Consider the following 99,218-nt stretch of genomic DNA (forward strand, 5'->3'; position numbering starts at 1 on the left):
CCCGCAGCTGCTCGGGGGTGATGTCGTCACGGGGCGGCACGGGCGCCGGAGTCCGCAGCGGAGGCTGCCAGCCGTCCTCGGGGGTCCAGCGCCGTACGACCCGGGCGGGCGCCCCCGCGACCACCGCGTGGTCGGGAACCGTGCCGCGCACCACCGCCCCGGCCGCCACGACCACGTTCCGGCCGATCCGCGCGCCCGGCAGGATGACCGCGCCGGTGCCGATCCAGCAGCCGGGGCCGATCTCCACGGGCTCCATCCGCGGCCACTGCCGGCCGATGGGCTCGTGCGGGTCGTCGTAGGAGTGGTTGGTGGAGGTGACGTAGACGTACGGCCCGAAGTAGCAGTCGCGGCCGATGGTGACCGAGGTGTCGGCGATGACGTGGCTGCCGCGGCCGAGGACGACGCCGTCGCCGATCCGCAGGATCGGGTCGGGACCGAGGTCCAGGTCCGGCATCAGGCCGGCGGTGAGGGTGACCTGCTCGCCGATGATGCAGCAGGCGCCGAGTTCGATCCAGGGCTCGCCGAAGACCGTGCCGAGCGGAAAGGCCAGCCTCGTGCCCGTTCCCATCGCGCGGAAGCGGAACCCCGCCGGGTGCTCGGCCGTGACGGAGCCCCTGCGCTGCACCCAGGACCAGGCCGCGTGGACGGCGCGCTGGGCAAGCCCCTGCCGCCAGGATGAGAACGTGTTCTTGGGCTTCGGCACCCGCTCACGGTACTCAGCGCCGGGCCGCGGCAAGAGGGCGGACCGCTGTGATCTTCACCCCACCCGATGACATACCTTCCGGGTACCAGGAAGAACAGGAGACGGTGATGACGCACAAGGCGCTGATCGTGGGGATCGGTGGCAAGGAACCCCGGGTCGAGGAGGCGGCGTTCGTGGCCCCGACGGCCTCGGTGATCGGTGACGTCACGCTGGGCGCGGGGGCGAGCGTCTGGTACGGCGCGGTCGTGCGCGCCGACGTGGAGCGGATCACGGTGGGGGCGGAGGCGAACGTGCAGGACGGCGTGACCCTGCACGCCGATCCCGGGTTCCCGGTGACCGTCGGGGAGCGGGTGTCCATCGGGCACAACGCCGTCGTGCACGGCGCGACCGTGGAGGACGACTGCCTGATCGGCATGGGCGCCACGGTGCTCAACGGGGCCGTGATCGGCGCGGGTTCCCTCGTCGCCGCGCAGGCGCTGGTGCCGCAGGGGATGGTTGTGCCGCCCGGCTCGCTCGTGGCGGGGGTACCGGCCAAGGTGCGGCGTGAGCTGTCCGAGGAGGAGCGGCAGGGGGTCACCCTCAACGGGACCCTGTACGCCGAGCTGGCGAAGACGCACCGGGGGGTGCACGAGTAGGGGTTCCGGGCGGTGCGAGGCGGCGTGGGGCGGTGGCCGGTGCCTGCGGCGGCCGTCCGTCCCGGTCGCCGACCCGCTGGGGCTGGGGCCGGCCTCGGACGCTGACCGGGCGGAGGGCCCGGGTCCGAAGGGGCGGGGGGCGGCATCGGGTCCGGCGGGGCCGGGAGGTGGGGCCGGGGCCGGGAGGCCGCCACGGGTCCGGAGGGGCCGGGGGGCGGCCACGGGTCCGGAGGGGCCGGGGTCCGCCACGGGGCCGGGGGCCGGAGGGCGGCCTGGGGTCCGGCGGGGCTGTCGCCGGGCGGGGTCAGTCGCCCGCGGCGACCGTCTCCGCTTCCCGCTCCTCCGGCTGGACCTTGTTCGCCCGGCGCTTGAGGATCAGCATCGAGGTCAGGCCGATCAGGACCGCGACGGCCAGACCGAGGTACGAGAACCGCTTCAGCCAGTCCTCGGCCACGACACCGATGTAGTAGACGACGGCCGTGGTGCCGCCGGCCCAGCAGATGCCGCCGAGGACGTTGGCGATCAGGAACTTCCAGTACGGCATGTGCAGCACGCCCGCCAGGGGGCCGGCGAAGATGCGCAGCAGGGCGACGAAGCGGCCGAAGAAGACGGCCCACATGCCCCACTTCTCGAAGGACCGCTCGGCGGTGGCGACGTGCGCCTCGCTGAAGTGTCTCGGGAACTTGCCGCCCAGCCACGCCAGCAGCGGCCGTCCGCCCTTGCGTCCGATCGCGTAACCGATGGAGTCGCCGATCACGGCACCCGCGGTCGCGCAGGCCCCGAGGACGAACGGGTTGACCCCGGAATGCTGAGCGGACATCAGCGCCGCCGACACCAGGACGATCTCGCCCGGCAGCGGTATGCCCAGGCTCTCCAGACCGATCACGAGAGCGACCACGGCGTACACGGCGACCGCGGGCACCGAGTCGAGCCATTCCTGCACGTGCACCGCCGGTTCCTCCCCGGTTCACTGTCCCTGTCAGGCGGACGCCGCATACGCGGTACGCCCTGTGGGAAGGCTACCTGGTCGGCTGTGACAGGCGGCCTGCTCCGAGCGCGCGACGGCACCGTCCCGCCCCCGGCCCTTCCGTTTCCGGACATCCCGGCGTCATGCGGAAAGGGAAGGCTCACCGCGGTTTCGCCGCCCCGCCTCCTCCTGGTCCCCGCCGCGGGGCCCGATGCGGAAGGACGACGTCCCCGTGTCCTCAGTGCCCCTGCTCTCTTCGCTCGGCCTCGCGGCCGCACGCCCCCCACGCACTCCGCGCGCCCCGCGCCACTCGCTCACGCGGCGCACTCCGCTCTCGTTGCGCGCCGCCTTTCTCGCGCCGCGCGCCCCACGCACCCTCCTGCCTCCACGCCCGTGGTTCTCCCCTCGCCCGTCACCATTGCCGCCCCCGTCACTGTCGCCTCGCCCGTCGCTGTCACTCCCCCCGTCGGCGTCGCTACGCCCGTCGCTCCCGCCGCGCCCCTCGCCCTCGCCAGGCCCGTCGCTACCCCCGTCGCTGTCGCTACGCCCGTCGCCCTCGCCGCGTTCGTCGCCCTCGCCTCGCCCGTCGCTCTCGTTGCGCGCCCGGCGGCCTCCGCTCGCTCCGCGCTCCGCGCGGCCTCCGCGCACCCCGCTCCCGGTGCTCTCGCCGGCCGCGCCTCCCGGTCCGCCCGGTCCGCCCGGCGCGCCGGACCCGGGGCGCCGCCCGTCGCTCCTCGCCTCCGGGTCCGTCCGCCTCGCCCTGTGTCTGTCCCCGCTCCTGCTGGCTCTGGGCTGGGCGGTGGCCAACCGGTCCGTCGCGCACGAGGGTGCCGTCCGGCTGGCCGGGGCCGACCCCTGGTGGCTGCTGGCCGGAGGCGGGTTCGTCGCCCTGAACTGCGCCGCTGCCACCTGTGTCCGGCAGGGCGCGCTGCCCGACCGGCTGCCGCCGGGGCTGCTCCTCGCCTCCCAGTTCGCCGCCGGTGCCGCGAACCACGTCCTTCCGGGCGGCCTCGGCGCGCACGCCGTCACCCTCCGCTTCCTGCGCACCCAGGGGATACCGACCGCCCGCGCCACCGCCTCCATCGCCCTGTACTCACTGGTCAGGTCGACCGCGAAGACGCTGGTTCTCCTGGCGTTCCTCGCGTCGTCCCCGGCCCGGCGGACCCTCGGGGACCTGTTGCCGCAAGAGCGACAACTGCTGCCGGCCCTCGCCGTGGCGGGCGGCGCCCTCGTGGCGGCGGGGACGCTGCCGGTGCTGCTCCGGCCGCTGCGGCGTCCGGCGGCGGCCTTCGTCCGCTCCGCGCTGGCCGACGCCCGGGAGGTGCACTCCCGGCCCCGCCGCGTGCTGGCTCTGTGGGGCGGGGCCGCCGCGATGCCGCTGGTCCAGGCGGCCACCCTGGTCTGTGTGGGGGCGGCACTCGGGCTGGGGCTGCCCTGGGTGCAGGTGGTCGTCGCCTTCCTGGCGGCCGGGACCGCCGTGGGAGCCGTACCCGCACCAGGGGGTGTCGCCGTGGACGCGGCCCTCGTGTGGACGCTGGTCGCGTTCGGGGCCTCACCTGCGGCGGCCGCGACGACGGTCGTCGGCTACCGCGTGCTGACCGACTGGCTGCCGCTGCTGCCGGGCACCCTGGTGCTGTCGGCGCTGCTGCGCGCGAAGGTGCTGTGAGCTTCCTCGTCCCGCGGACCCGGCGGCCGCGGCGACGGCCGGGGCACCTTGTCCACCGTCACGGGTGCCGCCGCGGGAACCCTGGCTGTCGTACCCGTCATGGCCCAGGCGCCGTGTCCACCAGCGCTGCCGCCGCCCTGGCCGCCGCATCCGCCGTACCCGCCGCATCTCCCGTACCCGTCGCGTCCGCCGTACCCGTCGCGTCCGCCGCAGCCGGGACGCGACAGCCAGGGCGTCGATTCGCGGCGGTGCCGCTCACGGGGAGACCCGGAAGGTCCCCAAGAGGCGGACGACCGGAGCGTCGGGGTCGGTCGGGGAGAGCGGAGAGAGCGGGGCGGCCGGGGCGGCGGGAGAGACGGGGGACGCCGTGACCAGCGGCACATCGGCCCAGTCAAGGTACTCCCCCGAGGTCCGCCCCTGCGGGGTGCGCCTCACATGGACCTGCGCGATCCGGGGCCGGTACTCCCCCCGGTACTGCTCGTTCCCCGTGCCCGGCACACCCGGCCCGTCCGTGCCCGGTGCGCCGTCCACGGGCGCCCCGGCGCTCCCCCGCGCGGGGTCCGGCCGTACCGGAGCCGGGGCCGCCGGGCCGGGTCGCTCGGGCGCCTCCGCCTGGCCGGTCTCCAGGACCCACAGGCGGTCCGAGGCCGTGCCGAGGGCGCCCGGCACCGCACGCCGCGCGCCCGGCACGACGGTGATCCTGCCGCCCTGCCGGCGCACCGTCAGCCCGTACCGGCTCCCGGCGTCCCGCTTCCCCGTCCCGCAGCCGGCCAGCGTCAGGCCTCCGGGGCCGGCCGCGAGGCAGCGGGTGGGATCGATGGCGCTGCGCATCACACCGTCGCCCCGGTACGACCACTGCTGCGAGCCGGCGGAGGAGCACCCGGCGGGCCGTACGACCGTCACGAGCGGGACCGCGCCCGCGCCGGCCGCCTCCAGGCAGCGGCCGGAGACCGGCTCGCGGAGCCTGCCCAGGACGGCCGCCGCGCCCTCCTCCGGTGCGTCGCCGGCCGGCAGGGCCGCCGAGGGGTGCCGGGCCGGGGTGACGGCGCCGGAGCGGCCGACCCGGTCCGCGGAGCCGGCGCTCCAGGCGGAACCGGGTCCGCGGACAGCGTTGTCATCGGGCCATCCCCTGACCACGAACACGGTGGCGAGCAGCGCGATCGAGGCGAGACCGGCGCCGAGGACGAGTGCCCTGCGGCGCCGCCCGGCGGCCGCGCTCCGGCGCCGCTCGTCGCCGCCCGGACCGCAGCCGTTCTCCGGGGTGCCGGGCCGGCCCGTACGGCTGGCGCGGCCGGGGCGGGAGTCCAGGTAGCGGCGGGCGCCCCAGCCGAGCACGGTCTCGGCGAGCAGGACGTCCAGCCGTCCCTCGAAGTGGCCCAACTGGTCGGTGGCGTGGCGGCAATGCGCGCAGCCGGCCAGGTGCCGCCGCATCTCCGGGGACGGACCCTGTTGCCCGGGGCGCCCGAGGTGGTGGTTGTACGAGCGGCACGCGTCGAAGGGCGCGAGTTCGCGGTGGGCGCGTACGCAGCCGGTGCGGAACTGCTCACGGGCCTGGTCCAGGGCGGCCGACGCGGTGGCGTGGTCCATTCCCGACAGCCCGGCGGGCACGTCCACGGCCTCCGCCTCGACCTCGGTGTGCCACAGGAGGCACTGGTCGGCCACGGGCAGGGCCAGATAGGCGCGTTCGGCGACGCGGCGCCTCTCGGGTGTGCGGTTCATCGTCGCGCGCAGACCGCGGCCGCTGGTGGTCTTGCGCAGTTCCGGGATGACCACGCACGCCCCGTCGTCGGCCGCCCAGGCGCGAACGGACTCCCGTACGGCCACGAGCAGTTGCGGGCGCAGGGCGCGCGCGGCCGCACCCCTGGGCGCGTCACCGGCCGCACCGCTCCCCGAGGCGCCGGCCGGAGACGTCAGCCGGCCGAGCACGTCGTGGAAGGCCGCGGTGGCGACGAGTTGGGCCGAGGGGCCCGTGGCGGTGAGGCAGACGGCGGCGTAGTCGCGGGTGGCACACCAGTGCCGGGCCAGCAGCAGGGCGACGGCCCGGTGCCGACGGGCGTGGGCGCCGGTCAGCTGGGCGACGAGCTCGGCGTCGGACTCGCCCGGTTCCGGCCCGGGGCCCGAGGGGAACGAGGGGTGTGGGGGGTGGGAGGACTGCACGGAGCCGTTTCCTTTCCCGCCGCAGGACGGCATGCGACATGGCGCCCTGCCGGCGGCGGTGCCTTGTCAACGCACCCGGAGGACAGGCCTCGTTCGCTCCGGCCGCTGCCCTCTCAGGGGAAGGCTCACCCTGACACACCCGCCTCACGGGAAACAAGCGAGTGGAGGGCACGGCCGGTGAACGCGCGAAGAGGGGCCCCTCGGGACCCCTCTTCGCGTCTTCGCCTGTCACGGCCGTGCGGGACCGGGCGGCCGGGCGGAAACCGGTGAGCCGGAACCGGACCGGGCACCTACCGGACCGGGAACGGGCCGCCCCGGGCAGGCACCGGGCCAGGGCCGGGCACGCACCGCGCCAGGACCGGGCACTCGCCGGGTACGCACCGGACCGGTGACGGGCAGGACCGGTGACGAACCTGACCGGTGACGGACCGGACCGGGCGACCACCTGACCGGGCGGCCACCTGACCGGGACCGGTCCACCCGGCCTGTCAGCCCTGGCCGTTGGGCCGCAGTGTCCAGACGACCCGCATCTCGCCGGTGACCGCGCCGTCCGCGCGCCGGATCTCGACGGCCACCGGGAACTCGGGGCGCTGACCGGCGTCCAGCTCGGCCACCACGTCGGCGGCCGGGCGGCCCAGGGTCGCGGTCGCGGTGACGGCGCCCATCGCCAGCTTCTTGTAGGCGATCTCGGCGCTCACGGCGAGCGGCACGGCGCGCGTGAGCTGGTCGCCGAACGCGGCGAGCACGATCGCGCCACTGGCGGACTCTCCCAGCGTGAACATGGCGCCGGCGTGCGGGCCGCCGACGTGGTTGTGGAAGTCGCCCTGGTCCGGCAGGGACAGGACGGCCCGCTCGGGGGAGGTCTCCAGGAACTCCAGGTTCAGCGTCCGGGCCATCGGCACGGTGGCGGCGAGCATCTCGCCGATCGACATCTGGTCTGCGCTCATGGCCAACATGTTACTCACGAGTAGCCCACCGTGGCCAGGACCGTTGCCCGTTTCGTGACAGCTCTGACGAGGGCCGGTGACCCGATCGTGCCGACGTCGGCGCTAGTGTGGGCGCCCATGTGGCCAGGACAGCAGCCGTCCGGAGGCGGGCAGGACCCGCAGAACGACCCGCAGAATCAGCCGAATCCGTACCAGCAGCCGGGGTATCAGCAGCCGAACCCGTATCAGCAGCCCGGCTATCAGCAGCCGAGTCCCTACGCGCAGCAGCCGCAGTGGGGGGCGACGGCCCCCATGGGCGCCCCTGAACCCCCGTCGGGCGGCGGCAACCGGACGAAGCTCGTCGCGATCGTGGCGGCCACGGCCGTGGTGGTGGCCGCGGGCGTGACCGGTTTCCTGGTCCTCGGCAAAGGCAAGGACGACAACGCCGGCGGTGGCACGGGCGACGGCAAGCGGTCGGCGCCCGCGACGCCCTCCACGGATCCGGGTGCCACGGGATCCGGCGCGGGCGACAACCCGCGCGGCACGGAGACCGAGAAGCCGACGATCGCCGGCTGGAAGGTCGTGGTGAACCAGAAGTGGGGCGTCGCCTTCGACGTGCCCGCCACCTGGGAAGTGCGCTCGCCGACGCTCGAGATCGGCTTCGAGGACGACAAGTCCGACGACGGCAAGCCGCTCATCGCCATGTCGGGCACGGCCGCCTACAAGTCGAAGTGGTGCACGTCCGACGACGACAAGGACGGCAGGACCGACGACACACCGCTGGCGGTGGCCGGCACCAAGGGCGCGAGCGGCGCCGCGGACACCGACGAGGTGGCCGTCAACCAGGTGGCCTGGTGGGTCTACGGCGGTTACACCCAGCCCGACAAGAAGAGCCTCGGCTACGACAAGAAGGCCAAGGCGTTCAAGACGGACTCCGGCATCACGGGCAGCTACGCGTGGGCCCGGTCGCACAACAGCCCCAGCAAGGGGAAGTCGAAGTGCGGCAGCGACGGCAAGGCCGTCACGTTCGGATTCAAGAACTCCCAGGACGACTTCGTGGCTTGGAGCCTCTACGGTGCCACCGGTGTCCACGACGAGGTCGCGGACAGCACGATCCTCAAGATCATGAGCACCGTGCGTCTGCACGGCGAGCCGACAGGATCGTGACGGTCGGTCCCGCCGCCGCACGCGGAGGCGGGACCCCGGAGCCGACCTCCGTACCCGAGGGCGAACCCCCGTACCCGAGGCCGCACTCGGGCCCCCGGAGCCGAACCCGTACCCGGGGCCGGTTCCCCGTGCGGGCCGAACCCGCTTACCCGAGGCCGGACTTCCGCGCCGGGAGCCGAAATCCCGCACCCGGCGCCCCTTTCGGCGCGCTCCGTGTCCCGCCGCCGGGGGCGCCGCCGGGTCAGCCGATGCCGAACGCTCCGCCGGGAGGCTCGGGAGACGGTACGGCGTCCGCGTCGTCGACCGGACGCATGTCGCCGGTGAACTCGCGCAGCGCCGCACCGAGTTCGACCCGTGCGGGGAAGGCGTCGGCGGCGGCGCGGCGGGCGAGGGCCGCCGTGTCGAGCGGACGGCGCGACGCCACGAGCACGGCGTTGCCGAACCGCCGCCCCCGCAGCACCCCCGGCTCGGCGATCAGCGCAAGCTCCTCGAACACGGCCGCGAAGGTGGCCAGTTGGGAGCGCAGGAAGCCGAACGGCGCCGCGTCCGCGAGATTGGCCAGGTAGACGCCGTCCGGACGCAGCACCCGCCCGGCCTCGGCCGCGTAGCCGAGGGAGGTGAGGTGGGCCGGGACCCGGGAGCCGCCGAAGACGTCGGCGATCAGCACGTCGGCCGAGTCGTCCGGGGCCCCCTCCAGCCACGCCCGGGCGTCGCCCGCGTGCAGCGCGACGCCCGAGCCCGCCGGCAGCGGCACATGCTCGGCGACCAGCTCCAGCAGGGCACGGTCGGCCTCCACGACGTCCTGCCGGGAACCGGGGCGGGTCGCGGCCACGTAGCGGGGCAGCGTGAGCGCGCCCCCGCCCAGGTGGACCACGTCCAGCGGCCGGCCCGCGTCGTCCACGAGGTCGAGCACGTGCCCGAGCCGGCGCGCGTACTCGAACTCGAGGTGGGCGGGATCGTCCAGATCGACGTAGGACTGAGGTGCTCCGTCGACGGTGAGCAGCCAGGCCCGCTCCCGGTCGACATCGGGCATCAGCTTGGCGGTGCCGTGGTCGACGGCCCGGGTGACGGGTATGGCTTCACTCACGCCTCCCATTGTCCCCGGGCCGCCGCCGCTCAGGACCACGCCCCCGCGCACGCTGTCCGCGACAGCGCCGGGACGCTCGCCCGACCGAGGTGACGCTCATCCCACCGAGGCCGACGCCCGCCCCACCGAGGGGGACGCCCACCCCACCGAGGCGGACGCTCACCCCACCGAGGCCGACGCTCACCCCACCGAGGTGACGGTCCCGGCTCCCACGGTGCGTCCGCCCTCCCGGACGGCGAACCCGAGCCCCACCTCGAGCGGTGTGTCCCGGCCCAGCTCGACGGTCATGTCCACCGTCTCGCCGGGCCGGGCGACGGCCGCCTCGCCGAGGTCGACGTCCCCGACCACGTCGGCGGTTCGGATGTAGAACTGCGGCCGGTAACCGGTGCGGACCGGTGTCGTACGACCGCCCTCGCTCCCCGGGAGCACGTACACCCGGGCCGAGAAGCGGCGGCCGGGCACCACGCTCCCCGGCGCGGCGACGACGTGGCCACGCCGGACGGCGTCCCTCGCCACGCCCCGCAGCAGCACGGCCACGTTGTCCCCGGCCTGCGCCTCGCGCATCGGCTTGCCGAAGGTCTCCAGGCCGGTGACCACGCTCTCCACGCCGGTGCCCGGCACCTCCACCCGGTCCCCCACCCTGAGGGTCCCGCGCTCCACGGCACCGGTGACGACGGTGCCGCGTCCGGTGATCGTGAGCACGTTCTCCACCGGCAGCAGGAACGGGGCGTCGAGGTACCGCTCGGGCACGGGCACGTAGGTGTCCACCGCGTCCAGCAGCGCCTCGACGGACGCCGTCCAGCGCGGGTCGCCCTCCAGCGCCTTGAGCCCGGAGACCCGTACGACGGGCACGGCGTCGCCCGGATACCCCTGCGCGGTGAGCAGTTCGCGGACCTCCAGCTCGACCAGGTCGGCCAGCACCGCGTCCTCGCCGTCCTCGACCGCGTCGGCCTTGTTGAGCGCGACGACGATGTGGTCGACGCCCACCTGCCGGGCGAGCAGCACGTGTTCGGCGGTCTGCGGCATGATCCCGTCGAGCGCGGACACGACGAGGATCGCCCCGTCGAGCTGCGCGGCGCCGGTCACCATGTTCTTGATGAAATCGGCGTGCCCCGGCATGTCCACGTGGGCGTAGTGCCGGGTGTCGGTCTCGTACTCGACGTGCGCGAGGTTGATGGTGATGCCGCGGGCGGCCTCCTCCGGAGCACGGTCGATGCGGTCGAAGGACACGTACCGGGTGCCGCCGGAACTGTCGCGCCCGGCCAGGACCTTGGTGATGGCGGCGGTCAGGGTGGTCTTGCCGTGGTCGACGTGGCCCATCGTGCCGATGTTGAGATGCGGCTTGGTGCGCTCGTAGGCCGTCTTGGACATGGCTGTACCTCGAAGTCTCTCCGGAAAGCTGCGGAAAAGAGGGACCCCGGGGACTGGCCGACCCTCCCCCTGCGGGGTCCGCCGGACGTTCCGGAGAGGGTCAGCTTCGGGCGCCGTGGACAGCGGCCGGGAAGATCGGCACGGCAGCCTTCGGCGCATCCGCGACGGCGGATGCTGCGAGGAGGAAGGCGTACCGGAACATGGACAGATCATCTCGGACCCGTCGTCGCACGTCGAATGGTTTTCGGCGGCGCGGGTCCCGGGATCCTCGCGGCACAGGTACCGGAAAGTGACGGCGGCCGTGCACCGATCACGCGCGTTCGTCGGTTAGTGTCACCAGATGCTCGATGCCACCACCCGCTCTGGGGGCACCGCCACGGCCTCTCCCCGGGCCGCCGCCACGGAGCTCACCGTCCCCGCTCCCGCACCCGCTCCCGCACCCGCTCCCGCCGCCCCGCGCCTGGCGGCCTCCCCGGCCGTGCCGCACACGGAGGCCACCGTCCCGGCCGTACCGCTGCCGGCGACCCCCGTCCCCGCCGTACCGCGCGCGCGGTTCACCGCTCGCTGCACACGCGCGCTGCTGTCCCCGTACGCGCGCCTGTCGCTGCTGGTCGCGCTTCTCGCGGGCGCCGGATCGTGCGTGCTGCTGTTCGATCCGCAGCGGATGCTGACGCACGGCTGGCCGCCGCAGCTCGGCGGGGCCGCGGCGGCCGTGGTGTTCGCCGTGGCGTACGGCGTCTGCACCGTGGCGTTCGTGCCCCGCCCGCTGCTCAACCTGGCGGCGGGCGCGCTGTTCGGTTCCTCGCTGGGCCTGGCCACCGCGCTGGCCGGCACGGTGCTCGGTGCCGGGCTGGCCTTCGGACTGGGCCGGCTGCTCGGCCAGGACGCGCTGCGGCCGCTGCTGCGCGGCCGCTGGCTGAAGGCGGCGGACGGCCAGCTCAGCCGGCACGGCTTCCGCTCGATGCTGGCGGCGCGGCTCTTCCCGGGCGTGCCGTTCTGGGCGGCGAACTACTGTGCCGCCGTCTCCCGGATGCGCTGGCTGCCGTTCCTGCTGGCCACGGCGGTCGGCTCGGTCCCGAACACCGCCGCCTACGCCGTCGCCGGGGCCCGCGCCTCCGCGCCGACCTCACCCGCCTTCCTGATCGCGATGGCCGCCATCGCCCTGCCGGCCCTGGCCGGCACCGTCGTGGCCTGGCGCAAGCGTCACCGGCTGCGCGGCCGCTGAACCCGGCGTACCGCACCGGGACCATGTGCCCCGCCCCGTCCGTCCGCCCGGCGGCCCCGGGAACGCCTCATGTCTTCTGCGTAGCCGCGCGGTAGCGCGCTGTCAGTTCTTGCCCCTAGGCTTGCCCGCATGTCCCCCGATGCGATGCCTTCTGGTTCCGCGCGCTCCGCTGCCGAAGTCAACGAGCAGATCAGGGCGTTGTGGCTGCGCGCGAGCGGCTCTCTGTCGGCCCGGGAGCGCGCGGAGTACGAGTTGCTGGTGGTCGAGTGGGCGGCGGCGATCCGCGAGCAGATCATCGAGGCGGCCTGAGCACGGCCCGCCCCGAACCGCCGGCCACGCAACCGTCCGCCCGCCGCGGCCCCCGCGCCCGCCCTTCCCCTGTTGCCCTGTTGCCCCGTTCCCCTGTCGCCCCCTGCCTCAGCGTCCGCCGGCCACGCGCAGCACCGTGCCCGTCGTGTACGACGCCTCCGGCGAGAGCAGCCAGGAGACGGCGGCGGCGATCTCCTCGGCCCGGCCGGGACGGCGCAGGGGGATGCCGGCGGCCAGCCGCTCCGCACGCCCCGGATCGCCGCCCGCGGCATGGATCCCGGTGTCGATGACGCCGGGAGCGACCGCGTTGACCCGGACCCCGTCGGGGCCGAGTTCCTTGGCCAGGCCCAGGGTCAGAGCGTCGACGGCCGCCTTGGTCGCCGCGTAGTGGACGTACTCGCCCGGGCTGCCCAGAGTGGCCGCCGCGGAGGAGACGTTGACGATCGCGCCGCCGCCGTGGGCGGTCATCAGCTGTGCGGCACGGCGTGAACACAGCAGCGTGCCGGTCAGGTTGACGTCCACGACCGCGCGCAGCACGTCCGTCGGGGTGTCGGCGAGCCGGCCGATCCGGCCCGTGACACCGGCGTTGTTCACCAGCCCGGTGATCGGCCCGAGTTGTTCCTCCGCGATCTCGAACAGCCGCTCCACATCGGCCTCCACGGCGGTGTCGGCGCGCACGACCACACACCGCGCGCCGGCCCCGCGCACGTCCTGTGCGACCTCGTCGGCCGCCTCCGTGTCCCGGACGTACCCGAGGACCAGGTCATGCCCGTCCGCCGCGAGCCGCCGGCAGGTCGCGGCCCCGATCCCCCGGCTACCACCGGTCACCACAGTGATCGAACGACTCATCCCGTCCCTCTCCCGGCTCGCTCGCACGCCCCACGGCTCGTCTTCGGTCCCTCATCGGCTATTTCACCTCGGCCACCAGCCATTCGCCGTGGATCTCGGAAAGAAGCAGCTCGACGATCTGGAGTGGGTTGTCGCCGACGCCGACGTGTCCGAAGCTCCCCTCCTTCGCGAAGAAGACGGAGGCGTACGAGGTCGCCGTGCGGTGCCGTTCGGCGGGGGTGAGCGGGCCGACGAGGGCGGCGTCGGCGGCCGGGCAGCTGTCCCGGTGCTGGTCGGCGGCGAGCCGGGCCTGCGCGGCGCGGGTCATGCGGCCGCACGCCCCCCTGCCGTCGCCCGACCCCAGGGCCTGCGGGAACGCCTTCCCGGCGCTCTCCACGGCGTGGAGACGGGAGCGGGTCTCATGGGCGGCGTGGGCGATCCCGATCCCTGCGACCGCGACCGACAGCCCCGCCGCACAGAAGATCAGCCCCCGCCCTTTTCCCTGCCCGTCCGCGTCGGCCACAGCACCCCCAGGAATGTCTCACGCTGCCGATGCTCCATGAGAGCGTGATCGTCCGGTGCCGGAACCCCCGATTCGCCACCGGCCGGATCCACCGCCCGCCCGACAGCCTGTCCCGCGAGGCCGGGCACGACACCCCGGAGACTCACGCCCGCAGGTGCGCCAGGGTCGCCTCAGCGATCGGATACGGGCGCTCCTCGGGCAGCAGTGCGGACGCCCGGTCCAGGTCGCCCGTCCGTACCGCCGCGTGGATGTCCGCCGCGAGGGGTGTCACGTCCTCGATCCCCACGATCCACTCGTCGGCGTACCGTGCGGCCGCCTCGCCGGCGAGGCCGAGCTGGAGGGAGCGGTGGGGCAGCGCGGCGAGGTGGAGGTCGCGTTCGGGGTCCCACTGCACCCGCGTCGGCGCGCGCCGCAACTCCCGCTTCCAGGAGGCCATGTCGTCGTGCACCCCGCGGACGTAGTGGGAGAGGCAGGCGTTGCGGAGGGCCCACTCGAAACCCTCGCGGGTGATCTCGACGGCCAGGACGGTCTCCTGCCCCTCCTTGGCGCCCCAGCCGCAGCGGTACATCATCCACAGGAAGGACGGCTTGATCCAGGTCATCCGGTCGCGCTTCCAGGCGGCCGGGAAGCGGCCGGTGCGCGCGGCGGGGGCGCCGATCTCGGGGCGGTAGGCCTGGTAGACGGTGACGGTGGTGTCGGTGTGGCGGGCCCGGATGCGGTGCGTGGGCTCCGGCTCGGTCGTTCGGACGTTCACGGGGACAGGCTGGCGGGTCCGCCGCGAGGCGCGCCAGTGAATATCGCGGCGCGCCTCTTGGCTCAGGGCTCCCGGTGCCCAACACTGTGCCGATGACGCAGCGTACGGAGCTCGCGACCGTGATGGACCGACTGGCCGTCGACGATCTGGTGACCGCGTACGCGGTGACCGTGGACGACGGCGACTGGGCGGCGTACCGGAGGCTGTTCACGGCGGACGGGCGGGCCGACTACCGTTCCGCCGGGGGCATCGAGGGCGGCGCGGACCAGGTGGCCGCGTGGCTCGCCGGGAGCCTGGCACCGTTCACGATGCGGCAGCATCTGATCGTCAACCGCAGTCTGCGGTTCGGTGTGCTGGAGCACGACACCGGGGACACCGCCCGGGTACGGGCCGACTACGTCAGCCCCCTGCGCCGCTCCGGCGCCGGCGCCCCGGATGTGCCGCACACCCCGGACGCCCCGCACGCCTCGGGCGCCCTGGATCTGATCTGCGGCGGCCGGTACGGGTTCGGGCTGCTGCGCACGGTGGACGGCTGGCGTCTGAACGAGGTGGTCGTGCACGAGAGGTGGCGCCGCGGACCGGACACCGGCCCCGCAGCGGACGCCTCCCGCTGAGTGGGCCCGGATGCCGGGCGCGCGGCGGACGCCTCCCGTTGAGTCGGCTCGGATGCCGGGGCGCGGGCCCTCACGCGGGAGGTTCCGGAGGTCCCGCCCCGGCCTCCGTGCAGAAGCCCCCGCCTCGGCGACGACGGCCACGCCCCCGCGCAGGAGAGCCCGCCCGGCCCCGAAGCCCGCGCCGACGGAGAAGCGCTCCCCTGTCGGAGATCGCCCACCGCGCGCAGACTTGGAGGCAGGCTGGGTAAGGGAGTCCGTATGAGGACGATCGACCGCTGGCTGACCTCTCCCTGGCGGCGCTCGTGCGCCGCCGTCCTCGCGGGTGCGCTGCCCGTCCTGGCGTTCCCGGCGCCCTCGCTGTGGTGGTTCGCCTACGGCGCTCTCGTCCCGTGGCTCCTGCTGGCCCGCTCGGCGCCGACCGGGCGGCGCGCGGCGTACGACGGCTGGTGCGGCGGTTTCGGGTTCATGCTGGCGGTGCACCACTGGCTGCTGCCGAGCCTGCACGTGTTCATCTTCCTGATAGCGGCGCTGATCGGCCTGCTGTGGGCGCCATGGGGGTGGCTCGTCCGCAGGTTCCTGGGCGGGAGGCCGTCACCGGGGCGGGGCGCGGGCGCGCTGCTGGTGCTGCCGTCGGCGTGGCTCGTGGTGGAGCTGGTCCGCTCCTGGCAGGGCCTCGGCGGCCCCTGGGGCATGCTGGGCGCCAGTCAGTGGCAGGTGGGTCCGGCGCTGCGGCTGGCCTCGGTGGGCGGGGTGTGGCTGCTGAGCTTCCTGGTGGTGGCCGTGAACGTCGCGGTGACGGTGCTCGTGTCGGTGCGCGAGGCCCGGGTGCCCGCGGTGGCGTCGCTGGTGGCCACGGCCGCCGCGACCTCGGCGACGTGGCTGTGGGCACCGCGTCCGCACGTGGACTCCCAGGCGCGGATCGCCGTCGTCCAGCCGGGCGTCGTGACCGGCCCGCACAGCGCGGCGGCCCGCTTCGGCCTGGAGGAACGGCTGACAAGGCGGCTGGCCGGGCAGGACCTCGATCTGATCGTGTGGGGCGAGTCCAGCGTCGGGCACGACCTCCGGGACCGGCCGGACCTCGCCCGGCGGCTCTCCGCGCTGTCCCGGGAGACGGGCGCCGACCTCCTGGTCGGCGTGGACGCGCGCCGTTCCGACCGCCCCGGCATCTACAAGAGCTCGGTCCTGGTGGGACCGGACGGCCCGACGGGCGACCGGTACGACAAGATGCGGCTGGTGCCGTTCGGCGAGTACGTCCCGGCGCGCGCCCTGCTCGGCTGGGCCACCTCGGTGGGCAGGGCGGCCGGCGAGGACCGCCGGCGCGGCACCGAACAGGTCGTGATGGACGTGGGGCACGGCCTGCGGGTCGGACCACTGATCTGCTTCGAGACCGCGTTCCCGGACATGAGCCGCCATCTCGCCGGGGACGGCGCGGACGTCCTGCTCGGCCAGTCCTCCACCTCCAGCTTCCAGGGCAGCTGGGCCCCGGCGCAGCACGCCTCGCTCGCCGCGCTGCGCGCCGCCGAGACCGGCCGGCCCATGGTGCACGCGACCCTGACCGGAGTCTCCGCCGTCTACGGCCCCGGCGGGCAGCGCGTCGGCCCGTGGCTCGGCACGGACGCGAGCGCCGCCCGGGTGTACGAGGTCCCGCTCGCGCACGGCGTCACCCCGTACGTCCGCTACGGCGACTGGCCCGTGGACGGCGCGCTGCTGGTGCTCGCCGTGCTGTGCGCGTCCGAGGGCGCGCGGGCGCTCAGGCTGCGCCGGAGCGGTCGAGAACCTCTCGCACCACCCGCTCGCACAGTTCGTGAGTCTCCAGCGCGTCCCTGGCGCTGAGCACCTCGCCCGCGCGGACGGCGTCGAGGAAGGCGAGGACCGCCTGTTCGATGCCGCGCTGACGGGAGACCGGCACCCAGTCGCCGCGCCGGCGGAGCGTCGGCTGTCCCTTGTGGTCGACGACCTCGGCGAGGTTGATCACCTGCCGCTTGGTGTCCTGTCCGGAGACCTCCAGGATCTCCTCGGCCGAGCCGCTGAGCCGGTTCATCACACCGAGCGCGGTGAAGCCGTCACCGGCGAGCTGGAGCACGACGTGGTGCAGGAGGCCGCCCTCGGTCCGGGCGCGCACGCTGATGTCGTCGACCGGTCCGGGCACCAGGAAGCGCAGGGTGTCGACGACGTGGATGAAGTCGTCCAGCACCATGGAGCGCGGTTCCTCGGGCAGCCCGGTCCGGTTCTTCTGCAGCAGGATGAGGTCGCGGGAGTGGTCCTGGCACTGGGCGTACGCGGGGGCGTACCGGCGGTTGAAGCCGACGAAGAGGGAGACGCCGCGCTGTTCGGCGAGGTCCACCAGCCGCTCGGAGTCGGCGAGTTCGTAGGCGAGCGGCTTGTCCACGTAGGTGGGCACACCCGCTTCGAGGAGCCGGGTGACGATCTCGGGGTGGACGGCGGTGGGCGCGTGCACGAAGGCCGCGTCGAGACCGGCGCCGATCAGGGAGTCCAGGGTCGTGTGGCGCCGCTCCCCGGGCAGGTGCAGGGTGTCGGCGACGCGTGCGAGGGTCGCGGGGGTGCGGGTCTGCAGGTGCAGTTCGATGCCCGGAAGGCTGCCGAGCACCGGGAGGTAGGCCTTCTGTGCGATGTCCCCGAGTCCGATGCAGCCGACCCTCACGTGTTCTCTCCTGCCGTTCCGCCGCTGTCCGTTCCCCGGCAGGATACGGGGCCACCGGCCGGTGACGCCGCCCCGATGCGGTACGACGATCACACCGACCCCTTTCGCGAGCGGACCGGCGGCAGCGGCGAGCGGACCGCTGCCGGCGGCGGCCGGGCGTCACCCTGGGAACTCCCAAGCCCTCCCTGCGGGGCACGAGATCACCCATGCGGGGGCATCGGGCTCCCCCGCACGGTGCCAAGAGGGGCACGGAACCAGCAGAGTTGCGCGGGTGCATCGAAGGACGACCACCGCAGCGCTCCTGCTCACCGTCGCCGTCTCGGCCCTCTCCGGCTGCGTGACGGTGCAGCGGCAGGGGGCACCCGGCAGCCCGCCGGACACCGCGCCGTCACAGCCGGCCGTACCCCGGCCGGACGGCAGCGCCGAACCTCGGGTCGTCCAGGCCCCGGCCCGTGAGGCCCTGGAGATGGTCGGCCCGTCCCGCCGTCCCCACCACCACGAACCCGGCACCGCGCACCGCCCGCCGCCCCCGCCCGCCCTCCACGCGCCTGCGGCGCGGGCACCCCGCGCCGTGCCGCACCCGCCGCCGCGCCAGAACCAGCCGCGGCACACCCGCACCGGCCTCCCGGACGTCACGCGGACGGTCCCGAAGGCTCCGGACGTGTGCGCCCTCGGCAGACGGTACGGCGGCTGGCACGGGGACAGCCCCGAGGCGGTGATCTGCCGGCAGGCGTACGGCCGTTGACCGGGTCGCGGCAGCCACGACAGCGGCCCGCACCCGCACCCGCACCCGCACCCGCACCCGCACCCGCACCCGCACCCGCACGGGGAACGGCTCAGCTCGTGGGGCGTTGCCGGGGCGGACCCCAGCCCTCCCCGGCGGCCGGGCCGTCGTCGCCCAGCCGCAGTTCCAGGCGGTTGATGGCCGCGCGCACCCCCGCGCCGTAGCCGTCGTCGACGAGGGCGCCGCAGGCGCGGCGGGCCAGGGACAGATGGGTGCGGGCGGCCTCGGAGCGGCCGAGTTTCAGATAGTCGGCGGCGAGGTTCAGATAGAGGGAGGGGTAGAAGCCGCGTACGGTCGACGGGTCGGCTCCGGGGCGGCCGTCGGTGAGTTCCTCCGCGGCCGACAACGCCCGGAGGTCCCAGGCGAGTTCGTCGGCCGGGTCGTCCTGGGTGTCCGCGAGGTAGTGCGCCAGCGTGCAGCGGTGCAGCGGGTCCCCGGCCGCGCCGGTCTCGGCCCAGAGCTCCAGCAGACGGCTTCTGGCCTCCTCGCGGTCACCACCGTGGTGCAGCATCACGACCTGCCCGATCCGCGTCAGCACGGCATCCGGTGCCGCCGCCTGCTCCTGTCGCTCCGCCACCGCGTCCTCCGGACCGTCGCCGGCCGTCCCGGCAGCCGTGGGGCAGCCGTCTCCTCGGCCGTCTCGTCGGCCCTGTGCACCGACGCTAACCGCAGGCACCGGCAATCCCGGGCAGGCGGCCCCGTACGGACGCGGCACCGCGCCCGGTCGGCGGTCGGGGCGCGGAGCCGGTACGGTCCGGTACCGCTGCGCGCCCCGGGCGGCGGTCAGCCGAGGTCGGGGATGGCCCAGTCGATCGGCTCGTGGCCCTGCAGGGCGACGGCCTCGTTGATCTGGGTGAAGGGCTGGGAGCCGAAGAACTTCTTCGCGGACAGCGGCGAGGGGTGCGCGCCCTTGACCACGACGTGCCGGCTCTCGTCGATGAGCGGCAGCTTCTTCTGGGCGTAGTTGCCCCACAGGACGAAGACCGCCGGGTCGGGCCGGTCGGCCACCGCGCGGATCACGGCGTCCGTGAACTTCTCCCAGCCCTTGCCCTTGTGGGAGTTGGCCTCGCCGGCCCGGACGGTGAGCACCGCGTTGAGCAGCAGGACGCCCTGCTGGGCCCACGGCATCAGGTAGCCGTTGTCAGGGACCGGGAGGCCGAGCTCCGCCTGCATCTCCTTGTAGATGTTGCGCAGGGAGGGCGGGGTCTTCACCCCGGGACGGACCGAGAAGCACAGGCCGTGGCCCTGGCCCTCGCCGTGGTAGGGGTCCTGTCCGAGGACCAGCACCTTGACCTTGTCGTAGGGCGTCGCGTCCAGCGCGGCGAAGACCTCCTCGCGCGGGGGGTAGACGGGGCCCTTCGCCCGCTCCTCCTCGACGAACTCGGTCAGCTCCTTGAAGTAGGGCTGGTCCAGTTCGTCACCCAGAGCCCCGCGCCAGGACTCGGGCAGCATGGCGATGTCGGTCACGTCAACGTCCTCACGATGTGCGGTCACTTCCCGTTCTCAGAACCTACAGGGGGCCACTGACAATCGGGCGGGGAGGCCGCTCACGAGACCGCGTACCAGGCCGCTCACCAGGCTTCTCACCAGCTGGTCTTGCGGTGCAGCTCCCACATCATCATGATCGTCGACGGGTCCAGGGACCGTTCCGCGCCGGAGATGTCGTCGTGGGCGGCGAGGAACTGCCGGCCCTGCCAGAGCGGGATCAGACGGGCGTCGTCCACCATGATCTGCTGGGCCGCCTCCAGGTCCTTCACGACTCTGCCGCGGTCGCTCTCGGTGCGGGAGCGCGGCAGCAGCACCGTGGTGATCCGCTTGGCCGGGTACGGCGTACCGAGCGCGTTCTCCTTGCCGACGAAGGGCGCGATGAAGTTGTCGGCGTCGGGGAAGTCCGGGAACCAGCCGCGGCCGAACACCGGGTACTCCCCCTTCTGGTAGCCGACCACGTACGTCTTCCAGGGGCGGCTGCGCAGGGTGACGTCGAACAGGCCGGAGTCGTCCAGCTGCCGTTTCAGCTCCTGGAACATCACGGCGGTCTCGGAGCCGTAGCGGTCGGTGGTGTACCAGAGGGTGAGCGGGACGCGCTGGTGGATGCCCGCCCCGTCGAGGATCTTGCGCGCCCTGGACACGCTCGGGTCGCCGAAGGTGTCGAAGAAGGCCGTGGTGTGGCCGGTGAGGCCCTTGGGGACCATGGAGTACAGCGGGTCCACGGTGTCCCGGTAAACCTTGTGCGCGATCGCCCCCCGGTCCACGATCTGGGCGACGGCCTTGCGCACGGCGGGCTGCCTGGCCCAGGAGTCCTTGGGGTTGAACACCAGGTAGCTGATGTCCGTGCCGGCGCCGTCGATGAGCTGCAGGTCGGAGTCGCTCCGCTTCTGGAGGGCGAGGACGTCGCCCGCGGCCAGGCCGCGGTAGGTGGTGTCGACGTCCCCCGACCTCAGCGCCGCGACCATGGTGGCGGAGTCCTGGAAGTACCGGATGGTGACCGCGCTGTTCTGCCGGTCGGCGAAGCCCTTGTAGTGGTCGTTGCGGACCAGGACGGCCTGCTTGCCGTCCTCGTAGGACTGGAGCCGGTACGGTCCCGAGCCTTCCGCCTCGTCGCCCTTGCGCAGGGAGCCGGCGGGGTAGTCGCCGGGGTCGACGATGGACATGGCCGGGGTTGCCAGCACGAACGGGAAGGTGGCGTCGGGCTTGTTGAGGTGGAAGACCACCTCGCTGTCGCCGACCGCCTCGACCGTCTCCAGGCTGCCGAGGAGTCCGGCGGGGCCGCTCGGGGCGTTGATGCTGCGGATGCGGTCGATGGAGTGCTGGACGGCCCGCGCGTTCAGCGGGTCGCCGTCGGCGAACCGCATCCCGTCGCGCAGCGTGCAGCTGTACGTGCGGTTGGTGCGGTCGGTGAAGGCGCAGCTCCGGGCGGCGTCCGGCTGCGGCGTGGTCGCACCGTTGGGGTAGGCCAGGAGGGTCTGGTAGATGTTGCGGAAGAGTTCCCACGATCCGTCCCAGGCGCCGGCCGGGTCCAGCGTGCTGGGGGCGCTCGTCGTCCCGACGACGATGGGTCCCTTGCTGTCGGGGTCGCCGTTGGACAGCAGCCCGCAGCCGGTCACCAGGGAGATGGACGCGATCGCCGCGATCCTCCGCAGGAATCGGTTCCGGTTGAACACGCGCACGCTCCTCGATCGGCCATACCAAGGGTCGGGTCGGCAGACCATACCGCAGCACCGCGCCCCCTGAACCTCCCCTGAAACATGGCTTGTTGATCGAATCTGACGGTCGGCGCGATGACGACGTTGTCATCGCGGAGCCCGGTCCCCGCAAGGCGCTCCGGCCCCCGCAACACGCTCCGGGCGCCGTTCCGCGGGGGAACGGCGCCCGGAGAGGACGGCCTGTGCGACCGGACGGGGTTGCCGTCAGGCGACGCCGGCGTTGAGGAAGATGCCGCCGTCCACGACGAGCGTCTGACCGGTGACCCAGTCGGACTGCTCGGAGGTGAGGAAGGCGGCCGCGCCGCCGATGTCGGAGGGCACGCCGAGCCGGCCGAGCGGGTAGGCGGCGGCCGCCTCCGCCTCACGGCCCTCGTAGAGGGCGGCGGCGAACTTGGTCTTCACGACCGCCGGGGCGATCGCGTTGACCCGCACCTTCGGCGCGAACTCGTGCGCCAGCTGCTGGGTCAGGTTGATCATCGCGGCCTTGCTGACCCCGTAGGCGCCGATGAACGGCGAGGGCGCGAGGCCGGCGACGGAGGCGATGTTGACGATCGCGCCGCCGTTGTCCTTCTGCCAGGCGTGCCAGGTCTTCTGGGCGAAGCCGAGCGCCGAGACCACATTGGTCTCGAACACCTTGCGGGCGACGTCCAGGTCCAGGTCGGCGATGGGGCCGAAGACCGGGTTGGTGCCCGCGTTGTTGACCAGGTAGTCGACGCGGCCGAAGGCCTCCATGGCGCGGCCGACGGCCTCCGCCTGGTGGTCGAGGTCGTGCGCCTTGCCGGCGACGCCGATGACGCGCTCGGCACCGAGCCGCTCGACGGCCTCCTTCAGGGCCTCCTCGCCCCGTCCGGTGATGACCACGCGGTCACCGCGGGCGACCAGCGCCTCGGCGACGCCGTAGCCGATGCCGCGGCTGGCGCCGGTGACGAGGGCGACCTTGCCGGAAAGCTCCGGGAGTTCAGTCATGTCCGTGTACTCCGTGTCCCGAGTTCCCGAATGGCCTAGTTCAGCGGTCCGCCGGCCACGTACAGCACCTGGCCGGAGACGAAGCCCGCGGCCTCGCCGGTGAAGAACGCGATGGCGTTGGCGATGTCCTCGGGCTCGCCGACGCGCTGCACGGGGATCTGGGTGGCGGCGGCCTTCTTGAAGTCGTCGAAGCCCATGCCGACGCGGTCCGCGGTGGCCTTGGTCATCTCGGTGGCGATGAAGCCGGGGGCGACGGCGTTGGCGGTGATGCCGAACTTGCCCAGCTCGATGGCGAGGGTCTTGGTGAAGCCCTGCAGACCCGCCTTGGCGGCCGAGTAGTTGGCCTGGCCGCGGTTGCCGAGCGCCGAGGAGGAGGACAGGTTGACGATCCGGCCGAAGCCCGCGTCCACCATGTGCTTCTGGACGGCCTTGGTCATCAGGAACGAGCCGCGCAGGTGCACGTTCATGACGGTGTCCCAGTCCAGGGCGCTCATCTTGAACAGCAGGTTGTCGCGCAGGACACCCGCGTTGTTGACGAGGATGACCGGGGCGCCCAGCTCCTCGGCGATCCGGGCGACGGCGGCCTCGACCTGCGCCTCGTCGGAGACGTCCGCACCGACCGCGATCGCCTTGCCGCCGGCCGCGGTGATCTTCTCGACCGTGTCCTTGCAGGCGGCCTCGTCCAGGTCGACCACGGCGACCGCGTGACCCTCGGCGGCCAGTCGTACCGCGGTGGCAGCGCCGATGCCGCGCGCCGCGCCGGTGACGATCGCGACCCGCTGTTCAGTGGTGGACATTCCTGCTTCTCCTCGCCCTTGAGTGGAACCCGCGGCGCGGTGAGCGACCGCTTAGTACCTTCAGCACCCGTGACGCTAGAAGCCCCGGCACCCGGTGTCAACGGGACACCGGGCCGGTGTGATCCATTACCTCACCAGGAGGTCCAGGAGCCGCTCGGTCTCGGCCACGGGATCGGCGGTCAGCCCGGTGTGCACGGGGCCGGGCTGCACGACGGTGGAGCGCGGCGCGACCAGCCAGCGGTAGCGCCGCCCGGCGTCGTCGCGGGCGGCCTGTCCGGCCTCCTCCCCGCCCGCGCAGTGGCGCTCGATCGCGGCGAGCGCGGCGCGCACCCCGCTCACGTCGGCCTGCGCGTCGAGGGCGAGCAGCCGGGCCTCGTCGAGGTGCGTGCGGGCGCCGACGTAGCCGCGCGCCCGGCAGTAGACGACCACGCCGGCGTTGATGCACTCGCCGCGCTCGACGCGGGGTACGACGCGCAGCACGGCGTACTCGAACACGTCCCGGTCGCCGCCCTGGCCGGCCCGGGTGATGTGGCGCTCGGCCACATGTCCGGCCATGTGGATGTGGCGCTCGCTCACTTGCTCTCCTGGATGCCGTCGATGCGCTCGTGGACGACGCCGGCCCGTGCGAGCAGGGGGCGCGCGTAGGCGCGGCGGAGGTCGTCCGGGGTGTCGAAGCCGGGTTCGTCCGCCAGCCAGGCGTCGGGGATCTGCGCGGTGACCTCGGCGAGCAGGTCCTCGGTGACCCGGGGAGCCAGCTCGGCCGCCGCGGCGGCGACATCGGGGGCGAAGCGTGCGAGGGCGTGGTCGGAGGCGTCGTACGGCCGGGCCGCGGAGGCCTCGACGGAGGGCCAGTTGTGGTGCCAGATCATGGTGGCGCCGTGGTCGATGAGCCACAGCTCGCCGCGGTGCACGAGGAGGTTGGGGTTGCGCCAGGAGCGGTCGACGTTGTTGATCAGCGCGTCGAACCAGACGATCCGGCCGGCCTCCTCGGGGCTCACCTCGAAGGCGAGCGGGTCGTAGCCGAGGGCCCCGGAGAGGAAGTCCATGCCGAGGTTGAGGCCGCCGCTGGACCGCAGCAGCTCCTGCACCTGCTGCTCGGGCTCACCGAGCCCCAGTACGGAGTCCAGTCGCAGGGTGACGAGCCGGGGCATGCGGAAGCCGAGCCGGCGGGCGAGTTCGCCGCAGACGACCTCGGCGACCAGTGTCTTGCGCCCCTGCCCGGCACCGGTGAACTTCAGGACGTACGTCCCGAGGTCGTCCCCCTCGACGAGCCCCGGCAGCGAACCGCCTTCCCGCAGAGGCGTGATGTAACGGGTCGCAGCGACCTCTCTCAGCATCTTCCAAGGCCCCAAGCTCTATTTGCCTCAAATTCCACGGCCAGCCCCCGTGCGACAGAACCTGGGGAAACGTCCCCGATCGTCCCTGGGGAGAACCTGGGGAGAACCTGGGGAGTTCCCGCCGACACCGTCACCCTCCCCGCTCCCCAGCAGTCAGTCGACGGCGGCGCGGGCCTGCCTCCAGCTTCCGGCACGAAGTCAGCATAGTAACCCAGCGTGACAGCCGGGGAGGAGCGCCCGAGCCATCGCGCCGCCGTCACCACAGACTCAGCTCCCGCTTTCCTTCCGTGGCCGGAGCGCGAGGATGATGTTCGCGTGATTCGAGACCTGCCGCCGTTGCCGTCACCCCAGTACTCCGTGGCCCGTACCGACTGTGCACCAGAGGTGCCCGCTGAGATCACCACCGATCTGCGACAGGCCGGCGTCCCGGCAGGAAGCGACAGCCGCTTCCTTCGCCTGCGCACAGTCACGGCACTCCTGCTCTTGACGGCCGCGGTCCTCACCTCGTGTACCGGCCTCCAGACCGGGTTCGGGTCGCACGAGGCCCAGGGATCGGCCTTGGACGGAGGGGAGCAGACCCGGATGGACATCTCCTTCGAGCACGCCCAGATCGGCCAGGAATACTGGGTGAGCCTCCCTCAGACGAGCAACCGGTCTTCCCGAGCCCTCACTGTCCTCAACGCCGAAATCACCCCCGTTCCGCAGGGCATCCGGATCATGGAATATCGCGCTGACAGCGGCAGCGACACCGACGGACATCCAGTGGGCGTCTCCCTCATCAAGGCCGACGGGGACGACCTCGCCGAGGCGCCCGATCACGCGGGACACCCGGTCCCGATACGCGCACATCACATGACGGACATCTACTACCTGGCACGTGTCAAAGTGACCGGCCCCATACGCGGCGCCTTCACCAAGTGCCGCTACCGGTACCGGCAGGGATCCACCACCTACCAACAAGATCTGCCCTGCCAGACGGACATCCGGCTCGGCACCCCCCTCAGGCCGACAAACTGACATATCCATAAGTGGGGCCCGCACGGAATCCGTCCGTGCAGGCCTCTGGCTCGCACGGACGGATTCGGACCGCCGGCTGGAAGAGTGAGCGCTGCGGTGGAGGGTTGGTCGATAGGGGTTGTCAACGCTCTCGCAGAATTGACCACCCACCAGTCCCGTAGAAGTGATCCCTGGCGTCGTAGCGCGCCCGAGGCGTCCAGAGCTCTCGACGCAGGCCCGTAGAGTGCGCAAATGGAGATCCCCGGTCTCGGCCCCGTGAGCATTGATGCGAACTTGGGCGACTACGTGAGTCAGCCGCTTCCCGTCCCCGTCTTCGGGGGCGCCCTGTGCCGGTTCGTCGTCGTCGGCTATGACGATGACCACGCGAAGGTCGACTTCGGGACGGCCATCAGCGCGTTCGCAGGACTTGACGAGTCGGCTCTGAGGTCCGCGTCAGGGCCGGTCTTCCAGTACTACCTGGATGCGAAAACCGAGGTGGGCGGCGATGAGGACTTCGTGTCCATCGCCGGCCCGGACGACGTCTGGTCACATGTCCGGCTCGGAGGTGAGGTGTCGGTCCAGCGGGAGGATGCCCACGGCGACCGGCAGGTGTATGTCTCCGTGGAATGTGAGTGCGATTGGGAGCCCGAGCACGGTCTCCAGATCGTCTTCCGCCGCGGCTCCTCGGTGTCGAAGGTAGGGCCGTTCGACAGTCACCTCACCAACGTCTCCGCCTTCGACCGTGCGGATCTCGCTCACGTCGTCTACCACCGGTTCGGCTGAGGGACCCTGCTGATGCTCGGCCTCACCGGTTCTCCTCGGCTCCCCCTCCACGCGGCCGGCCTGGTGGGCCGCGGCACTCCGGATCCCGGGGCCGCGCCAGCCTGATCTGGGTGGCCAGGGTGCCGGCGAAGGCCGCGGCCGGGGCGGTGACCTTCCCGGTTCCGCCGCCCGCGGCCTCGCGGTCCCGGACCAGCGTCTTCGGCCAGTACCGGCAGGATCCGCTGCTGTCCCGACCCGACCTGCACCTTCGTCTCCGGGAACCACAGATCGCACTGGGCGATCCGGCCAGGCTCGTAAACAACCCGGCCGACCAGATCGATCCCGACACACTCCGGGCGGATCAGTGCGAGCCGCTTGCGCGGCGGCGGCGACGAGTACGGCCGGCCGATCCGCTCGGCGATCACCGGCGCCGGCATCCTGGGCCATTCCTGTAGCAGGGCCCGTATCTACGACTCGTAGGCGTCCGCGGCCTGGCCTCGCGGAGCCCGTTCGAACTTCCGCGGGCGGTCGGAGTTCAGCGCGACCCGGACCGTGTTCCGAGCCACCCCCAGCCGCCGCGCGATCTCCTTGACGGGCACACCGTCCGCTCGATGCGGGGGCGCTACGGGGTTGGTTCTGCGGGAGCGTCAACAGGCTGTGGTGCTCGCGGCGGAACACCCCCACGCCTGCGGGAGGACCCGATGAGGACCCGGCTCGCCGGCCCGAAGGGCGGAACACCCCCACGCCTGCGGGGGTGTTCCGGTCACCGGCCTCCGGTACGCCCGCACCGAGTAGGACCCTTCTTCCGGATCAGGCCGGGCCGGCCTACTGCGCCTCACAGCCACCCCGCGACCGGCAAGATCCGGAGGAACGGCCCTAGCCGTTCCCCGTGCCGGCGGCGTGCGGTCGGCCGGCCTCGGCGAGGGCTTCGGCGGCCCGGCTCCGGTGGGAGCGGAAGCGCCGCAGGTAGGAGCGAGCCATGGGGCCCGGCGGGACGCCCCGCGCGAACGCCCGCATGTTGCGCTCGCCCGCGTTGTAGCCGAGGGCGAGGAGTTCCTCGCGGGTGTAGCGGCGCACGTGGCGCACGGTGAGGGCGCGGTCGAGGTCCTTCAGGTGCAGAGCCGCCACACGCACGGCGAACCCGGGGTCGTCGCGCAGGTCCTGCCAGCGTTCCGTCAGGCCGTGCGTGCGGCGGACCGACTCGAACGCGGCGCGGTGCATGTTGGCGACACCGAACGACGCGCCCGGCTTCCACCACTGCCACAGCCGTTCGAGCAACGGGTGGTGCGGTTTGTACGCCTCGTTGTGCAGCACGGTCATCAGCAGCAGCGGGGACACACCGGCCTCGTGCGCGCCGAGGTTCACGGCCTCGGCGTAGTCGGCCGGGTCGTAGGCCCGGGGCAGCAGCGGGGGTTTCGGGGCGGCCCCGTCATGTTCCCCCGCCACCGGCGTCGTTCTCCTGCCCATCCGCACAGCCTTTCCCTGCCACCGCCCGGGCGGTCGGCGGCGGCACACCCGCCGTCCTGATCCTCACGTGCCCGGCGGGACCGCTCCCAATCCCGCTCCCGCAGCAGCGGCCCCTTGCGAGCGATCCCGGTCAGGCTGCATCCGGGGCCTGTCCGGCGGACCGGGACTGCGGCTGCATCCGGGGCCTGTCCGGCGGACCGGGACTGCGGCTTCGGGCAGGGCTGTCGGCGTCAATGGCATAGCAGGACGCCTGGTCGGAGCAGTCGGGGCGCGCGGGCGTCCGGCTCAGGAGCCGCCGCGCTCGCGGGGGATCTTCTGGCCGGCCTCGATCGCCACGGGCAGCCGGTTCTCGGCCGGGGGCAGCGGGCAGGTGGCCAGGTCCGTGTAGGCGCAGGGCAGGTTCGCGGCGCGGTTGAAGTCCAGGGTGACGGTGCCGTCGGCGGCGGGTGGATCGAGCGCCAGGGACCGGTTGGCGGCGTAGGTGGTGACCCCGGAGGTCGCGTCGGTGAACAGCACCGACAGCCGTCCCGCACCATGGCCGGGAAATGCGGTCAGCGACAGCGCGCGCCCGTCGAGCTCGAACTCGACCCTGCCCGGAGCGTCGTAGACATGCTCAAGGCCCTCGACGGCGGCGCCCACGGTGGTCGGCCGCGGTGTGTCGAAGGGGATGTACCGGCCGGTTACGGCCCAGCGCGGGTCGGGGGCGTAGGCGGGCGTGCCGGTGAAGGCGGTGCGCAGCGGCGCGTCCGGATGCCGGGGGCGCACGATGTCCTGGCCGCCGCGCTTGGCGACCTCGATGACGGCGTCTCCCCAGACGGCTTCGACGCCGCCGCGCTCGGGAAGTACGCCGAAGCGGTGCTCGCCACGCACCGGCGTCCCGTCGACGACCAGTTCCTCGCCCTCGTCGAGGTCCACGACGACACCTTCGGGACCGGTGCGCCACGCACCGGGCGCGTCCGGGAAGCGCTGGGGCCGGTCGTCGAGCCAGTGCAGGCCGGTGATCGCCAGGAATCCGTGCGGGGCGGCGAGCCCGGCCTCCTGGCTGCGGTACCACTCCAGCCAGTTCTCGGTGAAGGCGTGGAGGTCCGTGGTGGTGGCCTCTGTGGTCATGGGGAATCTCCTTTGTGCCGGATGTGCCTCGGGGTAGGGGATGCAAGGGGTTGTCGGGCCGGCGGGTGCAGCCGGGCCGCCGGTTTGCCGAGGAGTCGCCAGGCGCGTCGGCGGTCTGCTTCTCCCGCGACCTCGCGCGGGCACTTCGCGCCCGACGATTGACGCGAGCCGGGGTGAGTCCGCGCCCGAGATTCTGCCCGAACCAGGCCGACGTAAGACCGAACTCCGCTGCTTCGCAGGCGAGTCGGACGTGCCATCGACCTGGTTCGGTGCGTCGGACGCGTTGAGCGCTGCTCCCACAGTCATGTCGGTCGGAACGGGCTTCAGTCGGAACGGGCTTCGGCCGGACCCGCATTCCGGCCCGCGTGTGACAGCTTCTTGTCAGCCATGTGTACTCGGACATGAGTGGAAGGGGCGGCCCTGGGGCTCAGCCCGCCTGCCGTCGGTCCGGTGCGGACCGGTGGGTGAGCGGTGCGCGCAGGCCGAGGTTCTCGCGCAGGGTGGTGCCGGTGTATTCGGTGCGGTATATGCCCCGTTCCTGCAGTTCCGGGACGAGCAGGTCGACGATGTCGTCGAGGCCGTCGGGGATCAGGTACGGCGTGACGTTGAAGCCGTCGATCGCGCCGTGCCGTACGAAGCGGGTGAACTTGTCGGCCAGACCGGACGGGGTGCCGACGTGCCCGCGCTGCGGGCCGAGCGCGATGACCGTCTCGCGCAGCGACCAGCCGTGCGCCTCCGCCTTCGCCCGCCATTCGGCCACGACGGCGCGGGGGTCGGCGATGCGCCGGGCACCGAAGGAGCCGTCGTTCTCGCTGACGACCGGATCCTCCTTCGGCAGCGGACCGTCCGCGTCGCGGCCGGACAGGTCGATGCCCCACAGCAGCCCGGCGATCCCCAAGGCCGTGGCCGGGGTGACCTGCTGGAGCCGGATCCACCGCTTCTTCTCCTGGGCCTCCTTCTCGGTGGCGCCAATGATGATCTCGGTGCCGGGCAGGATCCGCAGATCGTCGTCCGGCCGCCCGACCGCGCGCAGCCGGCGCCGGATGTCGTCCGCGAAGGCCAGCGCGTCGTCGAAGTCGGTGCCGTGCGCGGAGAAGATCACGTCGGCGTTGCGGGCGGCGAAGTCGCGTCCTTCGCCGGAATCCCCGGCCTGGAAGATCACCGGGTGCCCCTGGGTGCTGCGCGGCAGGGTCGGAGCCAGGTCGACGTCGAAATGCGTTCCCTTGAAGCGCACTTGACGTACGGCACCAGGGGCCGACCAGGCGGTCGCTTCGGCCGAGTCCGCGACGGCGGCGTCCGCCCAGCCGTCCCACAGGGCGCGGGCCACGGTGAGGAACTCCTCGGCACGCCGGTAGCGGTCGGCGTGGTCGAGGTAGCCGCCACGGCGGAAGTTCGCGCCGGTCCAGGCGTTGTCCGTGGTCACCACGTTCCAGCCGGCGCGGCCGTCGGAGAGCAGGTCCAGGCCGGAGAGGCGGCGGGCCAGATCCGCGGGCTCGTTGAAGGTGGAGTTGGACGTGGAGACCAGGCCGATGCGGCGGGTGACCGCGGCCAGCGCGGTGAGCTGGGTGATGGCGTCCGGCCGTCCGGCCACGTCGAGATCGTGGATCCTGCCGTCGACCTCGCGCAGCCTGAGGCCCTCGCCGAGGAAGAACGCGTCGAACAGGCCGCGTTCGGCTGTCTGGGCGACCCGGCGGAAGGACGCGGGATCGATCTGGGAGCCGCTGTCGGGGGCGGACCAGACGGTCCAGTGGTTGACGCCCTGGAAGAACACGCCCAAGTGGAGCCGGGCGTGCGGACGGGGGACGTCGAGGGGGTCGGTGCGGGTCATCGGGCGTCCTCCTGGCCGGCCGGGGCAGCGGCGGCGAAGCGATTGACGGGGCGCTCCAGCCCCAGGGTCGAGCGCAGGGACGTACCGGGCAGCGGGCGGGCGACGAGACGCTGCGCGGAGAGAGCCGGCAGGACGAGGCGGGAGAGGACGGTGAGGTCCTCGTCCAGGACCAGCGGATGCAGCCGTACGCCGTCGACGTGACGGCCCAACTCGGCGATAAGCGCGATGAGTCGGTCTACGGAACCGATGTGCCGGAGCCTTCCCCGGTCCCTCCACGGCGCGTACCGCTCCAGGTCGGCGACGCGCTCGGCGGCGGTCGCCTCCGGGGTGTCCAGCGCCACCTCGACCTCGGCGAAGACGCGCGGGGTACCGGCGCCGGCGGCGGCCGTGGTGACCGACGTGAGGTCGCGGCCCTCGACGAGAGCGACATCGAGCTGTGCGGCCGGAACCCGGTCGGGCCGGCCCAGGACGACAAGCTGACCCTGGGGCGGGCGCGGCACGATTCCCGGGCCCTTGACGACATACGTGTCACCGCTGAAGTCGACGTGGTGAAGGCGTTCGCGGTCGAGGTAGCGGCTGGTGGCCACGGACCGGATGACCGCGTCGTCCTCCCACGAGTCCCACAGGGCGCGGGCCACCTCCACCCCGTCCCGTGACTCTCGGGCCCGCGCTGCGGCGCCGGCGACCAGCGGGCGTCCCCAGGCGCGGGCCGCCTCGGGACGCTCCTCCTCCGTGACCACCCACCCGGCGCGACCGGCGGAGATGTGATCCAGAGACGCCAACTGGCCGGAGACATGGAAGGGTTCGGCATACGTCACCGGGACGACGGGCGCGATCCCGATGGCGCTCGTGGACGCCGCGACGAAGGCCGCTCGCTCGACCGCGCCGATCCGGCCCAGCGGATCCTTCGCGGCGCCGGGAGGCAGCACGCCGTCGTCCAGGGTGATCAGGGTGAATCCGGCGTTCTCGGCGACGGCGGCGATCCGTACCAGACGGCGCGGGGTGAGCAGTTGATCGGGTGAGTGGGCGGCGCGGCGCCAGGCCGCGGGGTGGGCGCCGTCGCCGTCGAGCTCGACGGCAAGGTGCAGGGCGGGGCCGGACAATGGGGGTTCCTTCCGGGAAACACGACGACTCGCGGCCACAGGGCCACGACGAGACAGCCGGTGGGATCGGCCGGCAGAGGTCAGGCGTGTACGGAAGGACAGACGGCGGAGGAGGTGCGGCAGTAGTCGACGTGCCGCCGGGTGATCAGCCGCGCACCAGAGCACGCACCCTGTGGTGCCGCACCCTGTACGTGCATCGGAGCCTCCACCTGCCGGCAGCTTGCCCGTTCAACGTATGTCGGGCGCCCCTGTGGATGTCAAGGGCGACCACGGGAGCAGGGGTGCCTCACCCGGTGGGACCGATGGCCGAAGCATCCTTCCGGGTTCGCTCCGATCCGGCCCATGGAGACGGGCCGCGCCCGGTGCGGATGTGCGTGCAGGGCGTCGAGCGCCGTCACCACGCCTGCGGTCAGGGCCTGGAAGCCGCCGGAGCGGCCGTGCGGATCGCGGACCGGGCGGCCCGCACCACCCGTCGGCCGTTCCATCTGGTGGACCGGCGTTGACATTCGTTCGGGCAGCTGTCTTAACTACGGCCCAGAACGGTCATGAGTGTCAGCGACAAGCCCTGGCTTGCTGACCGGCAACCCTCGCGCCGCGGTGGGGTGCCCCAGGTGAGGACCGGACCGAAGACGTTTCGGTAAGCGCGAGGTCCACAGGGCCGGAACAGTGATGGTGACGCCATGTACGCAGTTCCCGGGACGGCCAGGCGCCGCCCTCAGGACTGCGTTCGGCCGTACTCGAGCCTTCTCGTCGCCGATCGCGCCGTCGATCTGCTCCGCGTGAACAGCGCGCTGTGTACCGCACCGGGCTGTGCCCGCTGCCGGGGCTGACAGCTCCCCGCAGCCCCCGCGATCTCTGACGAACACCGCGTCCGCGGTGCGCCGTTGTCCTCCCCGCCCCCGGTATCCCGCCGTCGTGTGCGCCCTCGCATGCCGCCGCGCGTCCGGGGTGTGCCCACCCAGCCGGAGCCCAGCATGAGTGAACCCCCTGGCGCCACCGTCACCCTCCCCGAAGCGCCGACCGCCGACCAGCCATCGAAAGCCCTCACCGCCCAGCGAGTTCTGCCGCTGCGGCGCCCCGGACGCTGGATCGCCACCGTGGTGGTGCTCGTCCTGATCGCCCAGTTCGTGCACGGACTGGTCTCCAACCCCTTCTACCAGTGGGACCGCTGGGGCTACTGGTTCCTGCGCCCCACGATCATCGACGGTCTCGTGATCACCCTCGAAGTCACCGCCTACAGCGCGGTGCTCGGTCTGATCGGCGGTGTCGTGCTCGCCCTGGCCCGGCTGTCGAAGAGCCCGGTGCTGCGCGCGGTCAGCTGGACCTATGTCTGGGCGCTGCGCGCCATCCCGCTCATCGTGGTCCTGCTCTTCCTCTACAACTTCAGCGCTCTGTACAAGACGTTGAGCGTCGGCGTTCCCTTCGGTCCGGCCTTCTTCTCCTTCGACGAGTCGAAACTCGCCACCGACATGGTCGTCGCCGTCATCGGCCTCAGCCTCAACGAGGCCGCCTACGCGGCCGAGGTCGTCCGCGGCGGCATCCTCTCCGTCGACCAGGGCCAGCACGAGGCGGCCGCGGCGCTCGGCCTGCCGAAGGGCTACCAGTTCCGGAAGATCGTCTTTCCGCAGGCGCTGCGCTCGATCATCCCGAACTACGTCAACCAGCTCATCGGCCTGATCAAGGGCACCTCGCTGGTCTTCTACGTCTCGCTGCTCGACCTCTTCGGCACCGCCCAGACCATGGGCTCCACCTACCCCGGCGACATCGTGCCACTGCTGCTGGTCGTCACCGTCTGGTACCTGATCCTGACCAGCGTCGTCTCCGTCCTCCAGTTCTACGTCGAGCGGCACTACGCCCGCGGTGCCACCCGCAACCTGCCACCGACACCGCTGCAGACGCTCCGCACCGGGCTCACCGGCCTGCGGGCCCGCATCCGCCGGGAGGCCGCCGTATGACCACCGACACCATCAAGGCCGTGGCGGACGTCAAGGCCGCCACCGTCGAGGTCCACGACGTGCACAAGTGGTACGGCACCCAACGGGTGCTGGAAGGCATCGACCTGACCGTCCGCCCCGGCGAGGTCACCGTGATCCTCGGACCCTCCGGCTCCGGAAAGTCCACTCTGCTGCGGGTCATCAACCACCTGGAGAAGCCCGAGATCGGCTACGTCAGCATCAACGGCGAGCCGATCGGCGTGAAGCGGCAGGGGGAGAGGCTCAAGGAGCTGAGCGAGCGCGCCATCCTCACCCAGCGCGGACGGATCGGCTTCGTCTTCCAGAACTTCAACCTCTTCCCGCACCTGACCGTCCTGGACAACGTGGCCGCCGCTCCCGTCGCCACCGGCAAGCTGACCAGGCCGGAGGCTCGGGAACTCGCCCTCGAACTTCTCGGCCGGGTCGGCCTCGCCGACAAGGCCGGCGTCTACCCGCGCCGGCTCTCCGGCGGCCAGCAGCAACGCGTCGCCATCGCCCGAGCCCTCGCCCTGCGCCCCGGCGTGATCCTTTTCGACGAACCCACCTCCGCCCTCGACCCGGAACTCGTCGGCGAAGTCCTCTCCGTCATCAAGGACCTGGCGGCCGACGGCACCACGCTCGTCATCGTCACCCACGAGATCGGCTTCGCCCGCGAGATCGCCGACCGGGTCGTCTTCATCGACGCCGGCAAGATCATCGAGCAGGGCCCGCCCTCCGAGGTCCTCCACAACCCCCAGCACGAACGGACCAGGGACTTCCTCAGCAAGGTCCTCTGACCCGCCGCACTTCTCGACTCCCCCACGCCATCCTCATCACCTTCAGCGACAAGGAACGGCCATGTCTGCTCACGCCACCCGACGCAGCCTGATCAGAGGCATCACCGCGGCGACCGCCGTCGCTTCCCTCACCACCGGGCTCGCCGCCTGCGGTGGCAACAGCGACGCGGCCACCACCACCGGCAATGCCAAGTCCGGGGAGGTCGTCGTCGGCCGGGTCTCCAACGGCGCCGCCACCCAGACCGCCATCAAGGTCTCCGAGGTCAAGTCGATCAGCGCCGAACTGCCCGACTCCGTCAAGAAGAGCGGCAAGCTCGTCATCGGCGAGGGCGCGCTGCCCGCCGGGTTCCCCCCGCTGGCCTACGTGGGCAGCGACCAGAAGACCCTCACCGGCTCCGAGCCCGACCTCGCCCGCCTGCTCGCCGCGGTCTTCGGCCTCAAGCCGGACATCAAGAACTCCACCTGGGAGAACATGTTCGTCGGCATCGACAGCGGCAAGGTCGACGTCGCGCTCTCCAACATCACCGACACCGAGGAACGCAAGAAGAAGTACGAGTTCGCCTCCTACCGCCAGGACAACCTCGCCTTCATCGTGCCGAAGAAGAGCACCTGGAACTTCGACGGCAACTACGAGAACCTCGCCGGCAGGACGATCGCCGTCGGCTCCGGCACCAACCAGGAGAAGATCCTCCTCGAATGGCAGTCGAAGCTGGCCAAGGAGGGCAAGAAGGTCACCGTCAAGCACTTCCAGGACAGCACCAGCACCTTCCTGGCGCTGAACAGTGGAAAGATCGACGCCTCCTTCGGCCCCAACCCCGGCTTCGCCTACCACAACAGGCAGACCGCCGGCACGCCCAGCGCGACCCGCACCGCGGGTACCTACTCCGGCGCAGGCGCCGGCCTGCAGGGCCTGATCGCGGCCACCGCGAAGAAGGGCAGCGGCCTCGCCGAGCCCCTCGCGCATGCCATCGACTACCTGATCGAGAACGGCCAATACGCCCAGTGGCTCAAGGCCTACGACCTCTCCGACGAGGCCGTCACCAAGTCCGAGGTCAACCCGCCCGGACTGCCCCTCGACAACTCCTGACCATCGCGTGACCGGACTCCACCGCCGCCTCGCGCTGGAGTCCCCGCGCGCCGGACACCCTGAGCCGCACCCCGGAGACCGCCACACCATGTCCGTCACCAGCATCGACGCGAGCTCCTCGCACATCCTGGACAATCCCGCCTGGGCCGCGCTCACCGGCCCCCACGCCCGCTTCGCCGAACGAATCGGCCGCGCCGCCCGCTACCAGCAGGACGTCGCACCCTTCCACGCCCTCTCCGACGAGCACGACCCGCGCGCCTGGGCCGATCTCGCCGCACTCATAGGCCCCGGCGGTACCGCCGCGGTGCGGGGCGTGACCGAGGCAGCGGTGGGCTGGGAGGTCGTGCGCACCGGACACGGCGTCCAGCTCGTGGACACCTCCCTGCGCGCCGAACCCGACCCCGAGACCGTACGGCTCGGCCCCGGCGACGTGCCCGAGATCCTGGACCTGGTCGCCCGTACCGAGCCGGGCCCCTATCTGCCCCGCACCGTCGAGCTGGGCACCTACCTCGGCATCCGCCACCAGGGGCGGCTGATCGCCCTGGCCGGCGAGCGGCTGCACCCGCCGGGCTGGACGGAGATCAGCGCCGTGTGCACCGACCCCGCCCACCGCGGCCGGGGTCTGGCCACCCGCTTGGTCCGCGCGGTCGCCGCCGGCATCAGGGAGCGAGGCGAACGCCCCTTCCTGCACGCCGCGGCCACCAACGCGAACGCCATCCGGCTGTACGAGTCGATCGGGTTCACCCTGCGCCGCCGTACCGTCTTCTCACTCGTCCGGCACACCGGCGCCGCCGCTCTGGAAGCAACGGCATAGCCGTGCCGTCGATCAGGATCTCCCCGCCCTGCTTGCTGACCTTCTTCACAGCACGGTCCAGGCGTGGGACTTGCGCGGCGAGCGGGCCGATCAGCTCGTCGCGCCGGCGGCGGGCGGTGGACTCGGACACGCCGTTGCCGCCGGCCCTGTCGGGCCGGGCGTCGGTCGTGACGCAGCACGGCCAGAAGGAGGGTTGTCCCTGTTCCCCGTCCCGGTGTCTGCTGGAGCCGTCGAACAAGAAGCGGGGCACGGTTGGAGGCGTGAGTGAAGGGTCCTGACCTGTCCCGCGATGCTCGTCTTGCCGCCCACGGGGCCGTCTCCACATGGCTGGCCCTGCGCAGTGACCGCAGTCTGCGCGAGTTGGTGGACGCCCGCGCACCGCTGGGGTCGGGCATCGGCGGGAAGACGGTCCTGCTGGAGGTCGAGGGAACCCAGGTCTTCGTCAAACAGCTACGGCTGACCGATCTGGAGCGCCGGCCGGAGCATGTCCACTCCACCGCGAACCTGTTCGGACTCCCGGCCTTTTGCCACTACGGCATGGGCACCATCGGCAGCCCGGGGTTCGGCGCCTGGCGCGAGTTGGCCGCGCAGACCATGACGACGAACTGGGTGGTTGCGGGAGACCACGAGGGCTTTCCCCTGATGTACCACTGGCGGGTGATCCCGGACTCCGGCCGGCCACTGCCCGAGGAACTGGCCGATGTGGACCGGGCTGTCGCCTACTGGGGAGGCGAATCAGCGGTACGCCGGCGAATCGAAGGTCTCCGGCATTCCACGGCCCGCCTTGTGCTGTTCCTGGAGTACATCCCGCAGAACCTGCACGACTGGCTGGGCGTCCGGATCAAGGCCGGCGACGAGGCGGCCGAGCGGGCCTGCGCCATGGTCGACAACGAGCTGAAAGCCGGTGTCGCGTTCATGAACGCTCGCGGGCTTCTGCACTTCGACGCCCACTTCGAGAACATCCTCACCGACGGCCGGCGGCTCTTCTTCACCGACTACGGCCTCGCGCTCTCCTCACGCTTCGACCTCACACGGGACGAGGCCGACTTCTTCGACCAGCACCGCACCTACGACCAGTACTACGCCGTCACCCACCTGGTGAACTGGCTCGCCGTCGCTCTCTACGGATACACACCGGACGAACGCAGAACGTTTCTGAATGCGTGCGCCCAAGGGGTGGCCCCGGAGGGGGTTCCCGCGTCGGTCGCGGCGCTCCTTGTGCGTCACGCACCCGTCGCAGCGGTGATGGGCGACTTCTCTCGCGCGTTTCGGCAGGTGAGCCGAGCCGCGCCCCATCCGCTGGCAACGATCCGTCGGATGGGGCGAAGTACGTGATCAGCAGCCGCCGGTCACAGGCGTGCGGTGAACCGACCGTAGGCCGGCTTGCGCAGCCGGCCCCGGTCGACCGGTCGGACCAGCTTTCCGCGTAGCGGTTCCGGGTTCCGACCGCACCGCGTCGAACACCATGGGGATGCGGGTGGACCTCAGAGCGCGCCCTTGCCCAGGTCGCCGGCCGGGAGCGCGTCGAGGACGACGACGCTCGGGGCCTCGGCCAGAGCGTCGCCCAGGGCCTCTCCCACCTTGAGCATCGCCTCGCCCTGGCGATGCGACTGGAGGTCCGCCTCGGAGGCCCACTTCTCCACCATGACGAAGTGACCAGCCGTTCCCTTCTTCCTGTGCAGGGAATAACGGGCGCAGCCGGGCTCGTCGTGCACAGCCGGAACAGCCTCAAGAAGAGCCTTTTCCACCAGCTCCTCCTGTCCCGTCTTCGCGATCAGGTTGGCGACGATGATGACGGACACAGCGAACTCCTCGACAAGAAGACTGATCGGCCTACAGCCGTTGGTGCCATGAACCTACGTGCCTGCCGGCTCACCGCAGCACGCCGGACTACATATTTCTGTAGCCCATCTGCCGGGAGCGTCGTTCGTCCGGAGATCCACCGCCTGCGCCGCTCGGCGAGGTACCCGGCCGGGGGGGCACCCGAAGAGGTTGCCGCATGTGCCGCTCGCGGGCTGCCGCTCTAGGCTGACGAAGGCGGCGCGGCCCACCCGCGCACGCGTCGGCATGTCACCTTCACCGACCCAGGTGGCGAGCCGTTCCGCCACAGAAAGTCGTCCACTCGCCGGCGGTACAGGAGACCGATGCGCATGCGCCACCAGCTCCAGGTCCAGCGCCGCGAGAAAGCGCGGGAGCGGGAGAGCCTCACCGTCGCCGAGCTCCTCCAGGAGCTGCGCGCGGTGCAGACCGGCGTACAGATCCTCTTCGCGTTCCTCCTCGGCCTCGCCTTCAGCGGCCGATTCGCCGATCTGGACGACTTCGGGCTCGGTACGTACGTCGCGACACTGGTGCTGACCGTCATCACCACAGCCCTCATCGCCACGCCCATCACGTTGCACCGCAGGATGGGTCACAGCGGATCCAATCCCCGGATCGTCCCTATCGCGGCGCGCATGGCCGAGATCGGATTCGCCCTGCTGGCCCTGGCCCTCAACGGCGCGATCCTGCTCGTCACGACCTTCGTCCTGGGCCGTACCGCGGGCATCTGCATCACGGCCCTGACCGCGTCCGTCTTCGTCGGGTTGTGGCTCTTCCTCCCCTGGGTCCTGCGCCCCGCGCGAGGGGCGAAATCACCGGAGCGCCTGCCGGGCGCAGGTCAGCGCGTGAAGGCATCACGCACACCGTGACCGTCCTCCTCCGGGAGTGCCGGCAGTCGCGGCGTCCTCGCCACCGGTGCGGACGGGCGATCAGCCGCCTGTCCGGCCTCTCCCCCGGGCCGGGTCCAGCGTGAGAGAGGGCGTTCACGGTGCCATGTGGCGGGTGATCAGCTCCAGAAGGCGCAGTACGGCCGCGTCCGCTTCCGGCCGGTGGACCGCGACCAGGGAAGTCTCCAGATAGGGCGATGCCCCGCGCAGCGGGACGAAGGCGACTTCGGGCACTTGAAAGTCGCGCAGGCGTTCGGGCAGGAGGCTGACGCACAGTCCGGAGGCGACGTAGCTGAACAGGCCGGTGAGATCGTCGGACACCGCACGGCTCCGGGGGGTGAAGCCGGCTTCCTGACAGGCCAGTTGAACCTGGTGCGCGAGGCCCGGGAGTGCCGTGGCGTCGGGCAGGACGAAGTCCTCTTCCCTCAGGTCACCCAGAGCGATCTCGTCGGCGCCGGCCAGCGGGTGATCGTGCGGCACCGCTGCGGCGATGCGCTCGACGGCGAAGTCGCTGCAGACGAGGTCCGCCGACAGGGGTGAGGGGTCGCGCAGGAATCCCAGGTCCAGCGTGCCGGAGCGGACCATCTCGGCGAGGGTGGCCGCCGAGTCCTGGTGCAGGTGTATGCGCAGGCCGGGCAGTTCCTCGGCGGCCGCCCTCAGGAGGTGAGGCAGGTAGTGGTGGCTGAGAATGCTGACATATCCCACTCGGACGTCACCGGCCAGGCCGCTGGCGACCCGGCGCACTCGCTCGATGGCCGCGGACTGTGAATCGAGCAGGCGCTGCGCGTCCGCGGCGAACGTCTCGCCGGCCGCGGTCAGCGACACCCCACCCGGCCCGCGATCGAGCAGACGTACTCCCAGCCCCCGTTCCAGGCGCTGGATCGACTGGCTGAGCGGCGGCTGGCTCATGGACAGGCGTTCCGCCGCGCGGCCGAAGTGCTTCTCGTCCGCCACCGTCAGGAACTGTTCCAGCAGGCGCCTGGTCAGTTGAATATCATCGATCATATCGGTCATGACTCGATCATATATTGGACAGACCGGGCCTGCGAGGTGTCCACTGAGTCGTGGGTGCTCAGCACGCAGCGCCCTTCCCCCAGAAAATCTGATGCGGGAGAGGTCCGCACATCCTCGCGGACAACACCAGCCGCCCACGCCTCAGGCGAAGTGGCGCACTCCTCTCCCTGGAGGCTTTGATGCAGAAGCAGGATGTCGCCCGGCTCTTCACCACCCCCGTGGATGCCCCGGCCTACGCGCCCACCAGGTACCGGTTCACCAACCGCGAGTACCTCAACATCTACTACCGCACCGACCCCGAGGTGCTGCGCCGCCTGGTCCCCGAGCCGCTGACCGTCACCGACCCGATCGTCCGGTTCGAGGTCATGCGGATGCCCGACGTCACCGGCCTGGGCGACTACACCGAGGCGGGTCAGCTGATCGCCGTCGAGCACGAGGGCGAGACGGGCGAGTTCAACCTCGCGATGTACGTCGACAGCGTTCCGGCGATCTCCAGCGGCCGCGAGTACAGCGCGTACCCGAAGAAGGGCGGCTCCCCGAGCCTGTACGTCGACTCCGACACGCTGGTCGGCACGCTCGACTACGGCACGCTGCGCGTGGCCACCGCGACCATGGGTTACAAGCACCACGCGATGGACCTGGACGAGGCGCGGGCCGAGATCTGCTCCCCCGCGTTCATGGTCAAGACCGTGCCCAACTACGACGGCACCCCCCGGATCTGCGAGCTGGTCCGCACCCAGGTCACCGACGCCACGATCAAGAGCGCCTTCACCGGCCCGGCCCGCCTGGAGCTCTTCGCCCACGCGATCGCCCCGCTCGCGGACCTGCCCGTGCTCGAGGTCGTCGGCGCCAGCCACATCCTCACGGACCTGACCCTCAACCCGGTCGAGCCGGTCTACGACTACCTGGCCGCCTGATCCGGCAGCGGACCACGGAGTCGTCTCCCACCACCGGCGACCGAGCCGACTCTCACCACCGGCGACCGAGACGACTCTCACCACCTCATCTTTCGCGAAAGGCGTGACCCATGACCCCCACTTCTGAGCCCGCTCCGGACTCCTACAAGCGCGCCGCGATCATCGGCGGCGGCGTGATCGGCATCTCCTGGGCCGGCCTCTTCCTCGCCCGCGGCATCAAGGTCGTCATCAACGACCCCCGCAGCGACATCGAGGGCCTCGTCCTGGCGGGCCTGAAGGAGATCACCCCCGCCCTGGCCGAGCTCGGGCTGCCCACCGAGAACCTCGCCGCCGGACTCTCCTTCGAGGCCGACCTGGCCACCGCCGTCTCCGGCGTCGACATCGTCCAGGAGAACGGCCCCGAGCGCCTCGAACTCAAGCAGCAGATCTGGCAGACGATCGAGCGACACGCGCCGGCTCACGCGCTGCTGGCCACCTCGACCTCCAGCATCCCGGCGACCGCCATCGCCGAGGCGATGGCGCAGCCCGAGCGGCTGATCGTGGGCCACCCCTTCAACCCGCCGCACCTGGTGCCGCTGGTGGAGATCGTGCCCGGCGAGCGGACCTCCGAGGACACCGTCCGCCAGGCCAAGGCGTTCTACGCCGCGCTCGGCAAGAAGCCGCAGGTCCTGCGCAAGGAGGTGCCGGGCTTCGTCGCCAACCGCCTGCAGTCCGCGATGTTCCGCGAGTGCGTCCACCTCGTGGCCCAGGGTGTGGTGACCGAGCAGGAGCTCGACGACATCGTCACCTCCTCCATCGGCCTGCGCTGGGCGGTCGCAGGACCCTTCCGCACCTTCCACCTCGGCGGCGGGCCCGGCGGACTGCCCCACTTCATCGAGCACCTCGGCCGCGCCATGGAGACGAACATGTGGCCGGCCCTGGGCAGCCCCACCTTCGACGACACCACGGTCGCCACCCTCGTCGGCCAGGCGGACGACGCCTTCGGCAAGGGCACCGTCGAGGAACTCGCCGCCGAGCGGGACCGCGCGCAGATCGCCCTCATGCGCGCCCTCGGCGAGACGCCGGACTCCGCTGCCCACCACGCCTGACCGGCCTCCCCCCCACCGCACCACACGTGAGAAACGAAGAGATCATGTCCCTCCCTGACAAGTCCCTCACCGGCAAGATCCAGAAGGCGATCGACAACCCGGCCACCGACGACGCGTTCGACGTCCACGCCGAGACGAACGAGGTCCTCGCCGGCATCGGCCTGAAGCCGGGCGACACCGGCGGCCACATCACCTTCGAGGGCGCCGACCCGGTCGTCCCCAGCACCCTGCGCCTCGGCGCGGCCTCCGGCATCTCCCTGGTCGCCAAGTCCGCCGCCATCGCCGCGCTGTGGAAGGACCGCACCGGCCGCGGCCAGGACATCCACATGGACCTGCGCAAGGGCCCGCACCGCCTGTGCCCCTTCTACGAGGGCAAGTGGGAACTCCTCAACGGCTACACCAGCGGCACGCCGTCCATCATCAACATGGCGTACGCCAACAACTTCTACCGCACCGCGGACGAGCGTTGGATGATGCCGTTCAACATCTACCCCAACATCAAGGTCGCCGCCCAGCGGCTCCTCGGTGTCGGTGACGTCCCCGAGCACGTCGAGGCCGCCATCTCGAAGTGGAACGCCCGCGAGCTGGAGCAGGCCGGCGCCGAGGCCGGATGCGTCATGCCGATGGTGCGCACCCCCCGGGAGATCCTCCAGGAGGAGCAGTACAAGCAGGTGCTGTCCAAGCTGCCGCTGGTGGAGATCACCCGCATCGGCGACAGCGACCCCGAGCAGCTCCCCGCCGACCCCGTCGCCCCGTTCGACGGCGTGAAGGCGCTGGGCATGGGCCACATCATCGCCGGTGCCGGCGCCGGCCGCGCCATGGCGCTGCACGGCGCGGACGTGCTGAACCTGTGGCGTCCGTACGAGCTGGAGCACGACGTCACCTACAACACCACCAGCGTGGGTGTGCGCTCGGCGACCGTGAGCCCGTACACGAAGGAGGGCCTGGCCCTCATCCACAGGCTCCAGTCCGAGGCCGACGTCTTCTACGCCAACCGCCGCCCCGGCTTCCTGAACCGCATCGGGCTGTCCGAGGAAGAGGCCATCGCCCGCCGCCCCGGCCTGATCTACGCCACGGTGTCGCTCAACGGCAAGACCGGCCCGTGGAAGGACTACCTCGGCTTCGACCAGACGGCCGGCGCGCTCACCGGCCTGCTGCACCTGGAGGGCGACGGCGACAAGCCGGCCCTGCCGCCGATCACGGTCGTCAACGACTACCTCGTGTCGTGGTTCATGACGGCCGGCATCGCCGAGGCCCTGCGCCGCCGCGCCACGGACGGCGGCAGCTACCGCGTCCACGTCTCCCTGTCCCGCGTCGCCCTGTGGATCCTGTCCATGGGCATCTTCGACCAGGCGTACGCCAAGGAGATCGCGGGCACCGGCGACCTGCACGCCTACCCGGACCCGGAGCTGTTCACCGCCGAGACGCCCCTCGGCCACTACCAGGGCATCACCGACCAGGTGCGGATGTCCGACACCCCCGGCGCCTACCGGCAGATCCTCGTCCCGCGCGGCTCCCAGCGCCCGGAGTGGCTGCCCACGGCCTGACGGTCTCTCCGACAGTCCTGTCGCCCGCGCAGAACCCCTGACGGGCCGACCGGGCCGGCTGCCCCGAGGCCCCCACGGTGCCCGACCCCGCGAGACGGAGCCGGGCACCGTGGTCTCCCGGGGCAGCCGGCGCCGCATCCTCCCGCGCCGTGGCACCCCGCCAGCGCCGCGCGCCCACATCCACCTCGAAGGAGCCGGCCTTCCATGACCACTCCGACCGCCGTCCACACCGCACCCGCACGCACACACCACGCCTCACCCGGGCCGCGCTTCCGCTTCGTCCGCAGGGCCGTCCTGATGATCGGCCCGGTGCTGGTGTGCCTGGGCCTGGGTCTGAGCTACCTCGGCGCGTTCCACGACCCGCAGCCCAACGACATGAAGGTAGCGGTCGTGGGCTCGTCGCCCACGACCAAGGTCCTGGCGCAGACCATCAAGGACAAGGCCGGCAACGGCCTGGACGTCGTCACGGTGCCCACCCGCCAGCAGGCCCGGGAACACCTGCTGGACCGCGACCTCGTCGGCGCCTTCGTACCGACCCCGAAGCACCCCGAACTCCTGGTGGCCCGGGCCGGATCCAACTCCACCGCGAACGCGGTCCAGTCCATCTTCCGGATGGTCACCGACCAGCAGGGCGTGCCCCTGAAGGTCACCGACGTCACCTCGCTCGCCCCGCAGGACCCCAACGGCAGCAGCCTCTTCTTCCTGCTGATCACCCTCAGCGTCGCGTCGTACTGCTGCGTGCTGGTCCTGGCACCCGTGGCGGACACGCTCGGCATGCGCGCCCGCGCGGCCATGGGCCTCGGCGCCTGCCTCGCCATCAGCGCGGTCGGGATCCTGCTCGCCGGGCCCGTCTTCGACGTCGTCGACCACTCCCGGGCGGCCGTCTGGGGCATGAGCCTCCTCTACTGCGCCGGCGTCTTCGCCGTGGGTCTCGGGCTGCAGACGTTCCTCAAGCAGCTGACCCCCCTGGTGCTGATGGGCCTGTTCGTCATGCTCAACCTGACCAGCGCGGGCGGCCTCATGGGCCCCGAGATGCAGAACAGCTTCTTCGGCGCGCTGCACTCCTTCTGGAACGGCGCCGCGTTCATCGAAGGCACGCGCGGCATCCTCTACTTCGACCACCACGGTCTCGGCTCGCACCTGCTCTCGCTGTGGCTGTGGCTGGGCGCCGGAATCGTCCTGACGCTGCTGGCCGCCCGCACCGAGAAGCGCCGCAGGACCGTCTCCACGCAGCAGAGTCTTTTTTTGCCGCCACCTTGTGAATGTGTTCACATTCACGAAGAGGAGGCGAGCCGATGAACCTGGCCATGGCCCCGGAGACGGTCGCACGCTGGCAGTTCGGCATCACCACCGTCTACCACTTCCTCTTCGTCCCGCTGACGATCAGCCTCGCGGCGATGACCGCGGGACTGGAGACCGCCTGGGTACGCACCGGCAAGGAGAAGTACTTCCACGCCACGAAGTTCTGGGGAAAGCTCTTCCTGATCAACATGGCGATGGGGGTGGTCACCGGCATCGTCCAGGAGTTCCAGTTCGGCATGAACTGGTCCGACTACTCGCGGTTCGTCGGTGACGTCTTCGGGGCCCCGCTCGCCATGGAGGCGCTGATCGCCTTCTTCTTCGAGTCCACCTTCATCGGCCTGTGGATCTTCGGCTGGGACAAGCTGCCGAAGAAGCTGCACTGCGCCTGCATCTGGATCGTCTCCCTCGGCACCGTGCTCTCCGGGTACTTCATCCTGGCGGCCAACTCCTGGATGCAGCACCCCGTCGGCTACGCCGTCGACAAGAAGACGGGCAAGGCCCATCTCACCGACATCTGGGCGGCCCTGACCCAGCACACCACGCTCGTCGTGGCCGTCCACACCCTCACCGCGGCGTTCCTGACCGGGGCCGCCTTCATGGTCGGCATCTCCTGCATGCATCTGTGGCGGGCTCAACGGGCCCGTGCCGCAGGCGAACCTGACACCGGGAAACGCGGCAAGCAGGTGTCGGCCATGCGGACTTCGCTGCGGACCGGTCTGGTCGTCGCGGTGATCGCCGGCCTCGGCACCGCCCTGAGCGGTGACGAACTGGGCCAGGTCATGTTCGAGCAGCAGCCCATGAAGATGGCCTCCGCAGAAGCCCTGTGGGACACCCGGAGCCCGGCGCCTTTCTCGGCCTTCGCGGTCGGTGACGTCGACCAGGGCCGCAACAGCGTCGAGGTGGAGATACCAGGGCTGCTGTCGTTCCTGGCGCACCACGACTTCCACGAGGCCGTGCCGGGCATCAACGACATCGCCGCGCACGAGGCCGAACTGTACGGCGGCGCCCCGCGCGACTACATGCCGAACATCTTCATGACGTTCTGGGCCTTCCGGCTGATGATCACGTTCGGCATGACGTCCTTCGCCTTCGCCCTGGTGGGGCTGTGGCTCACCCGTGAACGGCGCCGGCTCGCACCGCGGTTCCGTACCGGCGAGGACGAGGTACCGCGTCTGATGCTCACCGCCGAGCGTGAACTCAACCCCACCCTGACCACATGGTTCTGGCGGATCGGCGTCCTCACCATGGGCTTCCCGCTGATCGCCGACTCCTTCGGCTGGATCTTCACCGAGACGGGCCGTCAGCCCTGGGTGGTCAACGGCCTCATGCGCACCGCCGACGCTGTCTCCCCCGGCGTCAGCACGACCCAGGTCGTCCTCTCCATGAGCGTCTTCACGCTGCTCTACGCGGTGCTCGCGGTCATCGAGGTCCGGCTCATGGCCAAGTACGCCAAGGCCGGCCCCGACATCACCGAGACGGCCCCGACAAAGGACCCCACCCTGCGCACACGTGGCGGCACCGGCTCCGCCGAGGACGCCGACAAGCCTCTGTCCTTCGCCTACTGACACACGGAAAGGAGACATCGAGTCATGCACCTCTACGACCTCTGGTTCGCGCTGATCGCCTTCCTGTGGATCGGCTACTTCTTCCTCGAAGGATTCGACTTCGGCATCGGCGTCCTGACCAGGACGCTCGCGAAGAACCGCACCGAACGCAGAGTCCTCATCAACACAATCGGACCCGTATGGGACAGCAACGAGGTCTGGCTGCTGTCGGCCGTCGGTGGCACCTTCGCCGCCTTCCCCGACTGGTACGCCACCCTGCTCAGCGGCTTCTACCTGCCGTTCCTGGTCATCCTGGTCTGCCTGATCGTGCGGGGAGTCGCCTTCGAGTACCACCACAAGCGCGGCGAGGAACGCTGGCAGCGCAACTGGGAACACGCCATCTTCTGGTGCTCGCTGATCCCCGCGTTCGTCTGGGGAGTCGTGTTCGCCGACATCGTCCGCGGCGTCCCCATCGACGCGCACAAGAACTACGCGGGTGACCTGTCCGACCTCCTCAGCCTCTACTCCCTCCTGGGCGGCGTCTTCACCCTGGTGCTGTTCACCTTCCACGGCGCGGTGTTCGCCACCCTCAAGACGGCCGGCGACATCCGCGGCCGCGCCCGGCGCCAGGCCCGCGTCCTCGGTCTCGACGCACTGGCCCTGGCCGCGGCGTTCCTCATCTGGACCCAGGCCGACCATGGCAACGGCCGCAGCCTGGTGACCGTGGTGATCGCCTGCGTGGCGCTGGCAGCGGCTCCGGTCCTGAACGCACGCGGCCGCGAAGGCTGGGCATTCGCCCTGTCCGGAACGGGCGTCGCAGCCGCCTTCGCCGCGCTGTTCCTCGCGCTCTTCCCCGACGTCATGCCCTCCAGCCTCAGCCCCTCCTGGAACCTCACGGCCGAGAACGCCGCGTCGGGCCACTACACGCTGAAACTCATGACCTGGGTCGCGCTGATCGTCACCCCCCTCGTGATGGCCTACCAAGGCTTCACCTACTGGGTGTTCCGGCAGCGCATCGGCGTCCAGCACATTCCCGGAGCCCAGCCGCCCCGCCTTCCCGCTCAAGCCACTCCGCAGCACGCGCCCGACGTGCCGGCCACTCCCCCCACTGCTCAGAAAGAACTCGTCATGCCCCACTCCCACGCCTCCAAGCCTCCCCGGATCCTCATCGTGGGCGGCGGATACGCCGGCCTCTACACCGCCCGCCGCGTACTGAACAAGCTCCGGCGCGACGAGGCCCAGGTCACCGTCGTGGACCCCCGCTCCTACATGACCTACCTGCCGTTCCTGCCCGAGGCCGCCGGAGGCAACGTCGCCGACCGCAACCTCGTCGCCCCGCTGCGCCCGGCCCTGAAGGGGGCCGAGGTCGTCACCGGACACGTGGTCGGCGTCGACCACACCCGCAGGACCGTCACCGTCGTACCCCCGGCCGGCGACGAGTACGAGCTGGACTTCGACCACCTCGTCGTCGCCACAGGTTCGGTCTCGCGTACCTTCCCCATCCCCGGCCTCGCCGACCACGGCATCGGTCTGAAGACCGTCGAGGAAGCCGTCTCCCTGCGCAACCACGTGCTGTGGCAGCTCGACCGGGCCGACTCCACCACCGACCCCGAGGTCCGCCGCAAGGCCCTCACCTTCGTCTTCGTCGGCGGCGGCTTCGCCGGAGTCGAAGCGATCGGCGAGATCGAGGACATGGCCCGCGACGCGGCGAAGAACTACCGCCACATCAGCCGCGACGACATGCGCTTCATGCTCGTCGAGGCAGCGAACCGCATCCTCCCCGAAATGGGCCCCGACCTCGGCCTGTGGACGAAGCGGAAGCTGGAGGAACGCGGCATCGAGGTCCACCTGGAAACCTCGATGGAATCCTGTGTGGACCGGCAGGTGGTGCTGAAGAACGGCGTCGAGACTCCCGCCTCGACGATCGTCTGGACCGCCGGCGTCAAGCCCAGCCCGCTCCTCACGGACTTCGGCCTCCCCCTCGGCCCGCGGGGCCACATCGACACCGCCGCCACACTCCAGGTCCAGGGCTTCGACAACGTCTGGTCGGCCGGGGACAACGCCCAGGTTCCCGACCTGGCTGTCGGCGAGGGAGCATGGTGCCCGCCCAACGCCCAGCACGCCTGCCGCCAGGCCACCGTCCTCGGCGACAACATCGTCGCCCGCCTGCGCGGCCGCCGGCAGAAGGAGTACAGGCACAAGAACCTCGGCGCGGTCGCCAGCATCGGCCTGCACAAGGGCGTGGCCATCATGTTCGGCAGGATCAAGCTCAAGGGCCGCCCCGCCTGGTGGTTCCACCGCCTCTACCACGGCGCCATGATGCCCACCATGAACCGCAAGATCCGCGTCTTCCTCGACTGGACCCTCGCGATGTTCCTGCGCCGCGAGACCGTCGGCCTGCCCCAGATGGCACACCCCCGGGAGGCATTCGTCGACGCCGCCCTTCCCGAGCCGATGCTGCGCCGCGCCGACCGGTCCGACAACCTGTCCCTGGTCACCGGCGACGGTCACTCAGCGCGGTGACCGCCATCGCCTGAAGGCAAGACCTGCGTCTGTCGCGTATCGAACAGCAGGGCCCCTTGGCGCTCCGTAATCCAACAGGAGCATCAGGGGGCCCTGCCGTGCGAAGCGTGTCCCACGTTCGGGGAGCCTGAGCTCTCGGTCGTCCGCACCGAGTTCTGGGCCGTAGGGATTCCGATCCTCCAGGTCTCCCTATGGAGGGGCTTCCTCGCCGTCGGTGTAGTGGACGGTCTGCATCATCCCGAGTTCTTCGTGGTGGAGTTGGTGGCAGTGGGCGATGGTGTGGCCGGTGAAGTCCTCGAAGGCGACGAGGAAGGTGGCCGATTCTCCGGGGCGGCCGCCGGTCAGGCCGATGGTGTCGTGCCAGACGGGCGGGTCGAGGCGGCGGCCGTTGCGGTGGGTCAGGAGCACCGAGTTGGTGTGGAGGTGGAACGGATGGTTGTGCTCCGGCATCGTCTCGTCGGTGCGCACGGTCCAGCGCTCCACGGTGCCCAGCCGCAGGGTGTGGTTGGTGTGGCCGGGATCGAACAGCCCGTAGGCCGGATCGCGGGTGAGGTCGCCCGCGGGGTCGGCGGCCGGGGTCGGGTGGCTGCCCAGGACGCGGAAGGCGTTCGGGAAGGGGCCGGGGAAAACGGCAGGGTCGGCGTGGAAGACGATCTCGCGGTCGGCGCCGGGGCCGGAGAGGTCTCCCTCGTCGAGGAACGGTCTGCCCGGCGGGAGTGAGGCAGGCAGTTCCATCGGCGGGTTCGCGGGAGGTCCGGCCACGTCGATGGTCATCAGCGGTCCTGGCACCCCGGCGGCCCGCAGTTCGTAGCGGCCGGGCTGTTCGGCGCGTACGAGGATGTCGGCGCGGTTTCCCATGGCGAGGTTCACCTCGTCCCGTGTGACGGGGGCGGGGAAGGTGATGCCGTCCTGTGCGATCTGGGCCATCACCGGGGGTTCGGTCGTGCCGGTGAGGTGGAGGCGCAGAGCGGTGAAGGCGGTCGCGGCGACCAGCCTCCAGCGCTGGACTTCTCCTGGACGGATGCGGAGGGTGGGGTTGACGGTGCCGTTGACGGTGAAGGTGGAGGCGATGCCCGTCACCCAGTCGCCGGAGGTGAAGGCGGGGACACGGCCGTCGTCGAGTTTGAGTTCGCTGATGCAGACGATGAGGTCGGCGGCGGCCCTGATCTCGGGGACCTCGTCGACGTCGCCTTCGACGACGATCACTCCGGCCATTCCCCCGGCGATCTGCTCGGCCGTGGAGCCGTGGAGCCGTGGAGGTGGGGGTGGTACCAGTAGGTGCCGGCGGGGTGGCCCACGGGGATGTGGACGGTCGTGACATAGCGGGGTTCCGGAGTTCCGGCGGCGGCGTCCTCGGCGCTGCGTGGCGGGAACTCGCGCAGGACGTTGTCGGCGTCGCCGGACGGGGAGACGTGCATTCCGTGGGTGTGCAGGTTGAAGCTGTTGGCGCGGTGCGGTGTGTTGTGGCCGCCGGTGTGGGGCGGGTTGGGCGGCAGGCCGTTGACCTGTGTCAGGCGCAGGGTGTCACCGCCCCGTACTCGGAGCGTGGGTCCCGGGATCGTGCCGTTGTAGGTGCGAGTGGTCACGGGTCCGTAGCCCGGTACGTCGAGATCCGTGAGGCGCACGTCGAGCGTCTGCTCCACCACATGCGGGGGTGGGCTGCCCGGCGGACGGGCGGCCGTCGTCGCCGGCTGCGGGAAGGCCGGCGCGGGGCCCGTCATCGCTTGCGCGCGGGGCGCGGTCAGGGTTGCGTGGCGAGCCCCTGCGATACCGGCGACCACGGCGCCCCGCAGAATCAGACGGCGGCTCAGCCCGCGACTCTCTCCCATGACCGGGCAATTTAGGGCAAACGGGCCGACGCGGACCGGCGGCGCACCGCCCAGCCGACCCGCAGTGCCCCGCCGGCCGAGGCAGAGGAACAGGGCACAGGGCACAGGCAACCGCTGCGACAGCGCTCGTGAACGCAGCCCTGGACGATCGTCGACGTGCGATCGCCCACGCGGGGGCGACACCTGCCGAGCTGCGACGTTGCCGGACCCGGGACGTGCCCGGGCTCGGCCGCCACGGAACGGGGGACTTGCAGGGACGGCTTCGTATGCCGCGGACGTCGAGCGGGCGCGGGGCCTGTTCTGGCCGGGCAACTCCAGGCCGTACGTCCCGAGGCCGTCCCCCTCGACGAGCCCCGGCCGCGAACCGCCGTCCCGCAGAGGCGTGATGTGACGGGACGCGGATCGCGGGCGCCGGCTACATCGGGGTCGGCTTGATCAACGCGAACGGGGCGCCCTGCGGGTCGGCGACCACGCTCATGCGGCCGGCCATCATGTCGAACGGCGGGGCGAGGACGGTTCCGCCCCGCTTGACCAGGGCGTCCACAGTGGAGTCCACGTCGTCGACCGCGAAGTAGGTCATCCAGTGGGCGGGGGTGCCGGGCGGGTCGTTGGCGAGCAGGGTGCAGCCGCCGACCGCCCGGTTGCCGACCCGCAGCTCCCAGTAGGCGTCCGCGCCCTCCAGCGGCACGATCTCGATGCCGAAGGCGTCGCCGTAGAAGGCCGCGGCGGCGAGCACGTCGCTGGTGTGCAGCTCGTTCCAGACCAGTGCGCCGGCCTCGTTGACCACCTGGGCGCCGGAGAACTCGCCGGGCTGCCAGACGCCGAACACGGCGCCCTGCGGGTCGGCGGCGACGAGCATCCGGCCGAGCGGGCCGACGTCCATGACCGGGGCGAGCAGGGTGCCGCCGGCGCCGACGATGGCCTCCTGCGTGGCCGGGGCGTCGGTGCTGGCCAGATAGGTGGTCCAGAAGGTCGGCGGTTCCGGCATCCCCTCGGGGGCGGCCCCCGGGCCGATGCCGGCCACGGCCTTGCCGTTCAGCTCGCAGACCGCGTACCCGCCGAACTCGGCCGGGCCGGGGCGGCCCTGCCAGCCGAGCAGGTCGCCGTAGAAGTCCAGCGCGGCCTGCTGGTCCTTCGCCATCAGATCGACCCAGCACGGGGTGCCGGTCGCGTACGGGGTGGTGACTTCGGCCATCTCTCACTCCTCCTGGGTGCGGGTCCGTCCGGGCCGGGTCCGCCCGTCCCTCCCACGCGGGTCCACCCGTCCGTCCGGTGCGGGTCCGTACCGTCCTTCGCGTCCGGGCCCGTCCGTCACCCTCGCCCCGCGACCGCCCGCCCGCCATCCGACACGCCGTGCACGCCGTCACCGGGGACGGCCGTCGCACGCGCACCCCGTAACCGGCGGACGACCGTCGCACGCGCACCCCGTCACGGGGGACAACCGTCGCACGCCACCGGGGCGCCCGGGGCGCCGTGTGAACGGGGGGCGGTCCGGGGCCGTACCCCTGGGTGGATCACGCGTGCACACCGCACGAACCTCTCCGCGGAAGGGAACGTCCACATGACCAGCGCATCGTTCAAGCCCGAGGCGGGACCGGACCGCCGTACGGTCATGGCGGCGGCGGGGGCGGCCGGGCTCGCCGCCGCGCTGACCGCGTGCGGATCGGGCGGCGACTCGTCCGGCACCGGGTCCGACGCCGGCGCGGCGGGCACGTCGCTCGCCAGGACCGCGGACATCCCCGAGGGCGGCGGCAAGATCTTCAAGGACCAGGGCGTCGTGGTCACGCAGCCGACGGCCGGGACGTACAAGGCGTTCTCCTCGAAGTGCACCCACCAGGGCTGCGCGGTCAGCAGCATCGCGAACGGCGTGATCGTCTGCCCGTGCCACGGCAGCCACTTCTCGGTCGAGGACGGCAGCGTGAAGCACGGGCCGGCGACCCAGCCGCTGCCCGCCGAGAAGATCACCGTCTCAGGCGACGAGATCAAGCTGGCCTGAGCAGCCCTCACGCGGCCCCGCCGCGAGGCGGTATCAAGGTCTTGCCCGAGGCCGCGTCGCACGACCACCGCGGTCGGCGGCCACGGGCAGGCCCGCGGAGGGGGCCGGGCGGCCATGGGACGGCCGCGCAGGACTCGGGCGGTACGAGAAAGAGAAGAGGGGGCCGCATGTCCGTCGCTCAGCAGCGCCGGGGCCGGAAGATCATGATGACGCCCGGCGAACTGGACGCTTTCCTCACCGTTCAGCGCACCTGCCGGGTGGCCACCGTCTCGGCCGACGGCACACCGCATGTGAGCGCGCTGTGGTTCGCCTGGGACGGCAGTTCTCTGTGGCTGTACTCGGTGGTGCGGAGCAGGCGTTGGACCCAACTGCGCCACGACCAGCGGGTGGCGGTGGTGATCGACTCCGGTGAGGACTACGAGCAGTTGCGCGGAGCGGAGCTGTCCGGGCGCGTGGAGTTCGTGGGTGAGGCACCCCGGACCGGTGAGCTGTGCGCCGAGCTCGACACCCCGGAAACCCTTTTCGCCCGCAAGTACTTCGGCCTGAACGAACTGCCGCACGACGGCCGGCACGCCTGGGCCCGGCTGACTCCCGAGAAAGTCGTCTCCTGGGACTTCCGGAAGCTGGGAGCGCGTTAGGCCGTGTCCGCAAAGTCTCGCCTGCCCCTCGACGCCCGGCACCCTAGGGCCTGTCTTCCGGATCCTGCCGGGGTCGCGGGGTCCGGCACGCACGGGCCTGCTGTGAGGCGCTGCGGGTCCGGGCCGGCCTGATCCGGAAGAACGATCCCAGGAAGTGCCGAAGGAGGCGGTGGCGATCAGCCGCGCGCCGTGCCACGGTGGTCGGAGGAATGCGCGGATCCTCGCACGGTGGAGGTGACAGCATGACCGGAACAGACGGCGAAGCCGCGTTCGAGAGCTTTCTGGACATGTGGGTGACCGGCACGACGAACGGTCTGCGCGCACCGGTGTTCCGCCGCCCCGGCGAGGTCGGACTCGCCTACGAGAACGTCTCCTTCCCCTCGATGGACGGCGTCCCGCTCGACGGATGGTTCATCCCCGCGGACTCGGACCGACTGATCATCCACAACCACTTCCTGCCGGGAAACCGGTACGGATATCCCGGGCAGCTTCCGCAGTTCGGCAGTCTCGGCGGATTCGAGGTCGATTTCCTCAAGGAATACCGAGCACTGCACGACGCGGGCTACAACATCCTGTGTTACGACATCCGCAATTTCGGCCTGAGCGGCGCGGCGAACGGCGACACCGTCGGCATCGGGCTGCTCGAGTACCGGGACGTGATCGGCTCGGTGTGGTACGCGCGGTCCAGGCCGGACACCGGATCGATGACCACGTTCCTGCTCAGCGTGTGCCTCGGCGCGGACTCGACCTGTGTCGCCATGGCCCTGCACCCCGGGGAGTTCGAGGACATCGAGTCGCTCATCCTGCTCCAGCCGGTGTCGGGCAGCTACATCATCGAGGAGTTCGTCAAGGCGTACGACATCCCCGACGGGTACGACCGGTTCGACACGCGGCTGCACGAGCGGACCGGTTTCCGTCTCGCCGAGCAGTCGCCGCTCGAGTACGCCAGATCGATCCGCATGCCCACGCTCGTCGCCCAGGTGCACCACGATTCGATGACGCGCCCCGAGGACGTGCAGTCGATCTACGACGCGATCCCGGCGGAGCAGAAGAAGCTCGTGTGGATCGAGGGCACGACCCGGCGTTTCGACGGCTACAACTACTTCGGGGAGCATCCCGAGGTGGCGATCGACTGGTTCGAGACACACTCCGGGTGAACGGGGCCGCGCCATCCCGCACCGTCACCTCGTCACCCCATCACCCCGTCGCCCCACCAGCCCGCCGGACAGCCGCGGAGCGGTCAGCTCGGTCCGAGCCGCCGAGCCGCCGCTCCCAGCGCGTCGACCGCCGCCCGGATCGAGGGCCGGCGGTCGGCGTCCGCGCGCCACAGGACGTAGACGTGCCGGCGCACACGCTGCCTGAGCGGCACCAGGACCACGTTCGCGGGCACCGGGTCGCGTCCGAGCAGCGGTGCGATGCACACGCCCAGCCCGGCGGCCACCAGGCTCAGCTGGGTGTGCGTCTCGCCCGCGCGGTGGCCGACGATCGGCTCGATGCCCTTGGAGCGCAGGGTGAAGACCAGCCACTCGTGGCAGAACTCCCCCTCGCCCCAGGTGATCCACTCGTCCTCCGCGAACTCGGCGAGGTCGACCTCGTCGCGGTGCGCGAGGCGGTGACCGGCGGGGAGGGCCACGTCGGCGGGGTCGTCCAGCAACGGGGCCTTGACCAGGCCGTCGGGCACCGGCATCGGCTTGTTGTACCAGTCGAGGACGACCGCGAGATCGAGGTCGCCGCGCACGACGCCCGCGATGCCCTGCTCGGGTTCCAGCTCGCTGGAACGCACCCGCAGCCCCGGGTGGTCGGCGCGCAGGGAGGCGAGGGCGGCCGGGAACAGTCCGCGGGCGGCGGTCGGGAACGCCGACAGCCGCAGCTCGCCGACGACCTGCCCCCGGTGCGCCTCCAGGTCGGACCGGGCGAGCTCCACCTGGGAGAGGATGCGCGTCGCGTGCTCGGACAGCAGCCGCCCGGCGTCCGTGAGGCGCACGCCGCGCCCGTTCTTGGCGAGGAGCTGCTGACCGACCTCCCGTTCCAGCTTGCCCAGCTGCTGCGAGACCGCGGACGTGGTGACGTGCAGCGCGTCCGCAGCGGCGCTGACGGAGCCGTGCCGGGCGACGGCGTCCAGGGTGCGCAGGCGCTCCAGGTTCAACATGTAAGTGATTCTAAGAGGTACAGCTTCAGAAATCTCGATTGTGCTACGAGATGACGCCCCGCATCCTTGCGGCATGAGCACGGTCACCCCATCCGGGACCCAGTCCCCCGCAACCGCCACCGCCTCGTCCCGCGCGGACTCCCGCCCCCTGGCCGCCCCGCAGCCCCGGCCCCGCCTGGACTGGCGGCTGCGCTTCGGCGCCCTGTCCCTGATCTGGGGCTTCAGCTTTCTGCTGATCAAGGTCGGCACCGAGAGCTTCGCGCCCTTCCAGGTCACCCTCGGCCGCCTGGTGTTCGGTACGGCGGTCCTGGCGGCGGCGATGGCCGTGAAGCGGGAGCGGCTGCCGCGCGGGAAGCGCGTGTGGGCGCACCTGACGGTCGCCGCGTTCCTGCTGAACGCGCTGCCGTTCTCCCTCTTCGCCTACGCGGAACTCACGATCCCGTCCACCCTGGCCGGCATCTGCAACGCCACCTCGCCGCTGTGGGGCATGATCCTCTCCCTGGTGGCCCTCTCCGAGGACCGGCCGACCCGGGTGCGCTTCGCGGGTCTCGGCCTCGGCTTCGTCGGAGTGCTGACCGTGCTCGGGGCGTGGCAGGGCTTCCACGGGCTCGACGCCACCGGCACCGCGCTGGCACTGCTGGCCTCACTGAGCTACCCCATCGGCTGGATCTACGTCCGCCGCACGCTGGCCGGCACGGGCTACTCCCATCTGTCCATGACCGGGGCGCAATTGCTGCTGGCGACGGTGCAACTGGCGCTGGTCACACCCGTCTTCACCACGCTCCCCACACACTTCTCGCTCGTCCCGCTGCTGGCGGTCGCCGCGCTGGGAGCCCTCGGCACGGGGCTGGCGGTCCTCGTCCAGTACGGCCTGGTCGCCGAAGTGGGGCCCACGACGGCCCAGATGGTCACGTACTTCATCCCGGTCATCGCCACGGCGGCCGGTGTGGCGATCCTCGGTGAGTCGCTGCGCTGGACCACACCGGTCGGCGCGGTGATCGTCATCGCGGGCGCCGCGCTGACCCAGGTGCGGCGGAGTCCGGGAAGCACGGCTCCCCGGGCGCGGCTGACGGGAAGGCTCCGCAAGAACGTCTGACAGTGGGTGCGGCGGGGCAGTCCGCGTCTGACAGTCGGCGCGGCGGCGCAGCCCGCGCATGACAGCGGGGGCGGCGAGGCAGGCCGCGTCCGACAGCGGGGGCGGCGGGCAGCCCGCGGCACGCCTCGGCCTCCCCGGACCCCGGGGATGCCGGGGATACCGGGGATACCGGGGATACCGGGGATGCCGAAGGCCACCGCGGAACACGCCTCAGCTGTACGCGCGCGCCGGGACCGGGCCCATCGCCGCCGCGATCGCGTCCGCCAGGGGATCGGCCTCGGCCGGGGTGAGCGTGGAGACCGTGACCCGGATCCCGGGAGGCGTGCCGAGCCGGTAGCGGGCGCCGGGGGAGACCGCCCAGCCCGCGTGCAGCAGCCGGGCGACCGTGGCGGTCTCGTCGCGCACGGGCACCCAGACGTTGAAGCCGCTGCGGCCGTGGGCGGCGACACCGCGCCGCGCGAGGGCGTCGATCAGCAGGTCCCGCCGGACGCCGTACGCACCGGCGACTTCCGCGCCGTCCACCGCGTCGTCGGTCCACAGCCGGACCACGGCCCGCTGGAGCAGCAGGCTCACCCAGCCGGGACCGAGCCGCTGCCGCCCCCGGACCCGGTCCACCGTGACGGGGTCGCCGGTGAGGACGGCGAGGCGCAGGTCGGGGCCGTAGGCCTTGGCGACGGAGCGGACGAGCGCCCAGTGGTGGGTGACGCCGGCCAGCGGGTGCAGGGGCAGGTCCACGATGCCGTGGCCGTGGTCGTCCTCGACGAGGAGGGTCTCGGGGTGGTCGCGCAGCACCGCGCGCAGGGCACGCGCGCGCGTGGCGCTCACCGAGGCGCCGGTCGGATTCTGCGCGCGGTCGGTGACGAGCAGGGCCCGGGCCCCGGACTCGAGGGCGCGGCGCAGGTCCTCGGCGCGCGGGCCGTCGTCGTCCACGCCCACCGGAACCGGGCGCAGCCCCAGCGCCGGGACGAGGTCGAGGGTGCGGCCCCAGCCCGGATCCTCCACGGCGACCGCGTCGCCGGGCCTGAGATGGACGGACAGGACGCGTTCGACGGCGTCGAGCGAGCCCGAGGTGACGGTGAGCGGCCCTTCGGGGACGCCGTCGGCCGCGAACGCGGCCCGGGCGAGGCGCGCCAGGTCCGCGTCCACGGGGTCGGCGCCGTACAGGACCGGATGCCGGTCCGCGTCCGCCGCCGCGGCCGCGAAGGCCGGTGCGAGGGGCGGGAGCAGCGCCGGGTCGGGGTTGCCGCTGGACAGGTCCCGCACTCCGGCGGGCACCTCCACCCTCAGGTCCTCGCGGCCCGTGGTGGCCGGCCTGGGCCGGACCCGGCTCCCCCGGCGGCCGGCGGTCTCGATCACCCCGCGCTCTCGCAGGGTGCGGTAGGCGGCCGCGACCGTATTGGGGTTCACCCCGAGCGCTTCGGCCAGCTCCCGCATGGGCGGCAGCAACTGGCCCGGCGTCAGCTCCCCCGCGCCGACCGCGCGCTCGACGCTGGCCGCGATCTCCGCAGCGCCGCTTCCCTGGATCGGATACTCTCCTAGCACAAACCCAATTATGCACTAGTGCAATGAGTCAGGCCAGTCAGCGCCACCCTTGGAGGGATCGCCCATGCACGGGGAAACGGCACCGCAGTCCGCCGCCTACGCACCCACCGACCGCACCGTGCCCACCCGGTCGGCGGACCGGGCGTCGTACGACAAGGATCTGGTGCACGCGATACTCGACGAGGGCTACGTCTGCCATCTCGGGTTCGTCCGCGACGGCGCCCCGGTGGTGCTGCCGACGCTGTACGCCCGGGTCGGCGAGCGGCTCTACGTCCACGGGTCCACCGGCTCGCGCCCGCTGCGGATGAGCGGCGCGGCCGACCCGGGTCTGCCGGTGTGCCTGACGGTCACCCATGTCGACGGGCTGGTACTGGCCCGTTCCGCCTTCCACCACTCCGTCAACTACCGCTCGGTGGTGGTGCACGGCATCGCCCACGAGGTCACCGACCCCGAGGAGCGGCGTCTCGCCCTGGACGCCCTGGTGGACCACGTGGTGCCGGGCCGGGCGGCCGACTCCCGTCCCGCGAACAAGAAGGAGCTGGCCGCCACCGCCGTCGTCCGCCTCGACCTCGACGAGGTCTCGGCCAAGACGCGCACGGGCGGCGCCAACGACGAGCCCGAGGACCTCGCCCTGCCGCACTGGGCCGGCGTCCTCCCGCTCCGCAAGGGGTACGACGCCCCGGTCGCCAACGCCGATCTGGCACCCGGCGTCGCCCTGCCGGACTATCTGGCGGCGCGGGCGTAGACGGACGCGAACGGACCGGGCCGCACGCCCCGCCCGGGGACGGGAAGGGTGCGGCCCGGAGCCGGTCAGACCGTGACCGGCTGCCGCCGTCCGGCCCCGCGCGCCTCGCCCACCGCGAGTCCGGCGACCGCGCCGAGCATGAGCAGCGTGCCGCCCACGGTGGCCGCCGTGAGGTGCTCGCCGAGCAGGACGACGGCGAGCACTGCCGCGGTCACCGGCTCCAGCAGCATGATCACGGAGACGGTGGCGGACCGTACGACGGCCGCGCCCGCGAAGTAGAGGGCGTAGGCGAGGGCCGTCGGGACGGACGCGATGTAGGCGAGCAGGACGAGCAGCCGCACGGGGTGGCCGGTGTGCGGAAGCAGCCCCTCGTGCAGGGCGAACGGGAGCAGGCACAGGGTGGTGACCGCGAAGGCCGAGACGGTGGTCCCGGAGGAGCCGGCCGTGCCCTCCCGTCCCCACCAGCGGGTGAGCAGCGTCATCACGCTGTAGCCGGCCGCCGACGCGAGCGCGAGGAGCACACCGGCCGGTCGGACCGTGGCGTCCGAGCCGCCGAGCGTCAGTACGGTGAGGCCGGCGAGCGCCCCGGTGATCGCGAGGACGCCGCCGGCGCCCAGCCGCTCCCCCAGGAGCACCCGGGCGCCGAGCGCGATGAGGACGGGTCCGGCGCCGAGGGTGACCACGGTGGCCACGGCCAGTCCGGTCGACTGCACGGCCGCGAAGTAGGCCGTCTGGAACACGGCCAGGCCGACGCCGGTGGCGAGGGACTTCCGCAGGCGCGGCCAGAGCGGTCCGGGCGTGGCGGGCGCCGCCGGACGGCGCAGCAGACGGGCCGCCAGCAGCAGGACGAGCCCCGCGGCGCAGCGCCAGAAGGAGAGGGCGAAGGGGCCCATGTCGGCCGCGCGGTAGACGAGCGACGCGGCGGCACCCGCGGTGCCCCACGTGGCACCGGTGACGACGAGATAGAGCAGGCCACGTCCGGTGGACAGGCCGGAGACAGCGTTCGGCATGAGGGGTTCTCCGCAGAAGCGCACTCGGGGAGTGCGGAAGGAAGGCGTCCCGTCTCGGCGGGGCGCACGGACTTCATCTGCGGGCAGCACCGTCCCGCCCGGCGCGGTGCGCGTCGGGCGCGTTCTTCCCGGAGGCCCGCCTCAGGCGGCCGGGGGCGGAAGGACGAGTGCGTGCGAATGCATGATCAACAGCCTACGCAGCCGTGCCCCGGGCGGACAACTCCCTTTCCGCGCCGCCCTCAGCGACGGGGTCCGGGGAGCCCTTGGCGGGCGCCGAGGACTGCGCGATGAACGCGCCGACGAGCACGACGGCCCCACCGGCGATCTGCGGCGCCGACAGGTGCTCCCCGAGCAGCACCCACGCCAGCACGGTCGCCATGACCGCCTCCAGGCAGGCCACGACCCCCGCGACCTGCGGTGACAGCCGGCGCACCGACAGCACGCCGGTGATGTACGCGACGACCGTGGCGACGAGCACGATCCAGCCGATCAGCAGTGCGGCCGGGACCTCGGTGCCGTTCATGCGCACGGAGCCGGCCAGCACCGGCAGGTCCATCGTCCACGGCCGGGCCACGACGGTGAGCACGGCGGCGCCGGTCAGCAGCCCGAAGGCGATCACGCCCAGCGGGTCGGGCGCCTCCTCCCCCGCGTCGCCGCCCTGGTCGGACAGGATGAAGTAGCCGACCTGGCAGCAGGCGGCGCCGAGCGCGAGCAGCAGGCCGAGGGCGTCGAACCGGAGGCCCGCCCACACCTCCACCACGCACGCGAGCCCGCCCGCCGCGAGGACCACGCCGAGCGCGGCGGCCCGCGTCACCGGCCGGCGCTGCACGAAGCGCACCCAGCCGAGGACCAGCGCGGGCGCCAGGTACTCGACGAGCAGCGCCACTCCGACCGGGATACGGGATATCGCGGCGAAGTAGCAGGCCTGGACGCCGGCCACGGCGAGCAGCCCGAACCCTGCGAGCAGCGCGGGGCGCCGGCGCACCAGTGCCCGGTGGCGCACCGCGAGCGGCAGCATGACCAGGGCCGCCCCGGTCACACGCAGCCACACCACGTGCAGGGGTTCGAGCCCCGCCTCGATCAGCGGCTTCGCCGCCACCCCGGATCCGCCGAAGGCCAGCGCCGACAACAGGGCGAGGCCCAGGCCGACGCCCCTTCCCTGACCGCCACGACCGCTCTCAGACATGCGCACCGGCACATGATGGCAGGCGAGGACATGAGCGTCACCCCTGTTGACACCTGTCTCATGGAACGGACGGACGAAACCGGCGACCGGGACACGGAGGGGCGCCGCGGACGGCCCGACCGGAACACCGGGTCCTCGCAAGCGGCCCTGAGCCCGGCGGGCGGCACATCGCTCCAGGCCGACGACACCCCTGTACAACAGCCGACCCCGCAGCCACGGCGCACCGCGCCCGGTGGGACGCCCCAGCACCGCGCGCCGCGCTCAGCGGGCGGCTCCCCCGTCCGTGCGTTCGGCGGCGCCGGTCCCGGTGAACTCCCCCGCCCCGGACTCGATCCGGGCGCGCAGGCCGGCCGCGGGGACGCCGGCACGTTCCAGTACCTCCACGGCCCGGGACGCGGGGTCCACCACGAGCGAGGCGAGCAGATCCCTGCCGCGGGCCAGGGGTTCGCCGCGTTGCCGGGCGCGCCTGCGGGCGTCCTCCATGGCGGCCGCCGCGGCGGGCGACCAGTCGCCGGCACCCCCGGGCTCACCGCCTCGGCGGGTGCGGCGGGGCAGCGGAACGGGAGCGCCCGCACCGGGACCGGCGCCGGAGTTCTCCACGCCGCTCTGCCAGCGCAGCCCGTAGCCGATGCTGCGCTGCACGAGGTAGCCGAGCAGCCTGGCGAGTTGGGGGGCGGTGCCGACGGCGGCACGGACCTCGGGGTCGGACTCCAGGAGCGAGTGGAGCAGATGAGCGGTGTCGATCTGCCGGTCCCCGTCCCGCAGGGCCCGACGGCGGGCACCGGCGACCACCGCCACCAGCTCCGCCCCGAGCCCGGCGTCGTCCTCGGCGGGCGGTCCGCCCTCGTCATGAACGTCCCGGCGCGTCATACGGGGTTGCACATCCCCCACCTCACCAGTCCCGGCGGCCCGGGGCATCCACGGGGGGAACCATTCTCGGGTCCCACGCAGAGTGGACGCGCCGGGCCGAAATCTCATCCTCACGGAGGAGATCAGGCGGCAGGGTGCCACGGGGCGTGCGCCGCACGGGAACGCGCCCCGCACGCAACCGCACCCGTGGGCCGGTACGTCCGTCAGATATATGGAGCACGGGTGCGAGTGCTGGCTGGTCGCCCTGCCGGCGGCCGACGGCAGGCAGTACGTGTACCGGGTGTACGCCCCGGGGGACGCGCTCCCCGCCGACCTGTTCTGGGAAGCGTGGCACTGCCACGACGAGAGCGCGTTCCCGCGCGCGTGCGATCTGTTCGACGCGGCGGTGATCCGCCGGCTGGGAACGTGAGGGTCCCGCCGGCCGGGAGCGTGAGGGGTGGCGCCGGGCCGGGAAGGTGAAGGTGGCGCCGGCCAGGAACCTGAGGGTGGCGCCGGCCGGGAACGTGGGGGGCGCGCCGACCGGGACGTGAGGGTCCCGCGGCGACGGTCGTGCGGGCCGGCCCCGCACTTCGCCGCCGCGGCCCCGGGAGCGCGGAGGTGCCCCGCGGAGTTCCACGGGGCACCCTCGTCGCCGTACGGCCTCAGTCCTCGTCGGCGAGGATGAGGTAGAGCTTCTTGCGGGCGTCGTTGATGACGCCGAGCGCCTTCTCGCGCTGCTCCTTGGTGCCGGTCTTCCAGACCTGGCCGAAGGCCTCCATCAGGCCGTACCCCGCCTGGCGGATCTCGGTCAGGGCCTCCCAGTCCACCCCGCGCGAGGCCTCTTCCCAGGGCGCCTCGGGCCCCTCCTCCGCGGCGGTACGACCGCTCTCGGTGAGGGAGAACAGCTTCTTGCCGCCCTCGCTCGCGCTGGCGATCAGACCCTCGTCCTCCAGGAGCTGGAGGGTGGGGTAGACCGAGCCCGGGCTGGGCTTCCAGGCGCCGCCGCTGCGCTCGGCGATCTCCTGGATCATCTCGTAGCCGTGCATGGGGCGGTCCTTCAGCAGGGCCAGGATCGAGGCGCGCACATCGCCGCGCCGCGCCCTTCCCCTCGGCCCGCCGCGCCCGCGCGGCCCCCAGGGCCCCGGCCCGAATCCCGGCCCGCCGGGACCGAATCCCGGTCCGCCGGGCCCGAACCCGGGACCGCCCGGCCCGAAGGGCCCGAAGGCGGCGCGGCGCCCCTCGAACCCGCCGAATCCACCGAACCCGCCCCGCCCACGCCGGCCGGGACCGCCCTGGTGATGTCCATGCTCGAATCCGTGACCGTGCATCGCGATCACTCCATCCCCTAGTCGACCTGTCACGTATCACTCACGTCCTTACGCGACATCTCAACGATATATCGGAACCGATCGCCTGACAATGCCCTTGCGAAATGGCGTGGTCGGGTCCGCCCGGCGGTCAGGCGGGGACGCCGGACCGGTTCAGGACGGCGGCCATCTCGTGTTCGGGGAGCGCCGGGTTGGCGCCCGCGCTGGAGGCCAGTTCGGGTGCGTGGAGGGCCTCGTGGAGCCGGTGGAGCGGGAGGCGCGGGTCCGCGGCCGCCGCCTGGCGCGTCCAGACGGCGGGGTCACGGCTGAGGCGTTCGATCAGCGCGGGCGTGGCGGCCGGATCCCGAACGGCCAGTCGGCGGTAGATGCCGTCCGGGTGGTCCGCGTAGCGGGCGGCGAGGCCTTCGCGGGGAAAGCGCGGGTGCGTCTCCGCCATCCAGGCGGAGAACGTCCCGCCGAGCCTCGCGTACACACGCATCAAAACCTCCTCCGGGGTGTCGGGGTGGTGGACGCCCAGGAGGTTCTCCACCACCGGGTCCTCGACGCGCGCCAGCAGGCGCAGCAGGTCGGGCGGCAGGTGGGGGCTCCGGGCGGCGGCGCGCCGGAGCAGCGGGTGGGCGGAGGCCGCGGCCCGACGCAGTATCTCGGGATCGGTCAGCCCGTCTCGTACCCACCGCACGCCGTCGCCCCGGTCGAAGTGCCCGACGGTGAAGTCGATCGCCATGCGCCGTGCCTCGTCCAGTTCGGGCCTGAGGGACACCGCGAGCCGTACGGCCTCGTCGGGGTCGGTGGAGAGCCGCTCCACGAGGTCGGCCGGCACCGACGGGTTCTCGGCGAGAGCCGCCAGATGTGTGCGCTCGGCGACGCACCGCTCGGCGTCGGCGCGAACGAGGAGTCCTCGGCGCAGCGCCTCGGCGGCGGACTTCGGATCGCGGAGGAGTTCGGCGGTGACGCGTGCGTCCCGTCGGCACTCCCGGAGCGCGGCGGCCCGCCGTACTCCGGCATCAGGGTCGGCAAGCAGCGCCGACCGCTCGCCCGGCGGCAGGATGTCCCATGCGCGCACCGCTTCCCGGCGCGCTGCAGGACTGTGGTGAGCGGCCATCGAGGCCACGAACGACGGCACCAGATGGGGCGAGTCCAGCAGAGCCGTCCGGACGGAAGGGGCGGGGTCGTCGAGCAGGCGGGCGCACACGGCGTCCGGGAGCGGCGCGACCTTCGTGCGCGGGGCGTGGACCTCGGGGCCGTACGCGAGAGCCGCCCGCACCTCGGAGGACGGATCGTGCGCGAGCCGGGCCCGCTGTGCGGGCTCCGCCCCGGCACTCGTCGCGAAATCGATCCGGACTCCCGGATCCGGGTGGGCCAGGATCACCCTGACGGCCGATTCCGGAAGCCCGGCCCGCCGCAGCGCATCACGGGGCGGACGACGGTCACCGCCCCCGCCGAAGGCGAGCAGGCGCAGCAGCAGCGGTGTCGGCAGTGCCGGATTACGGGCGACACCGTCGAGCGCGGACGCGTGGCGCACGACCATGAATCCCCCATCTCCGCGTCTTCCGTCGGCTGGTTCACACCCATGGTCCCCCGCCCGACAGCCCGTCCGGCGGCCGGGGAGGCAGTTGCGATCGGCCGGACAGCGCCCGACGGTTCGGCTGCTCGGCCGCTCGGCGGTTCAGCGGCTCGGCTTTCACGTCGGCGACGGGGCGCGGCTGAAGACACGGGGTACGGCGGTCACTCGATGAACGTCCACGTCCATCGAGTGACCGCCGGCCCGGTCAAGTGGCGGCCTGGCTGCGGGATGCCGGGTTCACCGTCGAGGGTCAGCTGTTGATCGACCCCGACGGGAGCGTTCCGGGCGCGGTTCTCTTCGCACGCTGTCGGTCGTGACCAGGCAAGCCGTCCGGCGCACTCGGTACACGGCCCAAGAAGGGGCCACCTGGGGCGGATTGGCCTTGGCCGGCCGGGCGTCGGGGTCCTAGCCTCGTCGGCATGCGTATGCGGATCGTGGATGCCTTCACCGACCGGCCCTTCGCCGGCAACCCGGCCGGGGTGCTGCTCCTGGACGACGTCTTCCCCGACGACGACTGGCTCCAGAAGGTCGCCATGGAGGTCAACCACGCGGAGACGGCGTTCGCGCACCGGCTGCCCGGGGGCGGCGAGGCGGACTGGGCGCTGCGCTGGTTCACCCCGCTCGCGGAGGTGGCGATGTGCGGGCACGCCACGCTGGCCACGGCGCACGTGCTGAGCAGCACCGGCGCGCACGAAGGACCCGTCCGGTTCGCCACGCGCAGCGGCGTCCTGACCGCCACCCCCGGCACCGACGGCTGGATCACCCTGGACTTCCCGACCGCCCCGCTCACCCCCGTCGAACCGCCGGCCGGCCTCGCGCGCGTGCTGGGCGCCGAGCCGACGGCCATGTACGACACCGGCCCCCAGGTCGGCGACCTGCTGGTGGAACTGGCCGACGAGAAGACCGTACTGAGCCTCTCCCCCGACCTCCGGTCCCTGGGCACCCTCTCCACCCGCGGCGTCATCGCCACCGCCCGGGCCGCCGACCCCGCCCTGGGCTACGACTTCGTGTCGCGCTGCTTCTTCCCCAACGTCGGCATCGACGAGGACCCGGTCACCGGCAGCGCCCACACCGCGCTGGCCCCGCACTGGTCCGCCCGCCTCGGCCGGAACACGCTGACCGGACTCCAGGCCTCCCGCCGTACCGGAGTCGTACGCACGGAACTGCGCGGCGCTCGCACCCTGTTGTTCGGCCGCGCGGTCACCGTCATCGACGGCGAACTGCTCGCCTGAACCGCCCAGGTCCTGAGGGGGGCGTCCTTGGGTCCTCGCGGACCCACGAAGACCGGGGAGACGCCCCCTAGGCCGTCGGCAGCCAGCTCACGTGGCCGGCGAGCAGCGCATAACCGACGAAGGCGCCGATGTCGAGGAGGGAGTGCGCGACGACCAGCGGGCCGACGCGCCCCCAGCGGCGGTAGAGCCAGACGAAGACCACGCCCATGACCATGTTGCCGATGAAGCCGCCGATGCCCTGGTAGAGGTGGTACGAACCGCGCAGCACCGCGCTGCCCACCATCGCGGCGGCCGGGCTCCAGCCCAACTGGCCCAGTCTGCGCAGCAGGTAGCCGACGACGATCACCTCTTCGAGGACCGCGTTCTGCACCGCGGAGAGGATCAGCACCGGGAACTTCCACCACACGTCGGGCAACGCCTCGGGCACCACGGTGAGGTTGAAGCCGAGGGCGCGGGCGGCCAGGTAGAAGGCGATGCCCGTGCTGCCGATCACGGCGGCGACCGCCGCTCCCCGGCCGAGGTCGGACCAGGGCCGGGTGCGGTCGAAGCCCAGCGCGCGCAGACTCGATCCCTCCCGCGTGAGCAGATGGGCGACCAGCACGACGGGCACCAGCGCGGTGGCGATGCCGAAGAGCTGCCAGGCCAGGTCGAGCCAGGGACGGCCGGGCGCGGCGGAGGCGTTGAGGGTGGCCGCCTGGTCCTTCAGACCGCCCGGCTTGGTGACCGAGCCGATGAAGCTGATGAGCGCGGACACCCCGCTCGCGCCGAGCGAGAGCGCGAGGACGAGCAGCGTCTCGTCGCGCAGCAGGCGCCGCGGGAGGCGCTCGCGCGCCACGGACGGAACGGACTCGGCCACCGGGTCAGCCTCCACCTGCACTCCAACCGTCAGGCGGCTCTGCCGCCCCTGCCTCATCTTCGTCCGCAAGGATCGCAGAAGCGGGGCACGGCACAGGGCACCGGGCCGCCCGCGGGCCGCGCCCACCTGGCGAACCCACAGGTGCCGCACAGGCGAGAGGGCTCGGAGGCAGGAGAGCGGAGGGCGCGGAGAGCAGGAGGGACACGTAGGCGGGAGAGGGACACGTAGGCGGGAGAGGCACGCAGGTCGAAGAGGCCCGCGAGCCGGAGGGGCACGCGGGCCGGAGGGGCACGCGGGCCGGGAGACGGTGACGCCCGGTCAGACGACGTGGAGCAGGTCGTCGACGGGGCGGCGGGGCGACGGACGCCCCTGAGGGCCGTAGCCGACCCGCAGGATCATCTGCACATGGGCCATGTCGGAGGCGGGCTCGCGGGCCACCCAGCGCAGTTCGGGCCATTCCAGGGGCTGCGAGGTGAGGGAGGCGACCAGCCCGTTCGCGGTCGCCACGAGCAGGACGCGTTCCAGCGCCTGTCCCGCGCGCAGCCAGTCCGCGGGGCCGTCGTGGGCGGTGCCCAGCAGGGCGATGCGCGGGTGCCGCTCGAACGCGGACGTGCCGCGGCCGGGAACCCGGCGGCCGGCGGCGAAGTCGCGCACCGGGGACGGGCCGCCAAGGCCCGCGCGGGGACCGAAGGCGGCGGCCGGGACACCGTCCGGCGCCGGGTCCGGTCCGGAGTCCGGGTCCAGGTACGGGTGGACGTCCGGGTCCGGTCCGGGCTCCGGGAGCCTGGCCCAGCGGACGGTCTCTTCGCGCACGGCGGGGTCCAGCGTCTGCAGGAGTTCCGCGTCGCCCATGAGGTTCAGGAGCGACTGGACGTGCCAGGGCCCGGGGAAGATCAGCTGGGCCCGCTCGGCGTGCGCGGCATCGATCAGCCGCTCGGTCAGGGTCGCCGGGATGTCGTCCTCGCGGAAGGGACAGCGGCTGGAGTGCCGCCGGGCGACCGCCGGCCACAGCTCCGCGAGGGACGCGTCCGGCACTCCCGGGCCGCTCGGGCCGCTCGGGCCGCTCGGGCCGCTCGGGCCGCTCGGGCCGCTCGGGCCGCTCGGGCCGCTCGGGCCGCTCGGGCCGCTCGGGCCGCTCGGAGCACCCGAACCGCCCAGGTCACCCGGGCCCCCCGAACCGGCCGGGCCGCTAAGGCCGCCCGAACCGCCCAGGTCGCTCAGGCCGGCCGAACCGCCCGGGCCGAGCGGCCGGATCTCCGCGAGCAGCGTGGGGTCGGCCGGGTCCGGCAGCAGCCGGACGGCGGGTGTCAGGCCGGACGCGGCGGCGGCCACGCGCAGGTTGAACAGCGCGGCCCCGCAGCCCAGGTGAAGACCCCGGTCGGCCGGGTCGGTCCTGGGCAGGGCGCGCGTCCGGTCGGCGTACAGACGCAGGACGGCCTCGGCCGTCAGGAAGCGGAAGGACCAGGGCTGGGCGTTGTGCAGCGACGGCGCGGCCGAGGCCGCCGCCACGAGTGTCCGTACGACCTCCACGTCGAGGGCGCGCGCGGTCCCCGCCGCGCCGTCGCCGCCGTCCCGGCCGTGGCCGTCGTCGGCGGGGAGCCACGGGGTGCGGGCGGTCCCGGGGGGTGTCGCCGGGCCCGTTTCCCCGGCCGGTGCGGGAACGCTCATCGTCGCCTCCTTGCAGCCGCGGCGCTTCGTACGGGGGCGCCGGTTCCAGGAAAGCCTGCGGGGGCCGTGTCCCGCAGGGGCCATTGGTCCCTGTCCCGGGCTCCGAAGGGCCCGGGGCGGCGCCGGCCGGAACCCGGTTCAGTGCTCCGCCCGGCCTTCCGGGGCGCATCGGGTCGGGAGGCGAGGGCCACCACCGCACCCGCCCCCGCACCCTGCGCCGCACCCCGAGCACGGCCGGGATCCGGACCGTCCGGCCGCGCACAGGGGCCTCCCGGCCCATGCCGCGGCACGCGGGTACCGGCGATGCTGGAGGCGGCCGGTTCCGGGGCCGTACCGGTCGCGCACGATCCAGCGGCCGACCGGCCGGGAAGGGTGAGGAGCACGATGAAAGGCTTCGTCTTCCACGGGCCGGGGCAGGCGTCCTGGCAGGACGTACCGGACCCCGTGATCAAGGACCCGGCCGACGCCGTCGTGAAGGTCGGCGCGGTCACCATCTGCGGAACGGATCTGCACATCCTCAAGGGCGACGTTCCGGAGGTCCCTCCGGGCACGGTCCTCGGGCACGAGGCGGTCGGAGAGGTCGTCGAGACCGGCAGCGAGGTGCGTACGGTGCGGCCCGGGGACCGCGTCGTCGTCTCCTGCATCTCGGCCTGCGGCCGCTGCGCCTACTGCCGCGAGCGCCGCTACGGCCAGTGCCTGGGCGGGGGCGGCTGGCTCCTGGGGCACCTCGTCGACGGGACCCAGGCAGAGTACGTCCGGGTGCCGTTCGCGGACCTGTCCCTGCATGTGCTGCCCGCCGGGCTGAACAGCGCGGACGCCGTCCTCCTGGCGGACGTGCTGCCCACGGCGTACGAGGTGGGGGTGCTCAACGGGTGCGTGCGGCCCGCGGACACGGTGGTCGTCGTCGGCGCGGGCCCCATCGGTCTGGCGGTGGTGGCGGCCGCCAGGCTGTTCTCCCCCGAGCGGATCATCGTCGTCGACCCGGATCCCTTCCGGCTGAAGACCGCCCGGCTGTTCGGCGCCGACGCCGTGGCCGACCCGGGGGACGACGCGGCGCAGCTGGTCGCCGATCTGACCGGCGGACTCGGGGCGGAGACGGCCGTCGAGGCCGTGGGCGTGCCGGAGAGCTTCGAACTGTGCACCCGGGTGGTCCGGCCGGGCGGTCGCGTGGCCAACATCGGGGTGCACGGCAGGCCGGTCACGCTGCATCTGGAGGACCTGTGGATCAGGGACGTGACGATCACGACCGGTCTGGTCGACACGTACTCCACCCCGGAGCTCCTGAGGACGGCCGCCGCCGGGCGCCTGCCGTGCGACCGGCTCATCACCCACACGTTCCCGCTCCAGCAGATGGAGGAGGCCTACGACGTCTTCTCGCACGCCGCCGGGACCGCCGCGCTCAAGGTGGTGCTCGGCGACGCCCGCCACGCGGACGTGGCGGTGACCAGGGACTGCCACAGCCAGCTGTGACGGTGCCCGGTCCCCGGGCGGGACGGTCCGCTCCCCCGGACCGTCCCGCTCACGGGCGTGGCGTGCCCGGGAACCGCCGCTTCCACCGCCGTTCCCGCCGTACGGCGGCTAGGCTGAAGCCGACCCGCCGGAGCCGGGTCCCCGCGTCCACGGACCTGGAGGGACGACGTGGTGGAAGGCCCGGATGAGCCCCGCGTACGGATGCCGCGTCTGAAGCTCGACGAACTGCTCGAGGAGCTCCAGGCCCGGATCGACGCCGCCCGCAGCACCCAGGACCGGGTCCGCAGCCTGCTGGAGGCCGTCCTCGCCGTCGGCCGGGAGCTCGACCTGCAACAGGTCCTGCACTCCATCGTCGAGGCGGCGGCGGTCCTCGTGGACGCCGAGTACGCCGCCCTCGGCGTCATCGGACCGGACGGCACCCGGCTCTCCGCCTTCCACACGGCGGGCGTCGGCGCCGAACGGATCGCCGCGATCGGCCCCTACCCGCAGGGGCACGGCATCCTCGGCGAACTGATCCGGCGTCCCGAGCCGCTGCGCCTCGCGAAGCTCTCCGCCCACCCGTCCTCGTACGGCTTCCCGCCCGGCCACCCTTCGATGGAGAGCTTTCTCGGCGTCCCGATCCGCATCCGCGGCCAGGTCTTCGGCAATCTCTACCTGACCGAGAAGCGCGGCGGCGCGGAGTTCGACGAGGAGGACGAGTCGGTGCTCTCCACGCTCGCGGTCGCCGCGGGCGTCGCCATCGACAACGCGCGCCTGTACGAGGAGTCGCGGCTCCGCGAACGCTGGCTCGTGGCGAACGCGGAGATCGGGCACAGCCTGATGTCCGGAAGCGAGAGCGCCGCGTCCCTGGGCCTGATCGCCGAGCGCGCCCGGGACATCTCCGGCTCCGCCCTGGCCGCGGTCGCCGTTCCCATGACGGGCGGCCGCTCGCTCACCGTGGAGATCGCCCTGGGCGTCGACGCGGAGGCGCATCGCGGGCTGGTGCTGCCGGTGGACAGGACCCTGATGGGGCTCGCCTACGGCTCCGGGGCCCCGGCCGCGAGCGACGACGTGGCCCACGACGTCCGCATCGACCCCGAGCCGCCGCGGTTCGGCGGGCTCGGTCCCGCGGTGGCGGTGCCGATCGGCACCGGCGAGGGCGGGGTGCGCGGCGTGGTGCTGGTGGCCCGCGAGTCCGGGCAGCCGGTCTTCCTGCAGAAGGAGACCGAGATGCTGCAGAGCTTCGCCGCGCAGGCCGCGATCGCGATGGAACTCGCCGACCGCAGACGCGACGCCCAGCAGATCGCGCTCCTGGAGGACCGCGACCGCATCGCGCGGGACCTGCACGACCTCGCCGTCCAACGGCTGTTCGCGGCGGGGATGACCCTGCAGAGCGCCTGCCGCTTCATCGACCATCCGGAGGCCTCCGAGCGGGTGCTGCGCGCGGTGGACGACCTGGACGAGACCTGCAAGATCATCAGATCGACGATCTTCGGTCTCCGGTCGCACCGGGGACCCGCCGCGGCCGGACTGCGGGCCAGGATCGTGCAGGCGGTCGGCGCGGCCGCCCCGGTGCTCGGCCTCACCCCCGCACTGCGCATGGAGGGGCTGGTCGACACGGACGTGCCGCCCGTGATCGCCGACCACGTGGTGGCCGTGCTGACCGAGGCCCTCACCAATGTCGCCCGGCACGCCCGCGCGGACCATGTCCGGGTGGCGCTCACGACGGACGGCCACGAGGTGTGCCTGACGGTCCTCGACGACGGGGTGGGCATCGCACCGGGCGCCCGGCGCGGAGGCCTGCTCAACATGGCGGAGCGCGCGGAGAAGCTCGGCGGGCGGCTCGACGTGACCTCCGCCGACGGCGCGGGCACCGAACTGCGGTGGCGGGTGCCGCTGCCTGTGCGGGCGCCCGGCGAGCAGGAGACGCGGGCACCCCGGTCCGCCCGGTCCCCGGCGCCCCGGGGTGTCGGGGACCGGGCGGACCGGGGACCGGAACCACCCGGCCAGAGTGGCTGAGCACGGCGACGCGGCGGCCCGTGGCGCGTGGCCGACAGCCGCTTCCGGACCGGCCGGGCCGAGGGGTTCCGGTCCGCGCCCCTGCGACGAGGGCGGTGCGGCGGCGGAGCACCTCGCTCTCAGGCCCGGGCTCCTGCGGGCGCGCGCGCCGCTACGACCCGTTCGACCGTACCGGGGTGCCGGCGTACCCGGGCGGGGGGACCGGGAGTGCCGGCGTACCCGAGCGGGGCGGGGACCGGAGTGCAGGGGTACCCGGGCGGGGGACCGGGAGTGCCGGCGTACCCGAGCGGGGGGGGACCCGGGGTACCGGCGTACCCGGGCCGGGGGCGCGGTGCCGGCGTACCCGAGCGGGGGACCCGGGGTCGGCGTACCCCGCGTGACCGGTGCCGGGGCACCCGGGCCGGCGTGCCCCGCGTGCCCCGCCTGCCTCCGTCTCAGCCGAGGGCCGCGGCCTCCGGCAGGCCGACCGGCCAGGTGTGCACCGGCTCGCCCGCCTGCATCAGCTCGGCGTACCTGCGTGTCGTGGCGGCCAGCGCGGCCTCGCGGGTCGCGCCCTGCTCCAGGGCCCGGTGGAAGGTGGCCGCCTGCCAGGACGCGCCATTGACCCGCCGGCGGCACCGTTCGTCGATGACGCCGAGGTAGAAGTCGCGGTCGGCGGGTTCGACACCCCACGCGTCCAGTCCGGCCGCGGCGAGCGGCAGCAGTTCGTCGCGGACCAGGGTGACCGCGTCGACCTCGGCCGTGCCGCCGTAGCGTCCGCGCCGCGGCCACACGAACCGGGCGTCGATCCCGTGCCGGCAGGCCGCGTCGAAGTTGGCCTCGGCCGCCCGGAACGGCAGCCGGGTCCACACCGGGCGCGCCTCCTCGGCGAGGGAGCGCACCAGGCCGTAGTAGAAGGCCGCGTTGGCGATCACGTCGGTGACGGTGGGCCCGGCGGGCAGCACCCTGTTCTCCACGCGCAGGTGGGGCACGCCGTCCGCGATGTCGTACACGGGCCGGTTCCAGCGGTACACCGTGCCGTTGTGCAGGACGAGTTCGGCGAGCCGGGGAACGCCGCCGGCGTCCAGGGTCTCCAGCGGTTCCTCGTCGTCGCAGATCGGCAGCAGGGCCGGGAAGTAGCGCAGGTTCTCCTCGAACAGCTCGTACGCGGAGGTGATCCAGCGCTCACCGAACCAGGTGCGCGGCCGTACGCCCTGTGCCTGGAGTTCGGGCGGGCGGGTGTCGGTGGCCTGGAGGAACAGCGGCGGCCTGGACTCGCGCCACAGCTCGTGCCCGAACAGGAAGGGCGAGTTGGCGCCGACGGCGATCTGCGCCGCGCAGGCGGCCTGCGCGGCGTTCCACACATCGGCGAACCGGCCCGGGGTGACCTGGAGATGGAGCTGCACCGAGGTGCAGGCGGCTTCGGGGACGATGGACTTCGCGGTGCAGTACAGGTGCTCGACGCCGTCGATGTCGAGCCGGAAGTCCTCCCCGCGGGCGGCCACGATCTGGTCGTTGAGGAGGGCGTAGCGGTCGACCTCGGAGAGGTTGCCGGAGACCAGGTCGTCGGGACCGAGCGTGGGCAGGATGCCGATCATCACGATTCCGGCGTCCACTTCGCCGGCCTTGCGGTCGGCATATGCGAGGGACGTGCGCAGTTCCTCGGAGAGCCGGTCGAAAACCCGTCCGCCCAGGCGGTGCGGGGCGATGTTCACTTCCAGATTGAACCGCGCGAGTTCGGTCTGGAAATCACGGCTCGCGATGCGTTCGAGTACTTGACCGTTCAGCATTCTCGGCTGCGCGTCACGGCCTGCGAGATTCAGCTCGATCTCCAGGCCCATGAGGTTCTTCGGACGGTCGAACCGCTTCTCGGCCAGCAGTCGCTCCAGTCCCATCAGGCACTTCTGGAGCTTTTCTCGGTACCGTCGGCGATCGGACAGGTCGAACTCCACGGCGTCGACCTTCTCCCCCATCGACGTGTCCTTCCTCGCTCGGGCGGGCCCCGGATCGGGCCGCCGGGTACCGGGTCAGGTGGGATGATGCCCAGCGGAAGCGATCGATAACGCCCCGCCGGACACCGCCGCCCGCTACTCTGTCGGAATGTGTCCGGAGGCACATTCACGAGGCATGCGGCTTCACACTCACCCGTGTGCCCTGATCGCCTCGTGAAAAACGCCGATGACTATCGGCCGTCCGCGCCGGCGAAATATTTCGAGGTCAGCGGCGCACCCCGGACCGGAAATCGGGATGACCCGCGCAAAACAACGACTGAATGAACCCTTGCGCGGTCCACGGGAAGCCGATAGACGAATCAACCCCCGAAGGCGTCTCGTATAAACTTCGCGAAACAAGGCCGAAGTGGCTGGCGCCCCCGTACCGGTCAAGCCGTGTTCCTGCCGTGATCCGACCGTCAAGGTGACGGGCGGCAGGTCAGCCGCACCCGCGTACACCGACCGGGCCCCCTCCCCCCAGGCCGCACCCCGTGAGCAGACAGCGCCGTCCGCCACACCCTCAACGCGCCGCCGCGCCTGTCGAACGAGAGGCGACCCACCATGCCACTGCACGTGCCCCCCGCCCCCGCGCCCGCACATCGCTCCGTCCTCACGGCCCTCGGTTCCCCCACCGCGGTCCGCGAGGCACGAACCCCTTCCCTGCGCGCCGCACAGGGTCCCGCGACGCCCGAACTCCCGCTTGCCGTGCACACGTTGGACCGGATCACCGCGCAGGGCCTGTCCGCCACCCGGCTGACCGGCTGGCGGTTCCTGATCCGGTGCGGCGAACGCGCGGTGGCCGCGGCCGACACCATGCTCACTCCCGACGGCTGGGCCTTCTCGCACTTCTTCGAGGGCCCCTACATCACGTCCACCGAACGGGCGCTGGAGCAGGCCGAGGCCGTACCGCAGCCGTACCAGCCCCGGCTGCTCTCCGTGCCCGGCCTCTACATGCTCACCCTGTGGCTCCACGGGGACGCCACCGCCGACCCCGCCGAGGGCCACCCGGCCGACACCGACCTGCTGATCCCGCTCGCGCCGGCACCGCCGGGCATCTCCGCCCACCGGCCCTACCATGTCTCCGAGTTGCTCCCCGTGCTGACCCTCAGGGCGACCCGGCTGCCCCTGCTCGGCTCACCCGCCTGACCGGCGTGCGGCGCGGCCGCCGGCCCCGCCGCCCCGGCGCACGACCCGGTTCCACGACACGTACCCCGCCTGCCGGTACCGGCCTCCCGGACGGCGGCGGGGTACGCGCCTCCCCGGGCGGACTAGCCCTATCCGACCACTGCGAACCACCCAAAGGGACAGGCCAGTTGGAATGAACCGCCCGGCCGGGTGATGCGTCATCAACCAGTGACGAAGCGGTGCCGTGAAATCCCTGCGGAATGACGTCCGGAGGGCAACACTGGGTTCCGACCGACTCATCACCACGGGGGACGGACATGACCACGACAGAGCGAGAGATTCCACCCATGTGCCAGCACCAGCCGCCGTGCCCGTCAGCCGAGTCCGCCGACCGGGAGTCCGCCCGCCATGTGGCGCACCACCCGGAACAGGGGTGGAGTCTGCTGTGCAATGGCGTCCTCCTCTTCGAGGACACGGGTGAGCTTCTGCCCGACGGCCGGGTCATCGCCCCGCACCGCCCGCTGGGCGCGGATCACGTGATGACCGCGGCCTGAGCATTCCCGGGTGGGCGCGAGTCCACCCTGCGACCTGAGGGGCCGGCCCGCACACCGACGGTGCGCACCGGCCCCGACGTGCGTCCGGAGCCGCCCCGCCGTCCGGCGCTCGCCTCCGCCCCTTCCACGCACCCCCGCGCCGCCTCGGCCCCTTCCGCACACCCCCGCGCCGTCTCGGCAACGCCCGCGACACCCGGGCGCCCCACTCCCTCGTCGCCTCCGCGCCCGTACCGAGATCGCCTCCGCCCCTGCGCTCGTACCAAGGCCGCCCCCGCCCCGCCCCCGCGACCGAGCCGCGACCACCCGCCCGGCAACTGCCGTGCCGAGCCGTCCCGCTCCGGAGACCGGGTGCCGCCCCGAGCCGCGAACAGCGCCGCCCCGGAGCCGGGACGGCCCGCCCTTCGGCGGACACCGAGCGCGACCACCCGCCCGGCATCCGTGACCCCGTGCGCCGCCGGCTGGTCGGATCGCCCGCGCGGGAGTGGGATGGAGGAGGAAGCCACGCGAGCGGACCCGCCCGCCGGGAGACACCAGGAGACACCCGCGGGCACCCGTGAGGAACGGCGGATGGAACGGTGCAGTCATGTCCGGTTACGAGGCCTCGTCGACCGTCCGGGTACTCGTCGGAGTGAGCGGCTCCCTGGGCAGCGTCACGGCGCTGCGCCGGGCGGCGGCGCTCGCCCGGAGCCTCAGGGCCGAGCTGTGGGCGGTGCTGGCGTGGGAACCGCCCGGCGGCGACCCCGCCGGACGCCGGTCCACCGCGTCCGGCGCGATGGCCGAGGAATGGCAGCGGCTGGCCGGTCAGCGGCTGACCGCGGTGCTCGACGAGATCTTCGGCGAGGAGGGGCCGGGCGTCCCCCTGCACGGCCTCGTCGTGCGCGGCGCTCCCGGCCGGGCCCTGGTCGCGGTCGCGGACCGGGAGAGCGACCTCCTGGTCGTGGGCGCCGGCCGGCGCGGACTGCACCGCGCCTTCTCCGGCCGGGTCTGCCGGCACTGCCTCGCCCACGCCGGATGCCCGGTCCTCGCCGTACCGCCGTCGCCGCTGGAGTCCGACCTGGTGGCCGTCCACCGGCGCAACGCCTGGCACCTGCGCATGGACACCCGGGGCCTGTGACAGGACCACGGGCGACGGCGCCGCGTCCGGACCGCGCCGAGAACCCCTGGGGGGCGTCTCCTCCCTGGCGGACCCGCGAGGATCGGGGAGACCATCCCGTAAGCCGCCGTCAGGCTCCCGTCAAGGTCCGATCGGCACCGTGCCAGGGCGCCCTGTCCCCTCTACCGTCGTGGGTATGGAGCATCGCGACGAGACCCGTCCGCAGACGGCCGCCACCCGCGGGCGCGGCCCCGGTGCCGTCGTGCACGACCGCGACTGGCCGAGGAGTCTGCGCAGTTCGGCGCGCTGTGCCGCCGGGCTGCTCGGCATGCTCCTGCTCATCGACCGGGCGGCCGGCACCCTGAGCGGATGGCGCTGCGTCCTGTGGGTCACGCTGGCCCTGCTCCTCTTCCTGGTGCTGCTCCCCGCCCGGGTCAGCGCCGGTGAGGGCTGGCTCGCCGCGCGCCGGCCGCTGCGTACGCGCCGTGTCCGTACCGACATGCTGGTCGCGGCACGTCCCCTGGAGGGCGTCTGCCCGCGCCTGATCCTGCGCGACGCGTTCGGCGTCCGGGTCGAGATCGACCCCGACGTGCTGATCCGCAATCCGGAGCTCTGGTACCGCCTCGACGAGGGCATACGCCGGTCCGAGGCGGCGGGCACCCTGCTGTCCGGGACGACCGCCCTGCACCGGCTCGCACGGCGCGTGGACCGGGAGACGGCGCTGACGGTGTTCCGGAGCTCGGGCCTGGAGTAGCCGGCGCCCGCCCCGCCGCGGCCCGCGCCATGGCGGGCCCCGGACGCCGGGCGTCCAAGTGGCCGAAACGCCTGCCCTGAGGCTGCGGATCGGGCCTGCCCAAGGCAGCATGGAACTGCCGTACGAGATGACGCTCGGTGTCCGAACCGCCGATCCGGAGCCTCCCCTCCCCCGCACCGTCACAGACCCCACAACCCGTTCGTGTCAGGCTCCGGGCCTCGGCTTATCGTCGCCGTACCCCGTCCGCCGGGCCATTCTTAACGCAAGATTGACGCCCCCGGAAGCCTGACGCGTGAGCCAAGGCGTCACTCTCCGCTTACGCTGGTGCGGCCGTCCGCGCGATGGCCGAAAACAGCTGAGCCGCACACCAGGAGCACGCCGATGGCCACGACCGAACACCCCCCCAGTCGCCTGCGCGCCTGGATGCTGGAGGGGCTGTCCGACATGGGCAAGGGCGGTGGCCAGAACGGCCCGCAGGCCGAGGAGGAGCCAGGACACAAGGGGCAGCGCTGGTGGCGGGTGATGTGCCTGACCGGTGTCGACTACTTCTCCACCCTCGGCTACCAGCCCGGAATCGCCGCCCTCGCGGCCGGACTTCTCTCGCCCATCGCCACCATCGTCCTGGTGATCGTCACCCTCGCCGGCGCGCTCCCGGTCTACCGGCGCGTGGCCGAGGAGAGCCCGCACGGCGAAGGCTCCATCGCCATGCTGGAGCGGCTGCTGTCCTTCTGGAAGGGCAAGCTGTTCGTCCTCACCCTGCTCGGCTTCGCCGCCACCGACTTCCTCATCACCATCACCCTGTCGGCCGCCGACGCCTCCACCCACCTCGTGGAGAACCCCCACCTCACCAGCACCCTCCACGGCTACCAGATGGTCATCACCCTCTTCCTGGTGGCCCTGCTCGGCGCGGTGTTCCTCAAAGGCTTCCTCGAAGCCGTCGGCGTCGCCGTCGCCCTCGTCGGCATCTATCTCCTGCTCAACGTCGTCGTGGTCGTCGTCGGGCTGTGGCACGTCCTCACCACCGCACACGTGGTGACCGACTGGACCACCGCCCTGACGGTGCAGCACGGCAACGTCTTCGTGATGATCGGCGTGGCTCTGATCGTCTTCCCGAAGCTCGCCCTGGGCCTGTCCGGCTTCGAGACCGGCGTCGCGGTGATGCCCCACGTCCGGGGCGACGCGGACGACACCGAGGAACGGCCGACCGGCCGGATCCGGGACACCAAGAAGCTGCTGACCACCGCCGCGCTGATCATGAGCTGCTTCCTGATCACCACAAGCTTCATCACCACGCTGCTGATCCCGGCCCAGGAGTTCAAGCCGGGCGGCCAGGCCAACGGCCGCGCGCTCGCCTTCCTCGCCCACGAGTACCTGGGCAACGCCTTCGGCACGGTGTACGACGTCTCGACGATCGCGATCCTGTGGTTCGCCGGCGCCTCCGCGATGGCCGGCCTGCTCAACCTGATGCCCCGCTACCTCCCCCGCTACGGCATGGCCCCGCACTGGGCGCGCGCCGTCCGCCCGATGGTCATCGTCTTCACCCTGATCGCCTTCCTCGTCACCTGGATCTTCGACGCCAACGTCGACAAGCAGGGCGGCGCGTACGCCACCGGCGTCCTGGTACTGATCAGCTCCGCCGCCATCGCCGTGACCATCGCCTCGCACAAGGCGGGACAGCGGCACTGGACCGTCGCCTTCGCGGTCATCTCGGCGGTGTTCCTCTACACGACGGTCGTCAACGTCATCGAACGCCCCGACGGCGTCAAGATCGGCGCCTGCTTCATCGCGGGCATCATGCTCGTGTCCCTGCTGTCCCGGCTGGCCCGAGCCTTCGAACTCCGGGTCACGAGCGTGTCGCTCGACCCGCTGGCCGAGCGGTTCGTCCGGGACATGGCCAGCCGCAAGATCCGGTTCATCGCCAACGAGCCCGATCAGCGCGACAAGGCGGAGTACCGGGACAAGATCGAGCAGATCCGCGCCGACAACGACATGCCCGAGCAGGAGGACTTCGTCTTCGTCGAGGTCACGGTCACCGACCCCTCCGAGTTCGAGACCGGGCTGAAGGTCCACGGCGACGTGCTGCACAACCGCTACCGGGTGCTGACGGTGGAGTCCTCCTCCATCCCGAACGCCCTCGCCGCGCTCCTCCTGCACGTCAGGGACGTGACGGGCCGCACGCCGCACATCTACTTCGAGTGGACCGAGGGCAGCCCCTTCGCCAACTTCCTGCGGTTCTTCCTCTTCGGCCAGGGCGAGGTCGCCCCGGTCACCCGCGAGGTCCTCCGCGAGGCCGAACCCGACCGGAAGCGCCGCCCCCGCGTCCATACGGGCTGAGGCCACACGGCGTAGCGGCGGCCGGTGCCGGGCACGTCCCGCGCCCCGGATCCGGGCGGTCCCGCGCGCTGCCGCGCCGAACCCGATGCCACCCCATGTCCGCACTTCCTGACCGTTGGTTTTAGGGTGGCGAGCATGCAGTCCTACACGATCGGCCAGGCCGCACGGTTGCTCGGCGTCAGCCCCGACACCGCCCGGCGCTGGGCTGACGCGGGCCGGATGGCCACGCACCGCGACGAGTCCGGGCGACGCCTCATCGCGGGCAAGGATCTCGCCGCGTTCTCGGTCGAGCTCGCCCAGAGCGGCGGGAGCGAGGAGGAGACCTCCTACACCTCCGTGCGCAACGCCTTCCCCGGCATCGTCACCGCCATCAAGATCGGCGATGTCGCCGCCCAGGTGGAGATCCAGGCCGGCCCGCACCGGCTCGTCTCGCTGCTGACGCGCGAGGCCGTCGAGGAGCTCGGCCTGGAGGTCGGCATGGAGGCCACGGCACGCGTGAAGTCCACGAACGTGCACATCGACCGCTTCTGAAGCCGGCGAGGGCACACCGCTGAGGGGTCCGCGCGACGGGACACCAGAGCAGGCCCGCGCAGGGCCCCGGTCCCGTGCCGGTCACCCGTCGCCCGCCTGGTCCGGCCGGGTGACGGTCCGGCGTATTCACCGTCAGAACAGCGACGCCCACGCCGAGTTCACCCATCCGGCCCCGCAGAGGGGATCCGCGGTCAGGAAGCCGCCGCGGCCGCCCGGTCCGCGACGATCGCGTTCGCGGCGGAGACGGAAGCCTGGGACAGGGCCGCGAAACGATAGCCGCCGTCCACCCGGATTCCGGTGATCCCACTGATGTGCCGGGCCCCGCAGCGATCCTGCGGAAGCACCAGTTGAGGACCGGCGGCGTCGAGTGGATTCCCGTCGATCGTGACACCGAGAAGAACGGGCGCGGCGGCGAAATCGGGGTCGATCTCCGCCCAGGAGAGCAGGGCGTGGTGCCCGTCGACGCCCATGACGGCGATGAGGAAGCGCAGCCGGTCCTTGCGCCGCGCCGGATCGAAACCGGGGCCGGCGCCGGCCAGTACGTCGTACAGGCGCGGGCCGGTGAAGCCGTGCCGCTGGGGACCGCTGGTGGCGCAGTCGAAGGTGACGTCCGCACGGTGCTGCGGCCAGCGCAGAAGGTCCCGCACGGTCAGCCTCGCGGGCCGGGCGAGATCCCCGGTCAGGTCGAGTTGCGCGAGCTCCACGAACGACCACCTCCCCCGAATCCCTACCCGCGCAATAGTCCTGCGCAAACGCATATGCCAGCTCTAAACCAGTCTCTTCCGGCTCATGCGGCGCGACAGAGGGATTACGTCTGGCAAATGCAGCAGTATTATCGTCGCGTGGCCGAATCCCGGCCTTGGAAGGGCAAGCCAGCTGTTCCAGACATTTTGAGGAGTAGATACGTGATGACCCGTTCCACGCGCCGGACCCGCCTCCTGCAGCTGACCGGCGTGGGAGCCGTCGCTCTGATGGCGCTGAGCGCTTGCTCCTCCAACAACGACTCGTCAAGCCCCAAGTCGGACAAGTCCGACACTGCGGCCTCCAGTTCCGCCTCCCCCAAGCTCTCGGGCGACGTCACCGTGTTCGCGGCCGCCTCCCTGAAGGAGAGCTTCACGACGCTCGGCAAGCAGTTCGAGCAGCAGCACCCCGGCACCAAGGTGAGCTTCAACTTCGGCGGCAGCGACGCCCTCGCCGCGAGCATCACCAGCGGCGCCCCGGCGGACGTGTTCGCCGCCGCCAGCCCCAAGACGATGAAGATCGTGACGGACAAGGGCGACGCCACCGGCACCCCCGCCACCTTCGTCCGCAACCAGCTCGAGATCGCCACCCTGCCGGGCAACCCGGACAAGGTCGCCTCCCTGAAGGACCTCACCAAGTCCGACATGAAGGTCGTCCTGTGCGACAAGACGGTGCCGTGCGGCGCCGCCGCGCAGAAGGCCCTCGACGCCAGCCACCTCAAGCTCACCCCCGCCTCCTACGAGCAGGACGTCAAGTCCGCCCTCAACAAGGTCGAGCTGAAGGAGGCCGACGCGGCGGTCGTCTACAAGACCGACGTGAAGGCCGCCGGCGACAAGGTGGAGGGCGTGGAGTTCCCCGAGTCCGCCAACGCGATCAACGACTACCCGATCGCCCTGCTGAAGGACTCGAAGAACACGGAGACCGCCAAGGCGTTCATCGCCCTCGTGCAGTCGGCCGACGGCCAGAAGGTCCTCAACCAGGCCGGCTTCCTCAAGCCGTGACCTCACTCGACAAGGCACGCGCCGCGTCCGGCTCCCGCACAGGCCGGCCGCGGCGCGGCCGCGTCGGCTCGGGCCGGCGCGGCGTGCCGCTCCCGCTGCTCGTGCCGGGCCTGCTGGGCCTGGTGTTCCTCCTGCTCCCCCTCGTCGCGCTGCTCGTCCGCGCGCCCTGGGGCAGCATGCCGGACCAGCTCACCAGCACCGAGGTGTGGCAGGCGCTCCAGCTGTCCCTGATCAGCGCCACCCTGGCCACCGCGGTGGCCCTGGTGCTGGGGGTGCCGCTGGCGTGGCTGCTGGCCCGCACCGAGTTCCCGGGCCGCGGTGTCGTCCGCGCCCTGGTGACGCTGCCCCTGGTCCTGCCGCCCGTGGTGGGCGGTGTGGCGCTGCTGCTCGCCCTCGGCCGCAACGGGGTCGTCGGCCAGTGGCTGGACGCCTGGTTCGGCATCACCCTGCCGTTCACCACGACCGGGGTCGTGATCGCCGAGGCCTTCGTCGCGATGCCGTTCCTGGTGATCAGCGTCGAGGGCACCCTGCGCGCCGCCGACCCGCGCTTCGAGGAGGCGGCCACCACCCTGGGCGCCTCCCGCTTCACCGCGTTCCGCCGGGTCACCCTGCCCCTCATCGCGCCCGGCATCGCCGCGGGCGCCGTGCTGGCCTGGGCCCGCGCGCTCGGTGAGTTCGGCGCGACCATCACCTTCGCCGGCAACTTCCCCGGCCGTACCCAGACGATGCCGCTCGCGGTGTACCTCGCCATGCAGAACGACCCCGAGGCGGCCATCGCCCTCAGCCTGGTCCTGCTGACCGTGTCCATCGCGGTCCTGGCGGGCCTGCGGGACCGCTGGATGACAGGAGCGTGACGTTGCGGCGAGGATGGAAGACGCCCGCCCCGACCGTGCCGTTGGAGGACACCCGCTTCATGACCGACACCGACGTGCCCACGGCTTCCCTCGGGACCGCGGACGAGCAGGGACTCGACGCCCGTCTCGTCGTGGACCGCGGCTCCTTCCGGCTGGACGTGGCCCTGTCCGCCGCGCCCGGGGACGTCGTGGCGCTGCTCGGCCCCAACGGGGCCGGCAAGACCACCGCTCTGCGCGCGCTCGCGGGCCTGGTCCCGCTCGGCGACGGGCATCTGCGGCTGGACGGCGACCCGCTGGAGCGCACTCCCCCCGAGTCCCGGCCGGTCGGCGTGGTCTTCCAGGACTATCTGCTGTTCCCGCACCTGTCCGCGCTGGACAACGTGGCCTTCGGGCCGCGCTGCCAGGGCCTGGGCAAGGCCGAGGCACGTGCGCAGGCCGCCGTCTGGCTGGACCGGATGGGCCTGGGCGAGCACGCGGGCGCCAGACCGCGCCGCCTCTCCGGCGGGCAGGCCCAGCGTGTCGCGCTGGCCCGGGCGCTGGCCACCAAGCCCCGGCTGCTGCTCCTGGACGAGCCGCTCGCCGCGCTGGACGCCCGTACCCGCCTGGAGGTCCGCGCCCAGCTGCGCCGCCACCTCGCCGAGTTCGAGGCCGTCGCCGTGCTGGTCACGCACGACCCGCTGGACGCCATGGTGCTCGCCGACCGGCTCGTGGTCATCGAGGACGGCCGGATCGTCCAGGAGGGTGCCCCCTCCGACATCGCCCGCCGTCCGCGCACGGACTACATCGCCCAGCTCGTCGGCCTGAACCTGTACCGCGGCCGTGCGCAGGGGCCGACGGTACGACTGGATGCCGGGCCCTCGGTCACGACCACGGAGGACCTGTCCGGACCGGTGTTCGTGGCCTTCCCGCCGGACGCGGTCACACTCTTCACGGAGCGGCCGGAGGGCGGAAGCGCGCGCAACCTGTGGCGCTGCGAGGTCGCGGGGCTGGAGACGCACGGCGACCGGATCCGCGCCGATCTGACCGGCGAGCTCTCCCTGGCCGCCGACCTCACCACGGTGGCCGCCGCCGAGCTGGACCTCCACCCGGGTACGCCGGTCTGGGCGACCGTGAAGGCGACGCAGACGCACGCCTATCCCGCCTGAGGCTCCTGACGGGCCGGGGCCGCTACGGTGTGCGTTCATGACCTTGAGCATCCGTAATCAGCTGCCCGGCACCGTCACGGCGATCCAGCGGGGCGAGGCCATGGCGACCGTCAGGCTCCGGCTCACCGGCGGACAGGACCTGACCGCGGCGATCACCCTGGAGTCGGTGAAGGACCTCGGGCTCACCGAGGGGTCCTCCGTGCGCGCCCTGGTGAAGTCGACCGAGGTGTCCCTCGCCACCGAGCCGCTGGAGCGCGTCTCGATCCGCAACCAGCTGCCGGGCACGGTCAGCGACGTGGCCTGCGGCACGGCCATGGCCGCGGTCAAGGTCGCGGTCGACGGGGGTGAGCTGACCTCCGCCATCACCCTGGAGTCGGCGGACGATCTGGGGCTGAAGGCCGGTGATCCGGTGGTGGCCCTGATCAAGTCGACCGAGGTGTCCCTGGCCGCCGTCTGAATCCGGACGGCCCCCAGGACACGACTGGCCCCGCCCGGATGTCCGGGCGGGGCCGGTCGTGTCACCTCACACGGCCCTCACGAGAAGGGGCCGCGGCCGGCGGTCAGTCCTCGTAGGCGTCCAGCGGCGGGCAGGAGCACACCAGGTTGCGGTCGCCGAAGGCCTGGTCGATGCGGCGCACCGGCGGCCAGTACTTGTCGGCGGCCGAGACACCGGCCGGGAAGACGGCCTCGTCACGGGTGTAGGCGTGGGTCCACTCGCCGCCGAGCGCGGCGGCGGTGTGCGGGGCGCCGCGCAGCGGGTTGTCCTCCGCGGGCCAGACACCGGAGCCGACCTTGTCGATCTCGGCACGGATGGCGATCATCGCGTCGCAGAACCGGTCCAGCTCGCCGAGGTCCTCCGACTCGGTAGGCTCGATCATCAGCGTGCCGGCCACCGGGAAGGACATGGTCGGCGCGTGGAAGCCGTAGTCGATGAGGCGCTTGGCCACGTCGTCCACGCTCACGCCGGTGGCCTTGGTCAGCGGACGCAGGTCGACGATGCACTCGTGCGCGACGAGACCGGCGGGGCCGGTGTAGAGCACCGGGAAGTGCGGCTCCAGGCGCTTGGCGATGTAGTTGGCGGAGAGCACCGCGACCTGCGTGGCCCGCTTCAGGCCCTCGCCGCCCATGAGGCGCACGTAGGCCCACGAGATCGGCAGGATGCCCGCGCTGCCCCACGGCGCCGCGGAGATCGGGCCGACGCCCGTCTCCGGACCGGCGGCCGGCTGGAGCGGGTGGTTGGGCAGGTACGGCGCGAGGTGCTCGCGGACCGCGACCGGGCCGACGCCGGGGCCGCCGCCGCCGTGCGGGATGCAGAAGGTCTTGTGCAGGTTGAGGTGGGAGACGTCGCCGCCGAAGTGACCGGGCTTGGCGAGGCCGACCAGGGCGTTGAGGTTGGCGCCGTCGACGTACACCTGGCCGCCCGCGTCGTGGACCTGGGCGCAGATGTCGGCGACGTGCTCCTCGAAGACGCCGTGCGTCGACGGGTAGGTGATCATCAGCACGGCGAGCTCGTCGCGGTGCTGCTCGATCTTCGCGCGCAGGTCCTCGACGTCGATCTCGCCGTCCTCGGCGGTCTTCACGACGACGACCTTCATGCCGGCCATCACGGCGCTGGCCGCGTTGGTGCCGTGCGCGGAGGAGGGGATGAGGCAGACGACGCGCCGCTCGTCGCCGTTGGCGCGGTGGTAGCCGCGCACGGCCAGCAGACCGGCCAGCTCGCCCTGCGAACCGGCGTTCGGCTGGAGGGAGACCTTGTCGTACCCGGTGACCTCGGCGAGGCGGTCCTCCAGCTCGTGGATGAGCGTGAGGTAGCCCTCGGCCTGGCCGGCGGGCGCGAAGGGGTGCAGCTGCCCGAACTCCGGCCAGGTGACCGGCTCCATCTCGGTGGTGGCGTTGAGCTTCATGGTGCAGGAGCCGAGCGGGATCATGCCGCGGTCGAGCGCGTAGTCCCGGTCGGACAGCTTGCGCAGGTAGCGCAGCATGGCGGTCTCGGAGCGGTGCTCGCGGAAGACCGGGTGGGTCAGGTAGTCGTCGCCGCGCAGCAGGGCCTCGGGCAGCGCCTCCGCGGCGGCCGCGTCGAGCGCCTCCACATCGCCCTCGGCGCCGAAGGCGGAGAGGACGGCGGCGAGCTGGGCGCGGTTCGTCGTCTCGTCGCAGGCCATGGAGACGTGGTCGGCGTCGACGAGGCGCAGGTTGACGCCGTTCTCACAGGCGGCGGCGACGACCTCGGCGGCCCCGCCGGGGACACGGGCCGTGAGGGTGTCGAAGTAGGCGCCGTGGACGATCTCGACGCCGGCCCGCTTCAGGCCCTCGGCGAGGATCGCGGCGTAGCGGTGGGTGCGGCGGGCGATCGTCCGCAGGCCCTCGGGACCGTGGTAGACGGCGTACATGCCGGCCATGACGGCGAGGAGCACCTGCGCGGTGCAGATGTTGCTGGTGGCCTTCTCGCGGCGGATGTGCTGCTCGCGGGTCTGCAGGGCCAGCCGGTAAGCCTTGTTGCCGTCGGCGTCGACGGAGACACCGACCAGGCGGCCGGGCAGGCTGCGGGCGAACTTCTCGTGCACCGCCATGTAGCCGGCGTGCGGGCCGCCGAAGCCCATCGGCACGCCGAAGCGCTGGGTGGTGCCGATGGCGATGTCCGCGCCCAGCTCACCGGGCGAGGTCAGCAGGGTGAGGGCCAGCAGGTCGGCCGCGACCGTGACGAGCGCGCCCAGCTCGTGCGCCTGGTCGATGACCGGCTTGAGGTCGCGTACGGCACCGGAGGCGCCCGGGTACTGCAGGAGCACGCCGTTGATGTCACGCTCGGCGATGCCGGCCGGGATGCCCTCGCTGAGGTCGGCGACGACGACCTCGACGCCGGTCGGCTCGGCGCGGGTCTCGATGACGGCGATGGTCTGCGGCAGCGTGTCCGCGTCGATCAGGAACAGGCCCTTCTTGTTCCTGCCCATGCGGCGGGACAGCGCCATGGCCTCGGCGGCGGCGGTGCCCTCGTCGAGGAGGGAGGCGCCGGAGGTGGGCAGGCCCGTGAGGTCGGCGACCGTCGTCTGGAAGTTCAGCAGGGCCTCGAGGCGGCCCTGGGAGATCTCCGGCTGGTACGGCGTGTAGGCCGTGTACCAGGCGGGGTTCTCCATGACGTTGCGCAGGATGACGGGCGGGGTGAAGGTGCCGTGGTAACCGAGTCCGATCATGGAACCGAGGACCTGGTTGCGGTCGGCGAGCCCGCGCAGTTCGGCGAGCACCTCGGCCTCGGTGCGGGCGCCCGGGAGGTCGAGGGCGTCGGCGTTCTTGATCACATCCGGGACCGCGGCGGCGGTCAGCTCGTCGAGAGAGCCGTAACCGACCTGCGCGAGCATCTTGGCCAGCGACTCCTGGTCGGGGCCGATGTGGCGCTGCTCGAACGGAATGCCGGCTTCGAGCTCGGTGAGCGGAATGCGATGGGCGGTCATGAACGGAGGCCTCCTGGTCTGACACGACCTGCGAGGGGCACCGCGGCGCGGGTGCCCGGACGGCCTCCCCCTCTGTCATCTCGAACCTGAGAGCTTCACCGGGTACCCGAGGGTCCCGGCTTTCACCGTCGGTGAGAACGGGTGTCGGTGACGCCCGCCCTGCTTTCCAGAGTGACCTCGTCCGTGCGGTACGGGGGCCTGAGAGATTCCGGGGAGGAGTTGCTCCTTCGGCGCCTCCGACTGCTCGGAGGACTCTCCCGCACGGGGTCAGCAGCCGTTGTCAGACTACCAGCGAGGTCAACGCCGGAGGCTTCGAGTGGCCGCCTCCCTCGATGTGCTCTTTCGTAGTGCTTACGGATGAGTTGCGACCACGTGGAGGGAGAGGGACCGTGCGTACCGACATCGATCCGCGCAATCTGATCGGCCGCAAGGCGTTCGACCGCAACGGCACCAAGATCGGCACGGTCGACGAGGTGTACCTCGACGACGCGACGGGCGTGCCGGAGTGGGCGGCCATACGCACCGGTCTGTTCTCGCGGGACGCGTTCGTCCCTCTGGAGCCCAGCGAACTGGTCGAGGGCACGCTCAGGGTCCCCTTCGAGCGGGCCCTCATCAAGGACGCCCCCGACTTCGGTGTCGGCCGTCACCTCTCCCCCGACCAGGAACTCCAGCTCTACCACCACTACGGCCTCGACGTGGCCGCGCCTCCCGCCGTCCCCGACCACGACTTCGGCAAGCTGGCGGGCACCGAGGACGCCTGAACCGGCCCTGCGGCGGGCCGGCGCCCCTCACGGACCGGTTTCCGCCACCAGCGGCAGCGGATCTGCCGCCTCCAGCGCGGGATCCCCCACCAGGAACGTCCGCACCCGGCCCGGCTCCGACTGCGGCGTCTCGAAGCGCACGGTCACCCGCCCCACGCCACTGCCCTGCACCCATCCGTACCCGTACTCGGCGTGCCGTACATCGTGTCCGGCGCGCCACTGCCGCTCCTCGGGCTCCGGGGGGCTGTCCTCGGCCGGTCGTACGGCCTCGCCCGGAGTCTCCGCGCCCGGCGCGGGCATCGCCTGGGCGAACAGGTCCTCCTGCGTGTAGTCGGCGAGCCCGGAGACGCCGACCCCGAGCAGCCGCACCCCGCCGGTGGTGTCCACGGACTCCAGCAGCCGCGCGGCCGCCTCCCGGATCACGGCGGGGTCGTCGGTGGGGCCGCGGAGCGTCTCGGAGCGCGTCAGCGTCGAGAAGTCGTACCGTCGGACCTTCAGCACGATGGTCCTCCCCGACAGGCCGGCCCCGCGCAGCCGGCCCACGCACCGGTCGGCGAGCCGCTGCACCTCCAGGCCCACCCGCAGCCTGTCGTGGATGTCCACGTCGTAGGTGTCCTCGACCGACACCGACTTGGTCTCGCGCTCGGCCACCACGGGCCGGTCGTCGCGGGCCAGCGCCATGGCGTACAGGCCGTGCCCGTGCGCCTTGCCGACCAGCCGGACCAGCTCGTCCTCGCCCGCCTCGGCGAGCTCCTCCACGGTGGTGATCCCGGCCCTGCGCAGATGATCCCCGGTGGCCGGCCCCACCCCGGGCAGCGTCCGCACCGGCATGGGACCGAGCAGCGCCCGCTCGGTCCCGGGCTCGATGAGCACCAGGCCGTCGGGCTTGGCCTGCTCCGACGCGATCTTGGCGAGCATCTTGGAGGCCGCGAGCCCCACCGACCCGGTCAGTCCCGTGGCCGCCCGTATGTCCGCGCGCAGTCCGGACCCGGCCCGCCGCGCCGACTCCTCGTCACAGGCCGTTCCCCCGGCCTCCAGGTCGACGAACGCCTCGTCCAGGCTCAGCGGCTCCACCAGCGGCGACAGCTCCCGCAGCAGGGCCATCACCCGCTCGCTGACCGACCGGTACAGGGAGAAGCGCGGTACGAGATACGCGGCGTTGGGCGCGAGGCGGCGCGCCTGGGCCATGGGCATCGCCGAGTGCACTCCGAAGACCCGTGCCTCGTACGACGCGGTGGCGACCACACCGCGCGGTCCGAGCCCGCCCACGACCACGGCCTTGCCGCGCAGACTCGGTTTGGACGCCTGCTCCACCGAGGCGAAGAAGGCATCCATGTCGAGATGCAGGATCGTGGGAGCGTTTCTCACATCTCCGATGCTGCACCACGCCACTGACAACGCACCGGCAGGGGCACCCGGGCCGCGCGCCGTGTCCGGGAGCCGCCCGGCCGGCACCGCGACCGCGGGACCCGACGGCCGGGCGACCTCGCGGTCAGACCGCCCGGTTGCGCCGCCGCGCCAGCTCGTCCGCGGGGTTCTGCCCGACCAGCGTCTCCCCGGTGTCCACACGCTCGCCGTGCAGCTGCGACAGGGCGCTCTCCACGTCCCGCCACACCACGCCGACCGCGATCCCGAAGATGCCCTGCCCGCCCTGGAGGAGGGCGTGCACCTCGTCGGGAGACGAGCACTCGTAGACCGTGGCGCCGTCGCTCATGAGCGTCATCCGCTCGAGATCGCGGAATCCGCGCTCCCTGAGGTGCTGCACGGTGGTGCGGATGTTCTGGAGGGAGACACCCGTGTCCAGGAAGCGCTTGACGATCTTCAGGACGACGACGTCCCTGAAGCTGTAGAGGCGCTGTGTGCCCGACCCGTGGGCGGGCCGCACACTCGGTTCGACCAGACCCGTGCGGGCCCAGTAGTCGAGTTGCCGGTAGGTGATGCCCGCGGCCGCGCATGCCGTGGGACCGCGGTATCCGATCTCCTCGGACGCCATGGGCGCCGCCCCTCCGCCGTCGGGCACCGCCGTCGGCCGCTGCGGGGCGGATTCGGCCGCGCTGCCCTGAAGCCGGTACGGCCCGCTCGCCCCGAAACCGGGTCCGGGGGCACCCCCGGCCGTACCGTCGCCGCTGGTTCTCACGCCGACCTCCGTCCTTGACCTGCCTTCTCGACGGTAGGCAGTCACCAGGGGTGCGTCAACGATCGCCGCGCTCGGCACGCCGAGTGATAATCACCCCAGGAGTGGTTTCCCGTGTCCCACCGCGGGGAAAGGCTAGCCGAATGCCGTCGCGGGAGGACGTAGGACTCTCTCACGGGACGGTGGCAATTGCCATCCCCCGGCCCCGCCGGCAGGCCCCCCGGCGACCGCTCCCGGGTCCACCGTCCGTGCGGACGGCGGCGGTTCACTGGCTGCTGGTGCCGAAGTCCTCGGGCGAGATCTGGTCGAGGAACTCGCGGAATTTCTCCACCTCGTCCTCCTGCTCGTCCGGAATGGCGATGCCCGCGTCGTCGAGCACCGTGTCACTGCCGAAGATCGGCGTTCCGGTACGCAGGGCGAGCGCTATGGCGTCGGACGGGCGGGCACTGACCTCGACGCCGCTGGCGAAGACCAGCTCCGCGTAGAAGACGCCCTCACGCAGATCGGTGATGCGTACTTCGGTCAGCTCCTGGCCGACGGCCTCCAGCACGTCCTTGAACAGGTCGTGGGTCAGCGGCCGGGCAGGGGCCATGCCCTGCTGGGCGAAAGCGATCGCCGTCGCCTCCCCCGGCCCGATCCAGATGGGGAGGTAACGGTCGCCCCCCACTTCGCGCAGGAGCACGATCGGTTGGTTCGAGGGCATTTCGACCCGGACACCTACGACATCGAGCTCGTTCACACAGCAACCCTAGGCCGTGCCCGGGACGTTTGGGTAGTCGGGCCGGGAACAGGTGCCCGATCCGGGGCACGAGGCGGCCCCGCCGGTCAGGGCAGCCGCACCCCGAGAGCGGTCTTCACCAGCGCCGCGTGCAGCCGCACCGTGAGCTGTGCCAGCTCCTTGGTGCGGGCCTCCGCGTGCGCCCTGGTCTGCGGATTGCGGTGACGCTTCAGGGGGGCCACCACCTGGTCCACCAGCCCCGCCTCGCGGTCGGCGGCCGCCTTCATCACCCGCAGATGGCGGGGCTCGATACCGAAACGGCCCAGTTCGGCCACGAGAGCGGCCACGGTGACGGCCTCGGCGTCGTACGCGCCGTCCTCCAGAGGAGCGATGATCCCGTAGGACTCCCACTCCTTCAGCTCACCGTCGCCGATGTCCGCCGCCGCCATCAGCTCGGACCGGCCCACCCGGGCGACCGTGGGCCCCTCGGCCGGCCGCGGGGCGTCGTCCTCCCAGGTGCGCTGGCGGCCCACCACGGGCAGCGTCACGGCCTCACCGCGCTCCATGGCGTCCAGGTGCTCGCGGATCACCCTGAGCGGCAGATAGTGGTCCCGCTGCATCCGCAGGACGTGACCGAGGCGCTCGACGTCCCCGGCGCTGAACTTGCGGTACCCCGAGGGGGTCCGCTGCGGCTCGATGAGCCCCTCCGCCTCCAGGAAACGGATCTTGGAGATGGTGACTTCGGGGAACTCGTCGCGCAGCGCGTTCAGCACCGTGCCGATGCTCATCAGCCCACTGTCCCTGGCGGCGGTACCGCTTCCGGCACCGCCGCTCGGTGTTTGAAGCATGGACCTTCCCTGGTGTCCCCCGGACGGAGTCCGGGGAGGTCAGATGCCCTGCCGGCTCGAGTAGAAGACCAGCCTGTACTTGCCGATCTGCACCTCGTCGCCGTTCGACAGGGCGACCTGGTCGATCGGCTCACGATTGACGTACGTACCGTTCAGGCTGCCGACGTCGGCAACGGTGAACGAACCGTCCGCGACCCGCCGGAACTCCACGTGGCGGCGCGAGACCGTCACGTCGTCCAGGAAGATGTCGCTCTGCGGGTGACGGCCGGCCGTCGTCAGGTCGCCGTCCAGCAGGAAGCGGCTTCCCGAGTTCGGGCCACGGCGGACCACCAGCAGCGCGGAACCCTGCGGCAGCGCGTCGACGGCCGCCTGCGCCTCGGGCGAGAGCGTCGGCACCGCCGTCTGGCCGGTCACCTCCGCGTCGTACGCCTCGAGCCCGGAGATGGAGATCGTGGACGTGGTCTCCGAGGCGCGCTCGGGCGCGACTCCGGCCCGCAGCGGCGCACCGCAGTGGGAGCAGAACCGCGCGTTCTCCGCGTTGCGGTTGCCGCACCTCGTACACACCAGGACCGACATGGACGGATCCTCCTGCCGCGGAAGCCCCGCGGGGGCGTTGGACGCATGCGGATCGGGGGCGAACCCTCCACCCGCACTTGAGGTCGACGGTTGCCCGAAACCTATGCCGCCGGACTGGGCAGGGTCAACAGACGCCGCGCCCTGACCACCGGAAATGTCACCGCCCGGACCAGCCACCTGGTCCCGGAACAGCGGGCGCTGGCCCTCTGCGTCAGGCTGCGCACGATGCAGAGCGGTCGCGTTGTCGCCGCCCTCTCGCGCGCTCTTGCCGAACAACTTCGCAAACAACTTCACGGGCGATTCCCCTTGACCGAAACAGACCCGCCCGTGGGGCAGGACGAACCCTGATTGCCTACACCGGACGACCCGGACACTCTCACAACGTCCGTATCCACCAGACAGTTTCCACCACGCACCTCCCCATCGGTGCGCCGACCCCCCGCAACCTCATGCCCCTGCCGGACGTCCCCCATGCACCACCGGTTCACTGGGAGGACGACCGAGCGTAGTCAGGCTGCTTCGCCTGCCGCAAGGCGTCCACGACGATCTTGTCCGACTGCTCGACGGTCACCGTGGCCTGCTCCTTCTCCAGGGTCTGCACCACGCCTCCAGGAATGTTCAACGCCGGCTCGAGGTCCTGCGGCTTGCCGATGACCAGGAAACGATAGGGGGCGTTGATCTTGTTCCCGTCGACGCTCACGCTCTTGCCGGAATCGGTGAAGTAGCTGCTCGCCACCACCCGTGCTCCGTTGACCTGGATCGCCTCCGCGCCCGCGGCGCGCAGTTCCTGGATCGCGTCGAGCAGCATGTCCGACTTGACCGTCCCCTTCGTGTCCTCGATCGTCATGGTGATGCCGGGACCCCGTGCCGCCACGGTGCCCGCGAGGACACCGAGTTGCTTCGCCTTCTCCGCGGTCTGCCTGCGGGCCTCCGCGGCCTGGTCGGAGCTGCTCTGCAGTTCCTGGCGCTGCTTCTCGAGTCCCTGCTTCTCGTCTTCAAGACGCTGAGTACGGTCGTCCAGTTCATCGAGGATGCGGACAAGATCTTCCTGCCGGGCACCGCGCAGCGCGCTGTCGCTGTCGCTGTTCGACGCGACCTGCACGGCCAGCCCGAAACCGAGCCCGAACAGCAGCAGCGCGACGATGAGTTGGGCCCGGGTCACCCGGGGCGGCCAGAGCCCGTCGATCAGCCGCTGCCGCCCGGTGACCTGCGGCGCGGCGCTCTCCGGCGCCGCCCCCTCGGGCCCGGGAACGGGCTCGGGCGCCGGCGCGGGTGCGGGCGCGGGTGCGGGCCGAGCCGGCACCTCGTCGGGCAGTTCCTTGCGCAGCCTGTTCTCCGGCTGCTCGTCCTGGTCGCTCATCGCCCTCACGCCCGGAACACGTGCCGCCGGATGGCGGCGGCGTTGGAGAAGATCCGGATGCCCAGGACCACCACGACACCCGTGGAGAGCTGCGCGCCCACGCCCAACTTGTCGCCGAGGAAGACGATCAGCGCGGCGACGACCACGTTCGACAGGAACGACACCACGAAGACCTTGTCGTCGAAGATCCCGTCGAGCATGGCCCGCAGACCACCGAAGACGGCGTCCAGCGCCGCCACGACGGCGATGGGCAGGTAAGGCTCGACGACCGCCGGAATCTCGGGCCGGACCAACAGGCCGGCCACGACTCCCACGACGAGGCCCAGTACGGCGATCACGATGTGCCCTTCTCAGTCTTCTCGGTCTTGTCGGTCTGCTGTGCCGTCCGCGGCGCGGCCGCGACCGGCCGGGCGGTGCGCACGATCACGCTCGGCGCCGCGGGCAACAGGACGTCGCCCGGCGTGGAGATGGTCGCGCGGATGCCGAAGTTCTCCTCCAGGGCATGCAGATACAGCCCGTCCGGGCCGTTCTGGAACCTGGTGCTCAGCCTTTCCCCGTCCCCCACCGCCAGCACCGTGTACGGCGGCACCAGCGGCTTGTTGTCCACCAGTATCGCGTCACCGGCGGCCCTGATGGCGGACAGGGCGGTCAGCCGCTGCCCGTTGACGGACACGGCCTCGGCCCCGGACTCCCACAGTCCGTTGACCACCCGCTGCATGTCACGGTCCCGTACCCGTCCGGTGTCGGAGAACCCGGAGGTCTCGCGCGGGTTGGTGCCGTCACCGCCGGTGCTCGCCTCCTTGGCGTCGTCCACGACGAGCTTCACCCCGGGGCCGTGCACCGCCGTGGCGCCCGACAGGACGCCCACCAGGTCCGCGGCGGTGCTGCCGCCGCTGTCCCGCAGCGCCGCACGCTGCCGGGAGCCGACGTCGTCACGGAGCCGGTCGACGTCCTTCTCCAGGCGGTCGGCGCCGTCGGACTCGCGGTCGATGCGGTCGATCAGCTCCTGGCGCTCCTTGGCCACCCCGGGCGCCGACACACGTGCCTGCGCGGCACCGACGGTCACCACCAGCGCGGCGAGGACGAGGCCGCCGGCGAGCCCCAGCTTCGACCTGAGGGTTCTCGGCAGCCCGCTCTCGCCCAGGGCCTTCTTCCGGGCGGCGGCCTCGGCGTACCCGTCGTCGAGGCTGTGGTCCATGACGTTGGTGATCAACGACATGGAGGCGTCCGGGCGGCGCGCCGGCGCGGCGCTGCTCCGAACGGGGGGTTGCTGCGGCATGCCGCACATAGTCGCACGTCGCGACCGGTACCTCCGAATGGCCCCACCGACGTGCCGGACAGGCCCCCTTGGGGGCACTTGTCCGGCATGTGCGCGTGCGGTGGTCTTCCCCGTCCGCTACCCTGCCCGCCGCCGTCGGGCGAGGGGCAGGGTGTCACCGGGCCGGTACGGTTCCGGTCAGCGTCCGGCGCTGTCCACGACGGCCGACCACTCGTCGAGCAGGGCCTGGGCGGACTCGTCGTCCGGGCCTTCCGCCCACAGGTGGGTGACCGCCTCGGCGGGGTCGGGCAGCACCATCACCCAACGGCCGTCGGACTCCACGACCCGCACCCCGTCCGTCGTGTCGACGAAGCGGTCACCGGCCTCCTCCACGACCCGCCGCATGACCAGGCCCTTGACCGCCCAGGGGGTGGCCAGGTCCCGCTTGAGGACGTGCGCCCGCGGGATCCGCGCGTCGATCTGGCTGAGGGTGAGCTGCGTCCGCGCCACGAGCCCGATCAGCCGGACGAACGCGGCGGTGCCGTCGTACACCCTGCTGAACTCGGGGACGATGAAGCCGCCCTTGCCGTCGCCGCCGAAGATGGTGCCCTCCTCACCGCCCACGCGCGTGAGGTCGTCCGGCGACGTGGTCGTCCATTCGACCTGCGTGCCGTGATACGCGGCCACCTGTTCGGCGATCCGGGTGGTGGTGACCGGCAGGGCGACCCGGCCGCTGCGCCGTTCGGCGGCGACGAGGTCGAGCATCACCAGCAGCGCCCGGTCGTCCTCGATGATCCGGCCCTTCTCGTCCACGAGCGACAGCCGCTCGCCGACGGGGTCGAACCGGACGCCGAACGCGGCCCCGGAGGAAGCGACTATCTCGCCGAGCCGCATCAGCCCGTTGCGGCGCATCTCCTCCGTCTCGGTGGGCCGGGACTCGTCGAGACCGGGGTTGATCGTCAGCGAGTCCACACCGAGCTTGCCGAGCAGGCTGGGCAGGACGAGGCCGGCGCTGCCGTTGGAGGCGTCCACGACGACCTTCAGGCCGGCTTCGGCGATCCCGGTGGTGTCCACGTTCCGCAGCAGGGACCCGGTGTACGAGTCGAAGACGCTGGACGGGAAGTACAGGTCGCCGATCTCGCCCGGGAAGGCCCGCCGGTACTCCTGCCGGGCGAAGACCCGGTCGAGCTTGCGCTGGCTGCCCTGGGACAGGTCCGCTCCCTGCCCGTCGAAGAACATGATGTCGACGGAGTCCGGGACACCCGGCGAGGTTCTGATCATGATGCCGCCGGCGCTGCCGCGTGCGGTCTGCTGGCGTGCCACGGGCAGCGGCACGTTCTCCAGGTCGCGTACGTCGATGGCGCTGGCCTGGAGCGCCGAGATCACCGCCCGCTTCAGCGCACGGGCGCCTCGGGAGTGGTCGCGCGCCGTGGTGACGGTGGAGCCCTTCTTCAGCGTCGTGGCGTACGCGCCGGCCAGCCGTACGGCGAGCTCGGGGGTGATCTCCACGTTGAGGATGCCGGAGACGCCCCGGGCGCCGAACAGGTTGGCGTGGCCCCGGGACTCCCAGATGACCGAGGTGTTGACGAAGGCGCCGGCCTCGATGGTCTTGAACGGGTAGACCCGGACGTTGCCCTGGACGATCGACTCCTCGCCGATCAGGCATTCGTCGCCGATGACCGCGCCGTCCTCGATCCGCGCGGCTCGCATGATGTCGGTGTTCTTGCCGACGACACACCCGCGCAGATTGCTCTGCTGCCCGACGTACACGTTGTCGTGCACGACGGCCTTGTGCAGGAAGGCTCCGCTCTTGACGACCACGTTCGAGCCGACGACGGTGTCCTCACGGATCTCCGCGCCGGCCTCGACCTTGGCGTAGTCGCCGATGTACAGGGGCCCGCGGAGTACGGCGTCGGGGTGCACGTCGGCACCTTCGGCCACCCAGACGCCCGGGGAGATCTCGAATCCGTCGATGTCGACGTCGACCTTGCCCTCGAGCACGTCGGCCTGGGCCTTCACATAGCTCTCGTGGGTGCCGACGTCCTCCCAGTAGCCCTCGGCGACATAGCCGTAGACCGGCTTGCCCTCCTTCATCAGCTGAGGGAAGACGTCGCCGGACCAGTCGACGGGGACATCGGGGTCGACGTAGTCGAACACCTCGGGTTCCATCACGTAGATGCCCGTGTTGACGGTGTCGGAGAAGACCTGCCCCCAGGTCGGCTTCTCCAGGAAGCGTTCGACCTTGCCCTCTTCGTCGACGATGGTGATGCCGAACTCGAGGGGATTGGGCACCCGGGTCAGGCAGACCGTGACCAGGGCGCCCTTCTCCTTGTGGAAATTGATCAGATCGGTGAGGTCGAAGTCGGTGAGCGCATCGCCGGAGATGACGAGGAAAGCATCGTCCTTCAACGCCTCTTCGGCGTTCTTGACGCTTCCGGCGGTACCGAGTGGCTTCTCCTCGTTGGCATACGTGAGCTCCATCCCGAGCTCTTCGCCGTCACCGAAATAGTTCTTGACCAGCGATGCCAGGAACTGCACGGTGACGACGGTCTCGGTGAGCCCGTGCCTTTTGAGCAGCCTCAGCACGTGCTCCATGATCGGCCGGTTCACCACCGGCAGGAGCGGCTTGGGCATGCTCGAGGTCATGGGGCGCAGGCGTGTGCCTTCGCCACCAGCCATCACGACGGCCTTCATGTCGGAAGCGTCCTCCTCCAAGAGACGACGGTCTAGCCGACTTCACCCGTCCAGATTGTCCCGCACTTTTTCACGGCGGGCCATCGAAGTGCCACGTCCGGACAATCGCCGAGCTCAATCGGCCATGGTGTCCGCACGCACCAGACGGCGGACTTGCACCACGTAGAGCACTCCTGCCCACCAATACAGCGTTGTACCCCAACCTGCGAACGCCCATCCGAAAACAGCGGCCAGTGACGCGATCCAACCGGTTCCGTCGCTGAGGAGGAGCAGGGGGAAGGCGTACATCAGGTTGAACGTCGCCGCCTTCCCGAGGAAGTTCACCTGCGGCGGCGGGTAGCCGTGGCGCCGGAGGATTCCCACCATCACCAGGAGGACCAGCTCCCGCAGCAGCAGGAGGGCGGTCAACCAGAGCGGCAGGATCTCACGCCAGGTGAGACCCAGCAGCGTGGAAAGCACGTACAGCCGGTCGGCCGCGGGGTCGAGGAGCCGGCCGAGGCTGCTGATCTGATTCCAGCGCCTGGCGAGCTTGCCGTCCAGATAGTCGCTGACTCCGCTGAATGCCAGCACCAGGAGCGCCCAGCCGTCGCTCTTCGGGCCTCCGAACTCCGGCCTGAGGATCAGCCAGAGGAAGAGTGGTACTCCGACGAGCCGTGCCATGCTGAGGATGTTGGGGATGGTGAGGACCCGGTCTGTCTGGACACGGGTCTCCTGGACCTCCACCCGGGGGCCTCCTGTTACGAAACGAACCAACAATGCCCCCTGACCCTACCTCAACGCAAAAAAGCTCCGGCCCCCGGTCGCAATGACCAGGAGCCGGAGCTCTAAAGGTAGTTCGGCGGCGTCCTACTCTCCCACAGGGTCCCCCCTGCAGTACCATCGGCGCTGTGAGGCTTAGCTTCCGGGTTCGGAATGTAACCGGGCGTTT

90 protein-coding genes, 1 rRNA gene, 3 pseudogenes and 2 riboswitches (1 of these 96 running past the window's edge) are annotated in these 99,218 nt (G+C 72.1%); of the genes and pseudogenes, 44 read left to right on the plus strand and 50 right to left on the minus strand.

What is annotated here, in order from left to right:
- Positions 1-703, minus strand: partial view of an acyltransferase gene (locus ACIPRD_RS14680; protein WP_356403333.1) — the 5' portion only. The gene continues 62 nt to the left of window position 1, outside the view; only the first 703 of its 765 coding nucleotides appear in the window; the start codon lies at positions 701-703; its stop codon lies beyond the left edge, outside the window.
- A gap of 107 nt (positions 704-810) precedes the next feature.
- Between ACIPRD_RS14680 and ACIPRD_RS14685 the strand changes: the two genes are divergently transcribed.
- Positions 811-1,338, plus strand: a complete 528-nt coding sequence (locus ACIPRD_RS14685; RefSeq protein WP_356403330.1) for a gamma carbonic anhydrase family protein — start codon at positions 811-813, stop codon at positions 1,336-1,338.
- 304 nt (positions 1,339-1,642) lie between these two features.
- On the opposite strand, the gene ACIPRD_RS14690 is transcribed toward ACIPRD_RS14685, so the two are convergent.
- Positions 1,643-2,287, minus strand: a complete 645-nt coding sequence (locus tag ACIPRD_RS14690) for a DedA family protein (RefSeq protein WP_401563056.1) — start codon at positions 2,285-2,287, stop codon at positions 1,643-1,645.
- 676 nt (positions 2,288-2,963) lie between these two features.
- Between ACIPRD_RS14690 and ACIPRD_RS14695 the strand changes: the two genes are divergently transcribed.
- The gene (locus ACIPRD_RS14695) at positions 2,964-3,971 is read left to right on the plus strand and encodes a YbhN family protein (RefSeq protein WP_401563058.1); all 1,008 of its coding nucleotides are present in this window, start codon (positions 2,964-2,966) and stop codon (positions 3,969-3,971) included.
- A gap of 255 nt (positions 3,972-4,226) precedes the next feature.
- On the opposite strand, the gene ACIPRD_RS14700 is transcribed toward ACIPRD_RS14695, so the two are convergent.
- Positions 4,227-6,128 (minus strand): hydrolase, encoded by a 1,902-nt coding sequence (locus tag ACIPRD_RS14700; RefSeq protein WP_401563060.1) that lies wholly within the window; start codon positions 6,126-6,128, stop codon positions 4,227-4,229.
- Positions 6,129-6,616: 488 nt separating this feature from the next.
- A complete protein-coding gene (locus ACIPRD_RS14705) occupies positions 6,617-7,075 on the minus strand; it encodes a DUF4442 domain-containing protein (RefSeq protein ID WP_356403318.1) in 459 nt (152 codons plus the stop codon).
- 117 nt (positions 7,076-7,192) lie between these two features.
- On the opposite strand from ACIPRD_RS14705, the gene ACIPRD_RS14710 reads away from it, so the two are divergent.
- On the plus strand, positions 7,193-8,221 hold the full coding sequence (locus ACIPRD_RS14710; RefSeq protein ID WP_356403316.1) for a hypothetical protein: 1,029 nt from the start codon (positions 7,193-7,195) through the stop codon (positions 8,219-8,221).
- A gap of 241 nt (positions 8,222-8,462) precedes the next feature.
- Here the strand turns inward: ACIPRD_RS14710 and ACIPRD_RS14715 are convergent, their stop codons facing one another.
- Together ACIPRD_RS14715 and tuf are read right to left on the minus strand one after the other, a co-directional pair.
- Positions 8,463-9,308: a spermidine synthase gene (locus tag ACIPRD_RS14715; protein WP_401563062.1), complete on the minus strand. Its 846-nt coding sequence runs from the start codon at positions 9,306-9,308 to the stop codon at positions 8,463-8,465.
- Positions 9,309-9,488: 180 nt separating this feature from the next.
- On the minus strand, positions 9,489-10,679 hold the full coding sequence (gene tuf / locus ACIPRD_RS14720; protein WP_401563064.1) for an elongation factor Tu: 1,191 nt from the start codon (positions 10,677-10,679) through the stop codon (positions 9,489-9,491).
- A 340-nt stretch (positions 10,680-11,019) separates the two neighbouring features.
- Here tuf and ACIPRD_RS14725 point away from each other — a divergent pair, with 340 nt between their 5' ends.
- Both ACIPRD_RS14725 and ACIPRD_RS14730 read left to right on the plus strand, forming a co-directional pair.
- The gene (locus tag ACIPRD_RS14725; RefSeq protein ID WP_401563066.1) at positions 11,020-11,904 is read left to right on the plus strand and encodes a TVP38/TMEM64 family protein; all 885 of its coding nucleotides are present in this window, start codon (positions 11,020-11,022) and stop codon (positions 11,902-11,904) included.
- A gap of 129 nt (positions 11,905-12,033) precedes the next feature.
- On the plus strand, positions 12,034-12,213 hold the full coding sequence (locus ACIPRD_RS14730) for a hypothetical protein (RefSeq protein ID WP_356403304.1): 180 nt from the start codon (positions 12,034-12,036) through the stop codon (positions 12,211-12,213).
- A gap of 108 nt (positions 12,214-12,321) precedes the next feature.
- On the opposite strand, the gene ACIPRD_RS14735 is transcribed toward ACIPRD_RS14730, so the two are convergent.
- The 3 genes from ACIPRD_RS14735 to ACIPRD_RS14745 form a co-directional block, all read right to left on the minus strand.
- Positions 12,322-13,062 (minus strand): SDR family NAD(P)-dependent oxidoreductase, encoded by a 741-nt coding sequence (locus tag ACIPRD_RS14735; protein WP_401563068.1) that lies wholly within the window; start codon positions 13,060-13,062, stop codon positions 12,322-12,324.
- 58 nt (positions 13,063-13,120) lie between these two features.
- Positions 13,121-13,564: a hypothetical protein gene (locus ACIPRD_RS14740; protein ID WP_401563070.1), complete on the minus strand. Its 444-nt coding sequence runs from the start codon at positions 13,562-13,564 to the stop codon at positions 13,121-13,123.
- A gap of 142 nt (positions 13,565-13,706) precedes the next feature.
- Positions 13,707-14,318 (minus strand): DUF4291 domain-containing protein, encoded by a 612-nt coding sequence (locus ACIPRD_RS14745; protein WP_401563072.1) that lies wholly within the window; start codon positions 14,316-14,318, stop codon positions 13,707-13,709.
- A 92-nt stretch (positions 14,319-14,410) separates the two neighbouring features.
- Here ACIPRD_RS14745 and ACIPRD_RS14750 point away from each other — a divergent pair, with 92 nt between their 5' ends.
- Both ACIPRD_RS14750 and lnt read left to right on the plus strand, forming a co-directional pair.
- The gene (locus ACIPRD_RS14750; protein ID WP_356403292.1) at positions 14,411-14,932 is read left to right on the plus strand and encodes a nuclear transport factor 2 family protein; all 522 of its coding nucleotides are present in this window, start codon (positions 14,411-14,413) and stop codon (positions 14,930-14,932) included.
- A gap of 258 nt (positions 14,933-15,190) precedes the next feature.
- Positions 15,191-16,765 (plus strand): apolipoprotein N-acyltransferase, encoded by a 1,575-nt coding sequence (gene lnt, locus ACIPRD_RS14755; RefSeq protein ID WP_401563074.1) that lies wholly within the window; start codon positions 15,191-15,193, stop codon positions 16,763-16,765.
- On the opposite strand, the gene ACIPRD_RS14760 is transcribed toward lnt, so the two are convergent.
- Entirely contained in the window at positions 16,683-17,594 is a 912-nt protein-coding gene (locus ACIPRD_RS14760; RefSeq protein WP_356403286.1) for a Gfo/Idh/MocA family oxidoreductase, read from the minus strand. The two genes, lnt and ACIPRD_RS14760, sit on opposite strands and share 83 nt — an antisense overlap.
- A gap of 271 nt (positions 17,595-17,865) precedes the next feature.
- Between ACIPRD_RS14760 and ACIPRD_RS14765 the strand changes: the two genes are divergently transcribed.
- Positions 17,866-18,339: a hypothetical protein gene (locus ACIPRD_RS14765; protein ID WP_401563076.1), complete on the plus strand. Its 474-nt coding sequence runs from the start codon at positions 17,866-17,868 to the stop codon at positions 18,337-18,339.
- Between the two features lie 91 nt (positions 18,340-18,430).
- Here the strand turns inward: ACIPRD_RS14765 and ACIPRD_RS14770 are convergent, their stop codons facing one another.
- The 7 genes from ACIPRD_RS14770 to ACIPRD_RS14800 form a co-directional block, all read right to left on the minus strand.
- Complete coding sequence (locus tag ACIPRD_RS14770; RefSeq protein WP_356403280.1) at positions 18,431-18,955, minus strand: hypothetical protein; 525 nt, start codon at positions 18,953-18,955, stop codon at positions 18,431-18,433.
- 206 nt (positions 18,956-19,161) lie between these two features.
- Positions 19,162-19,845 (minus strand): uracil-DNA glycosylase, encoded by a 684-nt coding sequence (locus ACIPRD_RS14775; RefSeq protein WP_356403277.1) that lies wholly within the window; start codon positions 19,843-19,845, stop codon positions 19,162-19,164.
- 116 nt (positions 19,846-19,961) lie between these two features.
- Positions 19,962-21,539, minus strand: coding sequence for an ABC transporter substrate-binding protein (locus ACIPRD_RS14780; RefSeq protein WP_401563078.1), 1,578 nt, complete (start codon positions 21,537-21,539; stop codon positions 19,962-19,964).
- Between the two features lie 246 nt (positions 21,540-21,785).
- Positions 21,786-22,547 (minus strand): SDR family oxidoreductase, encoded by a 762-nt coding sequence (locus ACIPRD_RS14785; RefSeq protein WP_401563080.1) that lies wholly within the window; start codon positions 22,545-22,547, stop codon positions 21,786-21,788.
- Between the two features lie 35 nt (positions 22,548-22,582).
- Positions 22,583-23,344 (minus strand): 3-oxoacyl-ACP reductase FabG, encoded by a 762-nt coding sequence (fabG, locus tag ACIPRD_RS14790; protein WP_356403268.1) that lies wholly within the window; start codon positions 23,342-23,344, stop codon positions 22,583-22,585.
- Positions 23,345-23,470: 126 nt separating this feature from the next.
- Entirely contained in the window at positions 23,471-23,920 is a 450-nt protein-coding gene (locus tag ACIPRD_RS14795) for a DUF3037 domain-containing protein (RefSeq protein ID WP_356403265.1), read from the minus strand.
- Entirely contained in the window at positions 23,917-24,681 is a 765-nt protein-coding gene (locus tag ACIPRD_RS14800; RefSeq protein WP_356403262.1) for a HipA family kinase, read from the minus strand. Before ACIPRD_RS14800 ends, ACIPRD_RS14795 begins: the two co-directional genes overlap by 4 nt.
- Before the next feature lie 315 nt (positions 24,682-24,996).
- On the opposite strand from ACIPRD_RS14800, the gene ACIPRD_RS14805 reads away from it, so the two are divergent.
- Together ACIPRD_RS14805 and ACIPRD_RS14810 are read left to right on the plus strand one after the other, a co-directional pair.
- Positions 24,997-25,698, plus strand: a complete 702-nt coding sequence (locus ACIPRD_RS14805) for a hypothetical protein (protein WP_401563082.1) — start codon at positions 24,997-24,999, stop codon at positions 25,696-25,698.
- A 231-nt stretch (positions 25,699-25,929) separates the two neighbouring features.
- The gene (locus ACIPRD_RS14810; protein ID WP_401563083.1) at positions 25,930-26,460 is read left to right on the plus strand and encodes a DUF6985 domain-containing protein; all 531 of its coding nucleotides are present in this window, start codon (positions 25,930-25,932) and stop codon (positions 26,458-26,460) included.
- 46 nt (positions 26,461-26,506) lie between these two features.
- On the opposite strand, the pseudogene ACIPRD_RS14815 reads toward ACIPRD_RS14810, so the two are convergent.
- The 5 genes and pseudogenes from ACIPRD_RS14815 to ACIPRD_RS14835 form a co-directional block, all read right to left on the minus strand.
- Positions 26,507-27,038 (minus strand): annotated as a pseudogene (locus ACIPRD_RS14815) (IS21 family transposase); the annotation flags it as partial.
- A gap of 277 nt (positions 27,039-27,315) precedes the next feature.
- Positions 27,316-27,885, minus strand: a complete 570-nt coding sequence (locus ACIPRD_RS14820) for a lytic transglycosylase domain-containing protein (protein ID WP_356403250.1) — start codon at positions 27,883-27,885, stop codon at positions 27,316-27,318.
- 306 nt (positions 27,886-28,191) lie between these two features.
- The gene (locus ACIPRD_RS14825) at positions 28,192-29,016 is read right to left on the minus strand and encodes a DUF1684 domain-containing protein (protein WP_401563084.1); all 825 of its coding nucleotides are present in this window, start codon (positions 29,014-29,016) and stop codon (positions 28,192-28,194) included.
- A gap of 427 nt (positions 29,017-29,443) precedes the next feature.
- Entirely contained in the window at positions 29,444-30,844 is a 1,401-nt protein-coding gene (locus ACIPRD_RS14830) for an NtaA/DmoA family FMN-dependent monooxygenase (RefSeq protein WP_401563085.1), read from the minus strand.
- Positions 30,841-31,947, minus strand: a complete 1,107-nt coding sequence (locus tag ACIPRD_RS14835) for an LLM class flavin-dependent oxidoreductase (RefSeq protein WP_401563087.1) — start codon at positions 31,945-31,947, stop codon at positions 30,841-30,843. Before ACIPRD_RS14835 ends, ACIPRD_RS14830 begins: the two co-directional genes overlap by 4 nt.
- A 302-nt stretch (positions 31,948-32,249) precedes the next feature.
- Here ACIPRD_RS14835 and ACIPRD_RS14840 point away from each other — a divergent pair, with 302 nt between their 5' ends.
- The 6 genes from ACIPRD_RS14840 to ACIPRD_RS14865 all read left to right on the plus strand — a co-directional run bounded on the left by ACIPRD_RS14840 (position 32,250) and on the right by ACIPRD_RS14865 (position 37,932).
- Positions 32,250-32,450, plus strand: coding sequence for a hypothetical protein (locus ACIPRD_RS14840; protein ID WP_401563089.1), 201 nt, complete (start codon positions 32,250-32,252; stop codon positions 32,448-32,450).
- A 38-nt stretch (positions 32,451-32,488) separates the two neighbouring features.
- A riboswitch (SAM riboswitch) is annotated at positions 32,489-32,597 on the plus strand.
- A 324-nt stretch (positions 32,598-32,921) separates the two neighbouring features.
- Positions 32,922-33,902, plus strand: coding sequence for an amino acid ABC transporter permease (locus tag ACIPRD_RS14845; protein WP_401563091.1), 981 nt, complete (start codon positions 32,922-32,924; stop codon positions 33,900-33,902).
- Positions 33,899-34,696, plus strand: a complete 798-nt coding sequence (locus ACIPRD_RS14850) for an amino acid ABC transporter ATP-binding protein (protein ID WP_401563092.1) — start codon at positions 33,899-33,901, stop codon at positions 34,694-34,696. Before ACIPRD_RS14845 ends, ACIPRD_RS14850 begins: the two co-directional genes overlap by 4 nt.
- A gap of 61 nt (positions 34,697-34,757) precedes the next feature.
- A complete protein-coding gene (locus ACIPRD_RS14855) occupies positions 34,758-35,783 on the plus strand; it encodes a transporter substrate-binding domain-containing protein (protein WP_401563094.1) in 1,026 nt (341 codons plus the stop codon).
- Between the two features lie 88 nt (positions 35,784-35,871).
- Entirely contained in the window at positions 35,872-36,597 is a 726-nt protein-coding gene (locus ACIPRD_RS14860; RefSeq protein ID WP_401563199.1) for a GNAT family N-acetyltransferase, read from the plus strand.
- Between the two features lie 264 nt (positions 36,598-36,861).
- A complete protein-coding gene (locus tag ACIPRD_RS14865) occupies positions 36,862-37,932 on the plus strand; it encodes a protein kinase family protein (RefSeq protein WP_401563096.1) in 1,071 nt (356 codons plus the stop codon).
- Between the two features lie 149 nt (positions 37,933-38,081).
- On the opposite strand, the gene ACIPRD_RS14870 is transcribed toward ACIPRD_RS14865, so the two are convergent.
- Positions 38,082-38,399: a putative quinol monooxygenase gene (locus tag ACIPRD_RS14870; protein ID WP_356403224.1), complete on the minus strand. Its 318-nt coding sequence runs from the start codon at positions 38,397-38,399 to the stop codon at positions 38,082-38,084.
- Between the two features lie 348 nt (positions 38,400-38,747).
- Between ACIPRD_RS14870 and ACIPRD_RS14875 the strand changes: the two genes are divergently transcribed.
- Positions 38,748-39,284 carry a DUF6328 family protein gene (locus ACIPRD_RS14875; protein ID WP_401563098.1) on the plus strand — a complete coding sequence of 179 codons (537 nt, stop codon included), beginning with the start codon at positions 38,748-38,750 and terminating at the stop codon, positions 39,282-39,284.
- Positions 39,285-39,398: 114 nt separating this feature from the next.
- On the opposite strand, the gene ACIPRD_RS14880 is transcribed toward ACIPRD_RS14875, so the two are convergent.
- A complete protein-coding gene (locus ACIPRD_RS14880; protein ID WP_401563100.1) occupies positions 39,399-40,316 on the minus strand; it encodes a LysR family transcriptional regulator in 918 nt (305 codons plus the stop codon).
- A gap of 179 nt (positions 40,317-40,495) precedes the next feature.
- On the opposite strand from ACIPRD_RS14880, the gene ACIPRD_RS14885 reads away from it, so the two are divergent.
- From ACIPRD_RS14885 to ACIPRD_RS14915, 7 genes and pseudogenes are all read left to right on the plus strand, one after another.
- On the plus strand, positions 40,496-41,233 hold the full coding sequence (locus ACIPRD_RS14885) for an acetoacetate decarboxylase (RefSeq protein ID WP_401563102.1): 738 nt from the start codon (positions 40,496-40,498) through the stop codon (positions 41,231-41,233).
- A gap of 110 nt (positions 41,234-41,343) precedes the next feature.
- Positions 41,344-42,321 carry a 3-hydroxyacyl-CoA dehydrogenase NAD-binding domain-containing protein gene (locus tag ACIPRD_RS14890; RefSeq protein ID WP_356403212.1) on the plus strand — a complete coding sequence of 326 codons (978 nt, stop codon included), beginning with the start codon at positions 41,344-41,346 and terminating at the stop codon, positions 42,319-42,321.
- 44 nt (positions 42,322-42,365) lie between these two features.
- Positions 42,366-43,868, plus strand: a complete 1,503-nt coding sequence (locus tag ACIPRD_RS14895) for a CoA transferase (RefSeq protein WP_401563104.1) — start codon at positions 42,366-42,368, stop codon at positions 43,866-43,868.
- 204 nt (positions 43,869-44,072) lie between these two features.
- Positions 44,073-45,167, plus strand: a complete 1,095-nt coding sequence (locus tag ACIPRD_RS14900) for a hypothetical protein (RefSeq protein ID WP_401563106.1) — start codon at positions 44,073-44,075, stop codon at positions 45,165-45,167.
- Positions 45,164-46,735, plus strand: coding sequence for a cytochrome ubiquinol oxidase subunit I (locus ACIPRD_RS14905; protein WP_401563108.1), 1,572 nt, complete (start codon positions 45,164-45,166; stop codon positions 46,733-46,735). Before ACIPRD_RS14900 ends, ACIPRD_RS14905 begins: the two co-directional genes overlap by 4 nt.
- 24 nt (positions 46,736-46,759) lie before the next feature.
- Positions 46,760-47,707: pseudogene (gene cydB / locus ACIPRD_RS14910) on the plus strand (cytochrome d ubiquinol oxidase subunit II); the annotation flags it as partial.
- 135 nt (positions 47,708-47,842) lie between these two features.
- Complete coding sequence (locus ACIPRD_RS14915; protein ID WP_401563201.1) at positions 47,843-49,237, plus strand: NAD(P)/FAD-dependent oxidoreductase; 1,395 nt, start codon at positions 47,843-47,845, stop codon at positions 49,235-49,237.
- Between the two features lie 189 nt (positions 49,238-49,426).
- On the opposite strand, the gene ACIPRD_RS14920 is transcribed toward ACIPRD_RS14915, so the two are convergent.
- From ACIPRD_RS14920 to ACIPRD_RS14930, 3 genes are all read right to left on the minus strand, one after another.
- On the minus strand, positions 49,427-50,443 hold the full coding sequence (locus tag ACIPRD_RS14920) for a multicopper oxidase family protein (RefSeq protein WP_401563110.1): 1,017 nt from the start codon (positions 50,441-50,443) through the stop codon (positions 49,427-49,429).
- Entirely contained in the window at positions 50,440-51,066 is a 627-nt protein-coding gene (locus tag ACIPRD_RS14925; RefSeq protein ID WP_401563111.1) for a multicopper oxidase domain-containing protein, read from the minus strand. Before ACIPRD_RS14925 ends, ACIPRD_RS14920 begins: the two co-directional genes overlap by 4 nt.
- A 415-nt stretch (positions 51,067-51,481) precedes the next feature.
- Positions 51,482-52,261 carry a VOC family protein gene (locus ACIPRD_RS14930; protein ID WP_401563113.1) on the minus strand — a complete coding sequence of 260 codons (780 nt, stop codon included), beginning with the start codon at positions 52,259-52,261 and terminating at the stop codon, positions 51,482-51,484.
- 366 nt (positions 52,262-52,627) lie between these two features.
- Between ACIPRD_RS14930 and ACIPRD_RS14935 the strand changes: the two genes are divergently transcribed.
- The 3 genes from ACIPRD_RS14935 (at position 52,628) to ACIPRD_RS14945 (ending at position 54,857) form a co-directional block, all read left to right on the plus strand.
- The gene (locus tag ACIPRD_RS14935) at positions 52,628-53,062 is read left to right on the plus strand and encodes a Rieske (2Fe-2S) protein (protein ID WP_401563115.1); all 435 of its coding nucleotides are present in this window, start codon (positions 52,628-52,630) and stop codon (positions 53,060-53,062) included.
- 167 nt (positions 53,063-53,229) lie between these two features.
- Positions 53,230-53,700, plus strand: coding sequence for a pyridoxamine 5'-phosphate oxidase family protein (locus ACIPRD_RS14940; protein ID WP_356403191.1), 471 nt, complete (start codon positions 53,230-53,232; stop codon positions 53,698-53,700).
- Between the two features lie 242 nt (positions 53,701-53,942).
- A complete protein-coding gene (locus tag ACIPRD_RS14945; protein WP_401563117.1) occupies positions 53,943-54,857 on the plus strand; it encodes an alpha/beta hydrolase family protein in 915 nt (304 codons plus the stop codon).
- Positions 54,858-54,940: 83 nt separating this feature from the next.
- Here the strand turns inward: ACIPRD_RS14945 and ACIPRD_RS14950 are convergent, their stop codons facing one another.
- Positions 54,941-55,849, minus strand: a complete 909-nt coding sequence (locus ACIPRD_RS14950) for a LysR family transcriptional regulator (protein ID WP_356403183.1) — start codon at positions 55,847-55,849, stop codon at positions 54,941-54,943.
- 73 nt (positions 55,850-55,922) lie between these two features.
- On the opposite strand from ACIPRD_RS14950, the gene ACIPRD_RS14955 reads away from it, so the two are divergent.
- Positions 55,923-56,945, plus strand: coding sequence for a DMT family transporter (locus tag ACIPRD_RS14955; protein ID WP_401563119.1), 1,023 nt, complete (start codon positions 55,923-55,925; stop codon positions 56,943-56,945).
- Between the two features lie 210 nt (positions 56,946-57,155).
- Here ACIPRD_RS14955 and ACIPRD_RS14960 read toward each other — a convergent pair whose 3' ends face one another.
- A complete protein-coding gene (locus ACIPRD_RS14960) occupies positions 57,156-58,487 on the minus strand; it encodes an aminotransferase class I/II-fold pyridoxal phosphate-dependent enzyme (protein ID WP_401563121.1) in 1,332 nt (443 codons plus the stop codon).
- A gap of 64 nt (positions 58,488-58,551) precedes the next feature.
- On the opposite strand from ACIPRD_RS14960, the gene ACIPRD_RS14965 reads away from it, so the two are divergent.
- Positions 58,552-59,232 (plus strand): pyridoxamine 5'-phosphate oxidase family protein, encoded by a 681-nt coding sequence (locus tag ACIPRD_RS14965; protein ID WP_356403173.1) that lies wholly within the window; start codon positions 58,552-58,554, stop codon positions 59,230-59,232.
- 65 nt (positions 59,233-59,297) lie between these two features.
- Here the strand turns inward: ACIPRD_RS14965 and ACIPRD_RS14970 are convergent, their stop codons facing one another.
- The 3 genes from ACIPRD_RS14970 to ACIPRD_RS14980 all read right to left on the minus strand — a co-directional run bounded on the left by ACIPRD_RS14970 (position 59,298) and on the right by ACIPRD_RS14980 (position 62,298).
- A complete protein-coding gene (locus ACIPRD_RS14970) occupies positions 59,298-60,242 on the minus strand; it encodes a DMT family transporter (protein WP_401563123.1) in 945 nt (314 codons plus the stop codon).
- Between the two features lie 193 nt (positions 60,243-60,435).
- On the minus strand, positions 60,436-61,440 hold the full coding sequence (locus tag ACIPRD_RS14975; RefSeq protein ID WP_356403167.1) for an EamA family transporter: 1,005 nt from the start codon (positions 61,438-61,440) through the stop codon (positions 60,436-60,438).
- 249 nt (positions 61,441-61,689) lie between these two features.
- On the minus strand, positions 61,690-62,298 hold the full coding sequence (locus ACIPRD_RS14980) for a Clp protease N-terminal domain-containing protein (RefSeq protein WP_401563125.1): 609 nt from the start codon (positions 62,296-62,298) through the stop codon (positions 61,690-61,692).
- Positions 62,299-62,509: 211 nt separating this feature from the next.
- Here ACIPRD_RS14980 and ACIPRD_RS14985 point away from each other — a divergent pair, with 211 nt between their 5' ends.
- Positions 62,510-62,707, plus strand: coding sequence for a hypothetical protein (locus ACIPRD_RS14985; protein WP_356403161.1), 198 nt, complete (start codon positions 62,510-62,512; stop codon positions 62,705-62,707).
- A gap of 232 nt (positions 62,708-62,939) precedes the next feature.
- On the opposite strand, the gene ACIPRD_RS14990 is transcribed toward ACIPRD_RS14985, so the two are convergent.
- Both ACIPRD_RS14990 and ACIPRD_RS14995 read right to left on the minus strand, forming a co-directional pair.
- Positions 62,940-63,605 carry a PadR family transcriptional regulator gene (locus tag ACIPRD_RS14990; RefSeq protein WP_356403158.1) on the minus strand — a complete coding sequence of 222 codons (666 nt, stop codon included), beginning with the start codon at positions 63,603-63,605 and terminating at the stop codon, positions 62,940-62,942.
- Positions 63,606-63,735: 130 nt separating this feature from the next.
- Positions 63,736-65,133, minus strand: a complete 1,398-nt coding sequence (locus ACIPRD_RS14995) for a Mucin-2 (RefSeq protein WP_401563127.1) — start codon at positions 65,131-65,133, stop codon at positions 63,736-63,738.
- 455 nt (positions 65,134-65,588) lie between these two features.
- On the opposite strand from ACIPRD_RS14995, the gene ACIPRD_RS15000 reads away from it, so the two are divergent.
- The gene (locus ACIPRD_RS15000) at positions 65,589-66,401 is read left to right on the plus strand and encodes a PhzF family phenazine biosynthesis protein (RefSeq protein WP_401563129.1); all 813 of its coding nucleotides are present in this window, start codon (positions 65,589-65,591) and stop codon (positions 66,399-66,401) included.
- Between the two features lie 67 nt (positions 66,402-66,468).
- Here ACIPRD_RS15000 and ACIPRD_RS15005 read toward each other — a convergent pair whose 3' ends face one another.
- Positions 66,469-67,278, minus strand: a complete 810-nt coding sequence (locus ACIPRD_RS15005; protein WP_356403149.1) for a type II CAAX endopeptidase family protein — start codon at positions 67,276-67,278, stop codon at positions 66,469-66,471.
- A gap of 297 nt (positions 67,279-67,575) precedes the next feature.
- Positions 67,576-68,925 carry a nitroreductase gene (locus tag ACIPRD_RS15010; RefSeq protein WP_401563131.1) on the minus strand — a complete coding sequence of 450 codons (1,350 nt, stop codon included), beginning with the start codon at positions 68,923-68,925 and terminating at the stop codon, positions 67,576-67,578.
- Positions 68,926-69,309: 384 nt separating this feature from the next.
- Between ACIPRD_RS15010 and ACIPRD_RS15015 the strand changes: the two genes are divergently transcribed.
- The gene (locus ACIPRD_RS15015) at positions 69,310-70,395 is read left to right on the plus strand and encodes an alcohol dehydrogenase catalytic domain-containing protein (RefSeq protein WP_356403143.1); all 1,086 of its coding nucleotides are present in this window, start codon (positions 69,310-69,312) and stop codon (positions 70,393-70,395) included.
- A gap of 201 nt (positions 70,396-70,596) precedes the next feature.
- Positions 70,597-72,393, plus strand: coding sequence for a GAF domain-containing protein (locus ACIPRD_RS15020; protein ID WP_401563203.1), 1,797 nt, complete (start codon positions 70,597-70,599; stop codon positions 72,391-72,393).
- A 434-nt stretch (positions 72,394-72,827) separates the two neighbouring features.
- Here the strand turns inward: ACIPRD_RS15020 and ACIPRD_RS15025 are convergent, their stop codons facing one another.
- A complete protein-coding gene (locus tag ACIPRD_RS15025; protein WP_356403136.1) occupies positions 72,828-74,345 on the minus strand; it encodes a glutamate--cysteine ligase in 1,518 nt (505 codons plus the stop codon).
- 579 nt (positions 74,346-74,924) lie between these two features.
- Here ACIPRD_RS15025 and ACIPRD_RS15030 point away from each other — a divergent pair.
- From ACIPRD_RS15030 to ACIPRD_RS15055, 6 genes are all read left to right on the plus strand, one after another.
- Entirely contained in the window at positions 74,925-75,509 is a 585-nt protein-coding gene (locus tag ACIPRD_RS15030) for a hypothetical protein (protein WP_356403133.1), read from the plus strand.
- A 326-nt stretch (positions 75,510-75,835) separates the two neighbouring features.
- A complete protein-coding gene (locus ACIPRD_RS15035; RefSeq protein ID WP_356403130.1) occupies positions 75,836-76,042 on the plus strand; it encodes a DUF5999 family protein in 207 nt (68 codons plus the stop codon).
- Between the two features lie 583 nt (positions 76,043-76,625).
- Positions 76,626-77,156, plus strand: a complete 531-nt coding sequence (locus ACIPRD_RS15040) for a universal stress protein (protein WP_356403127.1) — start codon at positions 76,626-76,628, stop codon at positions 77,154-77,156.
- Between the two features lie 175 nt (positions 77,157-77,331).
- Positions 77,332-77,889, plus strand: a complete 558-nt coding sequence (locus tag ACIPRD_RS15045) for a hypothetical protein (protein ID WP_401563134.1) — start codon at positions 77,332-77,334, stop codon at positions 77,887-77,889.
- A gap of 381 nt (positions 77,890-78,270) precedes the next feature.
- Positions 78,271-80,223 (plus strand): amino acid transporter, encoded by a 1,953-nt coding sequence (locus ACIPRD_RS15050; RefSeq protein WP_401563136.1) that lies wholly within the window; start codon positions 78,271-78,273, stop codon positions 80,221-80,223.
- Positions 80,224-80,358: 135 nt separating this feature from the next.
- Complete coding sequence (locus ACIPRD_RS15055) at positions 80,359-80,754, plus strand: helix-turn-helix transcriptional regulator (RefSeq protein ID WP_356411819.1); 396 nt, start codon at positions 80,359-80,361, stop codon at positions 80,752-80,754.
- A gap of 191 nt (positions 80,755-80,945) precedes the next feature.
- Here the strand turns inward: ACIPRD_RS15055 and ACIPRD_RS15060 are convergent, their stop codons facing one another.
- Positions 80,946-81,458, minus strand: coding sequence for a molybdopterin-dependent oxidoreductase (locus tag ACIPRD_RS15060; protein WP_356411822.1), 513 nt, complete (start codon positions 81,456-81,458; stop codon positions 80,946-80,948).
- Between the two features lie 204 nt (positions 81,459-81,662).
- Between ACIPRD_RS15060 and modA the strand changes: the two genes are divergently transcribed.
- The 4 genes from modA to ACIPRD_RS15080 are packed head-to-tail and all read left to right on the plus strand — an operon-like array spanning position 81,663 to position 84,952.
- A complete protein-coding gene (gene modA, locus ACIPRD_RS15065; RefSeq protein ID WP_356411825.1) occupies positions 81,663-82,496 on the plus strand; it encodes a molybdate ABC transporter substrate-binding protein in 834 nt (277 codons plus the stop codon).
- On the plus strand, positions 82,493-83,350 hold the full coding sequence (locus ACIPRD_RS15070) for an ABC transporter permease (RefSeq protein ID WP_356411829.1): 858 nt from the start codon (positions 82,493-82,495) through the stop codon (positions 83,348-83,350). Before modA ends, ACIPRD_RS15070 begins: the two co-directional genes overlap by 4 nt.
- A gap of 59 nt (positions 83,351-83,409) precedes the next feature.
- On the plus strand, positions 83,410-84,495 hold the full coding sequence (locus ACIPRD_RS15075) for an ABC transporter ATP-binding protein (RefSeq protein WP_356411832.1): 1,086 nt from the start codon (positions 83,410-83,412) through the stop codon (positions 84,493-84,495).
- Positions 84,496-84,532: 37 nt separating this feature from the next.
- Positions 84,533-84,952, plus strand: a complete 420-nt coding sequence (locus ACIPRD_RS15080) for a TOBE domain-containing protein (RefSeq protein ID WP_356411835.1) — start codon at positions 84,533-84,535, stop codon at positions 84,950-84,952.
- A gap of 103 nt (positions 84,953-85,055) precedes the next feature.
- Here ACIPRD_RS15080 and gcvP read toward each other — a convergent pair whose 3' ends face one another.
- A complete protein-coding gene (gcvP, locus tag ACIPRD_RS15085; protein ID WP_401563137.1) occupies positions 85,056-87,941 on the minus strand; it encodes an aminomethyl-transferring glycine dehydrogenase in 2,886 nt (961 codons plus the stop codon).
- Between the two features lie 176 nt (positions 87,942-88,117).
- Positions 88,118-88,211: riboswitch (glycine riboswitch) on the minus strand.
- Positions 88,212-88,330: 119 nt separating this feature from the next.
- Here gcvP and ACIPRD_RS15090 point away from each other — a divergent pair.
- Entirely contained in the window at positions 88,331-88,702 is a 372-nt protein-coding gene (locus ACIPRD_RS15090) for a PRC-barrel domain-containing protein (RefSeq protein ID WP_356411841.1), read from the plus strand.
- Here the strand turns inward: ACIPRD_RS15090 and ACIPRD_RS15095 are convergent.
- From ACIPRD_RS15095 to rrf, 11 genes and pseudogenes are all read right to left on the minus strand, one after another.
- Positions 88,624-90,070 (minus strand): annotated as a pseudogene (locus ACIPRD_RS15095) (DNA polymerase IV). The gene ACIPRD_RS15090 and the pseudogene ACIPRD_RS15095 overlap by 79 nt on opposite strands.
- Before the next feature lie 124 nt (positions 90,071-90,194).
- On the minus strand, positions 90,195-90,839 hold the full coding sequence (locus ACIPRD_RS15100; protein WP_356411844.1) for a MerR family transcriptional regulator: 645 nt from the start codon (positions 90,837-90,839) through the stop codon (positions 90,195-90,197).
- 262 nt (positions 90,840-91,101) lie between these two features.
- Complete coding sequence (locus ACIPRD_RS15105; protein WP_037684412.1) at positions 91,102-91,575, minus strand: bifunctional nuclease family protein; 474 nt, start codon at positions 91,573-91,575, stop codon at positions 91,102-91,104.
- Between the two features lie 86 nt (positions 91,576-91,661).
- The gene (locus ACIPRD_RS15110; protein WP_356411848.1) at positions 91,662-92,402 is read right to left on the minus strand and encodes a MerR family transcriptional regulator; all 741 of its coding nucleotides are present in this window, start codon (positions 92,400-92,402) and stop codon (positions 91,662-91,664) included.
- A gap of 39 nt (positions 92,403-92,441) precedes the next feature.
- On the minus strand, positions 92,442-93,272 hold the full coding sequence (locus ACIPRD_RS15115; protein ID WP_356411851.1) for an FHA domain-containing protein: 831 nt from the start codon (positions 93,270-93,272) through the stop codon (positions 92,442-92,444).
- A 190-nt stretch (positions 93,273-93,462) separates the two neighbouring features.
- Complete coding sequence (locus ACIPRD_RS15120) at positions 93,463-94,338, minus strand: DUF881 domain-containing protein (protein WP_401563139.1); 876 nt, start codon at positions 94,336-94,338, stop codon at positions 93,463-93,465.
- A gap of 5 nt (positions 94,339-94,343) precedes the next feature.
- A complete protein-coding gene (locus ACIPRD_RS15125) occupies positions 94,344-94,676 on the minus strand; it encodes a small basic family protein (protein WP_116152339.1) in 333 nt (110 codons plus the stop codon).
- Positions 94,673-95,617 carry a DUF881 domain-containing protein gene (locus ACIPRD_RS15130; protein WP_401563141.1) on the minus strand — a complete coding sequence of 315 codons (945 nt, stop codon included), beginning with the start codon at positions 95,615-95,617 and terminating at the stop codon, positions 94,673-94,675. The genes ACIPRD_RS15125 and ACIPRD_RS15130 overlap by 4 nt, the downstream gene beginning before the upstream one ends.
- A 177-nt stretch (positions 95,618-95,794) precedes the next feature.
- Entirely contained in the window at positions 95,795-98,290 is a 2,496-nt protein-coding gene (locus ACIPRD_RS15135; RefSeq protein ID WP_356411864.1) for a mannose-1-phosphate guanyltransferase, read from the minus strand.
- A 114-nt stretch (positions 98,291-98,404) separates the two neighbouring features.
- Positions 98,405-99,013 (minus strand): CDP-alcohol phosphatidyltransferase family protein, encoded by a 609-nt coding sequence (locus ACIPRD_RS15140; RefSeq protein ID WP_356411861.1) that lies wholly within the window; start codon positions 99,011-99,013, stop codon positions 98,405-98,407.
- 110 nt (positions 99,014-99,123) lie between these two features.
- Positions 99,124-99,218: ribosomal RNA gene (rrf, locus tag ACIPRD_RS15145) — 5S ribosomal RNA — on the minus strand; the annotation flags it as partial.

Source organism: Streptomyces sp. NPDC090108 (genome assembly GCF_044747185.1).
Taxonomy (GTDB): Bacteria; Actinomycetota; Actinomycetes; order Streptomycetales; family Streptomycetaceae; genus Streptomyces.

Excerpts from the sequence above, each read along its gene's own strand:
- ACIPRD_RS14830 (WP_401563085.1), bottom strand. The coding sequence starts at position 30,844 with ATGACCCGCACCGACCCCCTCGACGTCCCCCGTCCGCACGCCCGGCTC.
- ACIPRD_RS14895 (WP_401563104.1), top strand. The coding sequence starts at position 42,366 with ATGTCCCTCCCTGACAAGTCCCTCACCGGCAAGATCCAGAAGGCGATC.
- ACIPRD_RS15055 (WP_356411819.1), top strand. The coding sequence starts at position 80,359 with ATGCAGTCCTACACGATCGGCCAGGCCGCACGGTTGCTCGGCGTCAGC.
- ACIPRD_RS15000 (WP_401563129.1), top strand. The coding sequence starts at position 65,589 with ATGCGTATGCGGATCGTGGATGCCTTCACCGACCGGCCCTTCGCCGGC.
- ACIPRD_RS14885 (WP_401563102.1), top strand. The coding sequence starts at position 40,496 with ATGCAGAAGCAGGATGTCGCCCGGCTCTTCACCACCCCCGTGGATGCC.
- ACIPRD_RS14990 (WP_356403158.1), bottom strand. The coding sequence starts at position 63,605 with ATGCACGGTCACGGATTCGAGCATGGACATCACCAGGGCGGTCCCGGC.
- ACIPRD_RS14950 (WP_356403183.1), bottom strand. The coding sequence starts at position 55,849 with ATGTTGAACCTGGAGCGCCTGCGCACCCTGGACGCCGTCGCCCGGCAC.
- ACIPRD_RS14710 (WP_356403316.1), top strand. The coding sequence starts at position 7,193 with ATGTGGCCAGGACAGCAGCCGTCCGGAGGCGGGCAGGACCCGCAGAAC.
- tuf (WP_401563064.1), bottom strand. The coding sequence starts at position 10,679 with ATGTCCAAGACGGCCTACGAGCGCACCAAGCCGCATCTCAACATCGGC.
- ACIPRD_RS14955 (WP_401563119.1), top strand. The coding sequence starts at position 55,923 with ATGAGCACGGTCACCCCATCCGGGACCCAGTCCCCCGCAACCGCCACC.
- ACIPRD_RS14905 (WP_401563108.1), top strand. The coding sequence starts at position 45,164 with ATGAACCTGGCCATGGCCCCGGAGACGGTCGCACGCTGGCAGTTCGGC.
- lnt (WP_401563074.1), top strand. The coding sequence starts at position 15,191 with ATGAGGACGATCGACCGCTGGCTGACCTCTCCCTGGCGGCGCTCGTGC.
- ACIPRD_RS15020 (WP_401563203.1), top strand. The coding sequence starts at position 70,597 with ATGCCGCGTCTGAAGCTCGACGAACTGCTCGAGGAGCTCCAGGCCCGG.
- ACIPRD_RS14965 (WP_356403173.1), top strand. The coding sequence starts at position 58,552 with ATGCACGGGGAAACGGCACCGCAGTCCGCCGCCTACGCACCCACCGAC.
- ACIPRD_RS14825 (WP_401563084.1), bottom strand. The coding sequence starts at position 29,016 with ATGACCACAGAGGCCACCACCACGGACCTCCACGCCTTCACCGAGAAC.
- ACIPRD_RS14810 (WP_401563083.1), top strand. The coding sequence starts at position 25,930 with ATGGAGATCCCCGGTCTCGGCCCCGTGAGCATTGATGCGAACTTGGGC.
- ACIPRD_RS14935 (WP_401563115.1), top strand. The coding sequence starts at position 52,628 with ATGACCAGCGCATCGTTCAAGCCCGAGGCGGGACCGGACCGCCGTACG.
- ACIPRD_RS14750 (WP_356403292.1), top strand. The coding sequence starts at position 14,411 with ATGACGCAGCGTACGGAGCTCGCGACCGTGATGGACCGACTGGCCGTC.
- ACIPRD_RS15120 (WP_401563139.1), bottom strand. The coding sequence starts at position 94,338 with ATGAGCGACCAGGACGAGCAGCCGGAGAACAGGCTGCGCAAGGAACTG.
- ACIPRD_RS14735 (WP_401563068.1), bottom strand. The coding sequence starts at position 13,062 with ATGAGTCGTTCGATCACTGTGGTGACCGGTGGTAGCCGGGGGATCGGG.
- ACIPRD_RS14875 (WP_401563098.1), top strand. The coding sequence starts at position 38,748 with ATGCGCCACCAGCTCCAGGTCCAGCGCCGCGAGAAAGCGCGGGAGCGG.
- ACIPRD_RS15035 (WP_356403130.1), top strand. The coding sequence starts at position 75,836 with ATGTGCCAGCACCAGCCGCCGTGCCCGTCAGCCGAGTCCGCCGACCGG.
- ACIPRD_RS14800 (WP_356403262.1), bottom strand. The coding sequence starts at position 24,681 with ATGCTGAGAGAGGTCGCTGCGACCCGTTACATCACGCCTCTGCGGGAA.
- ACIPRD_RS14930 (WP_401563113.1), bottom strand. The coding sequence starts at position 52,261 with ATGGCCGAAGTCACCACCCCGTACGCGACCGGCACCCCGTGCTGGGTC.
- ACIPRD_RS14940 (WP_356403191.1), top strand. The coding sequence starts at position 53,230 with ATGTCCGTCGCTCAGCAGCGCCGGGGCCGGAAGATCATGATGACGCCC.
- ACIPRD_RS14915 (WP_401563201.1), top strand. The coding sequence starts at position 47,843 with ATGCCCCACTCCCACGCCTCCAAGCCTCCCCGGATCCTCATCGTGGGC.
- ACIPRD_RS15040 (WP_356403127.1), top strand. The coding sequence starts at position 76,626 with ATGTCCGGTTACGAGGCCTCGTCGACCGTCCGGGTACTCGTCGGAGTG.
- ACIPRD_RS15075 (WP_356411832.1), top strand. The coding sequence starts at position 83,410 with ATGACCGACACCGACGTGCCCACGGCTTCCCTCGGGACCGCGGACGAG.
- ACIPRD_RS15015 (WP_356403143.1), top strand. The coding sequence starts at position 69,310 with ATGAAAGGCTTCGTCTTCCACGGGCCGGGGCAGGCGTCCTGGCAGGAC.
- fabG (WP_356403268.1), bottom strand. The coding sequence starts at position 23,344 with ATGTCCACCACTGAACAGCGGGTCGCGATCGTCACCGGCGCGGCGCGC.
- ACIPRD_RS15045 (WP_401563134.1), top strand. The coding sequence starts at position 77,332 with ATGGAGCATCGCGACGAGACCCGTCCGCAGACGGCCGCCACCCGCGGG.
- ACIPRD_RS14685 (WP_356403330.1), top strand. The coding sequence starts at position 811 with ATGACGCACAAGGCGCTGATCGTGGGGATCGGTGGCAAGGAACCCCGG.
- ACIPRD_RS14890 (WP_356403212.1), top strand. The coding sequence starts at position 41,344 with ATGACCCCCACTTCTGAGCCCGCTCCGGACTCCTACAAGCGCGCCGCG.
- ACIPRD_RS14880 (WP_401563100.1), bottom strand. The coding sequence starts at position 40,316 with ATGACCGATATGATCGATGATATTCAACTGACCAGGCGCCTGCTGGAA.
- ACIPRD_RS15030 (WP_356403133.1), top strand. The coding sequence starts at position 74,925 with ATGCCACTGCACGTGCCCCCCGCCCCCGCGCCCGCACATCGCTCCGTC.
- ACIPRD_RS14785 (WP_401563080.1), bottom strand. The coding sequence starts at position 22,547 with ATGACTGAACTCCCGGAGCTTTCCGGCAAGGTCGCCCTCGTCACCGGC.
- ACIPRD_RS14850 (WP_401563092.1), top strand. The coding sequence starts at position 33,899 with ATGACCACCGACACCATCAAGGCCGTGGCGGACGTCAAGGCCGCCACC.
- ACIPRD_RS14855 (WP_401563094.1), top strand. The coding sequence starts at position 34,758 with ATGTCTGCTCACGCCACCCGACGCAGCCTGATCAGAGGCATCACCGCG.
- ACIPRD_RS14705 (WP_356403318.1), bottom strand. The coding sequence starts at position 7,075 with ATGAGCGCAGACCAGATGTCGATCGGCGAGATGCTCGCCGCCACCGTG.
- ACIPRD_RS14840 (WP_401563089.1), top strand. The coding sequence starts at position 32,250 with ATGGCCGAAGCATCCTTCCGGGTTCGCTCCGATCCGGCCCATGGAGAC.
- ACIPRD_RS14925 (WP_401563111.1), bottom strand. The coding sequence starts at position 51,066 with ATGGGAGAGAGTCGCGGGCTGAGCCGCCGTCTGATTCTGCGGGGCGCC.
- ACIPRD_RS14995 (WP_401563127.1), bottom strand. The coding sequence starts at position 65,133 with ATGGTCGTGCGCCACGCGTCCGCGCTCGACGGTGTCGCCCGTAATCCG.
- ACIPRD_RS14980 (WP_401563125.1), bottom strand. The coding sequence starts at position 62,298 with ATGACGCGCCGGGACGTTCATGACGAGGGCGGACCGCCCGCCGAGGAC.
- ACIPRD_RS15110 (WP_356411848.1), bottom strand. The coding sequence starts at position 92,402 with ATGCTTCAAACACCGAGCGGCGGTGCCGGAAGCGGTACCGCCGCCAGG.
- ACIPRD_RS15080 (WP_356411835.1), top strand. The coding sequence starts at position 84,533 with ATGACCTTGAGCATCCGTAATCAGCTGCCCGGCACCGTCACGGCGATC.
- ACIPRD_RS15130 (WP_401563141.1), bottom strand. The coding sequence starts at position 95,617 with ATGCCGCAGCAACCCCCCGTTCGGAGCAGCGCCGCGCCGGCGCGCCGC.
- ACIPRD_RS14945 (WP_401563117.1), top strand. The coding sequence starts at position 53,943 with ATGACCGGAACAGACGGCGAAGCCGCGTTCGAGAGCTTTCTGGACATG.
- ACIPRD_RS14970 (WP_401563123.1), bottom strand. The coding sequence starts at position 60,242 with ATGCCGAACGCTGTCTCCGGCCTGTCCACCGGACGTGGCCTGCTCTAT.
- gcvP (WP_401563137.1), bottom strand. The coding sequence starts at position 87,941 with ATGACCGCCCATCGCATTCCGCTCACCGAGCTCGAAGCCGGCATTCCG.
- modA (WP_356411825.1), top strand. The coding sequence starts at position 81,663 with ATGACCCGTTCCACGCGCCGGACCCGCCTCCTGCAGCTGACCGGCGTG.
- ACIPRD_RS15010 (WP_401563131.1), bottom strand. The coding sequence starts at position 68,925 with ATGAGCGTTCCCGCACCGGCCGGGGAAACGGGCCCGGCGACACCCCCC.
- ACIPRD_RS14860 (WP_401563199.1), top strand. The coding sequence starts at position 35,872 with ATGTCCGTCACCAGCATCGACGCGAGCTCCTCGCACATCCTGGACAAT.
- ACIPRD_RS14900 (WP_401563106.1), top strand. The coding sequence starts at position 44,073 with ATGACCACTCCGACCGCCGTCCACACCGCACCCGCACGCACACACCAC.
- ACIPRD_RS15025 (WP_356403136.1), bottom strand. The coding sequence starts at position 74,345 with ATGGGGGAGAAGGTCGACGCCGTGGAGTTCGACCTGTCCGATCGCCGA.
- ACIPRD_RS14725 (WP_401563066.1), top strand. The coding sequence starts at position 11,020 with ATGCTCGATGCCACCACCCGCTCTGGGGGCACCGCCACGGCCTCTCCC.
- ACIPRD_RS15050 (WP_401563136.1), top strand. The coding sequence starts at position 78,271 with ATGGCCACGACCGAACACCCCCCCAGTCGCCTGCGCGCCTGGATGCTG.
- ACIPRD_RS14985 (WP_356403161.1), top strand. The coding sequence starts at position 62,510 with ATGGAGCACGGGTGCGAGTGCTGGCTGGTCGCCCTGCCGGCGGCCGAC.
- ACIPRD_RS14845 (WP_401563091.1), top strand. The coding sequence starts at position 32,922 with ATGAGTGAACCCCCTGGCGCCACCGTCACCCTCCCCGAAGCGCCGACC.
- ACIPRD_RS15135 (WP_356411864.1), bottom strand. The coding sequence starts at position 98,290 with ATGAAGGCCGTCGTGATGGCTGGTGGCGAAGGCACACGCCTGCGCCCC.
- ACIPRD_RS14730 (WP_356403304.1), top strand. The coding sequence starts at position 12,034 with ATGTCCCCCGATGCGATGCCTTCTGGTTCCGCGCGCTCCGCTGCCGAA.